This is a genomic window from Streptomyces sp. NPDC005485, from assembly GCF_040606085.1.
Lineage (GTDB): Bacteria > Actinomycetota > Actinomycetes > Streptomycetales > Streptomycetaceae > Streptomyces.
This window is the reverse complement of sequence record NZ_JBEXDZ010000002.1, coordinates 56,065-168,305: the sequence shown is the minus strand read 5'-3', so window position 1 is coordinate 168,305 and position 112,241 is coordinate 56,065. Positions and strand designations below refer to the sequence as shown.

The 112,241-nt window shown below is 70.1% G+C and carries 106 protein-coding genes, 4 tRNA genes and 3 pseudogenes (2 of these 113 only partly in view); 62 read left to right on the top strand and 51 right to left on the bottom strand.

The window, feature by feature from the left end; genetic code table 11:
• Nucleotides 1–810, bottom strand: partial view of a ricin-type beta-trefoil lectin domain protein gene (locus ABZS97_RS01975; protein ID WP_356132424.1) — the beginning only. 813 nt of this gene lie to the left of the window's left edge; 810 of the gene's 1,623 nt are visible here — the first part of the coding sequence; it begins with the start codon at nt 808–810; its stop codon lies off the left edge, out of view.
• A gap of 1,016 nt (nt 811–1,826) precedes the next feature.
• Between ABZS97_RS01975 and ABZS97_RS01970 the strand changes: the two genes are divergently transcribed.
• From ABZS97_RS01970 to ABZS97_RS01955, 4 genes and pseudogenes are all read left to right on the top strand, one after another.
• On the top strand, nt 1,827–2,933 hold the full coding sequence (locus ABZS97_RS01970) for a ricin-type beta-trefoil lectin domain protein (protein WP_356132420.1): 1,107 nt from the start codon (nt 1,827–1,829) through the stop codon (nt 2,931–2,933).
• 146 nt (nt 2,934–3,079) lie between these two features.
• Nucleotides 3,080–3,345, top strand: a pseudogene (locus tag ABZS97_RS01965) (hypothetical protein); the annotation flags it as partial.
• Nucleotides 3,346–3,992: 647 nt separating this feature from the next.
• The gene (locus ABZS97_RS01960; RefSeq protein ID WP_356132417.1) at nt 3,993–5,267 is read left to right on the top strand and encodes a M23 family metallopeptidase; all 1,275 of its coding nucleotides are present in this window, start codon (nt 3,993–3,995) and stop codon (nt 5,265–5,267) included.
• A gap of 469 nt (nt 5,268–5,736) precedes the next feature.
• Nucleotides 5,737–5,913, top strand: a complete 177-nt coding sequence (locus tag ABZS97_RS01955; protein ID WP_356132414.1) for a hypothetical protein — start codon at nt 5,737–5,739, stop codon at nt 5,911–5,913.
• A gap of 60 nt (nt 5,914–5,973) precedes the next feature.
• On the opposite strand, the gene ABZS97_RS01950 is transcribed toward ABZS97_RS01955, so the two are convergent.
• Nucleotides 5,974–6,921, bottom strand: coding sequence for a hypothetical protein (locus ABZS97_RS01950; protein WP_356132411.1), 948 nt, complete (start codon nt 6,919–6,921; stop codon nt 5,974–5,976).
• Nucleotides 6,922–7,194: 273 nt separating this feature from the next.
• Nucleotides 7,195–8,403, bottom strand: a complete 1,209-nt coding sequence (locus tag ABZS97_RS01945) for a serine hydrolase domain-containing protein (RefSeq protein ID WP_356132408.1) — start codon at nt 8,401–8,403, stop codon at nt 7,195–7,197.
• Nucleotides 8,404–8,627: 224 nt separating this feature from the next.
• On the opposite strand from ABZS97_RS01945, the gene ABZS97_RS01940 reads away from it, so the two are divergent.
• Nucleotides 8,628–9,488: a tetratricopeptide repeat protein gene (locus ABZS97_RS01940; RefSeq protein WP_356132406.1), complete on the top strand. Its 861-nt coding sequence runs from the start codon at nt 8,628–8,630 to the stop codon at nt 9,486–9,488.
• A gap of 71 nt (nt 9,489–9,559) precedes the next feature.
• Here ABZS97_RS01940 and ABZS97_RS01935 read toward each other — a convergent pair whose 3' ends face one another.
• Nucleotides 9,560–10,258, bottom strand: a complete 699-nt coding sequence (locus ABZS97_RS01935; protein ID WP_356132404.1) for a hypothetical protein — start codon at nt 10,256–10,258, stop codon at nt 9,560–9,562.
• Between the two features lie 250 nt (nt 10,259–10,508).
• On the opposite strand from ABZS97_RS01935, the gene ABZS97_RS01930 reads away from it, so the two are divergent.
• The 5 genes from ABZS97_RS01930 (at nt 10,509) to ABZS97_RS01910 (ending at nt 16,362) form a co-directional block, all read left to right on the top strand.
• Nucleotides 10,509–11,114 (top strand): hypothetical protein, encoded by a 606-nt coding sequence (locus ABZS97_RS01930; RefSeq protein ID WP_356132402.1) that lies wholly within the window; start codon nt 10,509–10,511, stop codon nt 11,112–11,114.
• Nucleotides 11,115–11,230: 116 nt separating this feature from the next.
• Complete coding sequence (locus ABZS97_RS01925) at nt 11,231–12,514, top strand: peptidoglycan-binding domain-containing protein (RefSeq protein WP_356132400.1); 1,284 nt, start codon at nt 11,231–11,233, stop codon at nt 12,512–12,514.
• Nucleotides 12,511–13,209 carry an ABC transporter ATP-binding protein gene (locus ABZS97_RS01920; protein ID WP_356132398.1) on the top strand — a complete coding sequence of 233 codons (699 nt, stop codon included), beginning with the start codon at nt 12,511–12,513 and terminating at the stop codon, nt 13,207–13,209. Before ABZS97_RS01925 ends, ABZS97_RS01920 begins: the two co-directional genes overlap by 4 nt.
• Nucleotides 13,210–13,364: 155 nt before the next feature.
• Nucleotides 13,365–14,492, top strand: a complete 1,128-nt coding sequence (locus ABZS97_RS01915; RefSeq protein WP_356132472.1) for an ABC transporter permease — start codon at nt 13,365–13,367, stop codon at nt 14,490–14,492.
• 136 nt (nt 14,493–14,628) lie between these two features.
• Nucleotides 14,629–16,362, top strand: a complete 1,734-nt coding sequence (locus ABZS97_RS01910) for an ATP-binding protein (protein ID WP_356132395.1) — start codon at nt 14,629–14,631, stop codon at nt 16,360–16,362.
• Here ABZS97_RS01910 and ABZS97_RS01905 read toward each other — a convergent pair.
• Complete coding sequence (locus ABZS97_RS01905; protein ID WP_356132392.1) at nt 16,348–17,055, bottom strand: response regulator transcription factor; 708 nt, start codon at nt 17,053–17,055, stop codon at nt 16,348–16,350. The genes ABZS97_RS01910 and ABZS97_RS01905 overlap by 15 nt on opposite strands.
• Nucleotides 17,056–17,126: 71 nt before the next feature.
• Between ABZS97_RS01905 and ABZS97_RS01900 the strand changes: the two are divergent.
• A pseudogene (locus tag ABZS97_RS01900) lies at nt 17,127–17,991 on the top strand (DUF72 domain-containing protein).
• Between the two features lie 67 nt (nt 17,992–18,058).
• Here ABZS97_RS01900 and ABZS97_RS01895 read toward each other — a convergent pair.
• The 4 genes and pseudogenes from ABZS97_RS01895 to ABZS97_RS01880 all read right to left on the bottom strand — a co-directional run bounded on the left by ABZS97_RS01895 (nt 18,059) and on the right by ABZS97_RS01880 (nt 23,222).
• On the bottom strand, nt 18,059–19,960 hold the full coding sequence (locus tag ABZS97_RS01895; protein ID WP_356132470.1) for a copper resistance protein CopC: 1,902 nt from the start codon (nt 19,958–19,960) through the stop codon (nt 18,059–18,061).
• 190 nt (nt 19,961–20,150) lie between these two features.
• Nucleotides 20,151–20,351, bottom strand: a pseudogene (locus tag ABZS97_RS01890) (SDR family oxidoreductase); the annotation flags it as partial.
• A 44-nt stretch (nt 20,352–20,395) separates the two neighbouring features.
• On the bottom strand, nt 20,396–21,016 hold the full coding sequence (locus tag ABZS97_RS01885; protein ID WP_356132389.1) for a GNAT family N-acetyltransferase: 621 nt from the start codon (nt 21,014–21,016) through the stop codon (nt 20,396–20,398).
• Complete coding sequence (locus ABZS97_RS01880; protein ID WP_356132386.1) at nt 21,009–23,222, bottom strand: penicillin acylase family protein; 2,214 nt, start codon at nt 23,220–23,222, stop codon at nt 21,009–21,011. The genes ABZS97_RS01885 and ABZS97_RS01880 overlap by 8 nt, the downstream gene beginning before the upstream one ends.
• A gap of 80 nt (nt 23,223–23,302) precedes the next feature.
• On the opposite strand from ABZS97_RS01880, the gene ABZS97_RS01875 reads away from it, so the two are divergent.
• The 6 genes from ABZS97_RS01875 to ABZS97_RS01850 all read left to right on the top strand — a co-directional run bounded on the left by ABZS97_RS01875 (nt 23,303) and on the right by ABZS97_RS01850 (nt 26,568).
• A complete protein-coding gene (locus ABZS97_RS01875; RefSeq protein ID WP_356132383.1) occupies nt 23,303–24,025 on the top strand; it encodes a siderophore-interacting protein in 723 nt (240 codons plus the stop codon).
• A 66-nt stretch (nt 24,026–24,091) separates the two neighbouring features.
• A complete protein-coding gene (locus tag ABZS97_RS01870; RefSeq protein WP_356132380.1) occupies nt 24,092–24,697 on the top strand; it encodes an HhH-GPD-type base excision DNA repair protein in 606 nt (201 codons plus the stop codon).
• A 119-nt stretch (nt 24,698–24,816) separates the two neighbouring features.
• Complete coding sequence (locus ABZS97_RS01865; protein ID WP_356132377.1) at nt 24,817–25,479, top strand: HdeD family acid-resistance protein; 663 nt, start codon at nt 24,817–24,819, stop codon at nt 25,477–25,479.
• Nucleotides 25,480–25,579: 100 nt separating this feature from the next.
• Nucleotides 25,580–25,975 carry a hypothetical protein gene (locus ABZS97_RS01860; RefSeq protein ID WP_356132374.1) on the top strand — a complete coding sequence of 132 codons (396 nt, stop codon included), beginning with the start codon at nt 25,580–25,582 and terminating at the stop codon, nt 25,973–25,975.
• A gap of 63 nt (nt 25,976–26,038) precedes the next feature.
• On the top strand, nt 26,039–26,164 hold the full coding sequence (locus ABZS97_RS01855) for a hypothetical protein (RefSeq protein WP_356132371.1): 126 nt from the start codon (nt 26,039–26,041) through the stop codon (nt 26,162–26,164).
• Nucleotides 26,165–26,379: 215 nt separating this feature from the next.
• Nucleotides 26,380–26,568 carry a YegP family protein gene (locus ABZS97_RS01850; RefSeq protein ID WP_356132368.1) on the top strand — a complete coding sequence of 63 codons (189 nt, stop codon included), beginning with the start codon at nt 26,380–26,382 and terminating at the stop codon, nt 26,566–26,568.
• A gap of 56 nt (nt 26,569–26,624) precedes the next feature.
• Here ABZS97_RS01850 and ABZS97_RS01845 read toward each other — a convergent pair whose 3' ends face one another.
• Nucleotides 26,625–26,888 carry a DUF3761 domain-containing protein gene (locus tag ABZS97_RS01845; RefSeq protein ID WP_356132365.1) on the bottom strand — a complete coding sequence of 88 codons (264 nt, stop codon included), beginning with the start codon at nt 26,886–26,888 and terminating at the stop codon, nt 26,625–26,627.
• Nucleotides 26,889–27,288: 400 nt separating this feature from the next.
• Between ABZS97_RS01845 and ABZS97_RS01840 the strand changes: the two genes are divergently transcribed.
• Both ABZS97_RS01840 and ABZS97_RS01835 read left to right on the top strand, forming a co-directional pair.
• On the top strand, nt 27,289–27,585 hold the full coding sequence (locus ABZS97_RS01840; RefSeq protein ID WP_003955420.1) for a type II toxin-antitoxin system VapB family antitoxin: 297 nt from the start codon (nt 27,289–27,291) through the stop codon (nt 27,583–27,585).
• A 193-nt stretch (nt 27,586–27,778) separates the two neighbouring features.
• Entirely contained in the window at nt 27,779–28,420 is a 642-nt protein-coding gene (locus ABZS97_RS01835) for a LytR C-terminal domain-containing protein (protein ID WP_356132468.1), read from the top strand.
• 9 nt (nt 28,421–28,429) lie between these two features.
• Here ABZS97_RS01835 and upp read toward each other — a convergent pair whose 3' ends face one another.
• Nucleotides 28,430–29,065, bottom strand: coding sequence for a uracil phosphoribosyltransferase (gene upp / locus ABZS97_RS01830; RefSeq protein WP_356132362.1), 636 nt, complete (start codon nt 29,063–29,065; stop codon nt 28,430–28,432).
• A 450-nt stretch (nt 29,066–29,515) separates the two neighbouring features.
• Between upp and ABZS97_RS01825 the strand changes: the two genes are divergently transcribed.
• From ABZS97_RS01825 to ABZS97_RS01790, 8 genes are all read left to right on the top strand, one after another.
• Nucleotides 29,516–29,761, top strand: coding sequence for a hypothetical protein (locus ABZS97_RS01825; protein ID WP_356132466.1), 246 nt, complete (start codon nt 29,516–29,518; stop codon nt 29,759–29,761).
• Between the two features lie 273 nt (nt 29,762–30,034).
• On the top strand, nt 30,035–30,568 hold the full coding sequence (locus tag ABZS97_RS01820; protein ID WP_356132464.1) for a hypothetical protein: 534 nt from the start codon (nt 30,035–30,037) through the stop codon (nt 30,566–30,568).
• A gap of 147 nt (nt 30,569–30,715) precedes the next feature.
• Complete coding sequence (tadA, locus tag ABZS97_RS01815) at nt 30,716–31,147, top strand: tRNA adenosine(34) deaminase TadA (protein WP_356132462.1); 432 nt, start codon at nt 30,716–30,718, stop codon at nt 31,145–31,147.
• An 80-nt stretch (nt 31,148–31,227) separates the two neighbouring features.
• Nucleotides 31,228–31,312: transfer RNA gene (locus ABZS97_RS01810), tRNA-Ser, on the top strand.
• Between the two features lie 154 nt (nt 31,313–31,466).
• Nucleotides 31,467–31,646, top strand: coding sequence for a hypothetical protein (locus ABZS97_RS01805; RefSeq protein ID WP_356132359.1), 180 nt, complete (start codon nt 31,467–31,469; stop codon nt 31,644–31,646).
• 184 nt (nt 31,647–31,830) lie between these two features.
• Nucleotides 31,831–32,124 carry a Dabb family protein gene (locus tag ABZS97_RS01800; RefSeq protein ID WP_356132356.1) on the top strand — a complete coding sequence of 98 codons (294 nt, stop codon included), beginning with the start codon at nt 31,831–31,833 and terminating at the stop codon, nt 32,122–32,124.
• Between the two features lie 225 nt (nt 32,125–32,349).
• Nucleotides 32,350–33,324, top strand: a complete 975-nt coding sequence (locus tag ABZS97_RS01795) for an RNA polymerase sigma factor SigF (protein ID WP_356132353.1) — start codon at nt 32,350–32,352, stop codon at nt 33,322–33,324.
• Nucleotides 33,325–33,568: 244 nt separating this feature from the next.
• Complete coding sequence (locus tag ABZS97_RS01790; RefSeq protein WP_356132350.1) at nt 33,569–34,477, top strand: RNA polymerase sigma factor SigF; 909 nt, start codon at nt 33,569–33,571, stop codon at nt 34,475–34,477.
• Between the two features lie 204 nt (nt 34,478–34,681).
• Here ABZS97_RS01790 and ABZS97_RS01785 read toward each other — a convergent pair whose 3' ends face one another.
• Nucleotides 34,682–35,128 carry a hypothetical protein gene (locus ABZS97_RS01785; RefSeq protein ID WP_356132348.1) on the bottom strand — a complete coding sequence of 149 codons (447 nt, stop codon included), beginning with the start codon at nt 35,126–35,128 and terminating at the stop codon, nt 34,682–34,684.
• Between ABZS97_RS01785 and ABZS97_RS01780 the strand changes: the two genes are divergently transcribed.
• The gene (locus ABZS97_RS01780) at nt 35,106–35,348 is read left to right on the top strand and encodes a hypothetical protein (protein WP_356132345.1); all 243 of its coding nucleotides are present in this window, start codon (nt 35,106–35,108) and stop codon (nt 35,346–35,348) included. The genes ABZS97_RS01785 and ABZS97_RS01780 overlap by 23 nt on opposite strands.
• A 21-nt stretch (nt 35,349–35,369) precedes the next feature.
• Here the strand turns inward: ABZS97_RS01780 and ABZS97_RS01775 are convergent, their stop codons facing one another.
• Entirely contained in the window at nt 35,370–35,570 is a 201-nt protein-coding gene (locus tag ABZS97_RS01775) for a hypothetical protein (RefSeq protein WP_356132342.1), read from the bottom strand.
• Between the two features lie 269 nt (nt 35,571–35,839).
• Between ABZS97_RS01775 and ABZS97_RS01770 the strand changes: the two genes are divergently transcribed.
• The 3 genes from ABZS97_RS01770 (at nt 35,840) to ABZS97_RS01760 (ending at nt 39,863) form a co-directional block, all read left to right on the top strand.
• On the top strand, nt 35,840–36,367 hold the full coding sequence (locus ABZS97_RS01770) for a MarR family transcriptional regulator (protein ID WP_356132338.1): 528 nt from the start codon (nt 35,840–35,842) through the stop codon (nt 36,365–36,367).
• Nucleotides 36,368–36,396: 29 nt separating this feature from the next.
• Complete coding sequence (locus ABZS97_RS01765) at nt 36,397–38,928, top strand: MFS transporter (RefSeq protein WP_356132335.1); 2,532 nt, start codon at nt 36,397–36,399, stop codon at nt 38,926–38,928.
• A 113-nt stretch (nt 38,929–39,041) separates the two neighbouring features.
• The gene (locus tag ABZS97_RS01760) at nt 39,042–39,863 is read left to right on the top strand and encodes a YceI family protein (RefSeq protein WP_356132332.1); all 822 of its coding nucleotides are present in this window, start codon (nt 39,042–39,044) and stop codon (nt 39,861–39,863) included.
• Here the strand turns inward: ABZS97_RS01760 and ABZS97_RS01755 are convergent.
• Together ABZS97_RS01755 and ABZS97_RS01750 are read right to left on the bottom strand one after the other, a co-directional pair.
• The gene (locus ABZS97_RS01755) at nt 39,849–40,652 is read right to left on the bottom strand and encodes a GAF and ANTAR domain-containing protein (RefSeq protein ID WP_356132329.1); all 804 of its coding nucleotides are present in this window, start codon (nt 40,650–40,652) and stop codon (nt 39,849–39,851) included. The genes ABZS97_RS01760 and ABZS97_RS01755 overlap by 15 nt on opposite strands.
• A gap of 71 nt (nt 40,653–40,723) precedes the next feature.
• Nucleotides 40,724–41,452: a GAF and ANTAR domain-containing protein gene (locus ABZS97_RS01750; RefSeq protein ID WP_356132326.1), complete on the bottom strand. Its 729-nt coding sequence runs from the start codon at nt 41,450–41,452 to the stop codon at nt 40,724–40,726.
• A gap of 208 nt (nt 41,453–41,660) precedes the next feature.
• On the opposite strand from ABZS97_RS01750, the gene ABZS97_RS01745 reads away from it, so the two are divergent.
• Both ABZS97_RS01745 and ABZS97_RS01740 read left to right on the top strand, forming a co-directional pair.
• Entirely contained in the window at nt 41,661–42,005 is a 345-nt protein-coding gene (locus tag ABZS97_RS01745) for an STAS domain-containing protein (protein WP_356132323.1), read from the top strand.
• A 9-nt stretch (nt 42,006–42,014) separates the two neighbouring features.
• A complete protein-coding gene (locus tag ABZS97_RS01740) occupies nt 42,015–42,476 on the top strand; it encodes a PPOX class F420-dependent oxidoreductase (protein WP_356132320.1) in 462 nt (153 codons plus the stop codon).
• A gap of 565 nt (nt 42,477–43,041) precedes the next feature.
• Here ABZS97_RS01740 and ABZS97_RS01735 read toward each other — a convergent pair.
• The 10 genes from ABZS97_RS01735 to ABZS97_RS01690 form a co-directional block, all read right to left on the bottom strand.
• Nucleotides 43,042–43,854 (bottom strand): TetR/AcrR family transcriptional regulator, encoded by an 813-nt coding sequence (locus ABZS97_RS01735; protein ID WP_356132317.1) that lies wholly within the window; start codon nt 43,852–43,854, stop codon nt 43,042–43,044.
• A 75-nt stretch (nt 43,855–43,929) separates the two neighbouring features.
• Entirely contained in the window at nt 43,930–45,408 is a 1,479-nt protein-coding gene (locus ABZS97_RS01730) for an MFS transporter (protein ID WP_356132314.1), read from the bottom strand.
• A gap of 97 nt (nt 45,409–45,505) precedes the next feature.
• Nucleotides 45,506–47,731, bottom strand: coding sequence for a glycosyltransferase family 39 protein (locus ABZS97_RS01725; RefSeq protein ID WP_356132311.1), 2,226 nt, complete (start codon nt 47,729–47,731; stop codon nt 45,506–45,508).
• Complete coding sequence (locus ABZS97_RS01720; protein ID WP_356132308.1) at nt 47,728–49,218, bottom strand: bifunctional glycosyltransferase family 2/GtrA family protein; 1,491 nt, start codon at nt 49,216–49,218, stop codon at nt 47,728–47,730. Before ABZS97_RS01720 ends, ABZS97_RS01725 begins: the two co-directional genes overlap by 4 nt.
• Before the next feature lie 14 nt (nt 49,219–49,232).
• Nucleotides 49,233–50,840, bottom strand: coding sequence for a HAMP domain-containing sensor histidine kinase (locus tag ABZS97_RS01715; protein ID WP_356132305.1), 1,608 nt, complete (start codon nt 50,838–50,840; stop codon nt 49,233–49,235).
• The gene (locus tag ABZS97_RS01710) at nt 50,837–51,577 is read right to left on the bottom strand and encodes a response regulator transcription factor (RefSeq protein ID WP_356132302.1); all 741 of its coding nucleotides are present in this window, start codon (nt 51,575–51,577) and stop codon (nt 50,837–50,839) included. Before ABZS97_RS01710 ends, ABZS97_RS01715 begins: the two co-directional genes overlap by 4 nt.
• Nucleotides 51,578–51,686: 109 nt before the next feature.
• Nucleotides 51,687–52,622, bottom strand: coding sequence for an amidohydrolase family protein (locus tag ABZS97_RS01705; RefSeq protein ID WP_356132298.1), 936 nt, complete (start codon nt 52,620–52,622; stop codon nt 51,687–51,689).
• A 10-nt stretch (nt 52,623–52,632) separates the two neighbouring features.
• Nucleotides 52,633–52,986 (bottom strand): antibiotic biosynthesis monooxygenase, encoded by a 354-nt coding sequence (locus tag ABZS97_RS01700; RefSeq protein WP_356132295.1) that lies wholly within the window; start codon nt 52,984–52,986, stop codon nt 52,633–52,635.
• 205 nt (nt 52,987–53,191) lie between these two features.
• Nucleotides 53,192–54,064, bottom strand: coding sequence for a DUF2797 domain-containing protein (locus ABZS97_RS01695; protein WP_356132292.1), 873 nt, complete (start codon nt 54,062–54,064; stop codon nt 53,192–53,194).
• On the bottom strand, nt 54,064–54,507 hold the full coding sequence (locus ABZS97_RS01690) for an HGxxPAAW family protein (RefSeq protein WP_356132289.1): 444 nt from the start codon (nt 54,505–54,507) through the stop codon (nt 54,064–54,066). The genes ABZS97_RS01695 and ABZS97_RS01690 overlap by 1 nt, the downstream gene beginning before the upstream one ends.
• Before the next feature lie 122 nt (nt 54,508–54,629).
• Between ABZS97_RS01690 and ABZS97_RS01685 the strand changes: the two genes are divergently transcribed.
• Together ABZS97_RS01685 and ABZS97_RS01680 are read left to right on the top strand one after the other, a co-directional pair.
• On the top strand, nt 54,630–55,130 hold the full coding sequence (locus ABZS97_RS01685; RefSeq protein WP_356132286.1) for a MarR family transcriptional regulator: 501 nt from the start codon (nt 54,630–54,632) through the stop codon (nt 55,128–55,130).
• Nucleotides 55,131–55,222: 92 nt separating this feature from the next.
• Nucleotides 55,223–55,672: an SRPBCC family protein gene (locus ABZS97_RS01680; protein WP_356132284.1), complete on the top strand. Its 450-nt coding sequence runs from the start codon at nt 55,223–55,225 to the stop codon at nt 55,670–55,672.
• Nucleotides 55,673–55,922: 250 nt separating this feature from the next.
• Here ABZS97_RS01680 and ABZS97_RS01675 read toward each other — a convergent pair whose 3' ends face one another.
• Together ABZS97_RS01675 and ABZS97_RS01670 are read right to left on the bottom strand one after the other, a co-directional pair.
• Entirely contained in the window at nt 55,923–56,495 is a 573-nt protein-coding gene (locus ABZS97_RS01675; RefSeq protein WP_356132281.1) for a hypothetical protein, read from the bottom strand.
• A gap of 398 nt (nt 56,496–56,893) precedes the next feature.
• Nucleotides 56,894–57,457: a DUF4232 domain-containing protein gene (locus ABZS97_RS01670; RefSeq protein WP_356132278.1), complete on the bottom strand. Its 564-nt coding sequence runs from the start codon at nt 57,455–57,457 to the stop codon at nt 56,894–56,896.
• Nucleotides 57,458–57,725: 268 nt separating this feature from the next.
• Here ABZS97_RS01670 and ABZS97_RS01665 point away from each other — a divergent pair, with 268 nt between their 5' ends.
• The 3 genes from ABZS97_RS01665 to ABZS97_RS01655 all read left to right on the top strand — a co-directional run bounded on the left by ABZS97_RS01665 (nt 57,726) and on the right by ABZS97_RS01655 (nt 58,767).
• Complete coding sequence (locus tag ABZS97_RS01665; protein WP_356132275.1) at nt 57,726–57,944, top strand: hypothetical protein; 219 nt, start codon at nt 57,726–57,728, stop codon at nt 57,942–57,944.
• A 121-nt stretch (nt 57,945–58,065) separates the two neighbouring features.
• Nucleotides 58,066–58,290, top strand: a complete 225-nt coding sequence (locus tag ABZS97_RS01660; protein ID WP_356132272.1) for a hypothetical protein — start codon at nt 58,066–58,068, stop codon at nt 58,288–58,290.
• 336 nt (nt 58,291–58,626) lie between these two features.
• A complete protein-coding gene (locus ABZS97_RS01655; RefSeq protein ID WP_356132269.1) occupies nt 58,627–58,767 on the top strand; it encodes a hypothetical protein in 141 nt (46 codons plus the stop codon).
• A gap of 331 nt (nt 58,768–59,098) precedes the next feature.
• On the opposite strand, the gene ABZS97_RS01650 is transcribed toward ABZS97_RS01655, so the two are convergent.
• From ABZS97_RS01650 to ABZS97_RS01640, 3 genes are all read right to left on the bottom strand, one after another.
• Nucleotides 59,099–59,677: a lamin tail domain-containing protein gene (locus ABZS97_RS01650; protein WP_356132266.1), complete on the bottom strand. Its 579-nt coding sequence runs from the start codon at nt 59,675–59,677 to the stop codon at nt 59,099–59,101.
• A gap of 981 nt (nt 59,678–60,658) precedes the next feature.
• Nucleotides 60,659–61,255 (bottom strand): hypothetical protein, encoded by a 597-nt coding sequence (locus tag ABZS97_RS01645; RefSeq protein ID WP_356132263.1) that lies wholly within the window; start codon nt 61,253–61,255, stop codon nt 60,659–60,661.
• Between the two features lie 139 nt (nt 61,256–61,394).
• Nucleotides 61,395–62,564 (bottom strand): restriction endonuclease, encoded by a 1,170-nt coding sequence (locus ABZS97_RS01640; protein ID WP_356132260.1) that lies wholly within the window; start codon nt 62,562–62,564, stop codon nt 61,395–61,397.
• A gap of 248 nt (nt 62,565–62,812) precedes the next feature.
• On the opposite strand from ABZS97_RS01640, the gene ABZS97_RS01635 reads away from it, so the two are divergent.
• Complete coding sequence (locus ABZS97_RS01635; protein ID WP_356132257.1) at nt 62,813–63,346, top strand: NUDIX hydrolase; 534 nt, start codon at nt 62,813–62,815, stop codon at nt 63,344–63,346.
• Here ABZS97_RS01635 and ABZS97_RS01630 read toward each other — a convergent pair.
• Nucleotides 63,324–64,664: a helix-turn-helix transcriptional regulator gene (locus ABZS97_RS01630; protein ID WP_356132254.1), complete on the bottom strand. Its 1,341-nt coding sequence runs from the start codon at nt 64,662–64,664 to the stop codon at nt 63,324–63,326. The two genes, ABZS97_RS01635 and ABZS97_RS01630, sit on opposite strands and share 23 nt — an antisense overlap.
• A 114-nt stretch (nt 64,665–64,778) precedes the next feature.
• Here ABZS97_RS01630 and ABZS97_RS01625 point away from each other — a divergent pair, with 114 nt between their 5' ends.
• From ABZS97_RS01625 to ABZS97_RS01610, 4 genes are all read left to right on the top strand, one after another.
• Nucleotides 64,779–65,021, top strand: a complete 243-nt coding sequence (locus tag ABZS97_RS01625) for a hypothetical protein (RefSeq protein ID WP_356132251.1) — start codon at nt 64,779–64,781, stop codon at nt 65,019–65,021.
• 249 nt (nt 65,022–65,270) lie between these two features.
• Nucleotides 65,271–65,714 carry a hypothetical protein gene (locus ABZS97_RS01620; protein ID WP_356132248.1) on the top strand — a complete coding sequence of 148 codons (444 nt, stop codon included), beginning with the start codon at nt 65,271–65,273 and terminating at the stop codon, nt 65,712–65,714.
• Between the two features lie 76 nt (nt 65,715–65,790).
• The gene (locus ABZS97_RS01615; RefSeq protein WP_356132245.1) at nt 65,791–66,627 is read left to right on the top strand and encodes a protein kinase; all 837 of its coding nucleotides are present in this window, start codon (nt 65,791–65,793) and stop codon (nt 66,625–66,627) included.
• Nucleotides 66,575–67,408 (top strand): tyrosine-type recombinase/integrase, encoded by an 834-nt coding sequence (locus ABZS97_RS01610; RefSeq protein ID WP_356132242.1) that lies wholly within the window; start codon nt 66,575–66,577, stop codon nt 67,406–67,408. Before ABZS97_RS01615 ends, ABZS97_RS01610 begins: the two co-directional genes overlap by 53 nt.
• An 80-nt stretch (nt 67,409–67,488) precedes the next feature.
• On the opposite strand, the gene ABZS97_RS01605 is transcribed toward ABZS97_RS01610, so the two are convergent.
• Nucleotides 67,489–67,561, bottom strand: a tRNA-Arg gene (locus tag ABZS97_RS01605).
• A 215-nt stretch (nt 67,562–67,776) separates the two neighbouring features.
• Nucleotides 67,777–67,867: transfer RNA gene (locus tag ABZS97_RS01600), tRNA-Ser, on the bottom strand.
• Between the two features lie 185 nt (nt 67,868–68,052).
• Here ABZS97_RS01600 and ABZS97_RS01595 point away from each other — a divergent pair.
• Both ABZS97_RS01595 and ABZS97_RS01590 read left to right on the top strand, forming a co-directional pair.
• Nucleotides 68,053–68,589: an SSI family serine proteinase inhibitor gene (locus tag ABZS97_RS01595; protein WP_356132239.1), complete on the top strand. Its 537-nt coding sequence runs from the start codon at nt 68,053–68,055 to the stop codon at nt 68,587–68,589.
• Nucleotides 68,590–68,923: 334 nt separating this feature from the next.
• The gene (locus ABZS97_RS01590) at nt 68,924–73,279 is read left to right on the top strand and encodes a PAS domain-containing protein (protein ID WP_356132236.1); all 4,356 of its coding nucleotides are present in this window, start codon (nt 68,924–68,926) and stop codon (nt 73,277–73,279) included.
• A gap of 75 nt (nt 73,280–73,354) precedes the next feature.
• On the opposite strand, the gene ABZS97_RS01585 is transcribed toward ABZS97_RS01590, so the two are convergent.
• From ABZS97_RS01585 to ABZS97_RS01550, 8 genes are all read right to left on the bottom strand, one after another.
• Nucleotides 73,355–75,031, bottom strand: a complete 1,677-nt coding sequence (locus tag ABZS97_RS01585; protein WP_356132233.1) for a long-chain fatty acid--CoA ligase — start codon at nt 75,029–75,031, stop codon at nt 73,355–73,357.
• Nucleotides 75,032–75,194: 163 nt separating this feature from the next.
• Nucleotides 75,195–75,767, bottom strand: coding sequence for a SigE family RNA polymerase sigma factor (locus tag ABZS97_RS01580; RefSeq protein ID WP_356132230.1), 573 nt, complete (start codon nt 75,765–75,767; stop codon nt 75,195–75,197).
• 202 nt (nt 75,768–75,969) lie between these two features.
• Nucleotides 75,970–77,136 (bottom strand): lipid-transfer protein, encoded by a 1,167-nt coding sequence (locus ABZS97_RS01575; protein ID WP_356132227.1) that lies wholly within the window; start codon nt 77,134–77,136, stop codon nt 75,970–75,972.
• Nucleotides 77,133–77,594 (bottom strand): MaoC/PaaZ C-terminal domain-containing protein, encoded by a 462-nt coding sequence (locus ABZS97_RS01570; RefSeq protein ID WP_356132225.1) that lies wholly within the window; start codon nt 77,592–77,594, stop codon nt 77,133–77,135. Before ABZS97_RS01570 ends, ABZS97_RS01575 begins: the two co-directional genes overlap by 4 nt.
• Nucleotides 77,591–78,694, bottom strand: a complete 1,104-nt coding sequence (locus ABZS97_RS01565) for an acyl-CoA dehydrogenase family protein (RefSeq protein ID WP_356132223.1) — start codon at nt 78,692–78,694, stop codon at nt 77,591–77,593. Before ABZS97_RS01565 ends, ABZS97_RS01570 begins: the two co-directional genes overlap by 4 nt.
• A 1-nt stretch (nt 78,695) precedes the next feature.
• Nucleotides 78,696–79,784 (bottom strand): OB-fold domain-containing protein, encoded by a 1,089-nt coding sequence (locus ABZS97_RS01560; protein WP_356132221.1) that lies wholly within the window; start codon nt 79,782–79,784, stop codon nt 78,696–78,698.
• Nucleotides 79,781–81,019 carry an acyl-CoA dehydrogenase family protein gene (locus ABZS97_RS01555; RefSeq protein ID WP_356132218.1) on the bottom strand — a complete coding sequence of 413 codons (1,239 nt, stop codon included), beginning with the start codon at nt 81,017–81,019 and terminating at the stop codon, nt 79,781–79,783. Before ABZS97_RS01555 ends, ABZS97_RS01560 begins: the two co-directional genes overlap by 4 nt.
• Before the next feature lie 249 nt (nt 81,020–81,268).
• The gene (locus tag ABZS97_RS01550; protein ID WP_356132215.1) at nt 81,269–81,580 is read right to left on the bottom strand and encodes a hypothetical protein; all 312 of its coding nucleotides are present in this window, start codon (nt 81,578–81,580) and stop codon (nt 81,269–81,271) included.
• A 459-nt stretch (nt 81,581–82,039) separates the two neighbouring features.
• Here ABZS97_RS01550 and ABZS97_RS01545 point away from each other — a divergent pair, with 459 nt between their 5' ends.
• Nucleotides 82,040–82,966: a bifunctional DNA primase/polymerase gene (locus ABZS97_RS01545; protein ID WP_356132212.1), complete on the top strand. Its 927-nt coding sequence runs from the start codon at nt 82,040–82,042 to the stop codon at nt 82,964–82,966.
• A 177-nt stretch (nt 82,967–83,143) separates the two neighbouring features.
• Complete coding sequence (locus tag ABZS97_RS01540; RefSeq protein ID WP_356132209.1) at nt 83,144–84,082, top strand: hypothetical protein; 939 nt, start codon at nt 83,144–83,146, stop codon at nt 84,080–84,082.
• Nucleotides 84,083–84,249: 167 nt separating this feature from the next.
• On the opposite strand, the gene ABZS97_RS01535 is transcribed toward ABZS97_RS01540, so the two are convergent.
• From ABZS97_RS01535 to ABZS97_RS01520, 4 genes are all read right to left on the bottom strand, one after another.
• Nucleotides 84,250–84,336, bottom strand: a tRNA-Ser gene (locus ABZS97_RS01535).
• 484 nt (nt 84,337–84,820) lie between these two features.
• A complete protein-coding gene (locus ABZS97_RS01530; protein WP_356132206.1) occupies nt 84,821–85,885 on the bottom strand; it encodes a CU044_5270 family protein in 1,065 nt (354 codons plus the stop codon).
• Nucleotides 85,882–86,526 (bottom strand): RNA polymerase sigma factor, encoded by a 645-nt coding sequence (locus tag ABZS97_RS01525; RefSeq protein ID WP_356132202.1) that lies wholly within the window; start codon nt 86,524–86,526, stop codon nt 85,882–85,884. The genes ABZS97_RS01530 and ABZS97_RS01525 overlap by 4 nt, the downstream gene beginning before the upstream one ends.
• A gap of 431 nt (nt 86,527–86,957) precedes the next feature.
• Nucleotides 86,958–88,493, bottom strand: coding sequence for a trypsin-like peptidase domain-containing protein (locus ABZS97_RS01520; RefSeq protein ID WP_356132200.1), 1,536 nt, complete (start codon nt 88,491–88,493; stop codon nt 86,958–86,960).
• Nucleotides 88,494–88,750: 257 nt separating this feature from the next.
• Here ABZS97_RS01520 and ABZS97_RS01515 point away from each other — a divergent pair, with 257 nt between their 5' ends.
• The 3 genes from ABZS97_RS01515 to ABZS97_RS01505 all read left to right on the top strand — a co-directional run bounded on the left by ABZS97_RS01515 (nt 88,751) and on the right by ABZS97_RS01505 (nt 91,543).
• The gene (locus tag ABZS97_RS01515) at nt 88,751–89,560 is read left to right on the top strand and encodes a glycerophosphodiester phosphodiesterase (protein WP_356132197.1); all 810 of its coding nucleotides are present in this window, start codon (nt 88,751–88,753) and stop codon (nt 89,558–89,560) included.
• A gap of 158 nt (nt 89,561–89,718) precedes the next feature.
• A complete protein-coding gene (locus tag ABZS97_RS01510; RefSeq protein ID WP_356132192.1) occupies nt 89,719–90,435 on the top strand; it encodes an ATP-binding protein in 717 nt (238 codons plus the stop codon).
• A gap of 142 nt (nt 90,436–90,577) precedes the next feature.
• Nucleotides 90,578–91,543: a DUF5926 family protein gene (locus ABZS97_RS01505; protein ID WP_356132189.1), complete on the top strand. Its 966-nt coding sequence runs from the start codon at nt 90,578–90,580 to the stop codon at nt 91,541–91,543.
• Nucleotides 91,544–91,774: 231 nt separating this feature from the next.
• Here ABZS97_RS01505 and ABZS97_RS01500 read toward each other — a convergent pair whose 3' ends face one another.
• Nucleotides 91,775–92,488 (bottom strand): hypothetical protein, encoded by a 714-nt coding sequence (locus ABZS97_RS01500; RefSeq protein WP_356132186.1) that lies wholly within the window; start codon nt 92,486–92,488, stop codon nt 91,775–91,777.
• A gap of 56 nt (nt 92,489–92,544) precedes the next feature.
• Complete coding sequence (locus ABZS97_RS01495) at nt 92,545–93,210, bottom strand: bifunctional DNA primase/polymerase (protein ID WP_356132183.1); 666 nt, start codon at nt 93,208–93,210, stop codon at nt 92,545–92,547.
• 471 nt (nt 93,211–93,681) lie between these two features.
• Between ABZS97_RS01495 and ABZS97_RS01490 the strand changes: the two genes are divergently transcribed.
• The 4 genes from ABZS97_RS01490 to ABZS97_RS01475 all read left to right on the top strand — a co-directional run bounded on the left by ABZS97_RS01490 (nt 93,682) and on the right by ABZS97_RS01475 (nt 99,675).
• Nucleotides 93,682–95,202: a PP2C family protein-serine/threonine phosphatase gene (locus ABZS97_RS01490; RefSeq protein WP_356132459.1), complete on the top strand. Its 1,521-nt coding sequence runs from the start codon at nt 93,682–93,684 to the stop codon at nt 95,200–95,202.
• A gap of 98 nt (nt 95,203–95,300) precedes the next feature.
• Nucleotides 95,301–96,776: an aminopeptidase P family protein gene (locus tag ABZS97_RS01485; RefSeq protein ID WP_356132180.1), complete on the top strand. Its 1,476-nt coding sequence runs from the start codon at nt 95,301–95,303 to the stop codon at nt 96,774–96,776.
• 157 nt (nt 96,777–96,933) lie between these two features.
• Complete coding sequence (locus ABZS97_RS01480) at nt 96,934–98,301, top strand: PLP-dependent aminotransferase family protein (protein ID WP_356132178.1); 1,368 nt, start codon at nt 96,934–96,936, stop codon at nt 98,299–98,301.
• Between the two features lie 81 nt (nt 98,302–98,382).
• Nucleotides 98,383–99,675 carry an MFS transporter gene (locus tag ABZS97_RS01475; protein ID WP_356132175.1) on the top strand — a complete coding sequence of 431 codons (1,293 nt, stop codon included), beginning with the start codon at nt 98,383–98,385 and terminating at the stop codon, nt 99,673–99,675.
• Here the strand turns inward: ABZS97_RS01475 and ABZS97_RS01470 are convergent.
• From ABZS97_RS01470 to ABZS97_RS01455, 4 genes are all read right to left on the bottom strand, one after another.
• Entirely contained in the window at nt 99,650–100,492 is an 843-nt protein-coding gene (locus tag ABZS97_RS01470) for a triphosphoribosyl-dephospho-CoA synthase (RefSeq protein ID WP_356132172.1), read from the bottom strand. The genes ABZS97_RS01475 and ABZS97_RS01470 overlap by 26 nt on opposite strands.
• A 360-nt stretch (nt 100,493–100,852) precedes the next feature.
• A complete protein-coding gene (locus ABZS97_RS01465; RefSeq protein ID WP_356132169.1) occupies nt 100,853–101,461 on the bottom strand; it encodes a TetR family transcriptional regulator in 609 nt (202 codons plus the stop codon).
• Nucleotides 101,458–103,110, bottom strand: coding sequence for an MFS transporter (locus ABZS97_RS01460; RefSeq protein ID WP_356132166.1), 1,653 nt, complete (start codon nt 103,108–103,110; stop codon nt 101,458–101,460). Before ABZS97_RS01460 ends, ABZS97_RS01465 begins: the two co-directional genes overlap by 4 nt.
• Before the next feature lie 129 nt (nt 103,111–103,239).
• Nucleotides 103,240–103,695 carry an ATP-binding protein gene (locus tag ABZS97_RS01455; RefSeq protein ID WP_356132163.1) on the bottom strand — a complete coding sequence of 152 codons (456 nt, stop codon included), beginning with the start codon at nt 103,693–103,695 and terminating at the stop codon, nt 103,240–103,242.
• Between the two features lie 249 nt (nt 103,696–103,944).
• Between ABZS97_RS01455 and ABZS97_RS01450 the strand changes: the two genes are divergently transcribed.
• The 8 genes from ABZS97_RS01450 to serS form a co-directional block, all read left to right on the top strand.
• Complete coding sequence (locus ABZS97_RS01450) at nt 103,945–104,790, top strand: hypothetical protein (RefSeq protein WP_356132160.1); 846 nt, start codon at nt 103,945–103,947, stop codon at nt 104,788–104,790.
• 159 nt (nt 104,791–104,949) lie between these two features.
• Nucleotides 104,950–105,693, top strand: coding sequence for a YcnI family protein (locus tag ABZS97_RS01445; protein WP_356132158.1), 744 nt, complete (start codon nt 104,950–104,952; stop codon nt 105,691–105,693).
• A 105-nt stretch (nt 105,694–105,798) separates the two neighbouring features.
• Nucleotides 105,799–106,449, top strand: coding sequence for an SCO family protein (locus tag ABZS97_RS01440; protein ID WP_356132155.1), 651 nt, complete (start codon nt 105,799–105,801; stop codon nt 106,447–106,449).
• Nucleotides 106,446–106,961 (top strand): copper chaperone PCu(A)C, encoded by a 516-nt coding sequence (locus ABZS97_RS01435; RefSeq protein ID WP_356132152.1) that lies wholly within the window; start codon nt 106,446–106,448, stop codon nt 106,959–106,961. Before ABZS97_RS01440 ends, ABZS97_RS01435 begins: the two co-directional genes overlap by 4 nt.
• Before the next feature lie 130 nt (nt 106,962–107,091).
• Entirely contained in the window at nt 107,092–109,029 is a 1,938-nt protein-coding gene (locus tag ABZS97_RS01430) for a copper resistance protein CopC (RefSeq protein WP_356132457.1), read from the top strand.
• Between the two features lie 8 nt (nt 109,030–109,037).
• On the top strand, nt 109,038–110,378 hold the full coding sequence (efeB, locus tag ABZS97_RS01425) for an iron uptake transporter deferrochelatase/peroxidase subunit (RefSeq protein ID WP_356132149.1): 1,341 nt from the start codon (nt 109,038–109,040) through the stop codon (nt 110,376–110,378).
• Nucleotides 110,379–110,448: 70 nt separating this feature from the next.
• The gene (pheA, locus tag ABZS97_RS01420) at nt 110,449–111,381 is read left to right on the top strand and encodes a prephenate dehydratase (protein WP_356132146.1); all 933 of its coding nucleotides are present in this window, start codon (nt 110,449–110,451) and stop codon (nt 111,379–111,381) included.
• A 624-nt stretch (nt 111,382–112,005) separates the two neighbouring features.
• Nucleotides 112,006–112,241, top strand: the beginning of a protein-coding gene (gene serS / locus ABZS97_RS01415; protein WP_356132143.1) for a serine--tRNA ligase. Its footprint extends 1,042 nt past the window's final position; the window shows 236 of its 1,278 coding nt (coding positions 1–236); its start codon is at nt 112,006–112,008; the stop codon falls past the right edge of the window.

Here is a 112,241-nt window from a genome sequence, read left to right as displayed (position 1 = left end):
GCCGCCGTTGCCGGTCTCCAGCATGTCGGGGTCGTTCCAGCCCCCGGGCCCGGCGTACGCGGCCAGGTTCACGTTGCTGTGGAAGTTCGACAGGAAGCTGGCGTAGGTGTCGGAGACGTCACCGGTGGTGCGCCACATGTTGCCGACGTTCGAGCCCCAGGTCCACACGTTGTCCGTGCCCCAGTTGCAGATGCTGAACAGGATCGGACGCCCGGTGGCCTTGAGCGCGTCGCTCATCGCGGTGTACCGGGTCTGGGAACCGATGTTGTTGTTGTAGCAGTTGTCGTACTTGAGCAGGTCGACACCCCAGGAGGCGAACAGGTTGGCGTCCTGCGTCTCGTGCCCGAGGCTGCCGGGCAGGCCGGCGCAGGTCTGGGTACCGGCGTCCTCGTAGATGCCGAGCTTCATACCGAGGGAGTGCACGTAGTCGGCGACGGCCTTGATGCCGTTGGGGAACCTCACCGGGTCGGGCACCAGGTTGCCGCCTGCGTCCCGGCTCGACGCCATCCACGCGTCGTCGATGTTGACGTACTCGTAACCGGCGGCCTGCATGCCGTTGTTGTGCATCTCCAGCGCCGTCTGCTTGATCAGCGCCTCGGTGGGGTTGTTGCCGTAGGCGTTGTAGTTGTTCCAGCCCATCGGCGGGGTCTTGGCCACGCCGTTGTCCAGCGCCGCGGCCGGCGTCACGACTGCGGTCACGGCCAGCGGAGCGACGGGCAGGACCAGAGCGCAGGCCAGGAGCACCGAGCGCAGCCTGCCGCGTCTGTGCCGGTCCGCGCGTCGCAGGGACGATGGTGGGGTCAGTCGCATCGCAACCTTCCAGGGGTTGAGTGTCAGCCGAGTTGGCATTGCTGGTTGCTGCCGCCGTTGCCGCCCCACAGTTCGATCAGGGCACCGCCGGTGGTGGGGGCTCCGGTCACATCCAGGCACGGGCTGATTGCACGTCGGTGATGGTGCCGTCGAGTTGAGGCTCCGCTGTTGGTCGGCACGGCCGTTGCCGTCCCACCCGTACTCAGTCGCGGATCAGTGCGTTTGCCACTGACGCGGTTTCAGGTGTTCCCGGTGACCAGCGGGACGATCGAGCTGTTCGGCGATGACAGCGCACGCCGGCCCCGACGTGTGGGGGAACCGGCACCCCGAGGGGCGGGAACTCTCCCGAGGGGTCCGCTCGGCCGGATCAACTCAGAGTCGGGTGAAGGTGTGATCGCACGGTTGGACGGGTGGCCGGTGCGATCCGGATTGCTCGAAGTGCTTGAGGCGGGCCGAGCGTATGGACGAGGCGGTGCGAACGTCAAGACTTTTGTCGTGTCCGATGTTTGACCATGTTTGATTACGCGCCATTAGGACCTCGTGTCGAAGTACTGGCTCATGCCGACGCCTGGCCGGAGGCCGTGCGGGGGCGCATTGGGGAGAACGAGCGATGGATGCAAACATGGGATGTTCACGGCCGACACTGTAGAGAGGAAGCAGCGAGCAGACCATAGGGCCAGCGACTACAGGACGAACTGACGCAGGATTCGCCCTTGTGGCACCGATCTTAAAATTCTGCATTCATGGGATGTCCCGGAGAGGGATCAACGTGGTATCTCTACGGATGCACCGGTGAGGCCGGTCCGGGCCGACCGCTCGGGACAGGAGGGCCGGGGCAGACGGAACGCCGCTCACTCGGCGTTGTCAACGCTCGCAGCGCAAGAGGCTCCCACCCACGCCGTTCTGCCGGTACATCAGGCGGCCGCTGACGCCGACGGGACGGCACAACGGCCGAGTTGCTGACACGAACGGCGATCAGTCCAGCTGATTCAGCACGCACTCGAAGAGGTCGCTGCATGAGAAAGCCCTGGATTCTCCCCCTGGTCACGCTTGTCACCGCCGCGCTCGGTGTGACGGCGGCAGGTGTTGCCCCCGCCTCCGCCGCGTCCAACACACCTTTGCGGGTCATGCCGTTGGGCGACTCGATCACCTGGGGTGTGGGAAGCAGTACGGGCAACGGCTACCGGGGTCCGTTGTGGAACGAGCTCGCGGCGGACGGCCATCCGCTGGACTTCGTCGGCACGGTACAGAACGGTTCGATGTCCGACCCCGACAACGAAGGCCACTCCGGGTACCACATCAACGAGATCGCCGCACTCGCCGACGCCTCGCTGGCCCGCTACCGGCCCAACGTCGTGACGCTGCACATCGGTACCAACGACCTCATAGGGGCCTCCGGGGCCAACAACGCCATCACCGAGCTGAAGTCGCTGGTCAACCAGATCACCGCCGACGTCCCCGACGCAACCGTCGTCGTCGCCTCCCTGGTCGTGTCCACCAACAGCTCGGAGGAGCAGTGGCGGGGCACGTACAACCAGGCCATCCCCCAGATCGTCAGCGACGCACAGGCTGCGGGCAAGCACGTCGCCTACGTCGACATGAGCAGCCTGACCCCGGCCGACCTGTCCGACCAACTGCATCCCAACGACTCGGGCTACCAGAAGATGGCCGACGCCTGGCATCGCGGCATCCAGTCCGCGGACAGCGCCGGGTGGCTGAAGAACCCCGCCCCCGTCCCCGCACCCGTGCAGTCCGGCATCGCCGGCAAGTGCATGGACGTCAACGGCGCCGGCACCGCCGACGGGACCGCCGTGCAGATCTGGAGCTGCAACGGCGCTGCCAACCAGCTCTGGTCGCTCTCCACCGACGGCACCCTGCGCTCCATGGGCAAGTGCCTCGACGCCGCAGGCGGCAACACCGCCAACGGCACCAAGGTGCAGCTCTGGGCCTGCCACGGCGGTTCCAACCAGGTATGGCAGCCGTACAACGGCGGCTACCGCAACCCCGCCTCCGGCCGCTGCCTCGATGACCCGGGCTCCTCCACCACCGACGGCACGCAGCTCGTGCTGTGGGACTGCAACGGCGGCTCCAACCAGAAGTGGACCACCCTGACCGCCGGCTGACCCCCGCTCCCGGGACCCGAGCCCTTGCCCGGCCCCGTTCCGGGAGGTCATCGGTGGCGGGCACCGCCGGATGGGGCGCCCGCCGTGGCCGGGGTCAGTGGTCCGGCCGCTGAGGACGCCGGCAGCGACCGGCTGAGCGGAACGGGATCGACCTGGTGGGTACCGACCGGCCGCCGGTGGCCAACCAGTCGCTCTTTCTGAACTCGGTCAAGTGGCTGGAGAACTTCGCGTTCGACAGCCACGACCTGGCCGCCCTGCAGAAACACCGGGCAGCGATCACCGACGAGCCGGTACCGCTCGTCGCGGTCGCCCGCAGCGGAGTCGGCTGAGCCGGCCGCGGCGACGGGCGCGCAGACCATCCGGCCTCCAGGCCGTGTACGGCCCCGAGGAACTGCTCAGCGCCCGGCGCAGGGCCTGCACCGGAACTGAACCCTGGTTGCAGTTCTGGTTGCATTCGCTGCCGTTCAGCACCATCCACCGCCTGCCCTCACCTCCATTCCGCCGCAGGTCAGGACACCGCTGATCGATCCCGAACTCCGACGCGAACATTTGGAAAGCGTGTTGGGGGCAACTGAACGAGCACCGGGTACACCCCGCGCTCGCGTCTCGCCCCCAGCGCCGACCGGTCTTCTCCCACTCAGCAGGTTCTACGCAACCACCTGTTACCAACAACGGCCGGACCACGGCTGGCCAGCACGCAGATACGCCGCCTTCGCGTGCGCCCGAGCGCACCGGCGAGAGGGTTGCGCGCCCAACCACCCAAGGGTGTAAGGCCCTGCGGATCACCGCGTCGAGTCGACAGAAGCGCAGTTCGGGTAAGGGTTGCGGCGCTAACCCTCACGTCCCTCATTCTCAGCGCGCTGTCGGGAATCCCCGCAGTCCCTGAAAGAGGTGGAGTCCAGGAGCCGGTGGTCGATGCGGCTGGACGGGTGCAGTTCGGCACCTGAGTCCGGCGACCTCCAACCGGAGCGACGCGCCGCCGGATTACATGAACCTGCGTCTCGGCTCGGGGCGTGCCGGCGTCCTTCATGGCCCGGATCCGACGAATGAAAGAGCGCAATGGCAGAGCGCGACCCTCGCAACCGCACTGGCCGCATCCCGCTACTTCGCGGGCTCGCCGCTGCCGTGCTCGCGGCCGGCATGCTGGTGGCCTCAGCGGGACCGGGATACGGAGCCGGCGTGGCCACTGCGGCGCCCGGCGCACAGTTCACGCCGTTGACGGCGGCAGTAATGACCGAACCGACGCCGTTCGTCGCCACGGACGGCAGGACGCACCTCTCGTACGAACTGCTCACCACGAACGCACTGTCCAGCAGCACGCCGGTGCGGCTCGACCGTGTCAACGTCCGAGACGCCCACACGCACCGGGTCGTCGGCTCGCTGAGCGGGCAGGCGCTGGCCGAGGCCGCCAATCCGGTGGGCGACCCCCTGCCCGGTGCGGACGGGTACACCCCGGCGCCCCCGGCCCCGACGCCGACCGTCATCCAGGGCTCCCAGAAGTGGATCATCTGGCTCGACCTGGTCCTCGACCGCGGTCAGCCGGTGCCCAAGGTCCTCGAACACCATCTCTCGGGTGCCGTCCTGGCCCCCTCCGGCCCCTCCGCATTCGAGGAGACGGTGCAGGCCACGCGGACCGGCCGCACCCCGCCGTTGAACCTGGACCCGCCGGTCCGCCCCGGCACCTGGTACGCCAGCGAGTCGTGCTGCGGCAACACCCACCACCGGCGCGGCCTCGGCCCGATCAACGGCCGCTTCTACGTGCCGCAGCGCTTCGCGATCGACTGGTACCGGGTCGGCAGGCAAGGGCAGACCTGGGAAGGCGACCCCGCACGGCTCACCAGCTACCTGAGCTACCGGCAGCCGGTCGTGGCCTCGGCCGGCGGCAGAGTGGTGGAGGTCCAGGACGGGATCCCGGACAACACGCCGCCCGTCACGCCGCCCATCCCGCCGATCGAGAACACGGTCGGCAACCACGTCACCGTGGAAGTCGCGCCGGGCCGCTATCTGCTCTACGCCCACATGAAACCCGGCTCGCTCAGGGTCCGGGAGGGCGATCACGTCGAAAGCGGCCAGGTCCTCGGGCTGATCGGCAACAGCGGCAACTCGACCACGCCGCACCTGCACTTCCAGGTGATGACCACGGCCGAGTTCTTCCCGACCGACAGCCCGCCGTTCACCTTCCGGCGGTTCCGCGTCCTCGGCCAGGTCGAACCCCGGCTCTGGGACGACAATCTGGGCGTGCAGCCGACCGGCGTCCTGCCGATCACGCCCTCGCCGTACGAGGGTCGTCACCGTGCGCGGTATCCGCTCGACCGCGAGGTACTGGAGTTCTGACCGGACCCGGGCGAGCTCACGGCCGGGCGCCGGCTGCCGCAACGTAGGACTCTCATGCCCCGTTTCTGTGGGAGCCCAGGGAGAGACCCCAGGTCAATGACCTGGGGTCTGTTTCTTGTCCAGGCCCGATCGCGCCTTCTGCCTGCCTCCACCGAATGCCACGCCCGAACCGCCGCAAACAATCGCCGCGATGTGGCCTGCCCGGTACACAGCGCTGATGTCGCGGAGATGTCGTCGACGGGGGAGCTGCCGAGCACGAGGAGGTCGACGTCTGCGCCGGGGCGCAGTACGCGACGGCGCCTGGGTCGACGGCGAACGGCACCGCGGTCTCGCCGCACCGGCCCGGCCCCGCCACCTCGAGAGCGGGGCGCACCCAGGGCAGGCCGGCGGACCCGGCATTGGGGTCGATCACCCATGATCCAGTGTTCCGGCAACGGTCGCTACGGTCGCTGAGGAAGAGGTCGCTCTCATGCGTGAGCTGGGCATCGCGCTCAACGCCGTGGCTACCGAGGCACCACAGGACACCGACGCGGAGTATCTACGGGCCCCCTCGTGGCCAAAGGTCGTCGCGGTCGCGGGTCGTCTCGCTCAGGTCATGGTCGGGAACGACCCGAAGGAACTCGCTGCCATGCACGAGCCGATCTGAGTACGGGCCGAGTACGGACCGAGTACTGGCACGCAAGGCGAGCTGCAGCACGAGTTGCGTCTAATGTTCTTGATTTCGCACCCCGATGACAAGGGAACCCTCGGGACCGCTCGGAGATGCCGCTTTCAGAAGTTCGTCTTCCCTGGAGTCGATGAACCGGGTGAATATCTGCTGCGAGTACCCGAATATCGCCGCGAAAGCAAGGATCTCCCATCCCGTGTCGATATGGAACCCCGGTGTCGCGAATAGTAGGAGCAGTCCCAGCACTGCTGTTATTCCGCCCAGGGAGACCTTCAGTATTGCCTGGCCTACGTGCACCAAGTAGGGGTCTTCGATTCGCTGCTTTCGCGCCAGCGAGTAGACGGCCGACACCGTTGCCCCTGCTGCACCAATGAGCTCGATCAGCAGAATGTCGCTGCGGCTCGGCCTCGCCCCCAGCGGGCAGACCATCTCCTTCCCGAAGTTACTGCACGCGAGATCTGACTTCCAGTGTGCGTTCACGACTCCGAGTAGGACCGTCAGCGCTATGAGTACCACTGCCGCCACCAGGAGAATGACATTGAACGTCCGGAGTCGGCCACGGGTGAAGCCGTTCGAAATGTAGGCTCCGCGCAGCGCGCTCTCTATTCGCTGGCGATCGGCAGGAGGGATTTCTTCCCCGTCCTTCTCCTTGAAGTTGTCAAGCCATTTACGGCGTTGGTCTTGAGGCATCAAGTAGCTTTGGACGGTCTGCCTGATCCTGGGGAGTTCACCGCAGAGCATTTCATCCGTCAGCAGGCGAAGCAGCAAGGCGTCGGCCGCCTGCATTCGAGAGATGGCAATGTCTGCAGAGCCCGCGTATCGCCAGGGTGCGATTCTTGCCTGCGCCGCCTGCTGTGACAGTTTTGCATTGAGCACGACCCCCTCGTAGGCAACGTGGAGTTCCTCTGCCCCGGCGACCCATTTTCCGGAGTCTGCCTCGACGGTACAGTCGCGCTTTATCGCCGCTATCCTGGCCGTGTATTCCATCCAGTCCGTACGGGTTTCACAGCTGACCCGCCAGCGTGACTTCGCGACGTTTGGCACAATGATCCCTCGTCGATCTTGGCCTTGGATGGCAAGAGGCCCATGACGTTCCCTCGCGAAGCGGGCATCGTCCGGACTGTTCCTCGACTTTCAGTCTGCGCCGGAGGTTCGTCGGGTGCATCTCGGACGATCTCCCATGGGCCTACCGCTGCTTCGGCCTGGGCCAGGCGCCCGGAGTGGTCCGACGAGAACCCGAGCTTCGCCGGTGGGGACGTTCTAGCGCGGGGGGACCGGGCGGTCGTAGACGTTGCCGGGGGTGACGATCTCGGTGATCGCTCGGGCGACCAGTGAGGACGGCTCCTGGCCGGCGTGTGTGATGTCGGTGTTGAGCATCAGCACCAAGGTCGCCTTCCGCGAGGGGAGGTAGACGGTCACGGTTTCGTAGCCGGGGATGGAGCCGTTGTGCCCGATCCAGCCGCCGCTCCTGAAGATGCCGAGGCCGTAGCTGGTGCCGGGGTGGCCCGTCGGCAGCATCTTGAGCCGCTGCCTCTGGGTCTCCGGGCTGAGCAGCGTCCCGGTGGCGACGGTCTTGGCCCAGCGGCGCAGGTCGTGCAGGTTCGAGATCATCGCGCCGGCCGACCAGGCCCAACTGGGGTTCCAGTCCGTGGAGTCCTCGACCTCGCCACTCAGCGTCTGGTTGGTGTAGCCGCGCGCGTGCGGTTCGGGGAACTCGGGGCCGCTGGGGAACAGCGTGTGGCCGAGGTGGGCCGGGCGGAGCACCCGATGGTGGATGAAGTCGGCGGCGCGGTGGCCGCTGACCTTCTCGATCACCAGACCGAGGAGGATCAGGTTGCTGTTGGAGTACTGGAACTGCGTGCCCGGCGCGAAGGTGTTGCGGTGCTTGAAGCCGTACGCGAGCAACTCCCGCGGGGTGAACGGGCGGCTCGGGTCGCTCAGCAGGTCGTGCACGAAGTCGGGGTCGGCGCTGTAGGGGAACAGGCCGCTGCGCATCTCGGCCAGGTGGCGCAGCGTGATGTGGCGACCGTTCGGCACGCCGTGGACGTAGCGGGAGATCGGGTCGTCCAGCCGGATCCGCCCGTCGTCGACGAGCTTGAGCAGCGCGGTGACCGTGAACGTCTTGGTCTCGCTGCCGATCCGGACGTACAGGTCGGTGGTCATCGGCTCGCGAGTGGCGGTGTCGGCGACACCGGTCGCGCGGACGTAACACCCCTTGCCCGGCATCCACAGTCCGACGGCGACGCCGGGGATGCCGGCCTCCCGGCGGACGTTCTCGACGGCCTTGTCCAGCCGAGCGGTCGTGCCGCGGCCGAGGCCTCCCGGCGTGCACTTGTCCTGGCCGTGCCGGTCGACGCCGGCGGGGTGGACCGCAGTGGCGGACATGGCGGAAGTCGCCGTAACCGGGGCCAGTACGGCTGCCACCAGCAGCGCGGCTGCGAACAGACGTCGGGAGGGAGTACGTCGCATGTCGGCTCGCTTCTTCCGGATCGGGGCTGATGCTGCAACGCCACCATCCGACTTCCGGTGGGACATCCTTCTGCGGCACGCGTCCCTCCGAGTCCACTCGATCGGACCGATGTTCACCCGCGGTACGTGGCCAACCGACGCGGAGCAGCTCCAGGCATCCGTCCGGTCGGAAGTCGCCGCCCTTACGCGAGGTGCCGATCTGCCGTCGGGCAGGATGGCGCCTCATGAGTGATGCTCCCGTCCCCTCAGGGGGTGATTCCGCCGCCGAGTTCATCGAGCGAGGTCAGCAGGCTGCCGCGAAGGGAGACTGGAAGGCGGCTGTCGCGGCTTGGATCGCCGGTTCCAATGCCGGAAGCCTGGACTCGGCGAACCTCGTGGTCACGGCGGTCCCACCGCTGAAGGCGCAGGCCGACGAAGGGGACGTTGAGGCACAGGCTCTCGTGGCCGGCGTGCTGCTCGACTTCTTCACCGACGCCGCACACCCGATGGTGCTGTCCTACGCGACAGCCGCGGCGCGGGCCGGGCATCCGGCGGCCCAGCGCACCTTGGGCGTCATGTACCGCACCGGCCGCGGAGTCGAGGCGGACGCGTTCCAGGCCGAGGCCCTCTTCACGGCGGCCGCGGAGGCCGGCGACGCGTACGCCGCCTTCAACCTGGCGGGCATGCACATCACCGGCGATGCCCGGGTCAGGGACCACGACCGGTGCCTGCGTCTGCTCCGCCAGGCAGTCAGCGGGGGCGTGATCGAGGCGGCTGCCGTGCTCGGAGACCGGCTCTCCGCCATCGACGAGGACGCCGAGGCCCTGAGCTGGTACCTGTACGCCGCCCAACGCGGGCACGCGGGTTCGATGTTCGGCGCCGGCTGCCGGTACCGCGACGGCCTGGGAACAGCACCGGACCCGGTCCAGGCCGTGCGGTGGTTCCTGGCGGTGCTCGACAAGGGGAATGGAGACGGGATCCATGAGGCGATCCAGCTGGTGAAGCAGGGCATGACCGACGAACAGATCCGCACCGCTGGTCGACTGGCCGGCCGCCCCTCCGAGGCCGAAACCCTCATCCGCACGGCCCGCCGGCACGGCGGGTGAGGCTCTGCCCCACCACACCGCAACTTCCCGAGTTCAGGGCTTCGCCCGGCCGCCTGATGCCGCCGGCGCCGTCACTTCCCGTCGCGCAGTGCGTCACTGATCTCCAGAAGCCGCCTCTCGGGCAGAGCGAAGGCATTCCCGGGGTTTCGGAAGGAGTGCCCGCCATCGTTGGTCCAGACGCCGGCTGTCGGCGTCCAGCGGGCGGGAGCCCATAGGCCCTGGTTCTCAAGGAGCATCCTCGCCACTTCCGCGGGCTCCTCGATCCAGGTGAGAGCGGCGAGGGCAGTGGTGAGGACAGCAGCGGCGTCGTCGGGAAGTTGTGCGTCGCCGAGTGTGGGGAAGAGCAGCAGGAGACGGGCGGCCGCGTCGCCGGCGCCCTCTGTTGCCGGCTGTCGAGCAACGGACAACAGTTCCGGCCAGGCCATCCCGGGCCCCATGAAGTGACCGTCGACAGCGGCGAGCGTTTCCGCTTTGGACCAAGCCGCGTGATGGATGACGTAGTCCACCCCTTGGTCGTCCTCGAAGTTGCGGTAGACGACATGGATGGTGTGGCCGGAGCGCAGGGGCACGTTGAACACCGGCCACTCGTGCTCGCCGGACAGCGTGCGGTTCAGCTCCATGGCCGCGTCCCAGTCGGCGCCGAACGCGGCTCGTTGTGCATCCTCCCCGCGCAAGCTGGTGCCGAGGTGTACGGGCCAGAACAGCGGGTTGTCCAGGTAGGCGCTGCCCTGGACCAGTGGGCCGCCTTCGTATCCGGGGATCTTGAGCACATGCGGATGATGGCACGCGGGGCAGACACCACTTCGGGGTCGAGGCCCGGCCCCGCTCCGTGCGGATTCCTGTGCGCGGGCACGGTGTCGAAGGGCCTCACCGTTCGCGGCGGGGCCCGGCGTGCCAGCGGCGTGCCAGCGGCCGCATGATCGGCTGACAGGTTCTTCAAAGGTTCTTCATTGTCTGCGTCCTACCGTCGGCCTGCCCGCCGCGTCCGTGGACGGGTTCGACAGGAGAGCGGGAGAACCGATGAGGATGAATCGGGTACTGCCGGCCGCGGCGGCCTCGGTCGTGGTCTTCGCACTGACCGGCTGCGGCAGCGACGGCGGTGACTCGAAGGTTCCGACGGCGGACCGTGGCGACTCGTCCGCCTCGGCCACGAAGGCGGGCGGCCAGGGCGGCGGGGACGACGTGGCCGCGTACGTGAAGGCGCAGCGGGGTTGGGTGCAGTGCCTGCGGGACAACGGTGTGGACGCGCCGGACCCGGACGAGAAGGGCGAGGTCGACTTCGGTGGTGGTGGCGGCGACAAACTGCTTGCCCTGAAAAAGGATCCGAAGTTCCTCAGGGCGTCGGTGAAGTGCGCCGACAAGAAGGCCACCGTCCCCGAGAGCATCGAGGATGCCAAGCGGCCCAGGCTCACCGCCGCGCAGATCAAGGTCGCGCGCGACCTGGCCGCCTGCATGCAGAAGCACGGCGCCCCCGACTACCCCGACCCCGGCCCCGACGGCTACCCGACGAACAGCAACTCGGGCGTCCCCGAGTGGGACCAGAGCTCCGCCGGTGCGCAGCGCGCGATACGCGTCTGCGCGCCGATCGCAGGCAACCCGACCAACCCGCCCGCGGCCAAGGGCTGAAGGTGACGGAGACAGAGACAGTGGCGGGGGCGGGGGCGGGGGTTGGTGACACGGACGGGGACGTTCCCGCGCCGCCACCGCCTCGCGGTCGGCGCGGCCGGCGCAAGCGGCGTACGGTGCTGATCGCTTCGACGGTCGCCGTCGTGGCGGCGGTCTCCGTGGTCGGCGCGCTCGGGCTGGGCGGCGGCAAGGACGAGGGGTCGGCTGCCCCGCGACGGGCCGGCTCCGTCGTACCGGTGACGCGGGAGACACTGACCGAACGCACCACGGTGGACGGCCAGTTGGGCTACGGCACGGAGCTGCCGCTGCCGGTCAAGGCGACCGGGACCGTGACCTGGCTGCCCGAGCAGGGTGCGACGGTGGAGCGCGGCGGCGAGTTGCTCCGGGTCGACGACCGGCCCGTGGTCCTCATGTATGGACCGCTGCCGATGTACCGAAGCCTGGGGCTGACCCCCCGGGAGAACGAGCAGGACTCGGGCGGGCAGCAGCCGAGCACCGCCGGGAACGGCAAGTCCCCGAGCGCCTCCGGTCCACCGGCACCGAAGGCCATCGCAACCGAAGGAGAAGGAACCGGGGGAGGCACGACCGGAGGAGGCGCGACCAGCGAGAACGCGACCGGACGTGGCGCGACCAGCGAGAGCGCGACCGGAGGAAACGCAACCGGCGGGGACACCGGCACCCCCCACGCACCGAGCGAACCGTGGGGCATGGATGTCATGCAGTTCGAGACCAACCTGGCCGCCCTGGGCTACACCGGTTTCACGGTGGACGAGCGGTTCACGCCCGGCACGGCCGCGGCAGTCAGGCGTTGGCAGAAGTCGCTCGGACTGGCCGAGACCGGCACGGTCGGCGTGGGCGACGTCATTTACTCCGTCGGAAGGGTACGGATCGGCTCCGCCGGCGCCCGGCTCGGCTCGGCGGTCGGCGAGAACACCCTCACGTACACCGGTACCGCCCGGAAGGTGATCGTCAACGCCTCGGCCGCGGACGCCTCCTGGGCCGTACGCGGGTCTGCCGTCACGGTCGAACTGCCCGACGGCACACGGGTGAAGGGCGGGGTGGCGTCGGTGGGCAAGCAGGCGACCGCGCCCGAGGGGGGCGGCGGCGAAGGCGGTTCGGGACAGCCCGCCACGGTTCCCGCGACCGTCACCGTCGAGGACCAGCGGTCCATGGGGCGGTGGGAGAGCGGCCCGGTGACGGTCGAGTACGTGGGCAAGCAGGTCACGGACGTGCTGGCCGTCCCAGTCGCCGCGCTGGTCGCCCTCGCCGAGGGCGGGCACGGCCTGGAGACCGCGGCCGGCCGGTTCGTCGCCGTACGGACGGGGCTCTTCGCCGACGGCAATGTGGAGGTCAGCGGACCCGCGGTCCGCGAGGGCATGAAGGTGAGGATCCCGGAGTGACGGCGGTCGTGGAGTTCGACGCGGTCTCCAAGACCTACCCGGGCGGCGTGGCCGCGGTACGGGACGTGAGTCTGCGCATCGGACGGGGTGAACTGGTCGCGATCGTCGGCCCGTCGGGCTCCGGGAAGTCGAGCATGCTCAACCTCATGGGCAGTCTCGACCACCCTTCCGCCGGCCGGGTCCTGGTCGACGGCCACGACGTGGCGAGCCTGTCGGACCGGGAGGTCTCCGCTCTGCGGGCCACCCGGATCGGCTTCGTCTTCCAGCAGTTCCACCTCGCGGTCGGTGTCCCCGTACTGGACTCGGTGGCGGACGGCCTCCTCTACGCGGGCGTGCCGATACGCCGCCGCCGCGCCAGGGCGGCGGCCGCGCTGGCCCGAGTGGGGCTCAGCCACCGCGTGCACCACCTGCCTCACCAGTTGTCCGGCGGCGAACGCCAGCGCGTCGCGGTCGCCCGGGCGGTGGTCGGCGGACCGTCGGTGCTGCTGGCGGACGAGCCGACCGGAAACCTCGACTCGGCGTCGGGAACGACGGTCCTCACCCTGCTGCGGGAGTTGAACGCCACCGGCACAACCGTCGTCGTCATCACCCACGACCGCGACATCGCAGCCGGGCTGCCGCGCCGCATCGAAATGCACGACGGCCGTCTGGTCGCCGACACGGCACGGCCCACGAGGATCGGGGCACCTCGGTGACGGACCGCACGACGAACTCCTCCGGACGGGAGCCGAGGCCGGACCCGACCCCCACCCCGGCCTCGACCCCCACCCGGGCCTCGACCCCCGCCCCGTCGCGGCTACGCGCCGCGCGGCTCGTTCCCGCCGACGTCGTACGACTCGGCGGCACCGGCCTGCGCACTCGTCCGCTGCGCGTCTTCCTCTCCGCGCTCGGCATCGCCATCGGCGTCGCCGCGATGATCGCGGTGGTCGGCATCTCCGGCTCCGGGCAGGCGGAGGTCGACCGCCGGCTCGACGCCCTCGGCACGAATCTGCTGCGGGTGGCCCCTGGCCAGACCCTCACCGGCGACGAGGCCAAGCTCCCCCCGGAGTCCGTGGCCATGATCCGCCGTGTTCCCCCGGTGCAACAGGTCGCCGCCACCGGCGAGACCGGGGCCGACATCTACCGCAACGAACGCATAGCCATCGGCCGCACCGGCTCCCTGCACGTCCTGGCGGCCGGCGCCGATCTGCTGCCCGCCGTGGGCGGAAAGGTCCGCAAGGGCCGCTGGCTGGACTCCGTGACGCAGGAGTACCCGGCTGTCGTGCTCGGCTCGACCGCCGCCCGGCGGCTCGACGTGTACACCCCCGGCACCCGGGTCTGGCTCGGCGATCGCTGGTTCTCGCTGATCGGCGTCCTGGATCCGGTGCCGCTCGCACCGGAGATCGACAGTGCCGCTCTGGTCGGCTGGTCGGCAGCCGAGAAGTACCTGCGCTTCGACGGCCATCCCTCGACGGTGTACGTCCGTGCCGAGGACAGCCGGGTCACGTCCGTACGGGCGGTGCTGGCGGCCACCGCGTACCCCGAGAAGCCCGGCGAGGTGCAGGTCTCCCGCCCCTCCGACGCTCTCGCGGCCCGCGAAGCGACCGAGTCGGCTCTGACCGGACTGCTGCTCGGCCTCGGCGGCGTGGCACTCCTGGTCGGCGGGGTCGGCGTCGGCAACACCATGGTCATCTCGGTCCTGGAACGCCGCCCCGAGATCGGCCTGCGCCGTGCCCTGGGGGCGACGCGCGGTCAGATCCGCACACAGTTCGTCACGGAGTCCCTGCTGCTGTCGCTGATCGGCGGGCTCGGCGGAACGGTGCTCGGCACGCTCATCACCGCCGGATACGCCCTCGGCCGCGACTGGCCGACGGTCGTCCCGGCGTGGGCGAGCGCGGCGGGCATCGGCTCGACGCTCGTCATCGGCATGGCGGCCGGCCTGTATCCGGCAGTCCGGGCCAGCAGGCTCTCACCGACGGAGGCGCTGTCCGGTACGTGAGCCGACCCGAAGCCGGTGGCCTTCCGTACGGTGACCTTCCGTACGGACCTGGGGGCGGTCTCGGCCGAGGCCGCCCCCGGACCGCCTGACCTGGCACCACTCAGAAGGAGTCCCGTGCGATGAGGAGTCCCGTGCGATGAGTTTCCGGCTCCGGGTCCTCGCCCTGCTGATGCTGGTCGCGATGGCCGCCACCGCCGCCACCGCCTGGCTCACCTTGCGCCAGGCGAACCGCCAGGTGCAGGAGACCGTCACGGCCGGCCGGCAGGAGACCTCCCGGATCACCGGCGAACTCCGCGCGTACGGGTTCGCCCACGGCACCTGGGACGGACTCTCGCCGACGGTGGCCGGGCTCGCGAGGGACACCGGCCAGCGCGTCCGGGTCGCCACGGAGTCCGGCGTCCTGCTCGCCGACTCCGACGCCCTCGCCGGTCGTGATCCCCGCGCGCTGAGCAGCCAGCCCCCGGTCCTGGTCGACCCGCGTCCAGTCCTGCGGCTCCCCGAGGGCCTGGCCCCGCGGCTCTCGCTGAAGCAGACCGCCCAGGCGATCGCCGACTACCGGGCGGCAGTGGTGTACGCGGCCTGTCTGACGCGGGCGGGGGCCAAGCCGACGGCCCGGCCGGACGACCGGGGTGTCCCCCGGATCAGTACGGGCCGCCGACCGGCGCGGTGCCCGGAGCCCAACGGGGCAGCGGATCCGCGCATCCAGCAGGATTTGGACGCGTTGCGGGTGTGCGAGTCCGAACAGCGGTTCGCCGGCTGCGTGCAGCGGGTGTTCAACGAGCGGGTCGCTTCCGTCGCTCCGCCACGCCTGGAGATCCACCTCGGCGTCCGGAACGAGTCCCCGCCCACGCTGGCCGCCGCGCCCACCGTGGCCGTCGCGGTGGGCGTCGCCCTCGCGGCCATCCTCGGCGCTCTGCTCCTGAGCAGGGCCGTACTGCGCCCCGTCCGAGCCATGACACTCGCGGCGAAGGGGCTGGGCGAGGGCGACCTGGCGCGGCGCGTCCCCGTCTCCGGCCGCGACGAGATCGCGCAACTCGGCGGCGCCTTCAACCGCATGGCCGCCTCCATCCAGGCCGGCGAGGCACGCCAGCGCCGCCTCACCAGTGACATCGCGCATGAACTGCGCACACCGCTGGCCAATCTGCGCGGCTATCTGGAGGCGCTGCGGGACGGGGTCGTCGAGGCGACCCCGGAACTGCTCGCCTCCCTCCACGAGGAGGCGCTCCTGCAGCAGCGGATCGTCGACGATCTCCAGGATCTCGCCCTGGCAGAGGCAGGCGCGCTCACCTATCACCGCTCCGAGGTCGACCTGCGCGAGCTCCTGGAGACCAGCCGCAGGGCCCACCGCGCCCAGGCCGAGGCGGCGGGCGTCGTGCTCGAACTGGAGGCACCACGGCCCGTGTTCGTGACCGCCGACCCGGACCGGCTGCGCCAGGTCGTCGGCAACCTGGCAGGCAACGCACTGCGGGCCACCGCGCCGGGCGGCATCGTGACCCTGGCCCTGATCCCGCACGGTGAGCTGGCCGTCGTGGAAGTACGGGACACCGGCAAGGGAATACCGGCAAAGGACCTGCCGCATCTCTTCGACCGTTTCTGGCGGGCGGACGCGTCACGCGGCCGGGCGACCGGCGGTAGCGGCCTCGGGCTGTCCATCGCCCGTCAGATCGTCACCGACCACAGGGGGACGATCGATGTGCTCAGCACGGTCGGGGAGGGCACGACGTTCACGGTCGTACTGCCCACGGCTCCGGGAGGCGACGGCGCATCGGGCGATCGCACATCAGGCGGCAGCGGTTCAGGCGATCGCACATCAGGCGGCAGCGGTTCAGGCGATCGCAGGTCAGGCGACGGCGCATCAGGAGGGCGCTGAGCCCGAACCGTCGGCGAGGCGATAGCCCCGCCCGTACACCGTCTCCAGGTGGCCGGCCCGGCCCGGCTCCGCCGCCAGCTTCCGGCGCAGATTCATCACGTGCGCGTCGACGGTCCGCACCTGCACGTCCTGGTCGAACCCGAAGACGCGCTCGATGATCTGCGCCCGGGTGAAGACCCGGCCCGGTTCACGGGCCAGTGCCTCCAGGATGGAGAACTCCTTGGCGGTCAGCGCCACCGGCCGCCCCTCCACCCTGACTTCGAAGCGCGCGGTGTCCAGTTCCACCTCACCGACCCGCAGCACCGCGGGCTCCGCCGCGCCCCCGGCCTTCTTGGACCTGCGCAGCAACGCACGTACCCGCGCGGTCAGTTCGCGGGGACTGTACGGCTTGGTGAGGTAGTCGTCGGCGCCGAGGTCGAGGCCGAGGAGCATGTCCTCCTCGGTCGTGCGGGCGGTGAGCAGCAGTATCGGGACGTCCGACTCGGTGCGCAGAATGCGGCACACATCGAGCCCGTCGACCAACGGCAGCATCACATCGAGAACGATGAGATCCGGCTTCGCCGAACGCGCCCGTTCCAGCGCCGCACGGCCGTCGGCCACGACCTGCACCGCGTTTCCCTCCCGCTCCAGATAGATCCGGATCAGTCGGGACTGTTTCTCGTCGTCTTCGGCGACCAGAATCCGAGCGCTCAACGATTCTCCCCCAGCAAGGTCCTGCGCTTCCCGGAACCGTAATGCAGAAGCAGCCGGGGTAACCGGCCCTCATGGGCGAGATTCTGGTGGGGGCGTGTTCCTGGACGGATCGGGAGCTGGTGGGGAGTTGGGTGGTACCCGGTGGGGCGGCGGGACGCGGAGGGGCGGTTGAGGTATTACGCCGGCCGGTTGGCGTTGGTGGAGGTGGACGCCACCTATGACGCGCTGCCCAGTGAGCGCAACAGCCGGTTGTGGGTCGAGCGGACGCCGGACGGGTTTCGGTTTGATGTGAAGGCGTTCTCGTTGCTCACCGGGCATCCGACGCGGGACGCGGCTCTGCCGGCCGGTCTGCGGGGGCGCGGCCGGGGGCCGGGGGTGCTGGACGAGGTGTGGGAGCGCTTCGGCGGGGCGATCGAACCGTTGCGGCGGGCCGGGCGGCTCGGCAGCGTGTTGTTCCAGTTCCCGCTCTGGTTCGCGCCCGGGTCGCGGTCGGAGGAGTTCATCGCGGAGTGCGCCGTACGGACGGCCGGGTGGCCCGTCGCCGTCGAGTTCCGGCATCCCGAGTGGTGGCACGGGGCGCGGGCGGAGACGACGGCCGGGCTGCTCTCCCGGCACGGCATGAGTGCCGTCGGCGTGGACATGGCGCAGACGCTCGACTCCTCCATCCCGCCGGTCGTGCCCGTCACCTCGCGGCGGCCGGCCGTCGTGCGGTTCCACGGGCGGAGTACCGCATGGGGGTCCGGCAGCAAGGAGGACCGCTTCCGGTACGACTACTCGGCCGGCGAACTCGCGGAGTGGGTACCGCGATTGCGCGCCACGGCCACGCGGGTCGACCGCCTCCACGTCCTCTTCAACAACTGCTGCGGCGACGCGGCGGTCCGGGCCGCCGAGACCATGCGGCACCTCGTCGCCCCCGCGCGCTCGACCGGGTCCTGAGAACCGGGTCCGGAGCACCGGGTCCTGAGAACCGGGTCCGGAGAACCAGGTCCTGAAAGCCGCGACGTCAGCGCACGATCCGTACCGTCTTCGACGCGGTCACCTGGTCCAGTTCGGAGACCCGCACCGTCACCTTCATCGTCCAGGTGCCGGGGAACGGCAGGTTGACCGCCTCGGTGCCCCAGTAGCCTCCCTGGTCGGTGAGGTCGGCGTCGAGGGGGCCGATCTTCTGGTCGGCCAGGGTGAAGGTGAGGCGCAGTTCGGGGACCGTGGAGACGCCTCCGTCGGGGCCGAACACCACGGCCTGGACGGTGTTCTCGCCGACGCGGCTCGGTTCGAGGGTGATCTGCACCGTGCCGTGACCGTTCGGGGTGCCTACGTCGAAGGGGATCACCGTGGTGGACGAAGTGGGCTCTCCCGCCGTCGACCCCGTGCCCGTGGCGGCCGACGCCTCGGTGGCGGCCCGCCCCGGCAGCGTGCCCGTGAGCACCGTGGTGATCACCAACACCACGATGCCGACGGCGACTTCGGCCAGGACCGAGCGGCGCAGACCACGGAGAGGGGCCGAGGGCGGCGCGTCGTCGGGCGCGGCATCGACGGTAGCCGCATCAACCGACGAGGCGTCGACGGTGTCCGCCTGAACCGACGAGGCATCGGCCGTGGTCGTTGCAGCCGACGGCGCATCGGCCGTGGGCGCCGCAGCCGTCGAGGTCTCCGCCGTCGACGATCCCCCCACCGTCTCCAGCACACGCTCCTTCTCCGGCGACTCCACCTTCGTCTCCGCCCCCACCCCAGCCCCCGCCAACCGAGCCGTCCACCTCCGCGAGACCCCCGCCGCCGCCAGCATCAGAACCACCGCGCACAGCTTGGCGATCAGGATTCCGCCGTACGACGTGGAGGTGAGGGCGTGCCAGGAGCCGAGGCCGCGCCAGGACTGGTAGATGCCGGTGAGGGTCAGGACGGTCACGGAGGTGAAGGCGAGGCGGGAGAAGCGGGGGAGGGCGGTCGCGGGGAGGGGGGCTGCGGAACGGGAGCGGTAGAGGGTGATGAGCAGGGCGGCGAGTCCGCCGAGCCAGACCGCCATGGCGAGCAGGTGCAGGATCGAGGACGTCATCGCCAGCGGCACCTGGATTCCCGCGGAGGCGTGCTCGGCGGAGACCCAGGTCAGCGCCAGACCGACGCAGAGCGCGGCGCCCACGGCGAGCAGGGCGGGGGTCGGCCGTGCCTGATCGGCCCGCCTGCGCAGTCGTAGGAACAGCGCGGCCGCCACCGCCAGGAGCACCAGCCTCGCCAGGAGCGCCACTCCGGGGCGGCTGGTGAGGGTGTGGCGCAGGGCGGACGGGTCGAAGGCCGTCGCGGGGCCGCTGCCCGTCTCGTACGGGCCGCGCAGTACGAGCAGCGCGAGCGTGGTGGCGAGCAGGGTCCACCAGCCGGCGAGGAGCGGCTGCTTCAGCGGCGCGATGTCGTTCGGGCGGCAGACGAGGGCGAAGACGGCGGTGCCGATGAGAAGGGCGAGCGCGGTGTAGGCGCCGTAGCGGGCGATGTCGTAGAGGCTGCCCGTGGCCGGGTCCTCGACGGGGGTGTCCGGCGCTGCCGCCGTGGTGGCGGAGCGTTTGCCGACGGAGAACGTGAACGCGCCCGAGACGGGGTGGCTGTCCGCCGAGACGACACGCCAGGCGACGGTGAAGGTGCCGGTGCCCAGGTCGCGCGGCAGGGTCACGCGGGCGGTGTCGGAGCGGCCGTCCGCGTGCTGCGGTTCGCCGGTGTGGACGCGCCGGTTGGCGGGGTCGAGAACACGGAAGGAGCCGTCGAGGAGGCCGACGGACTCGGTGAAGGTCAGCGTGACGGCACGCGGGGCCGACTTGAGGACGGCTCCGTCGCCCGGGTCGACGCTGCTGAGGCCGGCGTGCGCGGACGCGGTGCCCGCCCCGCCGAGGAGGAGCAGGCCCAGCACGGCGCCGAGCAGCACCAGGCCGCGAAGGGCCCGCCGTCGTCCGCCGGGTTCCGCTCCCGCCACTGGGCCTCGTGCGCCGCCGTGTCCTTCTTGCTGCCGTACGCCCACGTCGCGCTCTCCGTCTCCGGATCCGGGTATCCAGGTGTACGGGTATACGGACGGGCACCGTGGTGTGCTCACCGCGTTCGCGCCCTCGGTCGCTCCCTCACCAGGTCGGCCGCGCCGACACCCCTCCGTCGACCACCAGGTCGTGGCCGGTGATCCAGGACGCCATCGGTGAGGCGAGGAACACGCAGGCGTCGCCGATGTCCTCGGGGCGGCCCAACCTCCCGGTGGGCGCGGCCTGTTGCCAGCGCCGTACGCCGTCCGGCCAGGCCTCGGCGAGTCCCGCACGGTCGACCAGACCGGTCAGGGGTCACCCGGTCACCGTACGACGCCGCCGAAAGCCGCCTACCGGGTGACACTTCCGAAAACCGTCTCCCGAGTGAGGAAGGCGAGTCGGGCGCGCTTCTCCGGCAGATACACGTCCGGCAGGTCGATCTCGGGCAGGACGACGGAGGGCCCGGCGACGAAGCCCTGGCGGAGGAAGCGTGCGATGGCCTTCTCGTTGCGCTCGTCGGGGTCGACCACGACACGGCGGCGGCCGAGCCCGAGCAGCACGTACGCGCTGAAGGCGCTCAGCAGGGCGGCGGAGAAGCCGGGGCGGGCGCCGCCCTTTCCGGAGGGGCCGATGAGGACGTGGACGCCGATGTCGCCGGGCTCGACGTCGTAGCACTCGCTGACACGGTCGGCCTCGGGCTCGTAGGTCTGGAAGAGGGCGACGGGTTCGCCGTTCCCGACCACGAGGAAGGCGTGGTGGGTGTCGAGCGAGTCCAGATGGACGTACGTCTCCAGGACCTGCTCCCGGCTCAGCCCGGTCATGCCCCAGAACGCGGCGCGCTCCTCGCTCACCCAGCCGTGCACGACGTCCAGGTCGGCACGCGGGTCGAGGGGCAGGATGCGGACGGTTCCGAAGCCGTCGACGACCTGCTCGTGGACGGCGGCGCGGGCGGGGGCGTACGGCTCAGACATCGGACGCGGTCTCCCTTTCCTCGGGTTCCTGGGAGGGGTTGGTCAGGTGGTTCCAGTCGGTCACGACCGGGGCCAGATCTCCCTTGAGCCACAAGGGGAGTTGGTCGCGATGGTGGCGCGAGCCGGGGATTCCGGAGGCGCCGAAAGGAACCACCCAGAGGCTGTCGTCGCGGCGGGCCAGGTCCCAGACGTAGCGGGCGGCGGGCCCGCGAGCGGCCAGGTCGGTGAGGCCCGGCACGGCGGAGGTGCACAGCACGCAGTCGTGGTCCCCGGACAGACCCGGTTCGTCGTACGACGTGGTGGCGAGCGCCCGCCAGGGGGCCAGGCGGTGGGTGTCGCCCCAGGTGCCCTTCGGCTGCAGGGCGGCCACCTCCTCGATGGCCTCGCGGACCACGACCGTGCGGTCGACGCCGTACAACTCCCGCGCCGTAAGGAGGTGTTCGAGGGCGAAGGCGACCCGCGGGGTGAGCGCCAGCCACGGCCGGAAGACGTCCGGGTACGCGGGCGATGGGGGTCCCCCCGGTCGAGCTGAGCCGAGAGTGGGGGCGGTCAGGCACGCGAAGGCGGGGTGCGCGGCGAGCCGTCGTACGACCGCGCTGCGGACGGCGGCGAACGCGGCGGCCCCGGTGCTGCTCGCCTCCATGTGCCGGTCCCAGCACAGGAGTTGGGCGGTGAGTTCGGCGGCGGCCGGGCTGAGCCGCTCGTCCGGCAGGGCGGCGAGGTGGTCCAACAGGGCTGCGGCGGAGGCGAGATGCGTGTCCGTATGGACGGCGGGCATGTCCGACGCGGACCACTCGACCCGGTCGGAGAGGAGGTGCCGGATGCGCGTGGCGCGGTGCGGTGGGGCGAACTCGACGCCGAGGGGGGTGGCGGGGCCGCGCTGGTTCGCCATGACGGCGATGCCGTCGTCGACGGTGCCGTACGGCATCTCGTGCCAGCCCTGCCACTCGTGGCCGGGCTCCCACGCGGCCACGATCCGCGTACGGTTCGCCGCGGCGCGCACCGGCACCCGGCCGGCCACCCGGTGCAGCAGACCGCCCTCGGTGTCGGCGGCCTGCACGACGTTCACGGGCTCGGCCCAGGAGTCGAAGGCGCGGTCCACGTCGGCGACCCGGCGGGCCCGCAGAAGGGGGAGCAGCGCGCTGAAGCCGAGGTCTTCGGTGACGCGGGGCGGGTAGCGGAGGCTGATCGGCCCGGGAGCCCCGGTGTCCGCGCCGGCTCCGGTGTCCCCGTCGGCTCCGGTGTCCCCGTCGGCTCCGGTGCCTCCGTCGACTCCCGTGCCTCCGTCGACTCCGCCGATGACGACAGGTCCGCGCGGGGTCTCGACGACCTCGACCTCGACCGGTTCGCCGCCCGCGACCTCGAACGTCTCCACGTGCCGGGCGACGGGCCGCCACGCGCCGTCGGGATCGAGGGCCTCGACCTGCGCGCCCCGGCGTCTGAGCCGCTCGCGGTAGAGGTCCTGGTAGTCGGCCATGGCGTTGGTGATCGCCCACGCGACATGGCCGGTGTGGGCGAAGTGGGCGATGCCCGGGACGCCGGGGACGGCGAGGCCGACGACGTCGAACTCGGGGCAGGCGAGGTGGATCTGCTGGTAGACGCCGGGGTCCTCGATGAAGCGGTGGGGGTCGCCCGCGATGACCGGGAGCCCGGTGGTGGTGCGCTCGCCGGAGACGAGCCAGCCGTTGCTGCCGGAGGTCCCGGGCCCGTCGGTGGCGAACAGCCCGACCGCGTCCGCGCCCAGGTGCCGTACGGCCTCCTCGCGCCACAGCTTGGCGGGAAAGCCCGCGAACAGAAGGTGCGTGCCCAGCCAGACGCCGAAGGGGGACCAGGGTTCCCAGCGCCCGGGGGCGAGCCCGGCCGCGGCGAACTCGGGTGCGTGCCGGGCCCCTTCCGCCAGCCCTTCGTTCACCCCGTCGACGTACGCGACGATCCAGTCGGCGGTCTCGGGATCGCGCCGTTCCAGGGCGGCGAAGCAGCGCCGGGCGGTGTCGTCGAGGCGGGCGCGGCGGGCCAGGCGGTCCCAGCCGACGGCTTCGGCGCCGAGGAACGCGGCCGAGGTGCCCTGCGAGCGGTGCCGTTCGACCTCCAACTGCCAGGCGCGGTCGAGGGCGGTCACGCGGCCCTGGGCGTGGGCGAGTTCGCGTGCGCTGCCCGCGCGCAGATGCGGGATCCCCCAGTCGTCACGGCAGATCTCGACGGCCACGATTCTTCCCCACTCTTTTCAGGTTAGGCTAACCTAACTTAATTCGTGGTGAAAGCGTACGCGAGGGGCGGAGACGGCGGATGGGCCAGGGTCATGGCTGGGAGGGCGCGGTCCTCAAGCTGCTGCGCGCGAAGGACTTCACCTTCACCGTGACGGACGCCGAGGACGTCACCCCGCACTACCGCCGCGTCCACCTCACCGACGGCGGCATGCTCGCCGCGACCGGCGTCCACCCGACGATGTGGGTCCGGCTGTGGTTCGACGACGCGGGCAGGCCGCATCAGCGGGCCTACACGCTGGTCGACCCCGACCCGGCGGCCGGCACCTTCGGCCTGGAGTTCGCGCTGCACGACGGGGTCGCCAGCGACTGGGCGCGGGCGGCGAAGCCCGGCGACACCGTCGAGGCGACCGTCCACGGCACGGGCTTCGAACGGCCCGCCCCAGGGCCCTCCCACCTCTTCGCGATCGCCGACCCGGCCTCTCTGCCCGCCCTCAACTCGCTGCTCGACGCCCTCGATCCGGTACCGGCGACCATCTGGTTCGAGGGCGACGGCGACGACCTGCCCTTCCGCACCGACCCGACCCGGCACGACACACGCCACGTCCTGCGCCTGGACTCCGGCGCCCACCTGGTCTCCCGCATCCGCGCCGACCTCCCCGGCCTGCTGACCGCCACCCCCGACCCATACCTCTGGATCGCCTGCGACACGACAACGACCCGCACCCTGTCGTCGTACGTCCGCAGGGAGCTGGGCGTTCCCAAGCAGCGGGTGCATGCGCTGGGGTACTGGCGGGCGGGGTGACCGGCGTCGACACGGACGACCTGCGACGCGGTGGAGCTCTGGCGCACGCCGGGGCATGATCGGGGCATGGACGTCACTCTTCACCTCGCCCAGGACCCCGAGGCCGACGAGCTGCTCGGGCGGTCGCCGCTCGCCGCGCTGGTCGGGATGCTGCTGGACCAGCAGGTGCCGATGGAGTGGGCGTTCAAGGGGCCCTCGACCGTCGCCAGGCGGCTGGGCGCCGAGGATCTGGACGCGCACGAGATCGCCGTCCACGACCCGGAGGCGTTCGTCGCGCTGCTGTCGGAGAAACCTGCCGTGCATCGCTACCCGGGGTCCATGGCCAAACGGATCCAGCAGCTGTGCGAATACCTCGTCGAACACTACGACGGGAACGCCGAGCTGGTCTGGAAGGGCGTCGACGACGGGCCGGAGCTGCTGCGGCGGCTGGAGGAGCTGCCCGGCTTCGGCAAGCAGAAGGCCCAGATCTTCCTGGCCCTGCTGGGCAAGCAGCTCGGCGTACGTCCGAAGGGATGGCGGGAGGCCGCGGGCGCCTACGGCGAGGCGAAGTCCTTCCGGTCCGTCGCCGACATCACCGGGCCCGAGTCGCTGGTCAAGGTGCGGGCGCACAAGCAGGAGATGAAGGCGGCGGCGAAGGCGGCGAAGGCGGCCGGGACCGGGACCGGGAAGTAGGCCGAGCGGGCCGGTGCCGAGCGGGCCGGTGCCGGGATGGCCGGCCCGGGTGGCCGCTCCGTCATTCGGGTGGCCTGTCCCAGGTGGCGGCGGTGTCGTACGCGGTCCCAGCATGGATCATGAGCGAGACACCGAGTGGTACTTCCTGGAGCCCGGAGTACGACGACCGCGGGGCCCACGCCCGGCGTCCGCCCGGCGAGCACGAACCCGAACCGCCCTTCGAGGGCCCCCTGCACGCCCTCTCGCGCGCCGCCTGGCAGGTCGTCCTGGTCACCGGGATCGCTTCGCTGATCCTGGGCGTCCTGGTGCTGGTGTGGCCCGGCGCCTCCCTGTTCGCCGCAGGGATCCTGTTCGGTCTCTACCTCGTGATCAGCGGCGTCTTCCAGCTGGTCTCCGCCTTCGGCACGCACCGGACGACCTCGCTGCGCGTGCTGGCCTTCATCAGCGGCGCCCTGTCGATTCTGCTGGGCCTGTTCTGCTTCCGCGGCCCGATGCAGTCGATCCTGCTGCTCGCCCTGTGGATCGGCATCGGCTGGCTCATCCGCGGGATCACCCAGACCCTGGCCGCGGCCTCGGACCGGAACATGCCGGCCCGCGGCTGGCAGATCTTCCTCGGGATCCTCACCTTCGTCGCCGGAATCGTGCTGATCGACTCGCCGTTCAGGTCGGTGGCGGTACTCACCCTGGTCGGCGGTATCTGGCTGGTCGCGGTCGGCGTCGTCGAGATCATCACCGCGATCCGGATCCGGGGGCGCGCACAGCAGGTACCGCGCACGGTCTGAACCCTGCCCGCGTCAACACCGCGCCGCTCGCGTACGCCGAGCGGGCGGATCTCGTGGCCCGCGTGATGAACACCGGACGCGCACAGGGGAGATGACCTCCGTGAGCACCGTACGAAGCCTTCCGCGCAGCCATGCCTGGCTGCGGGCCCTCGTGCTGCTGCTCGCCCTGACGGTGCCGGGCGCACACGCCGTGGGGGGTGTGGTGCACGCGGCGTCCACCGTGTCGGGTGCGGGCATCGGCACGGGAGCCGGCTCCGGCTCCGGCTCCGGCTCCGGCTCCGGCTCCGGCTCCGGCTCCGGCGAGATCGCGGAGTACGACGTCCTCGACACGGTCCTGCAGCCACCGGCCCGCAGCGCCCACCGCCGCCCCTGCGTACCTCTGCGCCCCGCACCCGCACCCGCCGCCCTCGGCCGGGCGCCCGGCGCCCCGCAGGTACGCCCTCTCCCCGCGCCGCCGCTGCCGTACTCCCTGCGCTCGGTGGTCCTGCGCTGCTGACGGACCCGGCTTCCGGGCCATCCGTCAGCCATCGCACGACCAGTACGACGCAAGGACATCACCATGCCCGTCGATCCCCACGCCGTCCTGCGCGCCCTGCTGCGCGCCGAGGCCGTACGCAGCACACCGAAACCGCAGGTGAAGGAGGAAGAGAAGCCGCAGCAGCCCCCGCAGGAACGGGCCCGCTGACCGTCCGGCGGAGGCGGCCCTACCGCCTCCGCCGCGCCGTCCCGAAGAGCGACCGACTGATCTCCCGACCAATCTGCGTACCGACCGAACGCCTTCGAGGTCTGCTTCCGCGCCGCGACCTCTCCGATGTCCCCGTCCAGACGCCCCCAAGCTGCGGCGGCCCCGCACTCCGGCTTAGCGTCGCCGCAGGGGGCACATCCGAGAGGTGACACGCCATGGCAGGCAAGTTCGAGGTCTACAGGGACAAGTCCGAGAAGTACCGGTTCCGGCTCAAGGCGGGCAACGGCGAGATAATCGCGGTCGGCGAGGCGTACGAGAGCAAGGCGTCCTGCATGAACGGGATCGAGTCCGTCAAGGCGAACGCCGCAAGTGCTCCGGTGGTCGAGAGAGAGCCGACGCCCTGACTGTATTGACCCACGGGGTCAGGCCTCGCCGGTTCGTGTCCGGCGGGGCCGTCCGTTCACCGGTACCAGTACTTCACCCCGTGGTGATGGGAGCACGTGCCCGAGAAGTGCGCGCTGTAGGAGTACGTGCCGTCCTTGCACTCGGCTGTGGCCCCGTTCGGGTGGGGGGAGTTGGCACGGCAGGTGCCGACAGTGTGATGCGCGCAGTGCGCCATCGCGACCGACGGCGCCGCGTACCCAGAGGTCGCCGCCGCGACTGGCACGAACATGACGCCGGCCACGGCAAGCGACGCGAGTCCGGCCCGAGTTCTCGTGAACATGACACCTCCCGCCGATCGCTGGTATATCAAGCATCGCAGCAGGTCAGGGACGGCGCGAGCGGGCGGCGCGGCTGTTCGCTTGCGGGATGCGGTCTCGGTGACGCCATCTGCGCTTCGGGCACGCATCGAGGCCCCGGAGGCGCCGCGCCCAGATCCATGGCAGGGCCGAGAAGGTGTACCCGGAAGCGATCTGGTGGCACCCCTCGGGGAGCGCGGGGAAACTCCCGGTCGTGTCGGGAGCGACACCGGTCGTACCCCGGATGGCGGCCGGAGGAACGGCCGCATTGCCTCTCACATCAGGCCCATGTTTCCGTTTTCGGAGGATTTACGGCGTCTTTTCCAGCGCTGCACTCCGGCGCCATGGCTGCGCCCGGAAGGTCTTGACCGGTAGGCTTTCCGTGTGATCTTCAAGCGCATCGGAAACGGCCGGCCATACCCCGACCACGGCCGGGAAAGCACCCGGCAGTGGGCGGACGTCGCGCCGCGCCCGGTCCGCCTCGATCAGCTCGTGACGACCAAGGGCCAGCTCGACCTGGAAACACTGCTCGCCGAGGACTCCACGTTCTACGGCGACCTCTTCGCGCACGTCGTGAAGTGGCAGGGCGACCTGTACCTGGAGGACGGCCTGCACCGCGCCGTCCGCGCCGCGCTCCAGCAGCGCCAGGTACTCCACGCCCGCGTGCTCGAACTGGGCTGAGCGGCCGGACCGACACGCTCCCGCAGCCGGGAAGCGGCCGTGGATCGCCTCTTGAGTCGACCGATTCGACCCCCGGGCCGGCCGCCCGGTTGACCCGTTCGGGTTGGACTGGGCACCCGGCAATGATCATTTAGTAGGCATCGCCGCCCCGGCGCACTACGCTGCGCCCATGAGCATGCTCACTCCCCCAGGCATGGGCGGCCAGTACCGGATCAAGGGGGACAAGTACCCGAGGATGCGCCGCCCAAGGGGGCGCCGCAGGCTCGTGTTCGCCGTCATCGCGTCCGTGGCCGCACTCGGACTGGCCGGCTGGGGAACCCTGCAGCTCATCGACGTCTTCACGGGCGGCGGCGACAAGGCCTCGGCCGCAGGGCCGAAGGCGGACTGCGCGGCGAAGGCGAGCCCGTCGGCCACGGCCTCCACCGGCACCGCGGCCACCGGCGCGAAGGCCCTCCTCAAACCCGGCCGGATCACCGTCAACGTCTTCAACGCCACGCCCCGCAGCGGGCTCGCGAAGGAAACCGCGGACGAGCTGAAGAAGCGCGGGTTCCGCATCGGCGACGTGGGCAACGCGGCGGACGCCTACGACAAGAAGGTCAAGGGCCCCGGAATACTGCTCGGCGCGAAGACGGCCGCGGACACGGCGCTCCCGGTGCTCAGCACCCAGCTCTCGGGCGCCGAGCTGAAGACCGACGGCCGCAAGAAGGCCACCGAGGTCGACCTCGTCATCGGCACCGGCTTCACGGCGCTGACAAAGAAAGAGGACGCCGACAAGGCCCTGACCACTCTGGCCAGGCCTCAGCCGACGTCCTCCGCCACGCAGAAGAGCTGCTGACCGGCAGCTCTACTCGGCGGCTCCGTAGAGCCGGTCTCCCGCGTCGCCCAGGCCCGGCACGATGTAGCCGTGCTCGTTGAGGCGCTCGTCGACCGCGGCGGTCACGACGGTCACCGGTGTGCCCGCCAGCTCGCGCTCCATGACCTCGACGCCCTCCGGGGCGGCGAGGAGCACCACGGCGGTCACATCGTCCGCACCGCGCTTGATCAGCTCCTGGATCGCCGCGACGAGCGTGCCGCCGGTGGCCAGCATCGGGTCCAGGACGTACACCTGGCGGCCCGAGAGATCGTCCGGCATACGGGTGGCGTACGTGGAGGCCTGCAGCGTCTCCTCGTCGCGCACCATGCCCAGGAAGCCCACCTCGGCGGTCGGCAGCAGCCGCACCATGCCGTCGAGCATGCCGAGGCCGGCCCGCAGGATCGGCACGACCAGCGGGCGCGGGTAGGAGAGCTTGACGCCCGTGGTCGGGCCGACCGGGGTCACGATGTCGACCTGCTCGGTGCGCACGTCGCGAGTGGCCTCGTACGCGAGCAGGGTGACCAGCTCGTCGGCGAGCCGGCGGAAGGTCGGGGAGTCGGTGCGCCGGTCGCGCAGGGTGGTGAGCTTATGGGCGACCAGGGGGTGGTCGACGACGTGGAGACGCATGCCCATAACAGTAACCGTGCCCCAGGGACCCTCGCGCTGGCATCAAACCGCCCATCGGAGGGAAAGTGGGAGGGACGGACCTGGGGTGGTGTGTCTATGCCGGAACGGAAGGCGAAGTCTCCGCGCCGAGACGCGCGACAGGATGCGCGACAAGCCGCGCGACGAAGTACGACACGCGATACGCCACGCGAGGCGATACGCGATATGCCACGAGACGCGCGACAGGAAGCGCCGCGCCCGGCACTGGACGCGAAGTGGCCGGAGCCCCTGGAGCAGCCGGCCCGGCCGGGACAACCCGCGTGGCGGGAGCAGCCCGTACAGCGGGAACAGCCCGCACGACGGGAGCAAACCGTCCGGCGCGAAGAGCCCGCACGGCGGGAGCAACCCGCACGACGCGAACAATCCGCACGAGGCGAACAACCCGTGCGAGGCGAACAACCCGTGCGACCCGTGCGGCCCGATCGGCCCGCCCGGCCGGAACAGCTCACGGGACCCGATCAGCCCGTACGCCCGGAACAACCCGTTCGCTCGCAACAGCCCGAGCACCCGGAGACCGACGCCGAGCGCAGGAGGCGGCGGGCGCAGTTCCTGCGTGATCTGACCGAGGCGCGCGAGTTGCGTGACCGGGTTCAGCCGCGACGCGCCAAGGCGGCCCGGCTGCGCCACGCCATGCGCATGCGCACCTTCCGCTGGTAGACGCGGGCCCCTTCTTCCGGTGTACTCGCAGGCCACCGCACCATCCCCGCCCGGGTGTCGCAGGGGCCCGGGTGCGCGCGTGCGGCGCCGACAGCCGCGTACGATCCGCTGACAGCGATCAAAAGAGGCAGACACAGCAGGCCGAAGACGTCCCCTGAACGCTCTGTTTCTGCCACGATTCCGAGTGGGCGGGCTCGGAGAAGCGCTCCCCGCCCACAGCCTCCGCCGGGGGGACCCCCAACCGGCACGCCTATGACCAGTGGGAGAGTCACGGTGTACTTCGCCGCACTGCTCGCGCGCACCGAAGACGGGTGGGAAGCGAGCGACACAGAGCTCGACGATGTGGAGAGCCTGTCGGATCTGACCGACCTGGCCCGTGAAGCCTCGGAGGCTGACACGGTCCTGGTACTCATCGAGCAGGAGGACGCGTGGTTCGGCGTCGTCCGCGTGGACGGCGAGGAGGACCCTCGCATCTACGTCTCGGACGCGGCGGCCGCCGCCCGCAGCTCGTACGGCGAGATCCTGCTCACGGACGAACTACTAGGACGGGAGCCGGGCGACGACGATGCCGACCTGGACTCCCTCGACCTGGACGGCACGGAGGACGGTGAGCCCGACGACGTCGCAGAGGACGAGGAGGACGAGCCGTCCGGCGAGGCCGTGTCGCACAGCCCCGTCGGGGACCGCGACATCCTCGCCGACCTCGGGGTGAGCGAGAAGGAACTGCTCGCCCTGGTGGAAGGCGACGCGCTCAACACGATCGCGGAGGCCCTGGGAGCCGCGGAGGTCCTGGAAACCGTCCGCTAGGAACCGTCCGCCAGAAACCGCCCGGCAGGGACCTTCCGCTAGGTTCCCCGGGTGAGCACCACTGACGACACGCCACCACCGGATCCGGCAGATCCGGTGGCTTCGGCGCATCACAAGGATCCGGTACGCGACCGCTGGCGGGCCGCGATGCGGCTCGCCCTGGACGAGGCCGAACTGGCGGTCCGGGGCGGGGATGTTCCCGTCGGCGCCGTCGTGCTGTCCGCGGACGGTACGACGGTGCTCGCGACCGGGCACAACGAGCGCGAGGCCACCGGCGATCCGACGGCGCACGCCGAGGTCCTCGCGATCCGGCGCGCCGCCGAACGGGTCGGCGAGTGGCGGCTGTCCGGCTGCACGCTCGTCGTCACGCTGGAGCCCTGCGTCATGTGCGCGGGCGCGCTGGTGCAGTCCCGGGTGGACCGGGTGGTGTACGGGGCGCGCGACGAGAAGGCGGGCGCGACCGGGTCGGTCTGGGATCTCGTACGCGACCGGCGGCTCAACCACCGGCCCGAGGTGATCGAGGGCGTGCTCGCCGACGAGTGCGCGCGCATGCTCACGGACTTCTTCCGCGAGCGCTGAACCCGGCGCCTCCGCGGGGCCTCGGGCGGGCCCCGAAACGGATTTCAGAGCACGGCCCGGCTTGGGGTAAGGTCTCTCTCGGTAGCGTGTCCGAGCGGCCGAAGGAGCTCGCCTCGAAAGCGAGTGTGGCGCAAGTCACCGAGGGTTCAAATCCCTCCGCTACCGCTTCTGAAGGGCCCCGTCGAAAGACGGGGCCCTTCGTGCGTCCACCTCGCAAAACCCTGCGCACACATGTCCGGGTTAGACTCGCCGCCGGCAACACGGGGCGTCATCGGCCACAGAGGGCCCACGGGGCGCAGCAGTCACAGGGGAGGCCGCGGTGGCGGTGAATGCAAAGAAGATCGCCGTCTTTGTCGTCGTGGTCTTCGCGCTCTACGTGATCATCACGGACCCGGCCAAGGCCGCCGACTATGTCCAGATAGGGTTCGAGGGCATTTCGAGTGCCGCGTCCTCCATCGGCGACTTCATGACGTGGGTGGCCAACGGGGCCAAGAACTAGAGGGTGCTTTGAAAGTCCCGCACAGCACCCACGGCGCCCGGCACGCACCCTCGCCGCACCGGCCGAAGTCCCAGGTACGTCCAGTACGAGGGCCTTCGTCCGGCACGCCGAGGGCACGCACCGAACACCGCGGGCACCGCACAGGACTTTCAAACACCCCCTAGCCCGCACGTCTGGAGCCGCCGTGATCCGCCATCTGGTCCTCTTCAAGCTCAACGAAGGCGTCGAGCGCGACGACCCGCGCGTCGTCGAGGGCGTCGCCGCGTTCCGCGCGCTCGGCGGCACGATCCCCGAACTGAGGTTCTGGGAATGCGACTGGAACATCACCGACCGGCCCATCGCGTACGACTTCGCGATCAACTCGGCGGTCGACGACATCGACGCGCTCAAGCGGTACTTGGAGCATCCCGCGCACCAGGCGGGGGTCGCACTGTGGCGCGAGTTCGCCACCTGGGTGATCGCGGACTATCCCTTCTGATCCCTTCCGATCCCTTCTGAGCGACGAGTCGCGAGAGCCCCATGGAGCCCCCTGCCGGAACCGGCGGGGGCTCTTTTGCGTCGCATACCCCAACTCACCCCTCAACACGGTGTTATGCGGTGCTTGCACACAGTGCACATGTCTTGTGATGCTATGACCGCTTTTGACGGATGAGTTGACGGATACGTTGACGGATCGTTGACGAACTAAGAGGTGGCGTTGACCGTGTCGGCCAGTACTGCGCCACCCCAAGACGAGGCCCCGGCAGCCAACGCTCCCGCCCAGGTTCAGGTCCAGACTCCGGCCCAGACCCAGACCCAGACCCCGGCTCAGACCCAGACCCCGGCTCAGACCCAATCCCAAGCCCACATCCAGGTCCAAGCCCCCCTCCAGGCCCAGACTCCCGCCCAGGCCCCCGCCCCGGCGCCCGAGAAGCGGCGCGGCGCCGAGACCAGGGCCCTCACCCAGGTGCTCTTCGGCCAGCTCAAGGAGCTGACGCCGGGCACGCCGGAGCACCACCGCGTGCGGGGGGCGCTCATCGAGGCGAACCTCCCGCTCGTGCGCTACGCGGCCGCCCGCTTCCGCTCCCGCAACGAGCCGATGGAGGACGTGGTCCAGGTCGGGACAATCGGGCTGATCAACGCGATCGACCGCTTCGACCCCGACCGGGGCGTGCAGTTCCCGACCTTCGCGATGCCGACCGTCGTCGGCGAGATCAAGCGGTACTTCCGTGACAACGTCCGCACGGTCCACGTCCCGCGCCGGCTGCACGAGCTGTGGGTGCAGGTGAACAGCGCGACGGAGGACCTGACCACGGCCTTCGGGCGCTCGCCCACGACCGCCGAGATCGCCGAGCGGCTCCGGATCCCCGAGGAGGACGTCCTGTCCTGCATCGAGGCGGGGCGCTCGTACCACGCGACCTCGCTCGAAGCGGCCCAGGAGGGCGACGGGCTGCCGGGTCTCCTCGACCGGCTCGGCTACGAGGACCCGGCCCTCGACGGGGTCGAACACCGTGACCTCGTACGGCATCTGCTCGTACAACTGCCCGAGCGCGAACAGCGGATCCTCCTGCTGCGCTACTACAGCAATCTGACGCAGTCGCAGATCAGCGCCGAACTGGGAGTCTCCCAGATGCATGTGTCAAGGCTGCTCGCCCGAAGCTTCGCGCGTCTTCGATCCGCAAACAGGATCGAGGCGTAACCGGTGGGACTGAATCGCCCGCAGGGCTTCTTTCCGACATTTCTGGGCTGAAAAACCGCCAGACCCCCCTTTTCCAGGGCCTATTCACCCCCTACATGTCGACATGTCACTACAGCGTGTTGCCGACATGTGACATTCTGCGGGAAGCGCGTTTGCCGCGGCCTCGCCTCCGGTATTCAGGTGGAGGCTGCGTTCCTCCGACGGGAGCGTCCGCCGCTACCGTCCGCGACCCAAAGGGGGTGGCATGTCCGCAGACCAGGGCAGCTCGAAGGTGCTCACGCTCACGAAGAGCGAACCGGCGCCCGACGCGCTTCACGACGTCCCGGTCCCCGAGGCGGTGGAGGCCCCGACCCTCCCGGCCGCGGAAGTACCGGCTCTGAGGACCTCGGAAGCCATCGACACCCGCACCCTGTCCCGCTCCCTGTTCCTGCGGCTTGCCGCGCTGGACGAGAACAGCCCCGAGCGCAACTACGTCCGGGACACCCTCATCGAGCTGAACCTCCCGCTCGTGCGCTACGCGGCAGCCCGCTTCCGCAGCCGCAACGAGCCGATGGAGGACATCGTCCAGGTCGGCACGATCGGCCTGATCAAGGCGATCGACCGCTTCGACTGCGAACGCGGGGTGGAGTTCCCGACGTTCGCGATGCCGACCGTCGTGGGTGAGATCAAGCGCTTCTTCCGCGACACGTCGTGGTCGGTGCGGGTGCCGCGCAGGCTCCAGGAGCTGCGGCTCGCCCTCACCAAGGCCAGCGACGAGCTCTCGCAGAAGCTCGACCGCTCCCCGACCGTCGCCGAACTCGCCGTCGTACTGGGCGTGTCCGAGGAGGACGTGGTCGACGGCCTCGCGGTCGGCAACGCGTACACGGCCTCGTCCCTGGACTCGCCCGCCCCCGAGGACGACGGCGGCGAGGGCTCCCTCGCGGACCGCCTCGGCTACGAGGACACCGCCCTTGAGGGCGTCGAGTACCGCGAGTCCCTCAAGCCCCTGCTGGCCAAACTCCCGCCCCGCGAGCGCCGGATCATCATGCTTCGCTTCTTCGCGAACATGACCCAGTCGCAGATCGGCGAGGAGGTCGGCATCTCGCAGATGCACGTCTCCCGCCTGCTGACCCGGACGCTGTCCCAGCTGCGAGAGGGCCTGATCTCCGACTGACCGTCCCGACACCGCCCCGCATCTTCATAATTGACGGATCGTCAGACACACTGGCGCGATGCGTCGAGGGTCAATACGTGGTCGCCGAGGTGCCCTTGTGGCTGCCTCGGCGACCGTGGTCTGTGCGGGTGCCCTGCTGGCCGCGTGCGGAAGCGGCGGAGGTGGCGGCGGATACGTGGCAGTGGGCGCCGCGGGCGGTCCACCTCACGTTTCGGCGGCGGCCCCGACGGGCGATGTCTCACTGGCACCGCTTGAGGGGTCCGAGAATTCGGACAGCTCCAACAGCGCCAATGGGCCGGGGGGTTCGGGCAGTCCGGGCGGGGCGGCTTCGGACTCGGCGACGTCCGAGGCGCGGTCCACTGCCGGGCCCGGGGCCGGCTCCGGCTCCGGCGGCAGCGGCAGCGGTTCCGACAAAGGGGCCACGAACGGTCGTACGTCCACGGCCTCGCCCTCGTCGTCGACGCCGGGCGGAGGCGGTGACTCCGGGCGGACGAGCGGGAGTTCGGGCGGCTCCGGTACGTCCACCGCGCCGCCGAGCACCACTCCCGCGAACCCTCCGGCCGGGCCCGCCGTGCTCGACGTCGGCGAACCCCGGCGGGCGGCGACCGACCGGCGGTGGTGCGAGAAGGTGACCGTCGCCTTCCGCAACACCGGTGGCGCCGCGGTGCGTTCGGGCACGGTGACCTTCGGGACGCACATCATCGGCGCGCTCGGCATCGACTGGGCGACGATCGGGTCGACCGTGAGCCTTCCCGCGCCGATCGCCGCCGGCGCGAAGAAGGAGAAGACCTGGACGGTGTGCGTCGACGACTGGCGGGTGCCGCTGGGCATGCACATCGAGACGCGGGACGTGTCCGTCCGGTGGAAGTGACGTCTTCCGGCGGGGGCGCCTCTACGAGAGCGCGAGCCAGGCCACGGCGGCAATGATCGCCACGGCGACGACCACCCCGATGATCAGGCCGACACGGGGCCCGGCGGCAGCGGGCGCGGCCTGCTGCTGTCGGCCCTGGGGGCCCTCGTCGACGAAGGCACGGAACATCTGGGTGCTGCCCGCGGGGTCGTAGTTGCCCTCAGGGCCCTGGGTGTTAGCCATGGGGCAGGACCCTAGCGAATACCTGGGGGCTGCCCTAGTGCCGGGGTTGTTGTTCGGGTCGGATTTTTGGGCGGCCGGGGTGTCCTGGTCCCAGAGGGCGCTGCCCCCGGACCCCCCGTTTCGGCCTGGACGGCCTCGTCTCAAACGCCGGACAGGCTGTGCACCCCCACCTCGCTTTACCAAGTTTTTAGGACCGGAGACCCGGATTCGTTTGCCTGCAGCAACCATCATTTCTTATGGTTGCCCTAAGCAACGATGCGGGAGGTGTGATGGCGGAGCAGGCGCAGTACGAGGAGCTGGCTCGTCAGCTCAGTGCCGTCGGTGCCGTGAAGAGGGACCTGGGGCGGATCCTGCCGCACGACTGTCCCGCCGGGTCCGCCGCCGTACTGACACTGCTCGGCCGGTACGGGGACATGCGGATGAGCCGGCTCGCCGAGCTGCTCGCCGTGGACATGTCCGTGACCAGCCGCCACGTCGCACACGTCGCCGACCGCGGCTGGATCGAACGGTCCCCCGACCCGGCCGACAAGCGCTCGCGGATCCTCCACCTCACCGCGGCGGGGCGCGCGCGGCTCGACGAGCTGTCCCGGCGCACCTCGCAACTGCTCGCCGACCGCCTGAGCGACTGGTCCGACGACGAGGTCGGGCTGCTCATCCAGCTGATGACCCGGCTGCGGGAGAGCTTCGGCGACTGCCGGGTCGCCCCGCAGCGGCCCCCGCACCCGTACGCATCGGCCGCAGAAGGCGTGACAGACGCACACGGCGTAACAGAACTGACCACCCGTACACCCGCATAAGTACGAAAGTACGTAAGAGAAGGAAGTCCATGGCAACGACCACACCAGCCGGTGTGCGGGGCTCTCACGCCAAGCACGGAGGCGCCGCCGACGGCACTCCGATGACGCACCGGCAGATCATGGAGGCCCTCTCCGGCCTGCTGCTCGGCATGTTCGTCGCGATCCTGTCGTCGACGATCGTCACCAACGCCCTGCCCGAGATCATCGGCGACCTGGGCGGCGGCCAGTCCGCCTACACCTGGGTCGTCACCGCCGCACTGCTGTCCATGACGGCCACCACGCCGCTGTGGGGCAAGCTCGCCGACCTGTACAGCAAGAAGGCGCTCGTCCAGATAGCGCTCGTCATCTACGTGCTGGGATCGGCCGCCGCCGGTCTGTCCCAGAACCCCGGCATGCTCATCGCCTGCCGTGTCGTGCAGGGCATCGGCGTCGGTGGTCTGTCCGCCCTCGCCCAGATCGTGATGGCGGCGATGATCTCGCCGCGTGAGCGCGGTCGCTACTCCGGCTACCTCGGCGCCGTGTTCGCGGTCGCGACCGTCGGCGGCCCGCTGCTCGGCGGTGTCATCACCGACACGTCGTGGCTCGGCTGGCGCTGGTGCTTCTACGTCGGTGTGCCGTTCGCGATCATCGCGCTGATCGTGCTGCAGAAGACCCTGCACCTGCCCGTGGTGAAGCGGGACGTGAAGGTCGACTGGGGCGGCGCGTTCTTCATCTCCGCCGCGGTCTCGCTGCTGCTGATCTGGGTCACCTTCGCCGACGACAAGTACGACTGGATCTCGTGGCAGTCGTACGCGATGGTCGGCGGCTCGATCGTGCTCGGCCTGCTGTTCGTGCTGGTCGAGTCCAGGGCGAGTGAGCCGATCATCCCGCTGCGGCTGTTCCGCAACCGCACGATCACCCTCTCCTCCATCGCCTCCCTCTTCGTGGGCGTCGCGATGTTCACCGGCACGGTCTTCTTCAGCCAGTACTTCCAGCTGGCCCGCGACAAGTCGCCGACCATGTCCGGCGTGATGACCATCCCGATGATCGGCGGGCTGTTCGTCTCCTCGACGGTCTCCGGGCAGATCATCACCAAGACCGGCAAGTGGAAGGCCTGGCTGGTCACCGGCGGCCTGCTGGTGACCGCCGGTCTGGGCCTGCTGGGCACCATCCGCTACGACACGGACTACTGGAAGATCGCGATCTTCATGGCGGTCATGGGTCTCGGCATCGGCATGATGATGCAGAACCTGGTGCTGTCCACGCAGAACCAGGTGGCCCCCTCCGACCTCGGCGCGGCCAGCTCCACGGTGACCTTCTTCCGCTCCCTCGGCGGTGCGGTGGGTGTCTCGGTCCTCGGCTCGATCATGGCCACCCGGATCGGCCACTACGTCAAGGACGGTCTGACCGACCTCGGCCCCAAGTACGCGGCCGCGGCGTCCGGTTCGAGCTCCAGCTCCGAGATCCCGGACATGGACAAGCTGCCCGCGCCGCTGCGCACGGTCATGGAGAGCGCGTACGGCCACGGCATCGCGGACGTCTTCCTGATCGCCGCGTGCATGGCCGCGCTCGCCTTCCTCGTCACCCTCTTCATCAAGGAGGTCCCGCTGCGCACCTCGGGCGGTCTGGCGCAGGCCGCGGCGGAGAAGTCCGAGGCCACGGCCCCGGTCCCGGCCGGCACCGAGGTCCCCGCCACCGTGACGGAGACGGCTCCGAGCCCGACCACCGCCGCTTCCGCCCCCGCCACGGACGTCGGCTCCGACGGCACGCAGCGGCTCGCGGCGGTCGCCACCCTCGCGCCCGACACCGCCCCACGGTCCGGCGGCATCCCGGTCCGCGGTCATGTCCGCGGCGCCGAGAGCGCGCCCGTGCCGCAGGCCGCGGTCACGCTGATCTCGCTCGCAGGACGGCAGCTGGGCCGGTCGGTCGCGCAGGCCGACGGCGCCTACGCGGTGGACGCGCCGGGCACGGGTTCGTACGTCCTGATCGCCTCCGCCGACGGCTTCCAGCCGCAGGCCTCGACGATCGTCGTGCACGACGAGCCGGTGTCGTACGACATCCTCCTCAGCGGTACGAGCGGCCTCAGCGGTCTCGTGCGCGCCGCCGGGAGCGGGACCCCCGTCAAGGACGCCATGGTCATCGTGACCGATGTGCGCGGTGATGTGCTGGCCACCGGAACCACCGGTGAGCAGGGCGAGTTCACCTTCGCCGAGCTGGTCCCGGGTGCCGTGACCGTCGCGGTGAACGCCGCCGGGCACCGCCCGGTCGCCCTCCCCGTCGAGGTCGGCGGCACCGGAGTCACCCGGGTCGAGGTCGAACTCAGCGCGGGCGCCCAGCTCCTGGGTGTCGTACGGGCGCCCGGCGGGCCGCTCGGTGACGCGCGGGTCACGCTGGTGGACGCGGCCGGCAACGTGGTCGGCACGGCCAGGACGGGTGAGGACGGCGCGTACGCCTTCACCGACCTGGACAGCGGCGAGTACACCGTCATCGCGACGGGCTACCCGCCGGTGGCCACGGCCCTGACCGTCAACGGCGGCGGAGTCGACGGCCACGACATCGAACTCGCCCACCCCGGCGAGTAGTTCGGACCCCGGCCCGTGGGGCGCGCACTCCGAGCGGAGGTGCGTCCCCCACGGGCCGGTTTCTTTGTGCCCTTTCACGACCAGTTTTTGATGCTTTGCAGGGAGAAAACGGGATGGGACTGACCGCACGGATTCGTACGCGGGACGGATGGGCCGTGTCGCACGCGGTCGTCACGGTGACGGACGCGACGGGCGCACAGGTGGTGCGGGCCGAGGCGGACGCCGAGGGGACCGTGCACGACACGACCGCTCTGGCCCCCGGGGCGTACACCGTGATCGTCACCGCGGTCGGCTACGCGCCCGTCGCGGCCGGCGCGATCGTCACGGCGAGCGGCCGCGCCGAGGTCGGCACCGTGACACTGGCCCGGCAGGGCGGCACCGAGCTGCCGCCGCCGGGTACCTGGACCATCGACCCGGCGCACTCCTCCGTGGGCGCGGTCGCCCAGCACCTGGGCATCTCCAGCGTGCACGGCCGGTTCACCGACTTCTCGGGGCGGATCGAGATCGCCCCGGACGAGGTCGCCAAGTCCCGGGTGGAGGCGGTGATCTCCGCGGCGTCCATCGACACGGGCAACGGGATGCGCGACGGCCACCTGAAGTCGCCGGACTTCCTGGACGTGGAGACGTACCCGGAGATCACCTATCGCGCCGGCGGCCTGACGCCGGCCGGCCCGGACCGCTGGACCGTGCACGGCGAGCTGACCATGCACGGTGTCGTACGGCCGGTCGATCTGGACCTCGCCTACCTCGGCACCGGATCCGACCCCTGGGGCGGCACCCGCGCCGCGTTCCGGGCCACCACGGAACTGCACCGCGAGGACTTCGCGATGAACTACAACCAGGTGGTGCAGGCGGGCATCGCCGCGATCGGCACCACGCTCAAGGTGGAGCTGGACATCCAGGCGGTGCAGGGGGATTCGCTACCCGCGGTGTGAACGGCCGTCCCGCCGCGCCCCGTTGACACCGCCGGCGCTGTTGCCCGAGGGGGCGCCGGTGCCCAACGGACCCGCGCCGCTCACCCGGGTCACCAGGTCCGAGCACAGGTCGCGGAGTTTGACGTTCGAGTTCTGGGAGGCGCGGCGCAGTGTGTCGAGTGCCGCCTGCGCGGTGCACCGCTCCCGGGCCATGAGGATGCCGACCGCCTGGTCGATGGTGCTGCGCGAGAGCAGCGCCGTCCGCACGTCGGCGCTGGAGGTCCGCTCCCGCTCGATGCTCAGGGCGGTGTTGATCGCCTCGGAGGCCGTCGCCGCGAAGGCCCGGACGGCCTCGCGCCGGTCATCGAAGGCGTTCTCGGTGACGGCGTAGAGGTTGATCGCGGCATCGGTCTCGCCGTCGACGGCGAGCGGCACGGCGAGCACCGAGCGGACGCCGCTGGCCAGCGCGTAGTCGGTGTACGAGGGCCAGCGGTCCTCCTCCGTCAGATCGGGCGCGTGCTTCTCCTCGTCGTCCCCGGCCGCGTCCACGCACGGGCCGTGGCCGTTCTCGTACTGGCGCTGGTCGAGCCCGCTGAGCAGTCCGGAGCTGCCGGCCAGGGTCAGCAGCCGGTCGTCGCGGCGCACGGTGATGCTGCACGCGGCCGCACCTCGCACAGCCAGCACCGCACGCTCGGTGAGGTCGCGCAGCAGGGTGTCGAGGCCACCGGTCTGCGCGAGCGCCTGGTGCAGCGCCTCGGGTTCCCGGGCGGTGGCCTGCGGGAGCTCCGGCGAATCGGCTGAGGTATGCATGGCCGTACGGGTATCCCGTCGCCGCCCGCTCACTCCCGGGCCGCAGGACGGAGTTGCTCACACACCCACGGTTACCGCGCGTCCCGGGCGTCGACGATGCGCCGGGCGATGTCGCGGAGCTTCACGTTCTCCTGCTGGGAGGCGCGGACGAGGCTGTCGAAGGCCTCGGCCGCGTCGATGTCCAGGCGCTCCATGAGGATGCCCGTGGCCTGTCCGATCAGGTCACGGGTGCGCATGGCCTCGGTGAGCTGCTCGCGTACGGTCACCGAGTTCAGCGCGATGCTGACGTGGGCGGTGAAGAGCCTGCCGATCCGGGTGGCGGACTCGTCGAAGGCGCCGGGCTCACGCGCGTACACCGTGAGCACGGTGAGCTTTCTGCGTTCGGCGCGCAAACGCATCGAGAGCACCGAGCGCAGCCCGAGGCCGGACAGTGAGGGCTCGCGCCCCTCGTCCCCGGCGGCACTGTCCTCGATCCGGGCGACGGGCGTGGTCCACAGGTCGCTCCAGTGCTCCCGCTGATCACTGTGCGAACTCAGGGCCGCGGCGGTGCGGACGAGCTCGTCGGTCCAGGCGACGGTACGGCGGTGGGCCTCGCGCTCGAGCACGGAGACATCGGCGTGCTGGGCTCCGGGCAGGATGTGCACGGCCAGCCGGACCGCGGTGCGCAGGGTGTGGTGGGAGGTCGACGTCTCGTGCAGTTGCTGAGCCGCGACGGACAGAGCTTCGGCCAGCTCGGTATCCACCGCATAACGGGGCAATTCAGAAAAGTCGAACACAGCCACCACGAACCTCTTCGGCATGCACGGCCAAACGACCATGCGCAGGAGAGCTCCGCAGCACATTCCTGACTGCGAGCACAGGACGAACAGCACTTTAGCTGCTCCGATGGGTCGCTCGTGGCGCTCGGTCGAACAGCGGGCGGGCTCCCGCCCGGGCATGGTGGGATGGGACCACGGGTCAGGAAGCGGCCTCACCGAAATCCGGATGAATGTCTGTCAGGTGAGCCGTGTGACCTTCCTCCCGAACCCCAAAGACCTGCCGGGCTGCACCCTGCTCCCGCTGCCCGCGGAGGTCGATCTCTGCAACGCCCTCGACCTCTTCTTCCACACCATCAACGTGGTGGAGGATCGGACGCCCCGGCTGCGTGTGCTCGTCCTGGATCTCACCCGCACCGACTTCATCGACTCCCAGGGCATCCGCCTCGTGGACGACGTACGCCGTCGGCTGCGGGACCGGGCCGAGCTGCGGGTGGTCGCGGACCCGGACGGAATGGTGCACCGGCTGCTGGAACTGACCGGGCTGCGGCGGGATGTTCCGGTCTACGACAACCTGGCGGCGGCCGTGCGGTCATAGGCTGCGGGTATGGCACCGAACATCGCGACGAACACTTCCGTCTCCCTCGACGAGCTCCTGGACTTCGTCCGGCCCCGGCACCGCGCGATCCTGCTCACCCGGCGGGCGGACGGCGGGCCGCAGGGCTCGCCGCTGACCTGCGGGGTCGACGACGCGGGCCGCGTCGTCGTCTCGACGTACCCCGAGCGGGCGAAGGTCCGCAACGCCAAGCGGGACGAGCGCGTCTCCCTGATCATCCTCAGCGACGAGTGGAACGGGCCCTGGGTCCAGGTCGACGGCACCGCCGAGGTCATCGACTCCCCCGACTCCGTCGAGCCCCTCGTCGAGTACTACCGCAACATCGCGGGCGAGCATCCCGACTGGGACGAGTACCGCGAGGCCATGCTGAAGCAAGGCAAGTCGATCATCCGCGTCACCCCCGACCGCTGGGGCCCCATCGCAACCGGCGGCTTCCCGGCCCGCCTGGCCTGACCACCTTCACGGCACCCGGGGTGGGCGGGCAAACCCCGCGCACCCCTTGTTTCCTTGTCACCCGGCGTTGGCGCCGGCCGGGGGTGGGTCAAGCAGCCCGGCGCTTACGAGGTGCCGCTGCGCCCACCCGTGCCGCCCCTGGCGGCACAATTGCCCGCAGAAACGAGGCTCCGCCGGCCACCCGGCGCCACACACACCCCCCGCTGCCGGGTGGGCAGCCACCCCAGCCACACGCGCCCGCAGAAACGAGGCTCCGCCGGCCCCCGGCGCCACACACACCCGCCGCTGCTGCCGGGTGGGCAACCGCCCCCACGCACCCGCAGCCGCGTACGTACGGAAGGGGCCGTGACGGTACGTCTCTGCCCGTCGCGTAGCAGGCCCCCAGCCAAGCTCCGCCATGCTCGACCCCCGGGCAGTACGCCCACGCGGCGACGGGCAAGACGTACCGGCACGGACCCGACCCACAACACACCCCCCTGCGAACGGCGCCCACGCCAGCAGACGGCACGGACCCGACCCACAACACACCGCACCGCGCCCCGCGACAGGCGCCCCGCCAGCAATGTCACCCGCGCGCGACCATCGCCTCGATCCCCACCATCAACATCTCCAGCGCGAACGAGAAGTCCCGCTCCCGCATCTCCTCCACCGTGTCGCCCCCACGCGCCTCCATGAGATCCGCCGCGTTCTCGAAGTTCGCAGCGAACTGCGGCTCCTCGCGGATCGTGCTCATCGCCTGGTGGAAGTAGTCGTCCTGGCTCATCCCCGCCGACGCGCAGCGCTGCACGAAGTGGCCCTCGATCGTGCCGAAGCCGTACACGAACTGGAAGACCGCCGACATCGCGCCCATCTGCCCGTGCGGCGGCAGCCCTGTGCTGCGGATGACCTTCTGGACGCACAGCGAGAAGGCCATGGAGTGCGGCCCGATGTTGAGGAAGGTCCCGATGAGAGGCGACACCCACGGGTGGCGCACCAGCAGCGCCCGGTAGCCGACAGCCAACGGCCGCAACTGCTCACGCCACCCCAAGCCCCCGGCCCCGTTCCCGCCCCCGGCCCCCGCACCCGCGTCGCCCCCCGCATCCGGCAGCTCCAGCTCCCCGAACACCGAGTCGAGGGCCAGTTCCAGCAGATCGTCCTTCGTGTCGACGTACCAGTACACGGACATCGCGGTGACGCTCAGCTCGGCCGCCAGCCGCCGCATGGAGAACTTGGCCAGCCCCTCCGCGTCCAGCAGCCGCACCGTGACCTCGGTGATCCGGTCCCGGTCGAGCCCCGACGGCTGCCCGCCACTCCGGCCCGAGCCGCGCCGCTGGGCCTTGCCCTCCAGCCAGACACTGGTCCGCGCCGGACGCTTGGCCCGGTCGGCTGCCCTCACCATGGCGCACCTTCCTCGAACAGGGACTGCGGCGCTGCCGGAAGTCCCCGGTCCGCCCCCCTTGATGCTAAGCGGGCGTCACGCGGAAACCGCCACCGCGGAGTCTGCCCGCTCCGCCCGCCGCAGCAACTCGGCCGCGACCAGTCCGCCGAGAAGAACCGCCACCGCCCCGACCAACTGGCTGGTCTCGAGCCCCGACGAGAACGCGTCGGTGATCCGCCCGCGATCGCCGGCCGTGCCGGCGGAGTCGAGCGCGGCCGGCAGCGACGTCGCGGCGACCGGAACGAGCGCGGCGAAGCGGGAGTTGAGGACGGCGCCGAGCACCGCGACGCCGAGGCCGTTGCCGAACTCGGCGAGGGTGCCGTTGAGGCCCGCGCCGACGCCCGCCTTGGCGGGCGGAATGGCGCTCATGATGGCGTGCGCCATGGCGGGGTTGGCCAGCGCGCAGCCGGCGCCGATGAGCAGCAGCCCCAGCAGCGTGCCGCCGTATCCGCTCCCCGAGAGCGTCGCGATCGACACCAGCCCGCCCGACATCAGCACCATGCCGAGCAGGATGGACACCGGCGTCCCGAGCCGCGCCGTCCACTTCGCGGACAGGCCGGAGAAGTTGAGGGCGACGACGGCGAGGGCGAGCGGCGCGGTCCGCAGCCCGGCCTCCAACGGCCCGTATCCCAGGACGAACTGGAGATGCTGGGTGAGCAGGAACAGTGCTCCGCCCATCCCGAACGTGATCAGGACCGCACCGGCCACGGCGCCCGTGAACCGCCGGTCCCGGAAGAAGTGCAGGTCGAGCATCGGATACGGAATCCGGCTCTCCCAGTAGGCGAATCCGGCGAGTACCGCCACCGCGACCCCGGCCGTCCCCAGCACCCGTGCCGACGTCCACCCGTGCTCGGGCCCGGAGATGATCGCGTACACGAGCGAGGTCATGCCAATGGTGGAGAGCAGCGCGCCGAGGAGATCGGGCCGGTCCCCGGTCGGGCTCTTCGACTCGGGCACGAGCACCGCGACCGCGACCAGTCCCAGCGCGGCAACCGGCAGGTTGACCAGGAAGATCGCGCCCCACCAGAAGTGTCCGAGCATGAAGCCGCCGAGCAGCGGTCCGACGGCGAATCCGAGCGCGTTGACCGCGCTCCAGATGCCGATCGCCCTGGGGATCTCCTCGGCCGGGAAGATCTGCATGGCCACGGCGAGGGTCGTGGTGATCAGCAGTGCGCCGCCCACCCCCATCCCGGCCCGGGCCGCGATCAACTGCCCGGTGGAGTCGGCGAGTCCGGCGACCAGCGAGCCGACGCCGAACAGCACCAGCCCGGCGATCAGCATCTTCTTGCGGCCGTAGCGGTCGGCCGCGCTGCCGGCGGTGAGCAGCAGCCCGGACTGCACGAGCGAGTACGCGTTGATCATCCACTGGATGTCGGAGGTGGCGGCGCCCAGTTCGCGGGTGAGCGAGGGGATCGCGACGTTCAGGACGGTGTTGTCGAGCAGCACGGTGAGCTGCGCGAGACAGATGACACCGAGGATCAGCCACCGCTGGGGATGGCCTTGGGAGGAGGGCATGCCATACACCGTAGAACACTCCCCATACGGTGTACAACGAAATAGCGGTGGCCCGGGACGTTGCCGCCCCGGGCCACCGCTGTCGGACGCCGTACCGTCAGCCGGTACTGCTGCCGCTCGACTTCTGCGTCAGGTCGTAGAAGGTGGCCGAACCGACCGTCACCTTCTTGAAGTTGGCCTCGACCCACGAGGTGATCTGCGAGGACGTACCGGAGCTGCTGCCGCCCATTCCGCCGCCGGAGCCGCTGGAGATGAAGTAGTGGATCCGGCCGTCCGTCACGTACTCCTTGAACTGGGCCAGCGTCGGCGACGGGTCGGTGCCGTTGAAGCCGCCGATGGACATCACCGGGTCGCCGGTGGAGAGCTGGTAGCTCGCCGCGTTCTGGGCGCCGATGGCCGCGGCGGCCCAGGTGTAGTCGCCGGCGTTCTTCTCCAGCAGCGCCTTGGCCTCGGAGCTGACGGTCGCGCCGTTGAGCAGGCCGCCGGCACCGCCGCCACCGCCCATGCCGCCGTCGCCGGTGCCGCCGCGCTGGTTCTGGCCCTGGGTGCTGCCGTTGCCGTTCTGCTGGTTCTGGCCACCGCCGGGGAAGCCGCCGGTACCACCCGTGCCACCGGTCGGGGGCTGGCCCATCCCGCCGCCCTGCTGACCCGTGCCACCGCCCTGCTGGTTCTGGCCGCCACCAGGGAAGCCCCCGCCACCGCCGCCGGGACCGCCGCCCCGGCCGCCCATCATGCTCGCGCCGGCCGGACCGGCCGTGACGATCGACCCGGTGTGCCCGGTGTTCACCGTGCTGAGGGTGTACGCCGTCGGAGCCGCGACCGAGGCCACGAAGCTCAACCCGACTGCGGCGAGGGCGAGTTGCCGCCCGAGCTTGGCCGCGAAGATCAGCCCGAGGGCGCCGACCAGACCGCCGATGAGCACCAGCCACTTCAGCCAGGGCAGATAGTCGGAGGTGCGGTTGAGGAGGACGTACCCCCAGGTCGCGGCGGCCACGACCGAGCCCGCGAGCGTCAGCGACGCCCACACCTTGGACCGCTCTTCCCACAGTACGGTCGCGCCCATGCCGACGACGGCCGCAATGTACGGGGCCAGGGCCACCGTGTAGTACTGGTGGAAGATGCCGGCCATGTAGCTGAAGACGACCATGGTCATCAGCAGCGCGCCGCCCCAGGCGAGGAACGAACCGCGGGCCAGGTCGGTGCGCTTGGCCTTCCGGGTGAGGACGAGCCCCGCGATCAGCAGGATCAGCGCGGCGGGCAGCAGCCACGAGATCTGGCTGCCGATCTCGGAGTTGAACATCCGGTTCCAGCCGGTCTCGCCCCACTGGCCGGTGCCACCGCCCCCGCCGCCACCCCCGACGCTGCCGGTCTCGTCGCCGTTGATCCGGCCGAGCCCGTTGTAGCCGAAGGTCAGTTCAAGGAAGGAGTTGTTCTGCGAGCCGCCGATGTACGGGCGGGAGCCCGCGGGCCACAGCTCGACGATCGCCACCCACCAGCCGCCCGCGACGACCATCGCCCCGGCGGACAGGGCGAGTTGACCGAACCGCTTCCTCAGCTTCACCGGCGCGCAGACCGCGTAGACCACGGCGAGCGGCGGCAGGATCAGGAAGGCCTGCAGGGTCTTCGCGAGGAACGCGAAACCGACGGCGACGCCCGCCCAGACCAGCCACTTGGTGCGGCCGTCCTCCAGGGCGCGGATCACGCAGTACACCGTGACGGTCATCAGCAGCGCGAGCATCGCGTCCGGGTTGTTGAACCGGAACATCAGCGCGGCGACGGGAGTGAGCGCGAGCACCGCACCCGCGATCAGACCTGCCGCCGGGCTGAACCGGCGTCGCACCGCCGCGTACACGACGGCGACCGTGGCCACGCCCATCAGCACCTCGGGGACGAGGATCGCCCACGAGTTGAGGCCGAAGACGCGCACCGACAGTTCCATCGGCCACAGCGAGGCCGGGGGCTTGTCGACGGTGATGGCGTTGCCCGCGTCGAGCGAGCCGAAGAAGAGGGCCTTCCAGCTCTTGCTGCCGGCCTGCACAGCCGCGGAGTAGAAGGAGTTGGCGTACCCGGAGGCGCTCAGGTTGTAGAGGTACAGGGCCGCGGTCGCGAGCAGCAGGCCCAGGAACGCGGGGCGCACCCAGCGCGGGTCCTCGGGACGGCCGCGCCAGAAGCGGTGCGGGAAGGGCTGCTTGGGCTCACCCGAGTCGGGTGCCACGGCCGACGGCGGCGGAACCACGGGCTGCTGCACGGCCGTTGAGGCAGGCGGCCCCCAGCCGGAGGGACTCGCGCCCCCCTGATAGCTCGTATCGGACTGAGTGGTCATCGCGCGTTCCTCGACTCGTGATCGTCGTGATTGTCGTGATCGTGCGGGCGCACGGCCTGCAGTTGCATGGTCGCGTCGCCCCAGGTGCGGTCCGCGGCTTCACCGGCACGGAACCGGGCTGTGTCGTACGGGGTTCGGGGCGCGGTGGGGCGCTGGGGGAGCGGCGGCTGCGGCGACGTGGCGGCAGCCGTCGCATAGGTGGGCGAGGAAGGGGTGTGGGAGGCGACGACGGTCGAGGGGGAGTCGTCGCGCTGGTCCGGGAACACCCAGGCCCTGAAGAGCAGGAAGCGCAGCACGGTCGCCGCGAGGTTGGCGGCGATCAGCACCGCCAGTTCCGTGGAGTGCGCGGGGTCGGAGGTCGCCGCGTTCAGCGCGGCCAGCGAGCCGCTGGTGAGGGCGAGCCCGATGCCGAAGACGACCAGGCCCTGCGCCTGATGCCGCATGGCCCCGCCCTTGCCGCGTACGCCGAAGGTCAGGCGCCGGTTGGCCGCCGTGTTGGCGACGGCCGACACGAGCAGGGCGAGCGCGTTGGCGATCTGCGAGCCCGAGAACGTACGGAAGCCGCTGTAGAGCAGCAGGTAGAAGAGGGTGGACAGGGCGCCGACGACACAGAAGCCGACCAGCTGGCGGGCCAGGCCCTTGGGTACGTCGGTCAGGTCGCCCTCGCGCGGGTCGTCGCCGAAGGGCCGGGCGATCCGGTCCAGCGGCAGCGAACCGGTGGCGAGGGCACGGCCCACCCGCCACACCCCCTTGAGGTCGTCGGTCGCGGTCTTCACGATGTGCACCGTCGAGTTCGGGTCGTCGACCCAGTCGACGGGCACCTCGTGGATGCGCAGCCCCGCGCGCTCGGCGAGCACCAGCATCTCGGTGTCGAAGAACCATCCGGTGTCCTCGACCAGCGGCATCAGTACCTGGGCGACATCACGGCGGATCGCCTTGAAGCCGCACTGCGCGTCGGAGAAGCGGGCCTGCAGCGAGCCGCGCAGGATGAGGTTGTACGTCCGGCTGATGAACTCGCGCTTGGCGCCGCGCACCACCCGCGAGGAGCGGGCCAGCCGGGAGCCGATCGCGAGGTCCGAGTGGCCGGAGATCAGCGGCGCCACCAGCGGCAGCAGCGCGTTGAGGTCGGTGGACAGGTCCACGTCCATGTAGGCGAGGACCGGGGCGTCCGAGGCCGACCACACGGTGCGCAGCGCCCGGCCGCGGCCCTTCTGCTCCAGCCGGAAGGACCTCACCTCCGGGATCTGCGACTCCAACCGCGCGGCCACCTGCGGCGTGGTGTCCGTGGACGCGTTGTCCGCGATCGTGATGCGGAAGGCGTACGGGAACGTGCGCGCGAGATGCTCGTGCAGTCTCATGACACACGGTTGGAGGTCCTTCTCCTCGTTGTAGACGGGGATCACTACGTCCAGGACAGGCGTACCGGCATTTCCGGCCGGGAGGTGCTCCCGCGCCGGCAGGTTGCCGGGAGAAGAGTCGGTTCGCATGACAACGACTCTGGTCAGGCGCCCTGTTGCACCCATGTGGTGGCGCTGTGCTGTGCCTGTGAGTGCGGTTGCCAGTTCGTTTCGGGGGCCGGGCTGGGAGTCGCCGGGGAGAGTGCCGGCAGATGCACGGTGAACACCGTGTGCCCCGGAACGCTGTCGACGGTCACCGCGCCGCCGTGCGCGGCCGCGACGGCCTGCACGATGGCGAGCCCGAGCCCGGTCGAGCCGGAGGCCCGCGAACGCGAGGAGTCGCCGCGCGCGAACCGTTCGAAGACGCGCGGGAGCAGGTCGGCCGGGATGCCCTGGCCGTCGTCCTGCACATCCACGCACAGCCACGGCCCGCGCCGCTGCACACGCGCGGTCACGGTCGTACCCCTGGGTGTGTGCGTCCGTGCGTTCGCGAAGAGATTGACCAGCACCTGCTGGAGGCGTGCGGCGTCCGCCGACACGAGCGCGGGTTCGTCCGGCAGCTCCAGCCGCCAGTTGTGCTCGCGCCCGGCCGCCCGCGCGTCGCTCACCGCGTCGATGACGAGCGGTACGAGGTCGGTCTGCTCGTGCTGCAGGGGCCGCCCGGCGTCGAGGCGGGCGAGCAGGAGGAGGTCCTCGACGAGCCCGGTCATCCGCCCGGCCTCGGACTCGATCCGGCCGAGGGCGTGTCTGGTGTCCGGCCCGGTCTCCTCCCTGCCACGTCTGGTGAGCTCGGCGTATCCGCGGATGGACGCGAGCGGCGTGCGCAGCTCATGACTGGCGTCGGCGACGAACTGCCGTACGCGCATCTCGCTCTGCTGGCGCGCGTGCAGCGCCCCGTGGACGTGGTCGAGCATCCGGTTGAGCGCCGCCCCGACCTGCCCGACCTCGGTGTGCGGGTCGGTCTCGGACTCCGGAACCCGCTCGTTGAGCGTGACCTCGCCGGTGTGCAGGGGGAGTTCGGAGACGCGGGTGGCGGTGGCGGCGACCTTGCGGAGGGGGCGGAGGGCGACGCCGACGATGACGGTGCCCGCGAGGGAGGCCGCGACGAGGCCGGCCACGGTGACGCTGAGCTCGACGATGATCAGGGTGTTGACGGTGTTGGTGACGTCGCTGGTCGGAATCGCCACGTAGAACGAGCCGTTGGCGCCGCTCTGGTACTGCACGCGGTACTCGCCCAGGCCCGGGATGTCCACGGTGTGCGGCTTGCCGTCCGTCGGGACGGAGGCCAGAGCGGCCCGCTGGCTCTCCTTGAGGTCGACCTTTTTGGGATTGGGGATCCCGTTCGCGTCCTTCTTGGCCTTGTTGATGACGCCCTCGGTGACGGACCCGTTCTCGACGACCGCAGCGATGGTGTTGTACTGCGGGCCCCTGGTGACGAAGTCGAGGGGGTCCCGATTCCCTGCAAGGCCGTTGTTCTGCGGTCCCTTTCCGGGATCCAGCGGACCGGCGGCCCGCATCGCAGCCTCGTGCACCTTGTCGTCCAGCTCGTGGTACAGGTGCGAGCGCAGCGCGATGGTGGTCACCGTGCCGATCACCGCGCACACGACGGCGATCAGCGTCACGGACGCGACGACAAGCCGCGTCCGCAGCGTGCGCGGCTGTCGTGCCCGCCTCTCCCGCTTCTGCGTACGCGCCTGTCGTCGCCCGGTCATGACGCGGCGGGCTTGATCAGATAACCGGCACCGCGCCGGGTGTGGATCATCGGCTCGCGGCCCGCGTCGATCTTCCGACGCAGATACGAGATGTACAGCTCGACCACGTTGGCCTGGCCACCGAAGTCGTAGGACCACACACGGTCGAGGATCTGCGCCTTGCTGAGCACGCGCCGCGGGTTGCGCATCAGGAAGCGCAGCAGCTCGAACTCGGTCGCGGTGAGGTGGATGTTCTCCCCGCCCCGCGACACCTCGTGGCTGTCCTCGTCGAGGGTGAGGTCACCGACGACGAGTACGGATTCGGAGCGCCGGTCGGCGGCGCCGGAGCGGCGGATCAGCCCGCGCAGCCGGGCCACGACCTCTTCGAGGCTGAACGGCTTGGTGACGTAGTCGTCGCCACCGGCGGTGAGCCCGGCGATGCGGTCCTCGACGGCGTCCTTGGCCGTCAGGAAGAGCACGGGAACATCCGGCAGGTCGCGCCGCAGACGGCCGAGCACCGCCAGCCCGTCCATGTCGGGCAGCATCATGTCGAGCACCACGGCGTCGGGCCGGAACTCGCGCGCGGTCTGCACCGCACCGGTCCCGTCACCCGCGCTGCGGATCTGCCAGCCTTCGTAGCGAAGGGCCATGGACAGCAGCTCGGTGATCGACAGCTCGTCGTCCACCACAAGCACTCGGACGGGGCTCCCGTCCGGCCTCAGCAGTTCGGTGCGCCCCTGGGGCGAGGTCGTGGTCATGGTCGAAACCATGTCGGGGTCCCCTGAGAGCACCCTTTCCACTGTCTGTGATTTTCCTGAGAAACACACAGGTGCCTCTCAGGGAACGCCTGGGAAGATCTCACTCCCCTCAGCTCACCGGCGGGCTCCCCGCTGCTCGCCCGGTGTGCGCGAAGAGGCGCGCCGCGTTGTCGTGGCAGACCGCTCGCAGCCAGTCGTCGCCGAGCCCGAGCCGCTCCAGGGCGTGCAACTGGTGGAGGTAGGGATACGGGATGTTCGGGAAGTCGGAGCCCAGCAGGACGCGGTCGCCGAGGTCGGCGAGCCGGGGCAGCGCCTCGCGTGGAAACGGCGCGAGGCGCTCGCTGAAATCGGTGAACGCCATCGTCGTGTCCAGCCGCACTTCGCCGTACCGCTCGGCGAGTTCGAGGAAGTCGGCGTACTCGGGCATTCCCATGTGTGCGACGACGAGCCGCAGCCGGGGATGCCGGGCCAGCAGCCGGGCGACGGGCTCGGGGCCGGTGTGCTTGCCGGGCGCGGGCCCCGACCCGCAGTGGATCACGATCGGGGTGCCGGCCTCGGCGAGCAGTCCCCAGGCGGGGTCGAGGAGTTGGTCGCCCGGGTCGTACGCGCCCACCTGCACGTGCGCCTTGAAGACCCGCGCGCCCGCCTCGAGGGCCTCCCGCACATACGCCTCGACGCCCGGCTCGGGGAAGAGGGTCGCCGTGTGCAGACAGTCGGGGGTACGGCGGGCGAAGTCGACGGCCCAGGAGTTGAGCCACTGGGCCATGCCGGCCTTGTGCGGATAGAGCATCGCGGTGAAGGCGCGCACCCCGAACTCCCGCAGCAGCGCCGCCCGTTCGGCCTCCTCGCGCCGGTACGTGATCGGCCACTCGACGCCGCCCGTGAGCGGGCCGAGCCCGTCGAAGTACTCCCACACCTTGTGCAGCACGCGCTCGGGCATGAAGTGGGTGTGGACGTCGATGAGCCCGGGAAGCCCGAGCCGCGACCAGAACCGCCGGACTTCAGCCGGCTCGGTGCTGCCGTCCACGTCAGGCATGTCATCCATGCCGGCCATGTCATCCATGGGCGTCCCGCTCGAATCCATGACTGTGCTCGACCTTGGCGATGTGCAGGGAGTACCGCTCGTACCAGTGTGCGCGCCCGTGCTTCTTGGCCGCCATGTGGTCCATGTTCGTCCGCCACTCCTCGATGGATGCGAGGTCCCGGAAGTAGGCGACGGTGATCCCCAGCCCGCCGGGCGTGCGCGCGGCGTCCTCGCCGAGGAACCCGGGAATCTCCTTGACCAGCTCCCCCATACGGTCGGCGGTCTCGCCGTATCCGTTGTCCCCCTCGGTGCGCACGGACGTGAACACGACGGCGTAGTAAGGGGGTTCATGGGCGGCGACAGGTGCAATGGGTTGATCGCTCATGTCACCCACGATCGGCCTCGGCGTCCTGCACAGTCCAGCCCCTTTCCGAAAGGGATCCATAAGGGATCCAACTCTTGACCATCAGCGCCGTCATGGCCATGGCATCGCCGGTCTCGGCCCCGGTCTCGGCCCCGGTCTCGGCCTCGGCCCCGGTCTCGGCCCCGGTCCCGTAGCCTCTGCCATTGCCGCCGCCGGGATTCGCCCCTCAGAACAACCCGTCCTGCGCGGCCGCGTCCCGAGTGCCCCTCAACTCCCTTACAGGGACGGTGAGTCCACCGCCTCCGGCGGTCAGCTCCCACCCGGTCATCAGCCGCGTGTCGAGGACGACGACACCGCGCTCGGTCGCCAGATGCAGATCGGGCCCGGCAGCGGCAAGCAACTCCCCGCTGACGGCGCCGCCCGCGACCAGCTCACGCACGACCCCCTCTGCGGGCGCCAGCCCCTCCAGCCCGAACACCCCGAAGTGATCGACACCCCGGAACGACAGCTGCTCCAACGACTCGGGCCATCCTTCGAGCCGCGAGGCCCGCCCGTGCAACTCCCCCACCTCACCCACCCGTTCCCCGATGTCCGGCAGCGCGGCCCGCACCGCCCGCTTGTCGGCGTACGGAATCCGGTCGGGCACCTTGAGCGCGGCGCGCAGCAGTTCCTCCGCCCGCCGCGCGGCCATCAGCGGGCCCCGCCCCAGCCAGCTGAAGCAGACGGCTCCCTGCTCCAGCAGCCGCGCGGACCCCCGCTCGACCGCGGTGATCCCCACCTTCACCATTCCGGGCCCGAACCAGGCGAGATACACGTGGTACGGCCGCGGGTCGTCGGCGATGGTGTCGGCGGCCACGGAGTGCGCCCGGTCCAGCCGCGCACACTCCTCGCACCGGGCGCCCGTGCTCCGCCCCGGCACGGCCGCGCTCAGGGGACACATATGCCGCCGGGCGCCCACACATGTCCGTACGCCGTCCTCCACCACCCCGAAGTCCACCCGCTTCCCCCGTGGCAGGGCACTGCCGCGCCCGCCGCCCCACACCAGCACGGGGCCGTCCGCCGACCACCGCAGCCCCGAGCATCTCCACATCCGTGCCATCACTCGCGAGCGTACGCGGGGCCTCTGACATCGCCGGGTTCGCCGGTGACAGGTTCACCGGGGACGGATCCACCGGGGACGGATCCACAGGGGCCGGATTCACCCGGGGCGGGTTCCGTCGCTGCGGGCGCGGCATCCGTCGTGGGCCGCCGTCCGGCCAGCCGGCACCCGACGCACCCGGGATGGCCGTGCCGAGCGGACAGGTCCCGCGTCCGCCATGCCCACTGATCAGCGGGCCGCGGCCCCGGCGGCTTGCCCCACCCGGTGAGATGGAGCGTCCATGTGACCAGCACGCTGATCACGACCAGCACCGGTCCGCCCCACACCCACAGGGCGTTCCCGGCACACACGCCCGCTCCCGCCACGGTGACCCCGACGGTGGCGAGTACGGTCCCGGTCCACCCGGCGACGGTATGTCCTTCATCATGCTGATGTGCGCTCACGTACCTGCCTCTCTCAGTTCGGGCAGCGGAGTTCACGCGAGGGACCGGACTTTGGACTGACAAAGTTCCTCACGACGTAAGAAATTTACCGTAGAAACCTCTCACGCGCTAAGGGAATCTTCATGGAGCAGGGCAAGCCGCGCCCGCCCGCGACACCGGCCCAGGCGCTCGCGGCGATGGACCACCTCATCGCGACGAGCATGATCGGCCAGCAGACGGTGGCCCAGCAGCTGAACCTGAACGTCACCGACCTCACGTGCTTCGCGTACATCCTGGAGGCGGGCGACACCCTGCTCACGGCCGGTGACCTCGCCCAGCGCGCCCACGTCACGACCGGTGCGGTCACGGGCATCCTGAACCGCCTCGAACGCGCAGGCTTCGTCGCTCGCCGTTCCGACCCCACGGACCGCCGCCGCGTCCGCGTAGCCGCAGAGCCCGCCGCCGTCGCCCGGGTCCGGGCCGTCTACGAGCCCTTCTACGCCCTTCTCAACGAACTCTTCGCCGACTACACCCCGGCCGAGACCGCCGTCCTGAACGACTTCTTCGGCCGAGCGGGCACGTTGATGGCCACGTTCCTGGGGGGTTGCGCCGAGCCGGGGGACATCCAGCCGCCTCCCGCCTGAGCCCGGCGTCGAAGGACCCCCGGCGCACTGCAGAGGACCGGCGAACGTACCGGTGGGACCATGGACACGAGAACCCTGGAGAAGGGGGCGCCATGTCCGCGATCAAGGAAACCATCGACATCGACCGAAGCCCCGAGGACGTCTACGCCTACGTCACCGACCCCTCCCACCTGCCGGAATGGCAGGAGAGCGCGATATCCGCGCATCAGGTGGGCGAGATCCCGATCGGTGTGGGCTCAAGGGTCGCAGTGACCCGGCGGGTCGGCCGGCGCGAGTTCCCGATGACCATGGAGGTCACGGAGTTCGACCCACCGAGGAGTTGGTCCATGCGGGGCATCGACGGCCCTGTCAGGGGAAAGGTCCACGGCACGATCGAAGCGCTCGGCGACGGCAGCCGCTCACGCCTGACCCTCGACCTCGACTTCGAGTCCCACGGTAGGGGCAAGGTCCTCGTACCGATGGTCATCCGCCCTCACGCCCGCAAGGAGGTACCGAGGGACGAGGCGGCTCTCAAGATCCTCCTGGAGCAGGGCATCACCTGACCGCGCCCTGCCGACGGCGGCGTCAACGGCCGGCGGGGCTCTGCCGACGATTGCGTCAACGGCCGACGGGGCTCTGCCGACGATTGCCGTCAATGGCCGGCGGGGCTCTGCCGCCGGATGAAGACCTCGGTGCTCGGCTGCCGTTCGGAGAACCCGGCCTGTCGGCGAGACCTCCCACAGCAGGCGACGCCGAACCAGCCTGCACCTTGACCTCATGGCGTGGAATCCGAGGCCGTGGGTGCGAGCACGATCAGGCATCCACGCCTCTCACCAGGCCTGCCAGCTGGATCTGCAGATCCTTGAGGCGTCCGTAGGACTCGATCACCTCTGTCTCGAACGAATTCGGCCAGTTCGCCTTGGAGCGCCAGGAATACGGCACCCCCTCTTCCTTCCACCTCAGGTGGGACACCCGCCAGGAGTTGTAGTGGTCGATGAAGGCCAGGTAGGAGTCGGGCATCCGGTCACCCACGATGAGGTGGGTCTTCGCGGACAGGAGGTTCTGGATCGCCTCATTGCGCGGCATGAACGCGTGGTCCACCCAGAACAGCCAGAGCTCCTGGTCCTCCGGGCTGAGCGGCCTGCCCGCGGCGAACACATAGTGGCGCCCGAGGGTGTCGCAGAAGTCCCGGAAGGCCGACCGCCCTTCCTCGACCAGGAAGAGGAGCGGGCCGTAGAGCTGCTCCAGCTGGTTCTCCACATGGGTGAGCCTCGCCTCGGCCTGCCTTCGCCTCAGATCGGCCCGGGCGGACAGCGCGTGGTTTGCCATCCATCCGCCGACGGTGACCGTCGCAGCGATCAGTGCTGCCAGGAAGGTCGAATCCATGCCGTCAGATTCTGGGACACATCCCCACCGCAGGTCCACCCGCAGGGAGAAGCATCCGAATCCGCCGCCCGAAGCACGCACGACAGTTGCTCCGGCCCCTCCTGGCAACCACCACGGCTCCCGGCACCGGGCTCCACCCTGGGCCCGCTGCTGTACTTCGCTGCTGTACTTCGCTTCTGTACTTCGCTTCTGTACAGCCCAACACAAGAGGCCCCGGACGCAACGTCCGGGGACGGACGCGAGTTTGTGTCATCGGAATTTGATCACCGCAGGTCAGCGACTCAGCGCATTGAAGGTGCGCTGAGTCACTGACCTGCACTTATGTGCAGTTCCTCGTAAACGTGCAGGTCATAGCCTTGCGATCGTCGTGCAGGCTGCTCGATTTGTGGGGACGGGGGTCAGGAAGGCTTGACCGCCGAGACCGGGGTGACGGTCACCTTGTTGTCGCAATAGGCCCACCACCCGTCGTTCAGGGCGACCTGGTGCTTCCCGGAGTGCGGCAGCCCGATGACCATCGTCGGATACGCCTTCGGGGTCTTGCCCGACTCGCAGTAGCCGTCGCCCTCGCCCTGGACCTGGACGAAGGTCAGCTTCACCCACGCCTTGCCGTGCGGCCGGACCGTCACGGTGGTCGCCCTGCCTGTGGGGGTGACCTTGAGCGGGGTGTTGTGGGAGGGGGAGCCGTTGCCGGCGCCCGCGACCGTCGGGTGGCCCTTCAGGACGCACGTTCTCCCGGAGACGTTGGTGAACTTCACGACCGCCGCCCCGGTCCCGGTCCCGACGGGCGGGTGGGCGGCCTGCCAGGCGCTGACCTGGATAGCGGAGGCCCGGCAGGCGGGCGGCGGGGTGGAGGTGCTCGCCGCCATGGCGGTGCCGGGCAGGATGCCGGTCACCGCCGCCGCGACGGCCGTGACCGCCGTCGTCGCCAGAGCCGCCCTGCGAATGCCGTTGCTGTGACGCATGCTGTCTTCCCCCTGAGTCGTCTCGTCCGCGGGTTTCGGTCGTCGGTTGTTGCCCCGCGGTACGCGTGGTACGTGAGTGCAGATAGGGCGGGAGAGCGGCAGGGTTCCGTGCGGCGACCACTTGTGACGGAACGGTGACGACAGGCTGCACCCGTGCAGATGGCCGTCAGGACAAACGGTCAAGATCCAGTGGCACGGGGCAATGGGCGGCACAGGCGCCCGGCGTCTTCGATGGACGAGAAAATCGAACACATGCTTGAATTTGGTCATGCGACCGTTCCCCGCCGACCTCGCCCAGGCACAGCAGGAGTGGAGCGCCACCTACCAGCAGCTCGCCCAGCGCCCCGGCCTTACCGAGCTGCGCCGACGCCTGCACCGACTGTCGACGCACGTGTACTTCCACCCCTACTGGCAGCACCAGCGGCCAAGCCCCGCAGCGTGGCAGGAGCTGCGCGACCTGGGACGGCTGGACCGGGATCGGACTTGAGAGGCTTCATCACCGGACCCATCTGCAGCTTCACCGCGACGGGTGCTGTCCGCCGGACGCCGAGGGTCCTCGAATGACGCGCTGGAGTGCGGGACCGTACACCCCGGATGATCCTGAAGGCATGTCCGGACCCATACGCGTGATCGTCCATCCACCCTCACCTACCGGTGGCCGGCGCGTGCGCGTGGACGGCGAAATCCTCGGCCTGGCCCACAACCTTGTCGACCTGGCCGAGTTCCTCCGCCGAGCCGGCCTGGAGATCGACGCAGCCGACGTCGCGAGTGTCCCGTGGATCGACTGGCGCGGAGCGGGACCGAACCACTGGGGCCCTGAAACAACCAGCTGACGCCTGACCTGCCTGGCCACGCTGGACTGCTTCGGGCCAACACGCTCTCCAACTGTGGTGGTGGGGCAGCGGGATGCGTGCGGGGGCGTTCACCTGGGTTCATGGGCGGTCGGCCGTGGGAGCGGCCACGGGTTTCGGTCTCGGCTGAACGACGGTGAACGGGGCTGAATGAGACGGAAACCGAGACGGCCTGGTGCGGTGCGCCCTTCAACGGTCTCGCAGCAGTTCGGTGAGTTCGGCCAGGTTGGCTTCGATCCGCTTCAGGCGCTCGTGATCGGAGGCTGGTATGTCCTGGGGGTCTGGGTTGGTGATGAAGCGGTAGGCCAACGCACGTGAGTGACTACCGACCGGCTCATCATCACCCTGCTCTGCGCGGCCTTCGTGGCGTACGTCGCCAAGGAGCACCCGACCGTGGTACCAGCATTGACCCGCGCGGCGGCCGTGGCTGCCGTCATCGTGGCGGTGATGCTCACGTAGCGGGGTCGTAGGAGGGCGACACGATCCTCAGACCGACCAGCAGCGGGCTCCACCCTGGGGCCCGTTGCTGTACTTCGCTGCTGTACGCCGCGAAAACGCAAGAGGCCCCGCATCTCTGCGGGGCCTCTCACCTGTGTGCACTCGGCAGGATTCGAACCTGCAACCTTCTGATCCGCAGGATCGGGCAAGCAGTCCGAGGGAAGCTTGGTCTTCGCCGGAACTGATTGCCGACCGTGGTGATCAACAGCCCACGTGTGCCGTGGTTGCCGTCAGCGTTGCCGTCCGCAGCCACCGGTCACCGGACACTGGCCGTCCGCGGGCCGGGGGTGGATCAGCGGCGGCCGCCGCGGTGGTCGCCGCGGTGCTCGCCACCACGGTGCTCGCCACCACGGTGGTCGCCACGGTGCTCGCCGCCGCGGTGGTCACCACGATGGTCGCCACCGTGGCGGTGGTGGTCGCCCCAGGAGAAGTCGTCGACGAAGCGGCCGTAGTCGTTGCGAAGGGTCACCGTGTCGGAGTCGTTGTCCAAGAACTCGTGGCGACGGTCCTGGAACAGGTTGCTACCCCTGTCACGGCCCTCGCCGGTACGGACGCGGACAGTGGCCCCTCCGTCCAGACGGTAGTGGTGGAAGGTGTAGGTGTGACCGTCCTCGTCGGCCAGCGTCCACCCGTCCAGATTCACGCCGTGGCGGCTGTTGTTGGTGATCTCCGCCCACTCCTTGTTCAGGGAGCGGGCCGAGTCGTCGTAGCGGCCCGGGGCGTTGTACTGGACGCCGCTGATCTCCACGTTCGCCCGGTGCGGACGGCCGTCGGCCGCGGACGCCGGCAGGGTCACCGCCCCGGCCAGAGCGCCGGCTGCGAGCGCGACGACGGCCAGACTGCGGACGGTTACGATCTTGGAAACAGGCACAGGTTCTCCCTGCTCAGTGCGCGCACAACCCCGCCTGCGGCCAGTCGACCAACGGGATGTGCGGTGTGCGGGTGGCGGCCGGTCGGCCACACATCCACACCGTGGCCCCGATGTGCCGGTATTGCGGATGAGACGTGAACTACGTTACGAATAACCCACATTACCGTTACTCTCCCCTGTATCACCCATTTATCAACCCTATGCACCAGATTGACGCCCCGGCACGACGGCAGCCCGCACGCCCATTGGCCCTGGACATTCGCCACCCCCACCACGCCACCCCACCAACGCGCGTGACGCCACCCGAAAGTGAGTAACAAGGGCCCCCACGCCGACGCCTCAAGACAGGCCGACACAGCGGACCGGAGGGCGGAGGCACGGCCCAGCTCCGGGGCCCCTGTTGATTGATCGCACGGCATCGCGGCACAACCCGCCCGCCCCTTCACGCCGCACCGACAACGCCGAACGCATCCATGCACACCCTGCGACCCGCCTCGCACACACCGGCGGCCTTCGCCCACCCCTCACCCCGGGGCACTACCGTCAGGACAAAAGCCAGAGGCCCCGCGGATTCCTCCACAGGGCCTCTGGTCTGCTGTGCACTCGGCAGGATTCGAACCTGCAACCTTCTGATCCGTAGGATCAGGCAACACTCGGTGCGCCGGGCCAGCCGCCTCCTGCCCCGATCGCTCAGGTTAGCGAGCATGCGCGTCTGTGTGCCGTCGTTGCCGTCAGAGCTGCCGTCAGATCCCAACGGCGAGGCCAACACATAACGATCTTTGGGCCCAGCTGCCGCAGAAGTAGTGCGAAGGCACACGCACTCCCCATGACCAGCTGAGTTACAAACTCTCTTCACAGGTTCAAGACCCGCGCACGGCGCGCTAGCGACTGTGAGCATGCGGTGGGAGACACCCTCTGCGGCTGGGGCGGTCGGCTCCGCAACCCTACGGTGGCACGTTAACGGAACCGCTTATACCGAGATCAAGGGGCTGGCGCCTGCTCCCAGGGGGGTGTCCAACCAACTTCGCGACAAAGATCGGCTAGCGGCCAGTCGACCTTGGAGAACAATGCGTCAGTGTATAGATCGCTGATACGCATACCCAGGAAGTGCCTGACATTGATAGTCGTATCGGGATACCCCATATCTCGACGCGCAGATAGCACAAATTCGGCATAGAGCTTCATCAAGACAATAGGAGGCGTATTACCTGCATATGTCGACTGCATGAAGTGATGGAATGCCCTGACAGCCTCATCGGAGCCGAAGATGGTAACCCATGCCGAAAATTCCGATATTCGACTCTTGAATTCATCCTCCGACATTGAACGCCGGTCCAGGATATCCTTCAAGAGGTTGATCATGGGTTTGTATACTTCGTACTTTTTCTCTGAGATCCGCGCTTCGAGATCTCTAAGATGTTGAGCGTCAATCTCCGACTTCTTCGCACTCCTCGCCGAGCGAGCCGCAATGATAGCGGCCACAATGGCCGCCAATGCCGGAACGACTGCAACTGCTAGCGAAATTCGCCAGTCAGTACTTTTCCCCTGCACTGCAGCCGCCAGGTGATTATGGATCAATTCGACCCCTTCGTGAGATGCTGGGAATACTCAGGTCGAGGCCTCTCCGGGTCGGCCTAGCTCCGGTTTATGGCACCTTCCCTACTGGTGGCCTGTACTGCCACTACCGGCTTGTCCGCCACTGCTGGGAGCAGACAAGTCATCGGAGACCATGGGCTGCAGCAAGGTGCGGTTTCTGTGCGAGCATGCTTTCCAGGCGGCTGTCGGGCCACAAATCTATGTACGGAGTGGAGCCACTCTCATTGTGTCGCTCCGCCCAGGCAACTGCGTCGGCAGTGAAGCGTCCAGAGGTTGCGATGACGAGTCCGCGCACGAGGGGCGGCTCCCACAACCTCACGGCTGCCACGGTCGCCGCCACGGCAGGCATGTCCACCGATCTCTTCTGCCAGTGCTTGGCCTGGACGATGACCCGCTCGCTTCGCACACCGCCAGTGCTGTCTCTGATGACGCGGTCCAAAGATAGATCACGTCCACGATCGGGTGCGCGCGTTTGCATCAACCACTGAACGTTCTCGTGTTCGGAAAAGTCGCGCAGGAGGTCGTATAGAAGTCTTTCGAACTTGTCATCATTCAGACGTTCCCAGGGAAGAGCGATCGTGGCTTCACCCGTTAGGCTTCCGGCTGCCGCAATCCCAAGATCGAGGTCCGGCACAGGGAGCGGATCGGAATCGGACAAGGAGCCGCTGTCGATATCGGGTTGGATGCTGGGCCAATCGAGCTCCGCGATATCGTGCCAATCATGGCCCTCGCCGAAGGCAATATGTCGGTGAAGGTCTGCCCAGCGCCCCTTCCTCTCCGCAGTGTCCCCCAGGAGTCTCTCAATCTCGCTCACCGCAGATGTGACGATGTTGACTGAAGGGTTGGCGAGTCGTTCCCGAGATGCCCGTGGAACACCTTGAAGAATGTTTGGCAGCGCTACTTCCACTTGCGCCTGAAGTTGTTGCAATCGCCCTGCGACTGCCTTCCGTCGAGCACGATGTAGACGATACCTGTAATCAGCAAGGTCTTTGCCTGGCTTCTCGCCCTCTTCCCAAACAGCTACCGGAAGCTCGCCAATGTCGGCATAGTCGATAAAGCTCTGACCCATTTCGTCTATGTCAGGTAGCTGATCGGTAATCGTCGAACCATCAATCGGTGGCAGGCCCGGGAGGAGGTCAGCCCATGCACGACGATGATCATCGTATTCGGGGCTGGATCCCCGTGCAGGGCTATTGGGGATGAAGGCTGACGCGCGCGCCCACACGGCCTCTAGCTTGGCCAGGTTGGCAGCAGCACGGTCCATAACGCTGAGCAACTCTTCGAGGTCCACACTTCAGGCTGACACAGGTCTCCGCATCAGGGAGGCCGAGCTGCGAACAAGGGAAGGTGCAGGAGACAGTCGCTGCCGACGCGCCCATCCCCGACACGTTCGGGACTTCTCTCATGAGTGTTCGGACGCTCCCTCGAACGTAAGTCTTCCGCAGGGCATCTCGTCAGTGTGACGCAAAAGGAACTGAACGTACGCCATCCTCTGAGACGGTCTGCGATCCTGGAGACCGATCGAGAGGGGCCGCAGGTATGGAGTGGAAGACCCACGGTGAGCGACAGATCTACACGAACCCTTGGGTGAATCTGTGTCTGGTCGACGTTCAGCAGCCTGACGGGCGCAGGTGGGAGTACCACGTGGTGCGCCTCCGGCACCTGGCCGTGGCTGCCGTGGTCAACGACCGCCAAGAGGTCCTGATGATGTGGCGGCACCGCTTCATCACGGAATCGTGGGCCTGGGAGTTGCCCATGGGCCTGGTCGAGGAGGGGGAGACCCCGGAAGAGGCAGCGGCCCGCGAAGTTCTGGAAGAGACCGGCTGGCGTCCTGGCCCCATCAAGCCGCTCATCTACGCCGAGCCGGCCAACGGGATCACCGACTCGCAGCACCACGTCTTCCGGGCGGACGGAGCTACCTACGAGGGTCCGCCCACGGAGAAGAACGAGTCCGACCGCATCGAGTGGATCCCGCTCAGCGAGATACGCGGGATGATCGACCGCCGCGAGATTGTGAGCAGCGGCTCGCTCGTCGGCCTCCTGTACCTGCTCATGGATGAAGCGATCCGCTGACCGGTGGAAGAAGGGCCCGTAGCCTCGCCTCGAAGGCCAGCGCTACGGGCTCTTGCCTGTGCGGGGCCAACTGGTCGTAGAACTCCCGAAGATGGCCGGACACCCGCTCGGAAACCACCGCCGATGCGGACTCCAGAGCTTGCGTGGCCGTGTGGCACGACTGGTCAAGCTTGCCCTGGTCCAACTGCGTGCGAGCCAGCCAGAACGTGTGAAACGCACGGCCGCGCTGGTTGGTGCGGTCCCCCCGCCGCAGAGCATCCGCGATCAAGGACTCGGCAGTCGCCGCCTCGCCCAGTCGCCCGTAGGCGATGCCCGTGTCCACGATGAGCTTGGGCTCGTCGAAGTAGGTCACCCATGACGGGTCCGGGTCGCTCGTCTGGATCTCTTCGAAATGGCGGTGCGCTTCCCCGATGGACCGGTGGGTGAAGTCCCGGTTGCCGAGGGTGGCGTGGGCGAAGGCTTCCCGCATGGACAGCATCGACAGGACCCGCGGGGTGGAGTCGAGTGCTGAGCGGGCCTGGTCCTGGGCGGCGGTCACGAGGGCCAGAGAGTCCGCAGGCTTGTCCTGGTACGTGCCCTGCAAGCTCATGCAGGCCAGCACGTTGGCCATGAACTGGCGGTCGTCGATTTCCTTGGCCAGTTGCAGGGCCTCAGTGAAGTACGCGCGGGCCTGGTTGTACTGGCGGGCGTCGAAGTAGGTCCAGCCAGTGAGGCGCGCCAACTCGGCCGCAATTCCGTACAGGCCGTTCTGGATGGACGGCGGTCGGCTCTCCTTCAAGAGCCCGACCACATACCGGAGCTGGCCGACGATGGCCGGTCGCAGAGCCTCGCCCCCGTGCTGGTCGTCCCGTCGCCAGTAGTCCTCGATGGAGGAACGGAAGGCTTCAAGTGTGGCCGGGCTCAGGCGCGTTCGCGTGGCCAGCGCCAAGATGCTGTCCACGTCGGGACCTGGCAGCGACGCCGGGACCTGCTGCTCGGGCTCTGGTGCTTGGGGCGCCTCGCGCTCCGCGACCACGAGGGCCTGAGGCGTCTCCCACGCTCGGCGAGCAAGCCCAAGCATGTGTCCTGGGATGCGCAAGCCGTCCGCGATGCGCTCAAGGACCTCCATGTGCAGCAACTGACGTCGTCCAGCCATCACTTCACCGACTCGGCTGGGGGTCAGCTCGCATCGCCGAGCGATCATCGACGGGTAGATGCCCGCCCTAACCTTCAGGAGCCGGAAGACTCTCGCGAAGTCCCGTACCCGGCAGGCGTTGATCATCTCGGGGTCGGTGAGCAGCCTGGCGGGCAGTTCCTGCGGCCGGTCGGCGTCGGGCATTGGGCAAGCTCCCACACTGCGAGGGCTACGCAACGTCGCGGATTCTCTACTTTCCGCGATGTTACCCAAGTTGGGTAATCAGCCTGACCTTTTGGCGACGGCCCCCGGATCACGATGCTCCTAGACATGGCGAGCAACCAGCAGACCAGACCAGGCATCGGTGAACTGGCGAAGGACAGCGCCCGGGGACGTATCGGCGTCGTCATGGGTGAGATCGGCGGTCGTGTGCAGATGAGACCGCTCTGTGGCGGCATCGAGTGGGACGTCATGCCGGACCAGGTGGCCGCGCCCACTTCGCGGGAGGAACTGAGCGCACGTCTGACCGTCAAGAACGGCAACAGTCAGGTCGGGCTGTGATGCGCGCCCTCGGCCGATACGCCGGAGTCCTCTTCATCATCTGCATCAGCGGATCGTGCGGCCTGGTGATCGGCATGACTCTCGGCCTCGGCCAGTAGACCGGCCACCCCGAACGGGTGCCAATTCCCCGGCTCCCCCTTCCCGTTCGGGGCTGGCCTCCCAGTCCGCTTCTCCATCGCCTACGACCCGAACTCGGCGACCAGGGCGGAATTCACCTGCCACGCACCACCTCACACCAGGAGAATGCACATGACGGCAACGGCGAACGATCAGAGGACCGGTTGCTCGGTGGCTGGTGAGGAGCTGTTCGAGAGCCTCGCCCAGTTCGTGGTCAGCCACAGCGGGCAAACGCCCGAGCGTGCCAAGCAGATCGCAGATCAGGCGGTCGCGTTCGTGGTCACCGCGGCCACCGCCACCCTCCCCATGGTCCCGTCGGATGACGTGGACCTCGGCCTGCACGCGCTCATCCTGCACACGAAGGAGTACGCGGACTTGTGCGATCGGTTCGCGGGCCGCTTCCTGCACCACAACCCGATGCCGGGCGGAGGGGCCCGCGACCCTGAGAAGGTCGCCGCCTCGGCACGTGCCATGAAGGCAGCCGGATTCATGGTCTTCGACGATCTGTGGACCGTGGACGGCACGAACCTCGCGCAATGCGACTCGGACTGCGGCCGACCGTACGGTCAGGCGTAACCCCCGACCACAGCGATAGCGATGCGGCTGGCCTCGGCTCGGGGCCGGCCGCGTTCGCCCGGAAGGAGAAGAGACGTTGTCCGGCTCACCCCCTGAACTGCCGGTCGTGGTGCTCAACGCGCTCATGCCCACGGCTCAGCATCTGGTCCTCAACCGTCGGGGCTCCATGGTCTGGGAGGTGGACAGCCACCGGGGTCACTACGCCGTGAAGCTCGGCCACCCGATCGAGGCCACCAGCGACTGGCCCGGCCAGACCTGGACCGCGCTCGCGCCCGCACGCGAAGGGGCCATCCTGCATCGCCTCGGCCTCGACGACATCGCATACGGCGAGTGGGAGCAAGGGACGTGGAACCTCCAGCCGTGGCACGAGGGCCCGGACCTGTACCGGCTGTGGGAGCCCTGCCGTAGCCCGGACTCGTCCATCGCCCCGCACACGAGCGTGGCGCTGGGGTGCGTCGAAGCGCTGGCCGAACTCCACACCAAGGGCTGGGCACACGGTGACGTGCAGCCCGCGCACTTCATCATCGGACCGGAGCGGACGCACCTGATCGACCTCGCCCTTGCCCGAGGCGGACACGTGCCCGAGCGATACGACTTCCCCTTCCGTGGCTGCCTCGTCCACTACGAGGCACCGGAAATCGCCCGCAGCGTACTCGCCACAGGCGAAGCCGAGCCGACCCAGGAAGCCGACATCTACGCGCTCGGCGCCTCCCTGCTCATCTCCGCCACCGGCTGGCGGGCGATCGAGTACCCGGACGACGCACCGCGCCCCGTACAGCGGGAAGCCGTGGCGAACGGCCGTCGTCGTCCCGTGAAGGCGCCCGGTGAGCTGGGCGAACTGGTCGACGCGATGCTCAGCCATGCCCCCGAGGACCGGCCGACGATCTACGAGGTGGGCAAGGCCCTCAGCTGATCCCGAGGCCCCGGTTCATGGGGCGGCAGACAAACGGCCACAACCAACAACGAAAGACCGGACCACCCCTCAGCCTGGACAGCATTCCGGGTGGTCCGGTCGCGGAAGCCCTGATCAGGACCCCGGTGCCGGTGGTACCGGGGCGGTCGGCGTGCTCGAATGCGGGTTCGGCTGCAACCCCGGCTTCCTGTTGTCGAGTTGGAGAGGATCACTGTTGCGGTTCGGTCGGCAGAAGCCCAGTTCTGACGTGAGCCCTCGAAAGTCAGCCACGACGGCGGGAGCGTCGAACAGGCACCCGTCACGTGTGTTTCCAGCAACCCCGCACCGGCCTCAGCCACGCTGCTTCAGTGCGTCATGGGCCGCGCCTCATCGTGAGCAGCAAGAGCGGGAACGACTGGTCGCGGGCGAGAAGTGGCAACCCACATCAGGTCAGCCGGACGGCCTGATCTTCACCACGGCGACCGGTGGCGTCACAGACCCCCGGGGCCTGAACCGGATGCTGACCATCCTGTTCAGGGACGCGCACGTGCACCGCGTTCGGGTGCACGACCTCCGGCACACCTGCGCCTCTGTCCTACTCGCCCAAGGTGTCGACGCTCGCACGATCATGGAGGCACTGGGGGCACTGGGACACAGCACGATCACGATGACGCTGGACACCTACGCGCACGTGATGGACACGACGCTGAGGGCAGCCGCTGAGCGGATGGACGACGCGCTCAACCTCGACGAGCCCGACAGGGAATCGGAGGGCGAGGCGGAGCCTGACAGCGAGGACTGAGGGCCGTTTCCGACCGCGTTGATGTCACCCGCTGATGTCAAAGGCCCCGTCCGGCGAACCGGCGGGGCCTTTGACCTGTGTGCACTCGGCAGGATTCGAACCTGCAACCTTCTGATCCGTAGTCAGATGCTCTATCCGTTAAGCTACGAGTGCTTGTTTTGTTTTTGTCTTGCTTGTCTCGGTCCCGGTTCTTTCGACCCGCTCGCGGCGACAGGAAGAACATTACATGACTGCCGCCGCCATGTGAAATCCGTTTGCCGCACCCCTTGTGAGCTGCGCAAACGAGCCCTGGGAGGGTCTTGGCGCGCGAGGGGTCCCGTACGCGCCGAAGCCCCGGTCCAGGAGGACCGGGGCTTCGGATCTTGGTGCGGAGGCGGAGGGATTTGAACCCTCGATGGGATTTGCGTCCCAAACCGCATTAGCAGTGCGGCGCCATAGACCGGACTAGGCGACGCCTCCAGCACAACCCCCCGCGCGAGCGCGAGTGGTGCGTGCAGATGATGACACAGCCGAGCGGCCTGTCACCAATCGCCTCCCACGGTACTAGGCGTGCGGGCCGCAGAGCAAAGCCCATTCCGTCGGGCGCGGGCGCGCAACCGCGAGAAGCGTGTGGCGTTAGCCAGGTCATGTTGCCTCGTCACGCGATGCCGCGCCCCGCCTTCTCCCGCTTCCCCCGTCTCCCCGGTCTCCTCCTCGCCGCCGGAGCCGCTACCGCCGCGTCCCTCGCCGCGCTGGCCGCCGTACCGGCCACCGCGTACGCCGAGCCGCTCCCGCTGAACCTGCCGTCCCTGATGCCTCCGCCTCCCCCGGGCGAGGACACCGGCGGTCTCGGTGAGCACGGGGCCCCCGGACGTGGCGCGGACCACCTGACCGTGACCGTGCACGACGCGGGCGCGGGCGCGGACGGCACGTACGAGGTGCTGTGCCATCCCGGCGCTGGCAGCCACCCCGACCCGGGAGCGGCCTGCAGCACGCTCGACCGGAGAACCACCTGGGGCAAGGACCCCTTCGCTCCCGTGGCGGAGGGGACGATGTGCACGATGCAGTACGGCGGACCGGCCACCGCACATGTGACGGGGACCTGGGCCGGCCGCCCGGTCGACGCCAGGTTCGACCGTGGCAACGGATGCGAGATCGGTCGGTGGAACGCTCTCGTGCCTCTGCTCCCCGACATTCGCTGACCTTCTTCCCCTCGATGAGGAGCCCGAGGGGAGTCGAGGAAAGCTGAGGAGAGTCCGCGTGGAGGCCGAGTGGAGTCCCAGGAGAACTCGAAGGGAGTCACCTCGGAGTCCCGTACGGAGTCACCTGGGGGTTTCTTCCGCGGGTTTCCTCAGGTGGGATGCGCGGGCACAGGTTCTTCGTGTCTTCTGCGTGTCATCTGCGTGCGACCTCCCTCTCATCCGGGACCGCCGACGCAACCTCTGCCCGTAGACTCCCTCGCGTGACACGCTGCGGGCCGGTTGGCAAGATGGCATCCGCGGTCGGCAAGGTGCGGTAACAGGGAGGAAGCGTCTCGTGAGCAGCAGGCCATCCCGAGGCGCTGCTCGCCTCGCAGCCATACTGGACGCGCTGCCCGATGCGTTGGTGCTGGTCAACGCCAATGGGACCGTCGTCAACGCGAACACCATCGCCCTGGAGGCCTTCGAGGCCCCGGGGACGGCTCTGGTGGGGCGCGGACTGCTCGATCTGCTGCCCGAGTTCGACTCGCGGCTCATCCCCGGCTCCATGCGGCGCCCCGAGACGATCGACCAGAGCGGGCGGACCAAGCCGACCCGGATGATCGCGCGGCGGACCGACGGCGTCGAGTTCCCCGTCGAGGTCACCAGCGCCAATCTGGAGAACGGCCAGCAGGCCTACGACAGCTACGGCCCCACCCCTGACGAGCTGCTCATGCTCGTCGTACGCGACCTGTCGGGCACCGTCGACACCGAGGCCGAACTCGCGCGCTCGCAGCGGCAGACCGAGATGATCCTGCGCGCGGCGGCCGAGGGCGTCGTGGGCACGGACACCGAGGGCCGGGTCGTCCTCGTCAATCCCGCCGCCGCGCAGATACTGGGCTACCGGGCCAGCGACCTCGGCGGCCAGGACCTCCACTCGCTCATCCTGCACTCGCGGTCCGACGGCGAACCCTTCTCGTACGAGGAGTCGCCGCTCGCCGACACCCTGCGCTCCGGGCGCAAGCACCGGGTGCGCGGGCAGGTGCTGTGGTCCAAGTCCGGAGCGACGGTGGCGGTCGACCTGACCACGGCGCCGGTGCGCGACGGGGACCAGCTCGTCGGCGCGGTCATGACGTTCACCGACCGGCGGCCGTACGACACCCTCGCCGAGGAGAAGGACGCCGAGGCCAAGCGGCACACGGAGGAACTCACCCGGGTCGCCGCCGAGCACGAGGAGCAGCTCAAGGAGCTCCGCGAGCGGCACGCGGCCGAGCTCGCCGAGCTGCGCGAGCAGCACGAGGAGGAACTCGCGGCGGGCGACGAGCGGTACGCGGCGCTCGGCGAACGCGAGAAGGACCGCTACGAAGCACTGACCGCCCGGCACGACCAGCTGCTCGCCGTGCTCGGCCAGTCCCTGCGCGGCCCGCTCGACCAGCTGCGCGGCGAACTGTCGAAGCTCGCCGCCGACGACGCCGGACAGCTGTGGCCAGAGGCCAACCAGGTGCTCCACCACCTCGCCGCCGGCTACTCCCGCATCACCACGCTCGTCGACAACGTCCTGGGCTACCAGCTCCTCGACTCCGGCGACGTCGACGTCGTGCGTACGGCGGTGATGCTCGACGCGGTCGTCGCTGCCGGTGTCGACGGAGCCGTGGAACTGATCGGGCCCGGGCGGGTCCAGTTCGCCGTGCATGCGCCGCCCATAGAGGCCGAGGTCGACCCCGCGCTGCTCGCGAGGGCGCTCGCGCACCTCATCGCCGATGTCGCCGGCGTCGACGCGACGGGCAACGCGCCCGTCTCGGCGGGCGGTTACATGGACAACACGGTCGTGGTCGCCGCCGCACAGCGCGGTGAGGTCGTACGGATCGAGGTGCGCGGGCCGTACACCGGGGGAGACCCGGTGCACGAGCCGATCGTGCGCGGGATCGTGCGGGCCCACGGCGGTGTGCTGCAGACGCACGAGGTGCCGGGGATGAGCGGCAGCGCGTTCGTGCTCGAAGTGCCGCTCGGCGGCGGCGCCGGGGCCATGACTCCGCCGCAGGCGCCCGTCGCGTTGTCCGAGCCGACCGGCGCGGGAGACGGCGCGGTGGCTACCGGTGCCGAGATCGCCGTTCCCGAGCAGGCCTCGCACCAGGGGGGCGGGCGGCGGCGTGCGCGGCGGTCCTCCGTGGACGCGTTCCTGGAGAGCGAAGTCGGCTCCGCCGCCCCTGCGCCCGGTGATGCGGCTGTCGAGACCGGTGCCGCCGCACCCACGGGGCGTCGTCGGCGGCGGGCTGCGAACGCGGCCGCGACCGGCGAGGTGTCGGTTCCGGCACAGGCGTCGGGGATCGAAGACGCCGAGGACACCGAGGACGGCGACGCCTCGGGCGGGGCCGGTCCTTCCGGTGGTTCCGGTCCTTCCGGTGGCTTCGGGGGGCCCGGCGGTGCCGGGGGTCCTGGTTCCGGTGGTCATGGGCGTCGGCGTGGGCAGCCCAACCCTGCCGAGATCGCTGCCACTGCCGCTGCCATTGCTGTCGTCGACGGTGTGAGCGAGGGCGCGGTCGTGACCGCGGCCGAGTCTGCCGCGGGGACCGCCGCCGTGGGTACGGGGCTGGGCGGGACAGTTCCTCCGCAGGGGGTGCCCGCTCCCTCCGGGCGACGCGCGCGCCGCGACACCGAGCAGCACGCCCTGCCGCCCGCGCTGCCCGCGGCGCCGGTTTCGAGCCCCGAGGCCCAGGGTGGGGCGGAGGTAGCCGTCGCAGGCGGCGGAACGGAGCCCACCGGGCGGCGTCGACGTGCGCTGGCCGCAGCGGCGGAGCGTGCCGCCACACAGGAGGCGGGCGCCCGCACGGTGTTCGCGCTCCCGCCTGCCGATGCGGACCGCTCACCCGAGTACGTCCAGGCGCAGGCGCAGGCGCAGGCCCAGAGCCAGCGGCAGGAGCAGGCCTCGGCTCAGGCTTCCGACCACGACCCGTCCGGTCACGGCCACGGTCACGGTCAGGTCCAGAGCTACGGCCAGGTAGACGACGGCCGTCACGACGCGATGCTCCACGACCCCGCCGACGACCACACTCCGCCCCAGCCGCACCCCGTTCCCACACCGACAGGACGCCGCCGCGCTCACCAGGCTCCGGTTCAGCCCGCTACGACAGGAACTCCGCCGCAGGGGATCCCGTCGCAAGGAATCCCTTCGCAGGGAATCCCGACAGCAGGCGCTCCGAGTACAGCCGTTCCGGGTGCAGCCGTTCCGGTGGCAGGCGTTCCCGCTCAGGGAACCCCGGCGGGCGGGACCGCCATGCCCTGGCCGCACCCGGTCGCCGAGGACACGTCCGGCACCGGCGTCGCCCCGCAGGCTGCGGCTCCCGTGCAGCCCACGGCACCCGTACCGCCCGCGGCACCTGCGCAGCCGGCCACCCCGGCCTCCGGCACTCCGCTCCCGCCCGAGAGCACCGCGCCTGCGCGGACCGCCCAACCGCTACCCGCCGAGGCCGCCGCCCCGGTCGACCCCAACTCGACCCAGGGGCGCGCGATCAGTGTGCGGACGCTCGGCCAGGGCGTACCGTTCGGCCGCCAGTCCGCGTCACCCCAACTCCCCTCCCCACAGCCGCAACCGCAGTCGCAAGCACCGGCGCCGGCGCAGGGCCAGGCTCCGAGACAGGCGCAGCCCCAGCCGCAGACTCCGGCGCAGCCGGTCTCCACGTCCGCGACCCCCACGCCTCCCCCGCACCAGACCAACGGCTCCGGTCGCCGCCGCAAGCTCGGCACGCCCCCCGAGCCCGCCGTCGAGCGCCCCGAGACGGCGGCCCGCCCGCATCCGCAGGCCGGGCAGCCTGCCGGCGCTTCCGCGGCCGCGCCCCAGCCGCTGCTGGCCGGACCCACCGACGGCGCCGGACGGTCGTACGCCATAGGAGCACCGGACGAGAACGCCGACGAGGGGCCCGAGCCGCTCGACGGGCCCGGCGGTGCCGTCGAGGTCGCCGACCGGCCGCTGCCGCAGCCGATGGACGACGAGCTGCCTCCGGAGCCGCTGGACAACCCGAGGCGGCTGCTCGTGTGGCCGGCTCCTGATGTCACCACCCAGCAGGCGCTGAGCGACCGCGGCTACCGGCCCGTCATCGTGCATTCGCGCGAGGAAGTCGACGCGCAGATCGCCGCGTTCCCGGCCGCGCTGTTCGTGGACCCGCTGACCGGTCCGATCACGCGTACGGCGCTCCAGTCGCTGCGCCAGGCCGCGGTCGCCGCCGAGGTACCCGTGCTCGTGACGGCAGGACTCGGTCAGGCGACGCGCGAGGCGGCGTACGGCGCCGATCCCGCCGTACTCCTGAAGGCCCTGGCTCCTCGGGACTCCGAGCAGCATCCGCCGCGCGTCCTGCTCATCGAGGAACACGCGGAGATCGCGCTCGCGCTCACCTCGACGCTGGAGCGGCGCGGCATGCAGGTCGCGCGGGCCGCTTCGGACGCGGACGCGGTCACCCTGGCCGCGCAGATGCGGCCGAACCTGGTGGTGATGGACCTGATGCAGGTACGCCGTCGCCGTGCCGGAATCGTCGACTGGCTGCGCGCGAACGGGCAGTTGAACCGCACCCCGCTCGTCGTCTACACCGCCGCCGTCGACCAGGCCGAACTCCCACGGCTCGCCTCGGGGGAGACCGTCCTCTTCCTCGCGGAACGCTCCACGAGCAACGAGGTGCAGGAGCGGATCGTGGACCTCCTGGCGAGGATCGGCACGAACTGACGCCGCTGACACGACGGTTGGGGCACTGTTTCACGTGAAACAGTGCCCCAACCGTCGTACGGGCCCAAAGGCCTCTCAGATCTGCGTGACGTCCAGCTCGCCCTCGGCATACCGCCTGCGCAGCACCTTCTTGTCGAACTTGCCGACGCTCGTCTTCGGCACCGCCTCGATGATCGTCCAGCGCTCGGGCAGCTGCCACTTGGCGATGCCGCCCTCGCTGGCGAGGAAGCCGCGCAGGGACTCGAAGTCGGCGGTGGAGCCTTCCCTCAACACAACGGTGGCGAGCGGGCGTTCGCCCCACTTGTCGTCGGGAACGGCCACGACGGCCGCCTCGGTGACGTCGGGGTGGGACATGAGGGCGTTCTCCAGGTCGACGGAGGAGATCCACTCACCGCCCGACTTGATGACGTCCTTGGCACGGTCGGTGAGGGTCAGGAAGCCGTAGGCGCTGATGGTGCCGACGTCGCCGGTCTTGAGCCAGCCGTCCTCGCTGAACTTGTCGGCGGGGCGCAGCGGTTCGGCGTCCGGGCCGTTGTAGTACGCGCCCGCGATCCAGGGGCCGCGCACCTCCAGCTCGCCCGCGGACTCGCCGTCCCAGGGGATCCGTTCGCCGCCGGGGCCGGAGAGACGGGCCTCGACACCGGCCGGGAAGCGGCCCTGTGTGAGGCGGAACGCCAACTCCTCGTCCGTACCGACCGCGTGGGCCGGCGGACGCGCCACCGTGCCGAGCGGGGAGGTCTCCGTCATGCCCCAGGCGTGACAGACGCGCATGCCCAGCTCGTCGAAGGCCTCCATGAGGGACGGCGGGCAGGCCGAGCCGCCGATGGTGACCTGCGTGAGGGAGGCGACGTCACGCGGCTTGGCGTGCAGTTCGGCTAGCAGGCCCTGCCAGATGGTGGGGACGGCGGCAGCGTGCGTCGGGCGCTCGCTCTCGATCATCTCGGCGAGCGGGGCGGGCTGCAGGAAGCGGTCCGGCATCAGGAGGTTGACGCCCGTCATGAACGTCGCGTGCGGCAGACCCCAGGCGTTGACGTGGAACTGGGGGACCACGACGAGCGAGGTGTCCTGGTCGGTCAGGCCCATCGACTGCGTCATGTTGACCTGCATGGAGTGCAGGTAGATGGAGCGGTGGGAGTAGACGACGCCCTTGGGGTCGCCGGTGGTGCCGGAGGTGTAACACATGGACGCGGCGGTGCGCTCGTCCAGCTCCGGCCAGTCGTACGTCGTCGGTTTGCCCGCGATCAACTCGTCGTACTCGTGCACCTGCGCGCTCGCCGCAGCGAGCGGCGACCGGTCGCCGGGGCCCGAGACGACGATGTGCTCGACCGTCGGCAGCTGGGGGAGGAGCGGCGCGAGCAACGGAATCAGCGAACCGTTGACGATGATCACGCGGTCGGCTGCGTGGTTCACGATGAAGACGAGCTGCTCTGCGGGCAGACGCAGGTTGAGCGTGTGCAGCACCGCACCCATGGAGGGGATCGCGAAGTACGCCTCGGCGTGCTCGGCGTTGTTCCACATCAGGGTTGCGGCGCGGTCGGCGTCACGGATGCCGAGGTCGTCGCGCAGGGCGTGGGCGAGCTGAGCCGCCCGGGTACCGATCTCGGCATACGAGCGCCGCTGCGGGGCGCCCTCACCGGTCCAGGTGATCACCTGCGAAGTGCCGTGGACGGTCGACCCGTGGGTCAGGATCCTCGAGACCAGCAGCGGTACGTCCTGCATCGTGCTCAGCACGGCGTCCTCCCGGGGCGACATTGCCTACGCGGTAGTAAGGGTTGCGCTGATTCTGCTCACATACCGCGCGGTATGTCACTAGTTCCGGGCGATCGATCACGTCACGTGTTGGCTTCGTAACGCCTCTACCAGCAGTAACACCGGCAACAGTCAGCGATCCCGGAGGCTGCGGGTGCCGCGGCTCCTAGCGGACCGGGCTCAGCTCGGGGTCCTCGCGCAGCTTGCCGAGCGCCCGCGACACCGCGGACTTGACCGTGCCGACGGAGACACCGAGCACCTCGGCCGTCTGCACCTCGCTCAGGTCCTCGTAGTACCGCAGCACCACCATCGCCCGCTGCCGCGCGGGCAGTTTCATGATCGCGCGCCACATCGCATCGTGCAGCGCCTGCTGCTCGGCGGGGTCGCCGGCGGGCAGTCCCTCGGGCTCCGGCAGCTCCTCGCACGCGAACTCGTCGACCTTGCGCTTGCGCCACTGCGAGGTCCGCGTGTTCAGCAGGGCCCGCCGGACATAGCCGTCGAGCGCCCGGTGGTCCTCGATCCGGTCCCAGGCAACATAGGTCTTGGTGAGCGCCGTCTGCAGCAGGTCCTCCGCGTCGCACGGGTTCGCGGTCAGCGACCTGGCGGTACGCAGCAGCACCGGCTGCCGTGCCTTCACGTACGACGCGAACGACGGGTACGCCGGGTGAGACGCCATCGCATGGGTCCCCGCCCTTCGTGTGGCGGCGTTCGAAGCGCTGGTGCAGACGGGTGTGGTCATGGCTCCACGCTAGAAGTGACCCCCGTTCCCGCGGATCGGCCGCAGGTCCCGAAGCGGTGTCCGCCTCAGGTTGTACGAGGGGGGCTGACCCCACCTCCTGAAGGTGGATGAGCAGCCCCGGCCCTCTGAGGGTTCACCCCTGAGAGACGACTTCCGCCGCAGTACCCCGGTCCCCTCTGCGGACGCCCCTGGCATGCACCACTCAGCCGTCCGCCGCCAGGACCAGCCCTGAGGTGGGGACCCCGGTCCCGGCGGTGACCAGGGTGCGCTGGGCTCCCGGTATCTGGTTCACGGACGTGCCGCGCAGTTGCCGTACCGCCTCCGCGATCCCGTTCATCCCGTGCAGATAGGCCTCCCCGAGCTGTCCGCCGTGGGTGTTGAGCGGCAGCCGCTCCTCGGCGACGAAGTCCGCGGCCTCCCCCGGCTTGCAGAACCCGAACTCCTCCAGCTGCATCAGCACGAACGGCGTGAAGTGGTCGTAGAGGATCGCCACGTCGATGTCCGCCGGGGTCAGCCCTGCTGTCCGCCACAGTTGGCGGGCCACCACACCCATCTCCGGGAGCCCGGTCAGGTCGTCGCGGTAGTAGCTCGTCATCTGCTCCTGGGCGCGGCCCGCACCCTGCGCGGCCGCGGCGATCACCGCGGGCGGACGCGGCAGTTCTCGGGCCCGCTCCACGGACGTCACGACCAGCGCCTGCCCGCCGTCGGTCTCCTGGCAGCAGTCCAGCAGCCGCAACGGCTCGACGATCCACCGCGAGGCGGCGTGCTCGGCGAGCGTGATCGGTCTGCCGTGGAAGTACGCCGCCGGGTTCGTCGCCGCGTACTTCCGGTCCACCACGGCGACGTGCCCGAACGCCTCGGGCGTCAGACCGTATGTGTGCAGATACCGCTGGGCCGCCATCGCCACCCAGGACGCGGGTGTCAGCAGCCCGAACGGCAGCGACCAGCCGAGCGCCGCGCCCTCGGCAGACGGCTCGCGCCGCTGCACCCCGGAGCCGAACCTGCGTCCCGATCGCTCGTTGAACGCCCGATAGCAGACCACCACCTCGGCCACCCCGGTCGCCACCGCGAGCGCCGCCTGCTGCACGGTCGCGCAGGCCGCCCCGCCGCCGTAGTGGACCCGCGAGAAGAAGGACAGCTCCCCGATTCCGGCCGCCTGGGCGACGGTGATCTCCGGACTGGTGTCCATCGTGAACGTCACCATGCCGTCCACATCGGCCGGCGTCAGCCCGGCGTCGTCCAGCGCGGCGCGCACCGCCTCCACGGCGAGCCGCAGCTCACTGCGCCCCGAGTCCTTGGAGAACTCGGTGGCCCCGATCCCGACGATCGCCGCACGCCCGCCGAGGCTGTCCCGCGTCCGTACGCTCACAGCCCGCCTCCCGAAGCGCCGGAGGTCGCACCCGCGCCCGGGTCGGAGGCGCGCACCGCGCCCGCACCCGGATCGGCCTCAGGGACAGTGACCGTCACCGTGCCCGTGACATGTCTGCCGATGCCGTTCGCTCCGACCACCCTGACCGTCGCCGTGTCGCCCTCGACCTCCTCGACCGTGCCCTTCAACACCATCGTGTCTCCCGGATAGTTGGGCGCCCCGAGCCGGATGGCCACCTTCCGCAGTACGACGGCCGACCCGAAGTGATCGGTGATGTACCGCCCGACCAGGCCGTTCGTGGTCAGGATGTTCATGAAGATGTCCGGTGCTCCCTTCTGCCGTGCCAGCTCCGCGTCGTGGTGCACGTCCTGGTAGTCGCGGGACGCGATCGCCCCGGCGACGATCAGCGTGCGTGTGATCTCGATCTCCAGCGGCGGCAGCTCCTCACCGGCCCTCATGCCTCTCCCTCCCCATGCGCGATCAACTCCCCCAGTTCCTGGAGCACTTCGCTCCCACATCCCAGATACGCGTCCAGTTGCCGTCCCCACAGGAAGTGCCGGTGCACGGGGTGCTCCAGGTCGGCCCCCGTCCCACCGTGCAAATGCTGGCCCGCGTGCACGACGCGCTGCCCCGCCTCGGACGCCCACCAGGCCGCGGTGAGCGCGTGCGTGGCGTACGGCAGCCCCTCGTCCCGCCTCCAGGCCGCCTCGTACGCCGTCACCCGTATCGCCTCGGTGTCCATGTACGCGTCGGCCGCCCGGAGTTGAACGCCCTGCTTGGCCGCCAGAGGACGCCCGAACTGCTCGCGCGTGTTGGTGTGCTCCACCGCTCTCGCCAGCGATCCCGCGCACACCCCGGCCTGCAGCCCCGCGAAGGCGGTCCGGGCGGTGGCCAGCACGTCGTCGTAGACCGCGGACGGCCCGCTGCCACGGAGGCTCGCCCGGCCGGCCCGCTCGGCGGATGCCCCGTCGAGCCGCTCGGTTGACGCCCCGCCAAGCGGCTCGGCCGAGGTCCCGTCGAGCGTCAGCCGCCCCGCCGACCAGGGCGCCGTCGTCTCGACCGGTTCGCACGCCGCGTCGGCGGCTCTGACCAGCCACAACCTCTTCCGCTCATCGGCCACGAGGACGTGCGTGGCGTCCCGCAACCAGGGCACCACCGCGGCCGTACCACTCAACTCGCTCTCCCCGTGCGCCCGTACGCCCCCGTGGTCGGGCAACGCCCCGCTCACCACGACCGTCCCGTCCCCGATCCCAGGCAGCAGCCGCTCCCGCTGCTCCGGCGAACCATGGGCCGACACGGCCAGCAACCCGTACACACAACTCACCGCGAACGGCACTTGCGCCGTGGTGCGCCCCTGTTCCTCCAGGAGGAGCACCAGTCCGAGGAGTCCCGTCTCCTCCACGGCCGTCACGAGCCCGGCCGCACAGAGCGCCTTCCACAGCTCGGCGTCGCTCCCGGTTCCTGCGGCGGCGAGCCGTTCGTGCGTGGAGAGGTCGCCGAAGATCCGCGCGGCCAGCTCACTGGCGGCCGCCTGCTCCTCCGTGGGCGTGAAGTCCATGTCAGCCTCCGTCCCCCTCCACGGCGTGGAAGACCGGAAGCTCCAACTCCTCGTCGTACCGACGGAATTCGAGCCGCACCGACATCCCGATCCGCACCTTGTCGTACGGCACGCCCACCACGTTGCTCACGATCCGCACACCCTCGGCCAGCTCGACCAGGACGACGGCGTAGGGGCCGCCCGCCGAGTCAGCGGCATGGTCAGGCGCGGTGAAGTCCGACGCGGTGAAGGCGGGGAAGGGCGGATGGTGCATGACGACGTACGAGTACACCGTGCCGTCCCCGCTCGCCTCGACCGTGTCCCACTCCAGGCAGCCACATGCCTGGCACCCCGGCAGCCAGGGAAACCGCAGCGTGCCGCAGCCTTCGCACCGCTGGATCAGCAACTGGTGCCGCCCCACGCCCTCCCAGAACCCGGCGTTGTCCCGGTTGACCACCGGCCGGGGCCGACGGCTCTTGAGGTCCTTCCGATCTTCGGTTGCTCTCCGGCCTTCGGCTTCTCTCCGATCCTCGGCTTCTCTCCGATCTTCGGTTCCTCTTCGGCCCTCGGTTTCTCTCCGGCCTTGGGGTACTTCCCGGCCTTGCGGTACTTCCCGGCCTCGGGGTTCTCGCCGAGCCGGCTCGTACTTGAGGATCCGGAAGCGGTGGGTGCCCGCGAGCACGCCGTCGGCCCGGACGTCCATGCGCGTCGTGACGAAGTGCCCCGTCCCCAGTTTCGTCCTCTTGCGCTCGGAGACCGACTCGATGACCGCGTCGAAGGTGATCTCGTCGCCGGGCCGCAGCGGTCGCAGATACTCCTGCTCGCAGTCGGTGGCGACCACCGAGGTGTACCCGGCGGCGTCGAGGAGGCCGAGCAACTCCTCGTAGGCGTCCGTGCGGCTCCCGTGCCCCGCGAGCCCGCCCATCGTCCACGCCTGGAGCATGGTGGGCGGCGCTATGGCTTCCGGCCCCTCGTACGCCGGATTGGTGTCGCCCATCGCCTCGCACCAGTGCCGGATCATCGGCTCGTTGACCGGGTCCTTGCCCACGCCCCCGACGGCGGCGGCCCGCCCTTCGAACGCCTTCAGCCGTACGACGAACCCGTCGTTCACCGCCGCCCCCTCGTCATCCCGAGCCGCATCGTCGCCACGATCTCCCGCTGCACCTCGCTCACCCCGCCCCCGAACGTGTTGATCTGCGCCGCCCTGTTCATCCGCTCCAGCTCGCCGTCCCCCAACACCCCCGGTGAACCGGAGCGGATCAATCCCGTCTCTCCGACAATTTCCCGACACATGCGATACGTCGCGACAGCCGATTCCGTTCCCGCGAATTTCACGCCGCTCGCGTCGCCGGGAGCCAGTCGCCCGGCGCCCACGTCTCCCACCAAACGCCAGCTGAGCAGGCGTGATGCCGCCAGCCGGGCATGCACCTCGGCCAGTCGGAACCGCACCCAAGGCTCATCGATCCGACGTCGGCCATTCACCGGATCGGGTGATCGCGACGCCTCCAGGGCTGACGCGTAGAACTCCTCGGCCTGCATGCCGATCGCGGCGAGAGCGACCCGTTCGTGGTTGAGCTGGTTGGTGATGAGCCCCCAGCCGCCGTTCTCCTCGCCGACGAGGTTCGAGGCCGGGACGCGGATCCCGTCGTAGTACGTCGCCGTCGTCGTCAGCCCGCCGACCGTCTCGATCGGTGTCCACGAGAAGCCGGGTGCGTCGGTGGGTACGAGGAGGATCGAGATGCCCCGGTGTTTGGGCGCGTCGGGGGCGGTGCGGCAGGCGAGCCAGATCCAGTCGGCGTTCTGGGCGTTGGAGGTGAAGATCTTCTGCCCGTCGATCAGCCAGTCCGCGCCGACCCGGGCGCCTTCGACTTGGCCGCCCTCGCCCCGGCCGCCCGTCACCCGGCCGCCGCCCTCCGCCCCTTCTCCGTCCCGCACGGCGCGTGTGCGCAGGGAGGCGAGGTCGGTGCCGGCCGAGGGCTCCGAGTACCCGATCGCGAAGACGAGGTCGCCGCTCAGGATGCGCGGCAGAAAGAAGTCCTTCTGTTCCTCGCTCCCGTACTTCATGAGCGTCGGCCCCACGGTGTTCAGCGTGACCATGGACACCGGCGCCCCGGCCCGGTACGCCTCGTCGAAGAAGACGAACTGCTCGTCCGTGCCACGCCCTTGACCGCCATACGCAACGGGCCAGCCGAGTCCGAGCAGCCCGTCGGCGCCGATCCGGCGCAGCAACGCGCGGCGGCGCCCGGAATCGTCGGCGGGCGGAGGCCCGTCGGGCATCAACTCCCGGAAGTACGTGCGAAGCTCGGCGCGCAGCCGCTGCTGGCGTTCGGTGGGGGCGAGGTACACGGCGGCGGCCCTCCCGGACCTCGTACCGACAAGGGTTCCTGACTGTCCGAGGTTTCTGACTGTCCGTCAGATCCCGTTGCCTGTCAAGGTCGGCGAACGGCCGCGCAGCTCACGCCCGTGACATACGAAAACGCCTGCGCGACGGCACCGAAGTACCGCCGCGCAGGCGCGTCACACCCCCCGGAGAACCTCCCGAAGTACCCCCCGCACGGGAGCGTCAGCGCCGATGGGAGCGCATCGGCCCATGGCTCACCAGAGGTTGGTGAAGTTCACGGCGATGTTCTCGTTCGCCTGGTTGATGGCCGTGAACGCGGAGCCGTTCACCTGAGCCGTGTTGCTCTGGTTCGAGGCTCCCGAGCCGACCGCCTGCTGCTGCGTGGTGGACGAGTTGCCGTTGTTGTCGTGCCCGACCCCGCTGCCGCTGATGGTGGCCACGCCCGCATTCGATCCGTCGTCCGCGAAGGCGCCGTTGTCTGCCGCCGCGACGCCCGTGAAGAGGGCGGCCGCGAGGGGCAGGGCCGCGACGGCGGCGAGGACGCGGGCGGTACGGATGCTTGCCATGTGAATTCCTCCAGAACCGGATGTACGCCCCGGCGATGCACCGGGAGGTACGGAAGTACGGCTTGTTCCAAGGCAGTTGGCCGACTGCCTCGGTACTGATCACAACGTCGCGAGACCAGAATTGCCCACCGAATCCCCGGCGAACCACCCCGGAAGCACCCATTCCCCCTGAAGCGTGAGGACATATCGATAAACCCTCTTCGCGGCGACAAATCCGCAGCTCAGGCGTGAGCGGGTGACTTCAGCCAAGCGCCGCACGGGCTGAAGCGTTTCGGCACATTTTCGGCCAATCCCACCTCGGGGCGGCCAGAGGCAACCAGGGGGCATGCCAGGACAGAGCGGGCTCGCCTTCGATCCGGGGCGGCACTTGGCACGGAGGCGGTGCTCGCCCTCCCCCTCGAACTCACTCCACCCGCGAACCCCCTTCCCTTTTTCGAACACCCGTACGAACATGGAGTCATGGCCACCACCGACCGGCAGGCCACGACCCTGGCCCTGGCCCACGCACTGTCCGCCGCCGAACGCGGACTGGCGGTCATTCCGCTGTCCCGGACGAAGCTCCCGGCCCTGCGCTCCCCGCACCGCGACTACGCCGCCCCCTCGCCCCTGCCCGCGCCCCCGTTCGAACAAGTGGGCTCCCCGCCCCCGCCCTGCCATGGCGAATGCGGCCGCTTCGGACACGGCGTCTATGACGCCTCGACCAATCCCCGTCGCATCCGCGAGCTCTTCGCCGCCGCCCCCTGGGCCACCGGCTACGGCATCGCCTGCGGGCTGCCCCCGCACCACCTCATCGGCATCGACCTCGACACCAAATCCGATACGGACTCCTCTGCCGCCCTGCGCGAACTGGCCCTGCGTCACCTGTTCACGATCCCGGCCACGGTCGTCGTGCTGACCCCCAGCGGCGGCCGTCACGTCTGGCTGAGCGGCCCGCCGGAGGTGGTCGTCCCCAACTCGGCGGGCCGGCTCGCCCCCGGCATCGACATCCGCGGGGCGGGCGGCTACCTGGTCGGCCCCGGCTCACGCACCGAACACGGCGTCTACGGCACGGCTCCGGGAACAGCGCATCTGGCGCCCGCGCCCTGCCCACCCGAACTCCTGCGCCTGCTCACGCCCCCGGCGCGCACACCCCACCGCGCGCCTTCCGCGACCGGCCGACATGGCCAGGGTCTGGTGCAGTTCGTCCTCGCCGCGCACGAGGGCCAACGCAACACCCGCCTCTTCTGGGCCGCTTGCCGCGCCTACGAGAACGGCATCGGCCCCGAACTCGCCCACGCCCTCACCGAAGCCGCCGTCCGCACAGGCCTCACCGAACGCGAGGCCCGCTCCACCCTCGCTTCGGCGGCCCGCATGTCGACACCACACCGAGGCCAAGAACCCGACTGACCGTCAGCGGGTCCGCACGGCACCTCACCGCACCGGGCTGAGCCGGCGTAGCGCCGCGGTAGCTGACCCCGATGAACCGGCCGGGCCCGTCACGCGGGCTCCAGCCGTTGGGGTGCCTGCTCTGCGTGCGAGAAGGGCGCGTCAGGAGGAAAATGGGACGGAGGGAGCTGAGGCATCATGACCATTCCCATAGCCTCGGAGTACCAGTCATATCTCCGTACCTCAACCGCAAGACACCCGAACGAACGCGCACGGCTGGTAGTCGCCGTTGGCTCCGTGTGTATCGCCTTCGGCTTCATCCTGGTCATCGCGATCTCGACGGGAGGCATCGGCCTTCTGTTCCTCTTCTTGACGATCCTCTTCGTCGCAGTAACCCAGTGGCTCTTCCACAGGCTGCGCAAAGCCCGCCTTCTCGGCTGCGCGATCAAGGTGACACCTGACAGCTTTCCGGAGATCCACGCGGAAATTGTCGAACTACAGCGGAAATTCGACTACCACCGGCCAGTCGACGTCTATGTGCTCGACAAGGTCGACGGGAAGATGGTGGTGACCAGCCTGCTCGGGACCCGCGTACTCCTCATCGAGGGCGGGTTCGCAGCGGACCTCCAGCAGGATGGACCCGCGGCCCTGCGCTTCATGCTGGGGAACTTCATGTGCTGGCTCAAGGCCCGGCACGGGCGACTGGCCCTCTCCGTGATCATTCTCGAGAACCTGAAGTGGCTGTCGTACGTCGCCCCCTGGATCCTTCCCTACTGGCGTTGCACGGCATACACATGCGACCAGTTCGGGTATCTGTGCGCCGAAGACCTTCATGCGTCCCTCGGCGTGATAGCCCGGCTCGCCGCCGGAAAGGAACTGGGTCCCAGCATTTCCCCAACAGGCGTTCTCGAACAGGCCTATCAGGTGTCCCGGCGCCCCCTTTCGCGCTACGCCGAACTGACCCAGATAGAGCCACACGTGGTGAACCGCTACGTCAACCTCGTCGCCTTCGCGGGGTCCCTGATACCTGCCGACTACCAGAGGTTCCGCGCCGGCCTGGACGAGAAGGGCCGCCGCCTCCTCAGGGACCTCCTGCTGGAAACCCCTCACCGCCAGTCACCCGGCCCGATCCCGTGACTGCAGGCCTCGGACGAGGCCCTGGGGAAACCGTCCGCTCCGAGGGAAGACGTGCGGAACGACCGCTGCGCGCCATCACGTGAGCGGGCAAGACAGGGTGCACGCAGAAGGGGTGCCACCCCGGAGAGTGGCACCCCTTCTGACCTGTACTGCGTCTGACCGGCAAGCGGTGGGTGTGGGATTTGAACCCACGGTCACATCGCTGCGACGACGGTTTTCAAGACCGTTCCCTTAGGCCGCTCGGGCAACCCACCCGCGCCCCGGCCCACCAGGGGCGGAGCGGGTACAGCCTACCGGCCTCCGGCCTCATACAGGGTCCGTGGTCCACACGGGGTCCACTGGTCACCTCTTCGCGGCAGAGACCACCCTCCGATCGGCCCCCCGGCCCACGCCGACGGGTGGGAGCCTGGACGGTGCCAGCCTCGTCGACCTTCCCATGGGAGTCCGCTGGGCTCCGGTCATCGGCTCGCTCTCGTGTTCAACAGGGAGCCCAGGACCTTCTGATCCGTAGGATCGGGCAGCCTGTTGGACGGAAGCTCTACCTTCCTCCCGGCTGAACTGGCGGGCGTGATCAACGGTCTCTGTGTGCCGTCGTTGCCGTCAGCGTTCCCTTAATCGCTCAACGGTGACACCGGCCGGCGCCCGTGCGGCGTGCGCAGTATGCAGTCGCGTGACGTCAGAAAAGAGGTGTGGGCTGTCCAGGTTCTCTGCGGCTTGACTAGCGGGACGATCGCGTTCTCAAGCACCGGTACCTTGCGCGCCGGGGCGCTGCTTCTGGGCGTCGACGACGGCCCTCTCCAGCACGGCGGTGTATTCGAGGACCGTGCCGGGCTTGACGTCGTCGACCTGCTTGACCTGGACACCGCGGCTGCCGAGATAGGCGTACGTCTTGCGGTCGAAGATCCACTCGGTGCGATCGCCGCCCTTCTGGTCGACGCGGGCCAGGGCGATGCCCTCGCGTCCCGCGGCGTCCTTGACATGGTCCACCACCACAACCCCGGGGATCTTGGCCGCGGCCCGGTACAGCGCTGCATTCAGCTTCGCCGGTGCGAGCTGCTCCCCCAGCAGGTCGCCGACCGTGGTGAATGCCTCCTGGTCCGGGGAGTTCCCCTGGCCCGTGGTCTCCTCGTAGATCTTCTTCAGCAGGGCGTCCGGGTCGGTGGGCAGCGTCTTGAGGTAGTCGTAGGAGGGGGCGTTCAAGCTGTTCTCGACGCCGGTGTCGAGGGTGACACCGCCCTTGGGCTGGTAGCCGGGCTCGTCCAGCCAGCCCTGCTTGCCGTCGGGGGAATTCCACGCCTCACGGATATGCAGGGGCTGGACCAAGGTCTTGGACTTGACTGTGTCGGTGTGCAGGACGGAGAGGTAGGAGACCTTGCTCTTGATGTAGATGTACTGGCCCGGGCCGGGTTCGGGCGTCTTGCCGGCCGAGGCGGCGGCGGCGATGTGCTCGACAGTGGAGGCGAGCTGGACGGTGCTGCCGGGCTCGATGCGGACGACTGGCGCTTCGACCGGGGGCGGGGTGGCCGCGTTCGTGCCGCTGCCCCCGGAACCGGTCAGCGCGGTGACGGCGAAGGCACCGGCCAGGGCGGCAGCGGTGACCGGGACACCGATCAGCAGGACACGGCGTGCCGGGCGGCGGGACGGCGCAGGGACGGGTGCGGTGGGCTGGATCTCGCTCATCAGGTGCTCCTCGAGAAGCAGGTGACGGTCGAGCGACAGGTGCGGGTCTCCCGGTGCGGGCAGCAACCGGGCCAGTTCCGCGTGGTCCAGCGACTCCTCACGCCGAGACTTCTTGCGGATCATTCGGACCTCTCCTCGTACGACTCGTGTGACCGGGCCGCAGAAGTGCGACCGCCCTGTACTTGTCCGTTGCGCGGTAGCGGTTCCCTGCGTCTCCTCAGTTCTTCGTCGGCCAGCTTGCTCAGCCGTTTACGGGCGCGGGACAGGCGCGAGCGCACGGTGCCGACCGGGACGCCGAGCACGGCTGCCGCCTCCGCGTAGCCGAGCCCGGACCACACACAGAGCGTGAAGACCTCGCGCTCATTGCGGCTCAGCTTCTTCAGCACCCGCTGGGCGGCAGCCAGTTGGTCGGCATCGGCTATGCGGCCGACGAGTTCGTCGGCGAAGTCCGGGACCGTTTCCTTGGCCGGCAGGCGCTCCAGGGCCCGACGATGGCGGCGCGCAGCGCGGGTGGTGTTGCGCAGTACGTTCACGGCGATGCCCATCAGCCAGGGGCGCGGGCTGTCGCCCTCGTCCCGCAGCTTGACGCGCAGCCGCCACGCCTCCAAGAAGGTCAGCGAGACGATGTCCTCGGCGACGGTCCAGTCCCCGGTCACGCGCACCGCGTGACGGTGGACCAGCCGGGCGTGGTCACGGAAGAGCTCGCGGAACGCCTCGGGGTCGCCTGCCCGTATCCGGGTGTGCAATGAGTAGTCCACGTCCATCCTTGTCCGCGCGGCAGGGCAGGTTCCCGTGGCGTGCGTCACACGGTCAGGAGACATGGGGTTCCGCGGCCAGGCTCGCACATCACGACCGCCGCCTCCGTGGGCTGAGCGGCACCTCGGGCGGCAGCGAGTACCGGGCGGCACGGCCGTTGAGCAACCCGACATCCGGTCCACGCCTGGTCCACACACGCTGATCCACAAGGTGACGGAGCCGGATCAAGGTGAGACAGACCCCATGCAGAAGGGGTGCCTCTCAGCGAGAGGCACCCCTTCTGACCAGCACGTCTATGACCTGCAGAGGCGGTGCGATCGGCACCCACAGGAACGCTGTCACGCTCTCGCGTTTTTCAAGACCGTTCCCTTAGGCCGCTCGGGCAACCCACCCCGCGCCGCCCACGCAGGGTGGGTGGTGCGGGGACAAGACTAACCGGTCAGCTGTCGCCCTCGCGCTGGCCGAGGGTTACGTCGGTGGTGTGGGTCTTTCCGTCGCGGGTGTAGGTGAGCTTGACGGTGTCGTCGGGGCGGTGGGTCCAGATCTCGCCGATGAGGGTGGGGCCGCTGTCGATCGGCATGTCGTCGAGCTTGGTGATGACGTCGCCGGGCTTGAGGCCGGCCTTGTCGGCGGGGCCGCCGGAGGTGATCGCGTCCGAGTTGCCGGCGCCCTGCTCGGTGATCTTCGCGCCGTCCGTGCCCTCTTCCAGGGAGACCGACGCGCCGATGACGGGGTAGACCGGCTTGCCCGTCTTGATGAGCTGCTGGGCGACGCTCTTCGCCTGGTTGATCGGGATCGCGAAGCCCAGGCCGATCGAGCCGGACTGGCTGGTGCCGCCCAGACCGCCGCTGCTGGAGGACTGGATCGCGGAGTTGATGCCGATGACCGAGCCATGGGCGTCCAGGAGCGGACCGCCCGAGTTGCCCGGGTTGATCGAGGCGTCGGTCTGCAGGGCGCTCATGTACGAGGCCTTGCTGCTGGCGCTGCCGTCGCTGGAGGCCACCGGGCGGTTCTTGGCGCTGATGATGCCCGTGGTCACCGTGTTGGACAGGCCGAACGGTGCGCCGATCGCGATCGTCGAGTCGCCGACAGCGACCTTGTCGGAGTTGCCGAGCGCGAGGGGGTTCAGGTCCGACGGCGCGTTCTTGAGCTTGATGACCGCGACGTCGTAGCCCTGCGCGTGGCCCACCACCTCGGCGTTGTACTTCTTGCCGTTGGGGAAGGTCGCCGTCAGCTTGCCGCCGTCGACCGCTTCCGCGACGACGTGGTTGTTGGTGAGGATGTGCCCCTGCTTGTCGAAGACGAACCCGGTGCCGGTGCCGCCCTCGCCGCTGCTGCTCTCGGCCTCGATGGTCACGGTGCTCGGCAGTGCCTTGGCGGCCACGCCCGCGACCGTGCCCGCGTCGCGCTTGACGTCGCCGCCACTGTCGGAGGCCGAAACCGTTGTCGAACCGGATGAGTTGTCGTTGCGGTCGGCCAGCGAGTAGCCGATGCCGCCGCCCACGCCGCCCGCGACCAGTGCGGCGACCAGGATCGCGGCGACCAGGCCACCGCGCCCGCCGCCGGACTTCGGTGCGGGCGCCGCCTGCTGGTAGGAGGAACCCCAGCCGGCCCCGGACCCGCCCCCGTCGGCGTACGACGGAGTGGCGGGCGGCGGAGGCGGCCAGCCCGCCTCCGCGGCGGAACCCGGTGCGCCGGCGCCGTGCCCGTACGCCTCCGAACCCTGCACACCCTGATCCGGCGCCTCGGGGCCCTGGCCGGCAGCGGACGCGTACGCCGGCTGTCCCGCGAAAGTCGCCTGCTGCTCCGGCGCGGCGGGGGCGTGCGGAGGCACCGCCGGGATCGGGGTCGTCGGCGCGCCCCCCTCGGGCGGAGTGGTTCCCTCAGCGTGTGCGGAAGCAGCGGGAGTGTCCACCGGCACAGGAGGTGCGGACGGGGCCGGCGGTACTGCGGTGCCCTCGTTCTCGGTGCTCACAGCTCTTCTCCTCGATCCACGGCTGTTGTTCTCGGTCGCACTCGGTCACGCTCATTCACGCTTGTCGACGGTCCGGCGCGATTCAGCTGTGCATGTGCTTTTGTATGCCGTCAGCTTTTCCCACCGGCCGTCAGAGCACCATAAGCGGTAGCTGTGGGTCCGAGGCGATCCTTTATATCGGAGCTTTCCGGCGAAACGGACTGATTCGTGACGCCTCCGCCTGCACGCCTACCCCTTCGCGGTGGCACCATGACGCGGTGACCCACGCACGACAGCACCCGATTCAGGTCGTCGCCCACCGCGGAGCCTCCGAAGAGGCCCCCGAGCACACGCTGGCCGCGTACAAGAAGGCGATCGAGGACGGTGCCGACGCCCTTGAGTGCGATGTACGACTGACCGCGGACGGCCACCTCGTCTGTGTGCACGACCGCCGCGTCAACCGCACCTCGAACGGCCGCGGCGCGGTCTCCGCCCTGGAGCTCGCCGACCTCGCGGCACTGGACTTCGGCGCCTGGAAGAACCGCGACGAGGCCCCCGACTGGGAGTACGCGCCTGAGGACCGTGAGGACACCTCCGTACTCACCCTGGAGCGACTGCTCGAACTCGTCGCCGACGCGGGCCGTCGCGTGGAGATGGCGATCGAGACGAAGCACCCCACGCGCTGGGCGGGCCAGGTCGAGGAGCGGCTTCTGCACCTCCTGAAGCGCTTCGGCCTGGACGCCCCCGACTCCGCCGCCGAGTCGCCGGTGCGCGTCATGAGTTTCTCGGCGCGCTCGCTGCACCGCATCCGGGCCGCGTCCCCGACCTTGCCCACGGTCTATCTGCTGCAGTTCGTCTCGCCCCGGCTGCGCGACGGACGGCTGCCCGCCGGTGTCCGGATCGCGGGCCCCTCGATGCGGATCGTGCGCAGCAACCCCGGGTACATCGAGCGTCTCAAGCGGGCCGGGCACCAGGTGCACGTATGGACGGTGAACGCGCCGGAGGACGTCGATCTCTGCGTTGAGCTGGGCGTCGACGCCATCATCACCAACCGCCCGCGCGCGGTGCTGCGGCAACTGGGCCGCTGACCCCGCACCGTTCACGACTCAACAACGCGCCCATTAACCCCGCATCAACACTCACACCTCGCCCAAGCGTCATTCCGCCACCCTCCCCACCGTCGAAATCAAGCCACCCGATTACAGGGAGTGCACCGGCGCGTTCGTTCCGTATTCGATCGTTACGAGTGCGTCAGCACACATGGATTGGCCGGTTTCCGGTCCAGTCCAAAGGGGCATCCACACCGTGGCGTGGGGCAAAGGAGGTCTCGGGGGTGGCGTTGGTGGTGGCACAGGAGGTGCCCACGTCGTCGAGCATGGCCGTACCCCATGGCCCTGCGGGCGTGGGGGAAGCAAGACACCGGATGCGGGATCAGCTGCGCTCCGGTGGCGTGGCGGAACCGGTCATCGACGATGCCGTACTGATCCTTTCCGAACTGCTGAGCAACGCGTGTCGGCACGGTCGGCCGCTCGGCGACGCGTTGGCCGGAGACGGTGATGTCCGCGCCGCGTGGCGCGTCGATCCGTCCGGAAGACTCACCCTTGAGGTGACGGACGGCGGTGGTCCGACCCGCCCGGTTCCGGCCACGCCCTCGGTCACCGCACACGGCGGCCGCGGGCTGAACATCATCACGGCACTGGCCAAGGACTGGGGCGTACGCGACGACGCCCGTGGCGAGGTCACCGTGTGGGTGGTCGTGCAGGACGACGTGAGCGCGGCGCAGCGCGCCGACGACTTCGCTACGCGCGTCATGTCACCGTCCCCCTCACCGCCGTCCCCGGCGGCATCGGCTTCGGCTTCGTCGTCCCCCGTGTCGATCCCGGCCGCGCGACGGCAGCCACTGCTGCCCGGCACCGCGATACCCGGCCTGGACTTCGCGGACGCCTTCGACGACCTGGACTGAGCGGGCCCGCCCACAGGGGACGACTCGGTGCGTCGACCCGGTGCGGCGACCCGGTGCGTTGTCCACAGGGTCCCGTCGGCCGTCGTACGAACGGCTAGGCTCGCGCTCGTACGAGACGCGCCGTAACCGGGAGACACCCACGATGGCCAAGAAGCGACCCCAGACGAAGGCCCAGCGGCCTCAGCTGCAGGACGGGGAGATCCCGGTCGTAGGGGCTCGCGAGCCCTGCCCGTGCGGCAGCGGCCGCCGTTACAAGGCCTGCCACGGCCGTGCCGCCGCGCACGCCGTGACCGAGCTGGTGCAGCGCCCCTTCGAAGGGCTGCCCGGCGAGGGCGACTGGATCGCGCTGCGCGAGCTGGTGCCCGCCGCGACGGTCGAGCTGAAGCTCAGGGAGAGCCTCCCCGAGGGAGTCCCCTCGGTCACGCTCGCCACCGTCCTGCCGATGGCGTGGCCGGCACTGCGCCGCGACGACGGCTCGGTGCTGATCGGGCTGCAGAACGACACGCCTTCCGGTGACCTCAGCCGCGATCTCGCGGACACCCTTCAGCGCGCGCTCACGGCGAAGCCCGGTACGCCGGTCGAGGGGCGGCGCGCCACGGGCGACGGGCCGCGGTTGCAGGATCTGCTCGACCCCGAAGGCGCGTTCGAGCCAGTTGTGCACTCGGGCTTCGAGTTCTGGGTCCCGGACTCGGAGAACGCGAGCCCCGAGGTGGCCGCTTCCCTGGAGCGGGCCAACGCCGCGGCCATCCCGACCGTGAAGCTGACCGGCGTGGACTCCGCGTACTGGTGCGAGACGCCCGACAAGAACCACCTGCGCTGGGTCATGCCGCACCCGGAGGAACAGCTTCTGGACGCTCTCGCGCGGCTGCACGCGGCCGGTGGGTCGAGCCTCGGCGAGGGCACCCGACTGGTCGGTTCCTTCCGTGCGCACGGGCTCACGGTGCCGGTCTGGGACCTGCCGACGGGGGTCACGGCCCAGGACATCGAGAAGCCCGCGGCGGAGTTCGCCGAGCGCCTCGCGACCGCTCTGGCCACGGACGCGCCGCTGACCGCGGACGAGCGCCGGGCGCGCGGCGGCCTCACCAATCGACAGGTGACTCTCAGCTGACACACAGACGGGGCGCTGACCGACCAGTCAGCAGTCCGGCGCCCCGCACAGTGGGTGACTCCTGTCACAACTCCCCGTTGTGACAGGTAAATCCGTGTCCGAATAGCCGAGATCGAATTTGCGAACCGCCGATCTCTTGTTACCGTTCGAGTAGCCCGGTTGCTGGTGCATCCCCCGTCGCCAGCAACCGGGTCTTTTCATGTCCGGCCCGCGGCTGCCGTCCGTCCGGCCTCAACCAGCGCTCTGATCAGCCGAGTTGTCCGCGTCGCTCGCGCTGCCCGCGCCACTCGTACGACTTCCCGAGCGCAGCATCAGCGGCGCACTCCCGGCGCTCTTCGCGAACTCCGCGACCGCCGTGTACGCCCCCGCGTCCCCCGTCGTGCGCTCCCTGGGCGTCTCGCACGCCCCGGGCTCGTCCTCCGCGTCCACGACGCAGTGCATCTCCACGGTGCGCCCGTCGGGCTTCATGAGGCTCAGCACGGAACTCAGTTCCTCACCCGAGGCGTTGCGGTAGTAGGTGCGCGCCCAGGTGTCCCGTCCCTGCGTCAGGACACAGGTCTGTGCCTCGATGCCGTCGGGGGAGGAGAGCTCGGGCCCGCAGCCGGCCGCGGTGGCCAGACCGAGGCCGAGCAGCAGGGAGGGGCGTCCCGATTCGGACGCCCGCGCCCCGCCGTCGCCGCGGCCCGCAGAAGCGCCGGAACCGCTCTTGTCATCGGCGCCCGAGGCATCGGCGCCCGAGGCGTCAACCCGTGAGGCATCAGCCCGCGGGACATCGGCAAGCGAGCCGTCGGCGCGCATGCGTACGGCCGCGGGCCCCCCGTCGCCCACGGGCCCCGCGGACGCCACGGCCAGAGGCAGCGCGACCGTGGCCGCCACGACGCCCGCGAGCACGAGCAGACGGACCCTTCGGGGGTCTGAGGGGCGGGCCCCGGAATGACGCAGCATGAGAGGGAAGATAACTACGCCGGGCGGGCGCCCGGTTCACCGCGCGCCCGACATCCCTACAACTCGGGCGCGCTCACACCCGTACGAGTGAGCGCTTCGACCACGGTGTCCACCACAGCCTCCACATCGGGCACCCACGGAGCGGCCGAGCCGGCCAGTGGAGCCCGCTCCCAGCGGATCTGTCCCTGGCCCGTCTCGGACGGCGGCAGCGCGATGTAGCCGCCTTCCCCGTGGAAGCGCAGGGAGCCCGGAACGAAGTCCTGGGCGTAGAGCAGCTCGCCCAGTTGCTCCATCGAGTACGGCGCCACGAGCAGCGCCCAGCGCGTGGGGGTCGCGACGACCGGACCGAGGCGCATGCCCGCCTGGTCGAGCGCCACGAGTGCGCGAGCCGCCGCGAGGGCGGGCAGGCTCACCGCGCAGGGGGCGGTGCCTCCGGTGGCCAGCACGATCGGTGCCGACGGCCGGTTCGTCCACCACCAGCGGACCATGCGCTCGTCCGTGGTCGCGGCGAGGAGGCCGGGGTCGAAGGGGTGGGCGCCGGGCACCGTGCATTCCGGGTCCGGGCAGCCGCAGCGGGCACGCCCCTGCGGATCCGGAGCCACACCCGGGAGTACGGGCCACTGCCATTCGGTCGCGAAGGTCAGGGCCGCGCTGAGCATCTCAGGCCTCCCGGTGTTTCGCCTGGACAGGAGCCTGCGTCGCCTTCCGAGGATCTCGCGCATGAGCGCTCGTTCCTTTCCGTTGCACGCCTGGCAACACTGTGGACCATCACACCATGTGTCGATCACTTCACTGTGCGTACCTACTGGCGCATCACACCCCTGCTGGAGACAAGGGGAACCCCTATGGGCCGAGCGTCTGGCTGCGTCCGCGTCCATACCGCGTCTGGCACAAGCATGGGCATGGCGCGGGGTGGCGGAGTCTGGCGTTTCGCGTCCCGCGTATTTCTCTCCGCCTCCGCCACGGGAGGATGGGGCACGGTCGTCGGTGGTTAAGACGCCCGGGTCCGTTGCCAGGTTCCCGGGTGGATCTCGACCACCCCTGGCCTTCACCGAGTACGTACCCATCACGACCGCTGTGACGCTCCGTCGAGCAAGGCCAGTCGACCGCAATAAGCCGTTACCCGAGTCAGTTTTAAGCCAACTTTGCATTTCCGCAAGTGGCCCATGGACACCAGGAATCCCAGCAGGACAATGCTGGACATCCCCTCACGAGTGCGTGTACATGTGGAGACACCGCTAGCGGCGCAGAACGACATGGGGGTTTGCGATGCTATTGAGCAATACGCACCGGTCGGAAAGCCGGACGCCATGAGTGCGCCTCACCTTCCGAAAGTGGCCGGAATCGATTCAACGGTCCCCGCGCCCGCACACACTGTCGCGCCGACGCCATCTGTCACGGGTACCCCTTCGGCCACCTCTTCCATCGGCCCGGGTGCCGTTCTCCAGGACCGACTCGCAGGCTGGGTCTCCGATCTCACCACGCTCCACGAACTCACCGAACGTCTTGCGCGCACCGCAGCACTGGACGACGCACTCCAGGAAGTGCTGCGCGCCGGAGCCGCCCTCGTGGGCGCCCGGCGCGGCCTCGTCGTCCTGGAGCCGGCCGACGGACTCGGTCCCGACACCACCATCGGCCTGGGCCTGGGACGGGCCGATCTCGGTCACATCGAGACCGTGCCGCGCAGCTCCATGTCGTACGGCAAGCTCCTCGACACACCGGCCGGGCTGCCCGGTGGCGACGCCGAGATCGCCCGGCCCGACCTGTTCGCCGAGGACGGGCTCGACCCCCGCCACCGCGAGGTGGCCGCCCGGCTCGGCTACGCGGCGAGCTACGCGCTCCCCCTGTCCACGCCGGCGGCGGGCCGCCTCGGTGCGGCCGTATGGCTCTACGACGAGCCCGCCGAACCGGTGGAGCGCCAGCGCCATCTCGTCGGCCTCTACGCCCGGTACGCGACCGAGCACCTGGCACGGCTGGTGGAACTGGAGCGCACGCGCGCGTGCATGGCGACCATCTCCGAGGAGCTGCTGCCCCCGCGGCTGCCCCGGGTCGCCGGCGTCCAGCTCGCCGCCCGGCACCGCACGGGTCCGCGCGGCGGCGGCGACTGGTACGACGCGCTGCCGCTGCCCGACGCCGCGCTCGGCCTCGCGGTCGGCTCGGTCACCGGGGCGGGGCCCAGCGCGGTCGCCGCGATGGGACGGCTGAGAGCCTCCCTGCGGGCGTACGCCGTGATGGAGGGCGAGGACCCGGTCGCCGTCCTGTCGGACCTGGAGCTGCTGCTCCGGCTGACCGAGCCCGCCCGGTCCGCGACCGCCCTCTTCGCCTACTGCGAGCCCGCCCTGCGCAAAATCACCTTGGCCGGCGCCGGACACAGCCCGCCGCTGGTGATCGGCGAGCGGCGCACGGAGTTCGTGGAGACCTCCGTATCGGCGCCGCTGGGCATGCTGGCCTGCTGGGAGGCGCCGAGCGTCGAACTGTGCGCGGAGCCCGGCGAGACCGTGCTGCTGTACACGGACGGCCTGCTGCACCGCACCGGCGACCCCATGGACCGCGCCTTCAGCCGGCTGCACGCGGCGGCGGCCGGCGTCCCCAGGGCGCTGCGCGGCGACCCTGACGCGATCGCCGATCACGTGCTGCGCACGGTGCTGCCGGACGGCCTGGACAAGGCGGGCGGCGAGGAGGACGTGGTGCTGCTGGCGGCGCGCTTCGAGTGAGGCCGGCGAGCCGCCTGTAACAGGTCTTCCGGCCCTGGGCCCCCTTCCGTACGACCGTACGATGGATGGGGTCCAGTGCCGTATCAAGGAGGATGACCGTGGCGGACGAGCTCACCCCGGAGAACCCGGAGACCCCGGAGAACCCGGAAGAGTCTGAAAAGCCCATCAAGCAGCGCAAGAACGGCCTGTACCCGGGCGTGTCCGACGAGCTGGCCGAGAGCATGAAGTCCGGCTGGGCCGACACCGAGCTGCACGGTCTGGAGCCGGTCGAGCAGGCCGGGCACACCGCGCGCCGCCGCGCCGCGCTCTCCGCGCGCTTCCCGGGCGAGCGCCTGGTCGTCCCCGCGGGCAACCTGAAGACCCGCTCGAACGACACGGAGTACCCCTTCCGGGCGTCGGTCGAGTACGCGTACCTCACGGGGAACCAGACGGAGGACGGCGTCCTCGTCCTGGAACCCACCTCCGACGGTCATGACGCGACGATCTACCTGCTGCCGCGCTCCGACCGTGAGAACGGCGAGTTCTGGCTCTCCGGCCAGGGCGAGCTGTGGGTCGGCCGCCGCCACTCCCTCGGCGAGGCCGAACAGCTGTACGGCATCCCCGCCTCGGACGTGCGCGAGCTGGCCGGGAAGCTGACGGAGGCCACCGGTCCGGTCCGTGTCGTACGCGGCTACGACGCCGGCGTCGAGACCGCGCTGAGGGACAAGGTCACCGCGGAGCGCGACGAGGAGCTGCGGGTCTTCCTCTCCGAGGCGCGGCTGATCAAGGACGAGTTCGAGATCGGTGAGCTGCAGAAGGCCGTCGACTCGACCGTGCGCGGCTTCGAGGACGTCGTGAAGGTCCTCGACAAGGCGGAGGCCACCTCCGAGCGTTACATCGAGGGCACCTTCTTCCTGCGCGCGCGGGTCGAGGGCAACGACATCGGCTACGGCTCGATCTGCGCCGCGGGCGCGCACGCCTGCACGCTGCACTGGGTGCGCAACGACGGCCCGGTGCGCTCCGGCGACCTGCTGCTGCTGGACGCGGGCGTGGAGACGCACACGCTGTACACGGCGGACGTGACCCGGACGCTGCCGATCGACGGCACGTACACGGAGATCCAGAAGAAGATCTACGACGCCGTGTACGACGCCCAGGAGGCCGGTATCGCCGCCGTGAAGCCGGGCGCCGGCTACCGCGACTTCCACGACGCCGCCCAGCAGGTGCTGGCCGAGAGGCTCGTCGAGTGGGGGCTCCTGGAGGGTCCGGTCGAGCGTGTTCTGGAGCTCGGGCTGCAGCGCCGCTGGACCCTGCACGGCACCGGTCACATGCTCGGCATGGACGTCCACGACTGCGCGGCCGCCCGCACGGAGCACTACGTCAACGGCACGCTGGAGCCGGGCGTGGTCCTCACGGTCGAGCCCGGGCTGTACTTCCAGGCGGACGACCTGACGGTGCCCGAGGAGTACCGCGGCATCGGCGTCCGCATCGAGGACGACATCCTGGTCACCGCGGACGGCAACCGGAACCTGTCGGACGGGCTGCCGCGCCGCTCGGACGAGGTCGAAGCATGGATGGCCGCCCTGAAGGGCTGACATAGTGCCCTGCGAGGGCTGATACGAGACTGACGGCCGGGTGTCCTCACAGGCACCCGGCCCTTGGTGTGCCCGGGAGGCCGCGGTGGCCTTCCGGGTTTTTGGGGTGCCTGTAGAGGTGCCTTTTGGGCGCGGTGCCTAGGGGGGCGGCTTTTTCGTGGACGGCTTCTGGTCCGGTGTCGGGGTGGATCTGCATCTGGAGCCGGATGCGGCGGCAGGGCGCAGGGCGGGGCTGGAGCGGGCGCTGCGCGACGCCGTGCGCGACGGGCGGCTCGCCCCGGGCACCCGGCTGCCCGCGACCCGGCGGCTCGCGGCCGAGCTGGGCATCTCGCGGGGCACGGCGAAGGCGGCGTACGACCAGCTGGTCGCCGAGGGTTATCTGACGGCACGTCAGGGGTCGGGCACCGAGGTCGCGTTGCTGCCCGCTGCCTCGCCGGGGGCGCCGGGCGGGGGTGCACGCGCGCGTGCACCCCGTTTCGACCTGCGCCCCGGCAGTCCGGACGTCGGCGCGTTCCCGGCGGCCGCCTGGCTGCGCGCCCTGCGCCGCGCCATCGCGACGGCGCCCTCCCTGGCGTACGACTACGGGGACCCGCGCGGCCGGATCGAGCTGCGGACGGCACTCTCGGGCTATCTGGGGCGGGCGCGGGGCGTCATCGCGCCGCCCGAGCACATCGTGATCACTTCGGGGTACGTGCAGGGGCTCGCCCTCCTCACGCGCGTGCTGGACGGCGGGGTGATCGCCATGGAGGACCCGGGTCTGCCGTTCCACCGGGAGGTGGTGCGGCACAACGGGGGCACCGTGGCGCCGCTCCCTGTCGACGAACGGGGCGCCTGCGCCGACGGTCTGGCGGAGGAGGCCGCGGTCGTCGTCACACCTGCCCATCAGTACCCGACCGGCGTCACGCTGCACCCCGAGCGGCGGCGGGCGCTCACCGACTGGGCACGCGCGCGTGGAGGTCTGATCGTCGAGGACGACTACGACGGGGAGTTCCGCTACGACCGGCAGCCGGTCGGCGCCCTCCAGGGCATGGCGCCGGGACAGGTGGTGTACCTGGGCACCGCCTCCAAGACGCTCGGGCCCGCGCTGCGGCTCGGCTGGATGGTGCTGCCACCGCACCTCGTCGACGCGGTCGCCGACGCGAAGCTGCACAGCGACCACCACACCGAGTCCATCGGTCAGTTGGCCCTGGCCGAAATGATCACCAGCCATGCCTACGACCGTCACGTCCGCGCCTGTCGGCTCCGCTACCGACGCCGCCGCGACCAGCTCCTCGACCGCCTGGGCACGCGCCGCCGCGTCCAGGGAATCGCGGCGGGCCTGCACGCCCTCGTCGACGTGCCGAACGAGGCCGAGACCCTGGCCCGCGCCGAGCAGGAGGGTCTCGCGATCGGCCGCCTCGGCGACCACTGGCACAACCCGGACGACGACCGCCCCCAGGGCCTGGTCGTGGGATACGGGACGCCTCGGGAGCGCGCCTTCCCGGAGGCCTTGGAAGCGTTGGGGCGGGTCTTGGACGGGGAGTGAGCGCACTCGGCGAATTGGGCCAAGAAATGGCGCGCAGATTGGTGCTGTTTAGGGGTCCATCCGGACCGTAGCGTCAGAGGCATGACGAATCGCGTCGTACGTGTCGCAGGCACCGCCAAGGCGAGCCGCCTCGTTCCGCCCGCCGGACCGCAGCGGGTCCTGGCCGGGGCGCAGCTGGCCAACTCCGTGGGGGACGGGGCCTATTACGTGACCTCCGCGCTGTACTTCACGCATGTGGTCGGGCTGGCCCCCGCGCGCGTGGGGCTCGGGCTGACCGTCGCCTGGGCCGTGGGCTCCGTGGTGGGCGTACCGCTGGGGCGGCTGGCCGACCGGCGCGGGCCGCGTGGCACGGCGGTGCTGCTGGCGCTCGCGACCGGGGCCGCGGTGGCGTCCTTCCTGATCGTCCGCGGGTTCGTCCCGTTCGTGCTCGCGGCGTGCGCCTACGCGTCGGCGCAGTCCGGGCTCGCGGCGGCCCGGCAGGCACTGCTCGCCGGGCTGATCCCGGCCGGGGAGCGCACCGGGCTGCTGGCCCACCTCCAGTCGACGCTCAACGCCGGTCTGGCGGTGGGCGCGGGCCTCGGCGGACTCGCGCTGCGCGCCGGGACGCGGGCCGCCTACCTCGGAGTGTTCGCGCTGGACGCGGTGAGCTTCCTGCTCTGCGCGGCGGTGCTGCTGCGGCTGCCGTCCGTGGCCACCGCGCCCGCACCCCGGGAAGCCGTCTCCCAGGAGCGCGGGAGGAGCGTCCTGCACGACCGCCCGTACGTCGTCGTCACGTTCCTCAACACCGTGCTGCTGCTGCGGATGCCGCTGCTGAGCCTCGGCATCCCGCTGTGGATCACCGAGCGGACGGACGCGCCGACCTGGCTGGTCTCGGCCCTGTTCGTGCTCAACACCGGTGCGGTGATGGCCTTCCAGGTGCGGATGGCCCGCGGGGTCACGGGCCTCGCGACCGCCACGCGTGCGATCCGCCGCTCCGGCCTGGTCATGCTGGCCTCGTGCGCGGTGTTCGCCCTGTCGTCGGGGGTGTCGCCGTGGACGGCCGCCGGGATCCTGGTGGCGGGCGCGCTGCTCCAGGTCGTCGCCGAGATGCTGCAGTCGGCGGGTTCCTGGCAGCTGGGCTTCGACCTGGCGCCGGCCGACCGCATGGGCGAGTACCAGGGCTTCTTCGGCACCGGCGTCACCGTGGCCCGGACGATGGGCCCGCTGGTCCTGACGGCCCTGCTGGTGGGCTGGGGCGCGGCCGGGTGGCTGCTGCTGGGCGGGGTGATGCTGACGGCCTCGTACGCGATGGGACCGGCGACGCGGTGGGCCGCCGGACGCCGGGTCACGGCCGCCGCGGAGGTGGCCGTCACGCACCCCGTGCCGGCGTGCTGACCACCGCCACCGGCAGCGCGTCCACGAACAGGGCCCCCGCCAGCAGCGCTCCGCTGCCGCGGGGGCTCCACGCGCGCGTGTGGAGGTCGTCGTCGAAGGCGGTGAGGGCCGCGCGGCCCTCCTGCGTGGCGCTGCCGCCCGCTTCCAGGACCGTACGGGCCCCGGCCTGGACGTGACGCAGGCCGAGCGGGCCTGCCGTGTACAGCAACTCGGTGTCCTGAAGCGTGGACATGACGGTGAGGAGGGCGTCGAGCCGGGCGTCCGGCTCGCCCGCGCTCGCCGCACGCGCCGTGGTGAGCGCGGCCAACGCCCGGCGTACGTGCGGGAACCCGGCGCGTGCTTCTCCTCGCGCGCCCGCCGCGCCGTACTTCGCCGACACGGTCGACCCGCGGGAGGACCGCCGCGGTGCGCGCCGGTCGGGGTGCGCGGCGATGCGCTTGGCGGTCTCTGTCACGTCGGTCCCCGTGGCGCGGGGGTCGAGTGCCGCCGCCGCGACCAGGAACCCGAGGACCCACAGGGCCCCGCGGTGGCCGCCGCCCGCCAGGGCCACCGAGTGCTCGGTGGACCGGCCGATGGCGCCGAGCTCAATCCGGAGTCCGGGCGTGGGCGCGCCGATACGGCGAGCGGCGGCCGCCATGGCCGCGAGGCCGGGCGCCAGCGCCATGGCCGACCAGCGCAGGGAGCAGTGGTCCCGGCGGCCGGCTCGGGCGCCGAGATCGCGCGGGTCGGGCAGTCCGGGCTTGGGGGCCAGCTCCAACTGCCGTGTCAGCGCGTCCACGGCGGCCTGCGCCAGCGTCTCGTCCTCGCGGCTGGTCATGGGCGCGCCCTACGAGGACGCGGACGCGCTGTCACCGGGCGCGCCGCTCGGCGGCGTACCCGTGGGGGCGTGGCTCGATGCGTGTCTTTGTGGTTTCCCGTCATGACCGCGAAATTAGGAACGGCACCCGTCAAGGGCATGGGTCGGGGCTGTCACTGACCTGAGAATTCTGAGAAACCTGAAGCACGCGCGGGCCTAGGGGGTGCTTTGAAGGTCCTGTGCGGTGCCCGCGGTGTTCGGTGCGTGCCCTCGGGGTGCCGGACGAAGACCCTCGTACTGGACGTACTTGCAGCTTCGGCCGGTGCGGCGAGGGTGCGTGCCGGGCGCCTTGGGTGCTGTGCGGGACTTTCAAAACACCCCCTAGAAGTCCAACCCGCGCGACAGCAGCGGCAGATGACGTTCGTAGAGCGCCGCCAGGTCCTCCGTGCCGCCGCCGTCCACCCAGTGCCGTACCAGCGTCGTGAACACGGCGATGATGGCCGCGGCCGCGCACTTGACCTCCAGGTCGGCGGCGTCGCGGCCGGTGCGCTCGGCGATGATCGCGGCGATCGCGTCCTCGCTGCGCTGCTGCTCGGCCACGGAGCGGGCCCGGATCGCGGGGTCGGAGAAGGTGATCCGGGTCCGCAGCAGCAGTTCCTCGCGGTCCTGCTCCAGCATCTGGCCCAGCGGACCCTTCAGCGAGTGCAGGACCGCGTCCACGATCGGCTCACCGGCCGGGCGGGCCCGGATCGCCTCGGCGAGCGCGGGGTCGTACTCGTCCTGGACGACCACGTCCTCCTTGGTGGGGAAGTACCGGAAGAACGTGCTCGGCGAGATCTCCGCCGCCTCCGCGATCTGGTCGACCGTCGTCGCCTCGTACCCGTGCTCGGCGAAGAGGCGGTAGGCCTCACGGCGGATGCGCTCAAGGGTCTTCTGCTTCTTGCGTTCCCTCAGACCGAGGGGCGCGGCGGAGGTCTCGTGCGTCGTCATGCCACCGATTCTGCTTGCTCCGGCGCGACACCGGCCACTGCCCGGGAGGGATCGGGCAGAGCAGCGGCGGCGGGCGAGTCGGACCGACCGGAAGCGGCAGCGGGCGATTCAGACCGACCGGAAGCGGCAGCGGGCGATTCGGACCGACCGGAGGCCGCGGACCGGCCCGGCAGGAAGAGTGCGGCCAGCACGGCGGCGACCAGGGACATCGCCCCGCAGGTTGCCAGGACCAGGTTCATGCCGTGGACGAAGGCCTCGTGCGCGGAGGCGGTGAGGCCCGCGTCGTGCAGTTGCCGCGCGACCGCGTCCGCCCCGGTGACCGAGTCCCGCGCCGCGTCCGCCGCCCCGGCCGGGAGGCCTTCGGTACGGATCCGGTCCAGGTAGCCGTAGCCGAGGAGGCTGCCGAGGCCCGCCACCCCGAGGACGCTGCCGAGTTGCTGCACGGTCTCCAGCAGGCTCGTCCCCGATCCGGCGTGGTCGGCCGGCAGGGACCCCATGACGAGGCTGGTCGCGGGGACGACGGCGAGGCCGAAGCCGAGGCCGGTGAGGGAGAGCCAGAGCGCGGTGAACCCGTAGCCGTCCGAGCCGCTCGTGGTGGCCCCGAGCGCGGCCCCCGCGGCGAGCACGAGCATGCCGGACGTGATGACGGCCCGGGCGCCGAGCCGGGGTACGACCGTCTCGCTCGCCGTGGCGGCCGCCATGAGGCCGCCGATCAGGGGCAGTACGCGCAGGCCGGTGGCGAAGGAGTCGTTGCCGAGGACGGCCTGCAGGTACTGCGGGACGACGAACAGGATGCCCATCACGGCGAAGTTCACGAAGACCGCGATCAGCGTGCCCCACAGGAAGCGGCGGTCCGTGAACAGCTTCAGGTCGACGAGCGGGTGCGTGACGCGGCGCTCGCGGACGACGAACGCCGTGAGGAGGCCGGCCGCGGCGGCGAGTGCGCCCAGGACGGCGGGGTCGGTCCAGCCGTCCTGCGGGATCAGGATCGTGCCGTACACCAGTGCGGTGATGCCGAGGGCGCTCAGTACGGCGCCGGGGGCGTCGAAGGGGACGGTGTGCTCGCGCCTGCTGTCGCTCGGCAGCAGCCACAGTCCGGCGACCATGGCGAGGGCCGCGACCGGCACGTTGAACAGGAACACCGAGCTCCAGTGGAAGTGGTCGAGCAGCCAGCCGCCGACCAGTGGGCCGATGGGCATGCCGAGGGCGGTGGCGGCGGTCCAGACGGCGATGGCCTTGGGCAGTTCGTCCTTGGCGAAGACGCGCGGCAGGATCGCCATGGACAGCGGCATGATCGCGGCGGCGCCGAGGCCGAGCACGGCCCGCGCCGCGACGACCGTCGCGGGCGACCCGGCGAGCGCGCCGCCGAGCGAGGCGAGCCCGAAGAGGCCGATGCCGCCGAGCAGCAGCCGTTTGTGGCCGTACCGGTCGCCGAGCAGGCCGACGGGGAGCATCGCCACGGACAGGGTCAGCAGATAGCCGCCGCCGATCCACTGCAACTGCGCGCTGTCCGCGTGGAGATCACCGGCGAGGGTGGGCAGGGCGACGTTGATGATCGTGCCGTCGAGGCCGACGATCAGCACGCTCAGGGTGAGGGCGGCGAGGGCGAGCCAGCGGCGCGGCGACCGGGCGAGGGCGGGAAGGGACATGTGGACCTCCTGAAGGGAGCAACCTGATGCGAGGTTACCCCCAACTGAGAGTCCACTGTCAATATTTAGTTGACTCTCTTTTGGGAGTCCACTGTCACAAAAGCGCCCTGTCCGGAGCCCGCCCCACCGCTACGCCGTCAGCAAGGAGGGGTCCTTCTTCCACTTGAGGATCTTGTCGAAGCTCACCACCGCACCGCCGCGGCCCGGCTTGTTGCCGATGTGCACATGGTCGGCGAGCTCCTGGATCAGACACAGGCCCCGGCCGTGCTCGGCATCACTGCGGGCCTGCCGGATCGCGGTGCGCGCGCGGCCCGCGGGGAAGCCCGGCCCGGAGTCGGTGACCTCGATACGGCACTTCTCGCCGTCGAGATAGGCGGTGACACGATAGGCCTCGGACCACTGTCCGTGTGCGGTGTCCCCGCCGTGCTCGACGGCGTTGGCGCAGGCCTCGCTGAGCGCGACGGAGAGGTCGTAGGAGACGTCCGGGTCGACGCCCGCGGTCTCCATCGTGCCGAGCAGAAGACGCCTGGCGAGCGGAACGCTCGCAGCCTCGCGCCGCAGATGGAGTGACCACCAGATGCTCATGCTCCAGCCTCCCGGCCGCGGCTCGACATACCGTTACGTATTGCCGCCCGCGCCCTCGCGCAATCGCCCGGTTACCGTAATACCGCCCATACGGCGGATGCGCACGCGACAGGCGCCGTTGTATGTGCTGGCGGCTCCCCCCGGCGGACACGTGACCGGTTGCGCACAGAACATGACCTTCCGGCATGTACGGCACCTTGTGGACCTGCCGTAGGGAGCGGATGAGCGCAGTGCGATGATGAGCCCGCCATGACTGCCCCCCACCAGCGCAGGGCGCGCTCCGGTAGCGATCTCCGGATTCTGCGGGCCGCGGTGTTCGCCGCGGTCTGCGTCGTGCTGGCCGCGGCAGGCCATGGCATCGCCTCCTGCGCCACGGTTCCCTGGTGGACGCTGGCAGCGGGATTCCTCACCGTCTTCGTGGTGGCTGCCCCGCTCTCCGGACGCGAACGCTCGCTGCCGGGCATCGCGGCCGTCCTCGCCGTCGGCCAGACCGCGCTGCACACGCTCTTCGGACTCGGCCCGCACACCGTGACGACGACCACCGGCTCGCTGTCCATGGCGGACGCCTCGCTGGTCGCACGGGCCGCACGGATCGTGTGCGGCACGTCCGCGGCGGCCATCACGCCCGCCCAGGCCCAGAAGATCCTCACCGACGCGCGGCTCGACACGGGCATGACGCACTCGATGCCGTCGATGGCGCCCGCGGGATCCCCGCAGTCGATGCACTCCGGGGACGCCGTGTCGTCCGCCGTCGGCTCCTCGATGTCGGTGCTGCCGTCCCTGTCGATGCTGCTCGGCCACGTTCTCGCGGCCGTCGCCGCCGGATGGGTGCTGCGCCGCGGGGACTTGGCACTGCTGCGGCTCATGCGGCTGTCCGCGCACGGCGTCGCGGAGGGCGCGCTCGTACGCTCCCTGCGCGGGGCACTCGCGCTGGTACGCGCCCTGCGCGCGGGTCTTCCCGGTACGCCCTGCCCCGCACCGCGCACGCCGCGCACCGCGCTCCTCACCTCACCGAAGCTCCGTACCAGGGCACTTCAGCACACAGTGGTCCGGCGCGGGCCGCCCTCCTCCACCGCGATCGTCCTCGCTGCCTGACACGGCGCACCACTCCACTCCGCTCGTCCGCGGAAGGGGCCGGCCGCAGCCGTGCGGCACGCGCGCGTGCCCGTCCTCCACAGCGCCCTGGCGGCGCCCTGCGGCGCGCATGCGCAGCCCTTTCCCTGGACCCTCGTTGAAAGTGGAGTGTTTCCTGCCATGAAGGCAACCCGTATCGCCGCCGCCGGTGCCGCCGCCGCCTCGGCCGTCCTCGTCCTGTCCGTCCCCGCCTTCGCGCACGTCAGCGTGCAGCCGGAGGGCACGGCCGCCAAGGGCGGGTACGCCACCGTCGACTTCAAGGTCCCGAACGAGCGCGACGACGCCTCGACCAGCAAGCTCGAGGTGAACTTCCCGGCCGACCACCCGCTCGCCTCCGTGATGGCGCAGCCCATCGACGGCTGGAGCGTCAAGGTCACCAAGGCCAAACTGGCCAAGCCGCTCACACTGCACGGCGAGAAGATCGACGAGGCGGTCTCCAAGGTCACCTGGACCGCAACCGGCAAGGGCATCCAGCCGGGCTACTTCCAGAAGTTCCCGCTCTCCATCGGCGCCCTCCCGGAGAACGCCGACGAACTCGTCTTCAAGGCCATCCAGACGTACGACAACAAGGAGGTCGTGCGCTGGATCGAGCCGCAGAAGGAAGGCGCGGAGGAGCCCGAGAACCCGGCTCCCGTACTGGCGCTCTCCGACGCGTCCGAGGGCGACCACCACGGCTCCGCCACCGCCAAGGACGCCTCGGACACCTCCGACGACGCCAAGGCCGCCAAGGACACCACCGAGGCCGCCGCCTCCTCCGACAGCAGTGACACCACCGCCCGCGTCCTGGGCGTCGTGGGCATCGTCGTCGGTGTCGCGGGCGTGGCGTTCGGCGTCCTGGCCGGCCGTCGGCGCACCACCGCCTGACGCTCACGCACTCCTGCGGTGTGCACCGTGGGGTCGTACGGCCACGTCACAGCGGTCGTACGACCCCGGTGCACACCGGGGCCCTCACATCTGGGACATTTTTCTATGCGCAAGAAGACGTATGCCGCGGCCGTCCTGCTCGCCGCCGCCGCTCTGACACTGACCGCATGCGGCAGCGACAGCAGTGACAACGCCGTCGCCACCGTGTCCGCGGAGGCCGGTTCGGACAAGGCCGCCACGGTGCTCGACAAGCCGTTCGAGAAGCCGGACCTCGTCCTGACCGACACGCACGGCAAGAAGTACGACCTGCGCGCGCAGACCAAGGGCAGGCCGACGCTGGTCTACTTCGGCTACACCCACTGCCCCGACGTCTGCCCGCTGACGATGAACAACCTCGCCGTCGCCAAGAAGCAGCTGTCCAAGGCGGAGCAGGCGAAGCTCCGGATCGTGTTCGTGACCACCGACCCGGACCGCGACACCCCCGCCGCGCTCGGCAAGTGGCTCAAGGGCATCGACTCCGACATGGTCGGTCTGACCGGCGACTTCGCCACGATCCAGGCGGGCGCCCGCACCATGGGCATCTCCATCGAGCCCACCTCGAAGGACAAGAACGGCAAGCTCGTCTCCGTGCACGGCACCCAGGTCATCGCGTTCTCGCCGAAGACCGACGGGGGCTATGTGCTCTACGGCGAGAGCGCCACCGTGGACGACTACACCAAGGACCTACCCAAGCTCATCAAGGGGGAGAACCCGTGAGGCGCCCGACACGTGATGTGGGGCGTCCCGCAGGACGTGCGAAGCATCTGACGGGCCCCGTCGCGGTCGTGGCCGCGGCGCTCGTTCTGGCGGGCTGCGGCAGCTCGGACGACGACGCGTCGGGCTCCGCCGCTTCCATGAAGCCCCGTCTGAAGGTCACCGGCGCCTACATGCCGGCCCCCACCATGGCCACCATGGCGGCCGGCTTCTTCACCGTCACCAACTCCGGCGGCGCCGACACGCTCACCAAGGTCACCAGCGACCTCTCGGACGACGTCACGCTGCACTCCACCAAGGGCGGCGCGATGGAGGAGGAGAAGTCCTTCGCCGTGCCCGCCGACGGCGCGCTCGACTTCGCCAGCGGCGGCAACCACGTCATGTTCGAAAAGCTCACGCACAAGCCGAAGCAGGGCGAGAAGGTGTCCGTGGAACTGCACTTCGCCAAGTCCGGCACGGTCGAGGTGTCCCTGCCGGTGAAGGCAGCGACGTACAACCCGAAGACCGGGCACTGAGGTAGGGATCACCGTGACGCCGACCATCGCTCCCCGTTCCGCCTCACCCGCAGGTTCCCGGGGCACCGCACGCAGCGCCCCGCGGATACGCACGCTGGTGCTGCTCGTCCTCGCCGTCATCGGCGTGCTCATGGCCGGCGCCGCGCCGGCCTCCGCGCACGCCGCACTGACCGGCAGCGACCCCCAGCAGGGAGCGGTGGTCGACAAGGCGCCCGCCCAGGTCTCGCTCACCTTCTCCGAGAAGGTCGCGCTGTCCGACGGCTCGCTGCAGGTGCTCGACCCCAAGGGCAAGCGCGTCGACACCGGCAAGACGTCGTCCGAGGGCGGGACCACGTACGGCATGAAGCTGCGCACAGGCCTGCCGGACGGCACGTTCACCGTCACCTACCAGGTCGTCTCGGCGGACAGCCATCCCGTGTCGGGCGCCTTCACCTTCTCCATCGGCGCACCCTCGCAGACGTCCGTCGCGCTGTCGGACCGGGCAGTGGGCGGCGGAGTCGTCGGCGGCCTCTACGGCTTCGCGCGCTACGTCTCCTACACCGGTTTCATCCTCATGGTCGGCGGCGCCGCGTTCGTGCTGGCCTGCTGGCAGCGGGGCGCCGGCGTCCGTCCGGTGCAGCGGCTCGTCGTCTCCGGATGGCTCGCGCTGACCGCGGCCACGCTCTGCCTGCTGCTCCTGCGCGGCTCCTACGTCGGCTCCGGCAAGGTCGGCGACATCTTCGACGTGACCCTGCTCGGGCAGGTGCTCCAGACCAAGGCGGGCGCGGCGCTGGTCTCACGGCTGCTGCTGCTCGCCGCGGCCGCGCTGTTCATCGCGGTGCTCTTCGGGGCGTACGTGCGAAGCGAGGAGAACGAAGAAGGCGGCGCGGACGACGAGGACGGCAGCACCGACCAAGCGGACCGGACCGCCGAGAAGAAGGACCTCACCTTCGGACTCGCGATCGGCGGCACCGTCGTCGCGGCGGGCCTGGCCGCGACCTGGGCGATGGCCGAGCACGCCTCGACCGGCATCCAGCCGAGCGTCGCCATGCCCGTCGACGTCGTGCACCTGCTGGCCGTCGCCGGCTGGCTGGGCGGCCTGGCGGCCCTGCTCGTCACGCTGTACCGGGTGCCCGCCGACGCACAGATCGACGCTGCGGCCGTACGGCGGTTCTCGCGCGTCGCGTTCGGCAGCGTCACCGCGCTGGCCGCGACCGGGATCTACCAGTCCTGGCGCCAGGTCGGCTCCTGGTCGGCGCTGACCGACACGACGTACGGGCAACTGCTGCTCGTCAAGGTCGGCCTGGTGGCCGTACTCGTCGGCATCGCGTGGATCTCGCGGCGCTGGACTGCGCAGCTGACGGGGGTTTCGGGCCTCTCGGAGCTTTCCGAGGCTGAGGAGACCCAGCAGGCGCAGGGGGCCAAGAAGGCGAAGGGAGTGCGGGGTTCGGGGGCCGTGGGGACCGCCGTCGCCGAGCACGGGACGAACCCGGTCACCGTTTCCGCCGAGGCCGGGGACTCCCGGCGCGCGGCCCAGCTCGCCAGGCAGCAGGCAGCCATGGACACCGCGCGCGAGAAGCGCGACCGGGACGCCGACCCGGCGCGCTCGGGACTGCGCCGCTCCGTGCTCGCCGAGGCGGGCGTCGCCGTCGTCCTGCTCGCCATCACCACCGTGCTGACGTCCACCGAGCCCGGCCGGACGGAGGAGGCCGCCAAGCAGGCCACCGCGGCCACCTCGCAGCGCTCCGGACCCCTGTCCCTGAAGCTGCCCTTCGACACGGGCAGCGAGGACGGCAAGGGCACCGTGCGCCTCACCTTCGACCCGGCCCGCGTCGGCGGCAACGACATGCAGGTCTTCGTGGACCGGCCCAACGGCAGGGCCTTCGACATCCCCGAGGTGAAGGTCGCCTTCACCCTCGACGCCAAGGACATCGGCCCGCTGTCCGTGGTCCCCGACCGCATCGCCACCGGGCACTGGACCGCAGTCGGCGTGCAGATCCCCCTCGCGGGCAAATGGGAGATCGCGGTGACCGTGCGGACCTCCGACATCGACCAGACGACCGTCACCAAGAACGCGCAGATCGGCTGAACCTGACCATGGCTGACCAGTCCACTCCGGAGGTCACTCCCGCGGCTCCGAAAGCCTCCCTGAAAACAGGCGTTTCCTCCGAGGCCTCTTCGAAGACGACCGTTTCCGAAAACACCCCTCCCCAGGGAGGCGTGTCGCGTCGGCGACTGCTCGGCACGGCCGGGGCCACCGGCCTCGCGCTGGGGGCGATCGGCGGCGCCGCGGGCTACGCGTCGGCGCCCTCCGGCGAGAAGGCGGCCCCGCTCACCTCGCTCGGCGCGGACGAGGTGATGTTTCACGGGAAACATCAGCCCGGCATCACCGACGCCCTGCAGGCCCACGGCCACCTCGTCGCCTTCGACCTCGCCGCCGGCGCGGGCCGCAAGGAGGCGGCCGCGCTGCTGCGCCGCTGGTCGGCGACCACCCAGCGGCTGATGGCGGGAGAGGCTGCCGGTCAGGACGACACCGACGTCGCCCGCGACTCGGGACCGTCCTCCCTCACCGTCACCTTCGGCTTCGGACACAGCTTCTTCGCGCGTACGGGACTGGAGAAGAAGCGTCCGGTCGCTCTCGACCCGCTGCCCGACTTCTCCTCGGACCACCTCGACAAGGCACGCAGCAACGGCAACCTGTGGGTGCAGATCGGCGCCAACGACGGCCTCGTCGCCTTCCACGCCCTGCGCGCGATCCAGAAGGACGCGGGCAGCGCCGCCCGTGTGCGCTGGCAGATGAACGGCTTCAACCGCTCGCCCGGCGCCACCGCCCGGCCCATGACGGCCCGCAACCTGATGGGCCAGATCGACGGCACCCGCAACCCCAAGCCGTCCGAGTCCGACTTCGACCGGCGCATCTTCGTCCCCGCCTCGGGCTCGGCCGACCCGGCGTGGATGGCGGGCGGCTCGTACGCCGTCGTACGCCGGATCCGCATGCTCCTCGACGACTGGGAGAAGCTCTCGGGCAAGGCCCAGGAGGACGTCATCGGGCGGAAGAAGTCCGACGGGGCGCCGTTGTCCGGCGGCACCGAGACGACCCCGATGGACCTGGAGAAGACCGGCGCCGACAACAAACTGATCGTCCCCATCGACGCGCACTCACGGATCACCCGGCCCGACCAGAACGGGGGCGCGGCGATGCTGCGCCGCCCCTTCTCCTTCCACGACGGCATCGACGCGGACGGCGTGCCCGACGCGGGACTGCTCTTCGTCTGCTGGCAGGCGGATCCGGTACGCGGCTTCGTCCCGGTGCAGCGCAAGCTCGACCGGGGCGACGCCCTGTCGCGGTTCATCCGGCACGAGTCGAGCGGCCTGTTCGCGGTGCCGGGCGGGGCGGCGCAGGGGGAGTACGTGGGGCAGCGGCTGCTGGAGGGGTGACGGTCACTCCTCCAGGCGGCGGTTTCCACAGGCACGAGCCGTGTCGCGCCAGGCCCATTAGGGTGAGGACATGCCCGCCAGTTACGCGTATCTCGGTCCCGAAGGCACCTTCACCGAAGTCGCCCTGCGCACGCTTCCGGAGGCTGCCACCCGCGAGCTGGTCCCGATGGTGTCGGTGCCCGCCGCGCTCGACGCCGTGCGCAGCGGCGAGGCCGAGGCCGCGTTCGTGCCCATCGAGAACTCGGTGGAGGGCGGCATCACCACCACGCTCGACGAGCTGGTCGCCGGCACACCACTGATGATCTACCGCGAGGTGCTTCTCTCGATCACCTTCGCGCTGCTGGTCAGGCCCGGCACGAAGCTGTCGGAGATCAAGACGGTGACCGCGCATCCCGCCGCCCAGCCGCAGGTGCGCAACTGGATGAAGACAAACCTCCCGCAGGTGATCTGGGAGTCCGCGGCCTCCAACGCGGACGGCGCGCGCCTGGTCCAGGAGGGCAGGTACGACGCCGCCTTCGCCGGCGAGTTCGCGGCGGCCCGCTACGGCCTGGTGCCGCTGGAGACCGGGATCCATGACGCGGAGAACGCGCAGACGCGCTTCGTGCTGGTCGGCAGGCCGGCCCGGCCCGCGGCGCCGACGGGCACCGACAAGACGTCCATCGTCCTGTGGCAGCGCGACGACCACCCCGGTGGGCTGCGCGACCTGCTGGACGAGTTCGCCACCCGGGGCGTCAACCTGATGCTGCTGCAGTCCCGCCCGACGGGCGCGGGCATCGGCAACTACTGCTTCTGCATCGACGCCGAGGGCCACATCTCCGACAGACGGGTGGCCGAGACCCTGATGGGGCTGAAGCGGATCTGCCTCCAGGTGCGCTTCCTAGGGTCGTATCCGCGCGCGGACATCGGGGTGGAGGACGCCGGCGCCGCGCTGCCGGGGACCTCGGACGACGAGTTCATGGCGGCGGCGGACTGGGTGGCGCGCTGCCAGGACGGCCGCTTCTAGCGGTCCGTCGCGTCTGCGGGCGGGGCCTGCGCTCTCGGCGGGGCTTCACTCGGCCCTGCTCTTTCCTCTTCCACAACCCTCCACAGGTCCGGACCACCAGTCCTACCTGCAGATTTTCACTGTCCACAGAAGTTATCCACAGGGCTGCTTCTCGACCTGGGGACAAGTCGACAACGAAGCACTACATCGTCGACAAATCGGTCTACGGCCCCCAAGTTCCTCCACAACCCCGCAGGTCACCCCTCGTCCACTCTTTTCCATCGATCAATCCTTTGGGGCGACCTATTTCCACTCGAACGTGGGTGTAGAGATGGTTTGATCCGGGAATTCTTCGCCCCGCATGCGGCTTTCGGAATGATCAATTCCGACGTCCACAGATCTTCCGCACAGCCTGTGGATAACTCACCCGAGGTGTGGATTCCTGTGGACAACGCGCCCCCAAGTCCCGCTTCCCGCAAGGAAATCGAGTCAACCGGAACTGCCCATCCGCCCCCTTTCAGGGGTTACCCCCCTTTTCCCTTGACTCGATTACCCAAGTCTGGCATTTCGGTCAAAACGACACAGGAAGCGGCGTACTGCAATATCGAGTCGTGAGCCCGAACCGCACACCGGTAGCCTTGAGGGGTGATTGACCTTCGCCTGCTCCGTGAGGACCCCGACCGTGTTCGCGCCTCCCAGCGCGCCCGTGGAGAGGACGTCGCCCTCGTCGACTCCCTCCTCTCCGCCGACGAGCGGCGCAGGTCGTCCGGCGTCCGCTTCGACGAGCTCCGTTCCGAGCAGAAAGCGCTCGGCAAGCTGATCCCCAAGGCCTCCGGCGACGAGAAGGCCGAGCTGCTGAAGAAGGCGGGCCGGCTGGCCGC

Coding starts and splice junctions, on each gene's coding strand:
- ABZS97_RS01970 (WP_356132420.1), top strand. CDS start 1,827: ATGAGAAAGCCCTGGATTCTCCCCCTGGTCACGCTTGTCACCGCCGCG.
- ABZS97_RS01960 (WP_356132417.1), top strand. CDS start 3,993: ATGGCAGAGCGCGACCCTCGCAACCGCACTGGCCGCATCCCGCTACTT.
- ABZS97_RS01955 (WP_356132414.1), top strand. CDS start 5,737: ATGCGTGAGCTGGGCATCGCGCTCAACGCCGTGGCTACCGAGGCACCA.
- ABZS97_RS01950 (WP_356132411.1), bottom strand. CDS start 6,921: ATGGAATACACGGCCAGGATAGCGGCGATAAAGCGCGACTGTACCGTC.
- ABZS97_RS01945 (WP_356132408.1), bottom strand. CDS start 8,403: ATGCGACGTACTCCCTCCCGACGTCTGTTCGCAGCCGCGCTGCTGGTG.
- ABZS97_RS01940 (WP_356132406.1), top strand. CDS start 8,628: ATGAGTGATGCTCCCGTCCCCTCAGGGGGTGATTCCGCCGCCGAGTTC.
- ABZS97_RS01930 (WP_356132402.1), top strand. CDS start 10,509: ATGAGGATGAATCGGGTACTGCCGGCCGCGGCGGCCTCGGTCGTGGTC.
- ABZS97_RS01910 (WP_356132395.1), top strand. CDS start 14,629: ATGAGTTTCCGGCTCCGGGTCCTCGCCCTGCTGATGCTGGTCGCGATG.
- ABZS97_RS01885 (WP_356132389.1), bottom strand. CDS start 21,016: ATGTCTGAGCCGTACGCCCCCGCCCGCGCCGCCGTCCACGAGCAGGTC.
- ABZS97_RS01875 (WP_356132383.1), top strand. CDS start 23,303: ATGGGCCAGGGTCATGGCTGGGAGGGCGCGGTCCTCAAGCTGCTGCGC.
- ABZS97_RS01870 (WP_356132380.1), top strand. CDS start 24,092: ATGGACGTCACTCTTCACCTCGCCCAGGACCCCGAGGCCGACGAGCTG.
- ABZS97_RS01865 (WP_356132377.1), top strand. CDS start 24,817: ATGAGCGAGACACCGAGTGGTACTTCCTGGAGCCCGGAGTACGACGAC.
- ABZS97_RS01855 (WP_356132371.1), top strand. CDS start 26,039: ATGCCCGTCGATCCCCACGCCGTCCTGCGCGCCCTGCTGCGCGCCGAG.
- ABZS97_RS01850 (WP_356132368.1), top strand. CDS start 26,380: ATGGCAGGCAAGTTCGAGGTCTACAGGGACAAGTCCGAGAAGTACCGG.
- ABZS97_RS01845 (WP_356132365.1), bottom strand. CDS start 26,888: ATGTTCACGAGAACTCGGGCCGGACTCGCGTCGCTTGCCGTGGCCGGC.
- ABZS97_RS01835 (WP_356132468.1), top strand. CDS start 27,779: ATGGGCGGCCAGTACCGGATCAAGGGGGACAAGTACCCGAGGATGCGC.
- upp (WP_356132362.1), bottom strand. CDS start 29,065: ATGCGTCTCCACGTCGTCGACCACCCCCTGGTCGCCCATAAGCTCACC.
- tadA (WP_356132462.1), top strand. CDS start 30,716: ATGCGGCTCGCCCTGGACGAGGCCGAACTGGCGGTCCGGGGCGGGGAT.
- ABZS97_RS01790 (WP_356132350.1), top strand. CDS start 33,569: ATGTCCGCAGACCAGGGCAGCTCGAAGGTGCTCACGCTCACGAAGAGC.
- ABZS97_RS01775 (WP_356132342.1), bottom strand. CDS start 35,570: ATGGCTAACACCCAGGGCCCTGAGGGCAACTACGACCCCGCGGGCAGC.
- ABZS97_RS01770 (WP_356132338.1), top strand. CDS start 35,840: ATGGCGGAGCAGGCGCAGTACGAGGAGCTGGCTCGTCAGCTCAGTGCC.
- ABZS97_RS01765 (WP_356132335.1), top strand. CDS start 36,397: ATGGCAACGACCACACCAGCCGGTGTGCGGGGCTCTCACGCCAAGCAC.
- ABZS97_RS01760 (WP_356132332.1), top strand. CDS start 39,042: ATGGGACTGACCGCACGGATTCGTACGCGGGACGGATGGGCCGTGTCG.
- ABZS97_RS01755 (WP_356132329.1), bottom strand. CDS start 40,652: ATGCATACCTCAGCCGATTCGCCGGAGCTCCCGCAGGCCACCGCCCGG.
- ABZS97_RS01750 (WP_356132326.1), bottom strand. CDS start 41,452: ATGCCGAAGAGGTTCGTGGTGGCTGTGTTCGACTTTTCTGAATTGCCC.
- ABZS97_RS01740 (WP_356132320.1), top strand. CDS start 42,015: ATGGCACCGAACATCGCGACGAACACTTCCGTCTCCCTCGACGAGCTC.
- ABZS97_RS01735 (WP_356132317.1), bottom strand. CDS start 43,854: ATGGTGAGGGCAGCCGACCGGGCCAAGCGTCCGGCGCGGACCAGTGTC.
- ABZS97_RS01730 (WP_356132314.1), bottom strand. CDS start 45,408: ATGCCCTCCTCCCAAGGCCATCCCCAGCGGTGGCTGATCCTCGGTGTC.
- ABZS97_RS01725 (WP_356132311.1), bottom strand. CDS start 47,731: ATGACCACTCAGTCCGATACGAGCTATCAGGGGGGCGCGAGTCCCTCC.
- ABZS97_RS01720 (WP_356132308.1), bottom strand. CDS start 49,218: ATGCGAACCGACTCTTCTCCCGGCAACCTGCCGGCGCGGGAGCACCTC.
- ABZS97_RS01715 (WP_356132305.1), bottom strand. CDS start 50,840: ATGACCGGGCGACGACAGGCGCGTACGCAGAAGCGGGAGAGGCGGGCA.
- ABZS97_RS01710 (WP_356132302.1), bottom strand. CDS start 51,577: ATGACCACGACCTCGCCCCAGGGGCGCACCGAACTGCTGAGGCCGGAC.
- ABZS97_RS01705 (WP_356132298.1), bottom strand. CDS start 52,622: ATGGATGACATGCCTGACGTGGACGGCAGCACCGAGCCGGCTGAAGTC.
- ABZS97_RS01700 (WP_356132295.1), bottom strand. CDS start 52,986: ATGAGCGATCAACCCATTGCACCTGTCGCCGCCCATGAACCCCCTTAC.
- ABZS97_RS01695 (WP_356132292.1), bottom strand. CDS start 54,064: ATGGCACGGATGTGGAGATGCTCGGGGCTGCGGTGGTCGGCGGACGGC.
- ABZS97_RS01685 (WP_356132286.1), top strand. CDS start 54,630: ATGGAGCAGGGCAAGCCGCGCCCGCCCGCGACACCGGCCCAGGCGCTC.
- ABZS97_RS01680 (WP_356132284.1), top strand. CDS start 55,223: ATGTCCGCGATCAAGGAAACCATCGACATCGACCGAAGCCCCGAGGAC.
- ABZS97_RS01675 (WP_356132281.1), bottom strand. CDS start 56,495: ATGGATTCGACCTTCCTGGCAGCACTGATCGCTGCGACGGTCACCGTC.
- ABZS97_RS01670 (WP_356132278.1), bottom strand. CDS start 57,457: ATGCGTCACAGCAACGGCATTCGCAGGGCGGCTCTGGCGACGACGGCG.
- ABZS97_RS01665 (WP_356132275.1), top strand. CDS start 57,726: ATGCGACCGTTCCCCGCCGACCTCGCCCAGGCACAGCAGGAGTGGAGC.
- ABZS97_RS01660 (WP_356132272.1), top strand. CDS start 58,066: ATGTCCGGACCCATACGCGTGATCGTCCATCCACCCTCACCTACCGGT.
- ABZS97_RS01635 (WP_356132257.1), top strand. CDS start 62,813: ATGGAGTGGAAGACCCACGGTGAGCGACAGATCTACACGAACCCTTGG.
- ABZS97_RS01630 (WP_356132254.1), bottom strand. CDS start 64,664: ATGCCCGACGCCGACCGGCCGCAGGAACTGCCCGCCAGGCTGCTCACC.
- ABZS97_RS01625 (WP_356132251.1), top strand. CDS start 64,779: ATGCTCCTAGACATGGCGAGCAACCAGCAGACCAGACCAGGCATCGGT.
- ABZS97_RS01620 (WP_356132248.1), top strand. CDS start 65,271: ATGACGGCAACGGCGAACGATCAGAGGACCGGTTGCTCGGTGGCTGGT.
- ABZS97_RS01610 (WP_356132242.1), top strand. CDS start 66,575: ATGCCCCCGAGGACCGGCCGACGATCTACGAGGTGGGCAAGGCCCTCA.
- ABZS97_RS01595 (WP_356132239.1), top strand. CDS start 68,053: ATGCCGCGCCCCGCCTTCTCCCGCTTCCCCCGTCTCCCCGGTCTCCTC.
- ABZS97_RS01585 (WP_356132233.1), bottom strand. CDS start 75,031: ATGTCGCCCCGGGAGGACGCCGTGCTGAGCACGATGCAGGACGTACCG.
- ABZS97_RS01580 (WP_356132230.1), bottom strand. CDS start 75,767: ATGACCACACCCGTCTGCACCAGCGCTTCGAACGCCGCCACACGAAGG.
- ABZS97_RS01570 (WP_356132225.1), bottom strand. CDS start 77,594: ATGAGGGCCGGTGAGGAGCTGCCGCCGCTGGAGATCGAGATCACACGC.
- ABZS97_RS01565 (WP_356132223.1), bottom strand. CDS start 78,694: ATGGACTTCACGCCCACGGAGGAGCAGGCGGCCGCCAGTGAGCTGGCC.
- ABZS97_RS01550 (WP_356132215.1), bottom strand. CDS start 81,580: ATGGCAAGCATCCGTACCGCCCGCGTCCTCGCCGCCGTCGCGGCCCTG.
- ABZS97_RS01545 (WP_356132212.1), top strand. CDS start 82,040: ATGGCCACCACCGACCGGCAGGCCACGACCCTGGCCCTGGCCCACGCA.
- ABZS97_RS01540 (WP_356132209.1), top strand. CDS start 83,144: ATGACCATTCCCATAGCCTCGGAGTACCAGTCATATCTCCGTACCTCA.
- ABZS97_RS01530 (WP_356132206.1), bottom strand. CDS start 85,885: ATGATCCGCAAGAAGTCTCGGCGTGAGGAGTCGCTGGACCACGCGGAA.
- ABZS97_RS01525 (WP_356132202.1), bottom strand. CDS start 86,526: ATGGACGTGGACTACTCATTGCACACCCGGATACGGGCAGGCGACCCC.
- ABZS97_RS01505 (WP_356132189.1), top strand. CDS start 90,578: ATGGCCAAGAAGCGACCCCAGACGAAGGCCCAGCGGCCTCAGCTGCAG.
- ABZS97_RS01500 (WP_356132186.1), bottom strand. CDS start 92,488: ATGCTGCGTCATTCCGGGGCCCGCCCCTCAGACCCCCGAAGGGTCCGT.
- ABZS97_RS01495 (WP_356132183.1), bottom strand. CDS start 93,210: ATGCGCGAGATCCTCGGAAGGCGACGCAGGCTCCTGTCCAGGCGAAAC.
- ABZS97_RS01490 (WP_356132459.1), top strand. CDS start 93,682: ATGCTGGACATCCCCTCACGAGTGCGTGTACATGTGGAGACACCGCTA.
- ABZS97_RS01475 (WP_356132175.1), top strand. CDS start 98,383: ATGACGAATCGCGTCGTACGTGTCGCAGGCACCGCCAAGGCGAGCCGC.
- ABZS97_RS01470 (WP_356132172.1), bottom strand. CDS start 100,492: ATGACCAGCCGCGAGGACGAGACGCTGGCGCAGGCCGCCGTGGACGCG.
- ABZS97_RS01465 (WP_356132169.1), bottom strand. CDS start 101,461: ATGACGACGCACGAGACCTCCGCCGCGCCCCTCGGTCTGAGGGAACGC.
- ABZS97_RS01460 (WP_356132166.1), bottom strand. CDS start 103,110: ATGTCCCTTCCCGCCCTCGCCCGGTCGCCGCGCCGCTGGCTCGCCCTC.
- ABZS97_RS01455 (WP_356132163.1), bottom strand. CDS start 103,695: ATGAGCATCTGGTGGTCACTCCATCTGCGGCGCGAGGCTGCGAGCGTT.
- ABZS97_RS01450 (WP_356132160.1), top strand. CDS start 103,945: ATGACTGCCCCCCACCAGCGCAGGGCGCGCTCCGGTAGCGATCTCCGG.
- ABZS97_RS01445 (WP_356132158.1), top strand. CDS start 104,950: ATGAAGGCAACCCGTATCGCCGCCGCCGGTGCCGCCGCCGCCTCGGCC.
- ABZS97_RS01440 (WP_356132155.1), top strand. CDS start 105,799: ATGCGCAAGAAGACGTATGCCGCGGCCGTCCTGCTCGCCGCCGCCGCT.
- ABZS97_RS01430 (WP_356132457.1), top strand. CDS start 107,092: ATGGCCGGCGCCGCGCCGGCCTCCGCGCACGCCGCACTGACCGGCAGC.
- efeB (WP_356132149.1), top strand. CDS start 109,038: ATGGCTGACCAGTCCACTCCGGAGGTCACTCCCGCGGCTCCGAAAGCC.
- pheA (WP_356132146.1), top strand. CDS start 110,449: ATGCCCGCCAGTTACGCGTATCTCGGTCCCGAAGGCACCTTCACCGAA.